The sequence below is a fragment of the Pantoea sp. B623 genome, from assembly GCF_024814475.1.
In the GTDB taxonomy this organism is placed as follows: Bacteria; Pseudomonadota; Gammaproteobacteria; order Enterobacterales; family Enterobacteriaceae; genus Pantoea; species Pantoea ananatis.
Genome location: NZ_JANUXM010000004.1, coordinates 2818683 through 2930395 on the forward strand (window position 1 = coordinate 2818683; position 111713 = coordinate 2930395).

122 protein-coding genes, 5 tRNA genes and 4 rRNA genes (2 of these 131 cut by a window edge) are annotated in these 111713 nt (G+C 52.8%); 94 read left to right on the top strand and 37 right to left on the bottom strand.

Going from position 1 to position 111713, the window contains the following annotated elements; all coding sequences use genetic code 11:
* A protein-coding gene (gene crp, locus NXS97_RS14805; protein ID WP_000242758.1) for a cAMP-activated global transcriptional regulator CRP crosses the window boundary here: on the bottom strand, positions 1–456 show its 5' portion. It extends 177 nt beyond the left edge of the window; the window shows 456 of its 633 coding nt (coding positions 1–456); it begins with the start codon at positions 454–456; its stop codon lies beyond the left edge, outside the window.
* Positions 457–759: 303 nt separating this feature from the next.
* Between crp and NXS97_RS14810 the strand changes: the two genes are divergently transcribed.
* Entirely contained in the window at positions 760–1164 is a 405-nt protein-coding gene (locus NXS97_RS14810) for an OsmC family protein (protein WP_013027492.1), read from the top strand.
* 29 nt (positions 1165–1193) lie between these two features.
* On the opposite strand, the gene NXS97_RS14815 is transcribed toward NXS97_RS14810, so the two are convergent.
* The 3 genes from NXS97_RS14815 to NXS97_RS14825 form a co-directional block, all read right to left on the bottom strand.
* Complete coding sequence (locus NXS97_RS14815; RefSeq protein WP_013027491.1) at positions 1194–2063, bottom strand: phosphoribulokinase; 870 nt, start codon at positions 2061–2063, stop codon at positions 1194–1196.
* Positions 2064–2124: 61 nt separating this feature from the next.
* On the bottom strand, positions 2125–2343 hold the full coding sequence (locus NXS97_RS14820; RefSeq protein ID WP_013027490.1) for a YheU family protein: 219 nt from the start codon (positions 2341–2343) through the stop codon (positions 2125–2127).
* A gap of 4 nt (positions 2344–2347) precedes the next feature.
* A complete protein-coding gene (locus NXS97_RS14825) occupies positions 2348–3364 on the bottom strand; it encodes a hydrolase (RefSeq protein ID WP_112900580.1) in 1017 nt (338 codons plus the stop codon).
* Between the two features lie 54 nt (positions 3365–3418).
* Here NXS97_RS14825 and NXS97_RS14830 point away from each other — a divergent pair, with 54 nt between their 5' ends.
* Positions 3419–4021: a LysE family translocator gene (locus NXS97_RS14830; RefSeq protein ID WP_014604863.1), complete on the top strand. Its 603-nt coding sequence runs from the start codon at positions 3419–3421 to the stop codon at positions 4019–4021.
* 2 nt (positions 4022–4023) lie between these two features.
* Here the strand turns inward: NXS97_RS14830 and NXS97_RS14835 are convergent, their stop codons facing one another.
* Positions 4024–5004, bottom strand: a complete 981-nt coding sequence (locus tag NXS97_RS14835) for a LacI family DNA-binding transcriptional regulator (RefSeq protein WP_014604864.1) — start codon at positions 5002–5004, stop codon at positions 4024–4026.
* A 221-nt stretch (positions 5005–5225) separates the two neighbouring features.
* Between NXS97_RS14835 and tauA the strand changes: the two genes are divergently transcribed.
* Genes tauA through tauD form a run of 4 tightly spaced genes read left to right on the top strand, consistent with a single transcriptional unit; the run spans position 5226 to position 8656 of the window.
* Positions 5226–6215 carry a taurine ABC transporter substrate-binding protein gene (gene tauA / locus NXS97_RS14840; protein ID WP_078829329.1) on the top strand — a complete coding sequence of 330 codons (990 nt, stop codon included), beginning with the start codon at positions 5226–5228 and terminating at the stop codon, positions 6213–6215.
* A gap of 10 nt (positions 6216–6225) precedes the next feature.
* Positions 6226–6993, top strand: coding sequence for a taurine ABC transporter ATP-binding subunit (gene tauB, locus NXS97_RS14845; protein WP_014604865.1), 768 nt, complete (start codon positions 6226–6228; stop codon positions 6991–6993).
* Positions 6990–7820 (top strand): taurine ABC transporter permease TauC, encoded by an 831-nt coding sequence (gene tauC, locus NXS97_RS14850; RefSeq protein ID WP_013027484.1) that lies wholly within the window; start codon positions 6990–6992, stop codon positions 7818–7820. The genes tauB and tauC overlap by 4 nt, the downstream gene beginning before the upstream one ends.
* Positions 7817–8656, top strand: coding sequence for a taurine dioxygenase (tauD, locus tag NXS97_RS14855; protein WP_013027483.1), 840 nt, complete (start codon positions 7817–7819; stop codon positions 8654–8656). The genes tauC and tauD overlap by 4 nt, the downstream gene beginning before the upstream one ends.
* A gap of 65 nt (positions 8657–8721) precedes the next feature.
* Here the strand turns inward: tauD and NXS97_RS14860 are convergent, their stop codons facing one another.
* Positions 8722–10626, bottom strand: a complete 1905-nt coding sequence (locus NXS97_RS14860) for an ABC transporter ATP-binding protein (RefSeq protein WP_014604867.1) — start codon at positions 10624–10626, stop codon at positions 8722–8724.
* A gap of 111 nt (positions 10627–10737) precedes the next feature.
* Between NXS97_RS14860 and kefG the strand changes: the two genes are divergently transcribed.
* The 4 genes from kefG (at position 10738) to slyD (ending at position 14070) form a co-directional block, all read left to right on the top strand.
* A complete protein-coding gene (gene kefG / locus NXS97_RS14865; RefSeq protein WP_013027481.1) occupies positions 10738–11289 on the top strand; it encodes a glutathione-regulated potassium-efflux system ancillary protein KefG in 552 nt (183 codons plus the stop codon).
* Positions 11290–13095, top strand: a complete 1806-nt coding sequence (gene kefB / locus NXS97_RS14870; RefSeq protein WP_013027480.1) for a glutathione-regulated potassium-efflux system protein KefB — start codon at positions 11290–11292, stop codon at positions 13093–13095. It begins immediately after the preceding gene.
* A 23-nt stretch (positions 13096–13118) separates the two neighbouring features.
* The gene (locus NXS97_RS14875) at positions 13119–13313 is read left to right on the top strand and encodes a YheV family putative zinc ribbon protein (RefSeq protein ID WP_006120567.1); all 195 of its coding nucleotides are present in this window, start codon (positions 13119–13121) and stop codon (positions 13311–13313) included.
* 196 nt (positions 13314–13509) lie between these two features.
* Entirely contained in the window at positions 13510–14070 is a 561-nt protein-coding gene (slyD, locus tag NXS97_RS14880) for a peptidylprolyl isomerase (protein ID WP_014604868.1), read from the top strand.
* Positions 14071–14154: 84 nt separating this feature from the next.
* On the opposite strand, the gene NXS97_RS14885 is transcribed toward slyD, so the two are convergent.
* Positions 14155–14373 (bottom strand): protein SlyX, encoded by a 219-nt coding sequence (locus NXS97_RS14885; RefSeq protein WP_013027478.1) that lies wholly within the window; start codon positions 14371–14373, stop codon positions 14155–14157.
* Positions 14374–14643: 270 nt separating this feature from the next.
* On the opposite strand from NXS97_RS14885, the gene fkpA reads away from it, so the two are divergent.
* The 11 genes from fkpA to bfr all read left to right on the top strand — a co-directional run bounded on the left by fkpA (position 14644) and on the right by bfr (position 22888).
* Complete coding sequence (gene fkpA, locus NXS97_RS14890) at positions 14644–15480, top strand: FKBP-type peptidyl-prolyl cis-trans isomerase (RefSeq protein WP_024471368.1); 837 nt, start codon at positions 14644–14646, stop codon at positions 15478–15480.
* A 159-nt stretch (positions 15481–15639) separates the two neighbouring features.
* Positions 15640–16362 carry a transcriptional regulator gene (locus NXS97_RS14895; RefSeq protein ID WP_014604869.1) on the top strand — a complete coding sequence of 241 codons (723 nt, stop codon included), beginning with the start codon at positions 15640–15642 and terminating at the stop codon, positions 16360–16362.
* Positions 16362–16748: a sulfurtransferase complex subunit TusD gene (tusD, locus tag NXS97_RS14900; protein ID WP_013027475.1), complete on the top strand. Its 387-nt coding sequence runs from the start codon at positions 16362–16364 to the stop codon at positions 16746–16748. The genes NXS97_RS14895 and tusD overlap by 1 nt, the downstream gene beginning before the upstream one ends.
* Positions 16748–17107, top strand: coding sequence for a sulfurtransferase complex subunit TusC (tusC, locus tag NXS97_RS14905; RefSeq protein ID WP_019106452.1), 360 nt, complete (start codon positions 16748–16750; stop codon positions 17105–17107). Before tusD ends, tusC begins: the two co-directional genes overlap by 1 nt.
* A gap of 9 nt (positions 17108–17116) precedes the next feature.
* Positions 17117–17404 (top strand): sulfurtransferase complex subunit TusB, encoded by a 288-nt coding sequence (tusB, locus tag NXS97_RS14910; RefSeq protein WP_013027473.1) that lies wholly within the window; start codon positions 17117–17119, stop codon positions 17402–17404.
* A 128-nt stretch (positions 17405–17532) separates the two neighbouring features.
* Entirely contained in the window at positions 17533–17907 is a 375-nt protein-coding gene (rpsL, locus tag NXS97_RS14915) for a 30S ribosomal protein S12 (RefSeq protein ID WP_006120575.1), read from the top strand.
* A 96-nt stretch (positions 17908–18003) separates the two neighbouring features.
* Positions 18004–18474, top strand: coding sequence for a 30S ribosomal protein S7 (rpsG, locus tag NXS97_RS14920; RefSeq protein ID WP_006120576.1), 471 nt, complete (start codon positions 18004–18006; stop codon positions 18472–18474).
* Between the two features lie 93 nt (positions 18475–18567).
* Positions 18568–20682, top strand: a complete 2115-nt coding sequence (gene fusA / locus NXS97_RS14925; RefSeq protein WP_013027472.1) for an elongation factor G — start codon at positions 18568–18570, stop codon at positions 20680–20682.
* A gap of 68 nt (positions 20683–20750) precedes the next feature.
* On the top strand, positions 20751–21935 hold the full coding sequence (gene tuf, locus NXS97_RS14930) for an elongation factor Tu (protein ID WP_013027471.1): 1185 nt from the start codon (positions 20751–20753) through the stop codon (positions 21933–21935).
* Positions 21936–22114: 179 nt separating this feature from the next.
* Positions 22115–22309, top strand: coding sequence for a bacterioferritin-associated ferredoxin (bfd, locus tag NXS97_RS14935; protein WP_013027470.1), 195 nt, complete (start codon positions 22115–22117; stop codon positions 22307–22309).
* A gap of 105 nt (positions 22310–22414) precedes the next feature.
* A complete protein-coding gene (gene bfr / locus NXS97_RS14940) occupies positions 22415–22888 on the top strand; it encodes a bacterioferritin (protein WP_014604871.1) in 474 nt (157 codons plus the stop codon).
* On the opposite strand, the gene NXS97_RS14945 is transcribed toward bfr, so the two are convergent.
* Positions 22875–23648 (bottom strand): A24 family peptidase, encoded by a 774-nt coding sequence (locus NXS97_RS14945; RefSeq protein ID WP_112900703.1) that lies wholly within the window; start codon positions 23646–23648, stop codon positions 22875–22877. The two genes, bfr and NXS97_RS14945, sit on opposite strands and share 14 nt — an antisense overlap.
* A gap of 400 nt (positions 23649–24048) precedes the next feature.
* On the opposite strand from NXS97_RS14945, the gene rpsJ reads away from it, so the two are divergent.
* The 30 genes from rpsJ to NXS97_RS15095 all read left to right on the top strand — a co-directional run bounded on the left by rpsJ (position 24049) and on the right by NXS97_RS15095 (position 38511).
* On the top strand, positions 24049–24360 hold the full coding sequence (rpsJ, locus tag NXS97_RS14950) for a 30S ribosomal protein S10 (RefSeq protein ID WP_006120582.1): 312 nt from the start codon (positions 24049–24051) through the stop codon (positions 24358–24360).
* 32 nt (positions 24361–24392) lie between these two features.
* Positions 24393–25022, top strand: coding sequence for a 50S ribosomal protein L3 (gene rplC / locus NXS97_RS14955; RefSeq protein WP_013027467.1), 630 nt, complete (start codon positions 24393–24395; stop codon positions 25020–25022).
* Between the two features lie 10 nt (positions 25023–25032).
* Positions 25033–25638, top strand: a complete 606-nt coding sequence (gene rplD, locus NXS97_RS14960) for a 50S ribosomal protein L4 (RefSeq protein ID WP_006120584.1) — start codon at positions 25033–25035, stop codon at positions 25636–25638.
* On the top strand, positions 25635–25937 hold the full coding sequence (gene rplW, locus NXS97_RS14965; RefSeq protein ID WP_006120585.1) for a 50S ribosomal protein L23: 303 nt from the start codon (positions 25635–25637) through the stop codon (positions 25935–25937). The genes rplD and rplW overlap by 4 nt, the downstream gene beginning before the upstream one ends.
* A 17-nt stretch (positions 25938–25954) precedes the next feature.
* Positions 25955–26776 carry a 50S ribosomal protein L2 gene (gene rplB / locus NXS97_RS14970; protein ID WP_006120586.1) on the top strand — a complete coding sequence of 274 codons (822 nt, stop codon included), beginning with the start codon at positions 25955–25957 and terminating at the stop codon, positions 26774–26776.
* Positions 26777–26792: 16 nt separating this feature from the next.
* The gene (gene rpsS, locus NXS97_RS14975; RefSeq protein WP_001138115.1) at positions 26793–27071 is read left to right on the top strand and encodes a 30S ribosomal protein S19; all 279 of its coding nucleotides are present in this window, start codon (positions 26793–26795) and stop codon (positions 27069–27071) included.
* Positions 27072–27084: 13 nt separating this feature from the next.
* Positions 27085–27417 carry a 50S ribosomal protein L22 gene (gene rplV, locus NXS97_RS14980; RefSeq protein WP_002919773.1) on the top strand — a complete coding sequence of 111 codons (333 nt, stop codon included), beginning with the start codon at positions 27085–27087 and terminating at the stop codon, positions 27415–27417.
* A 17-nt stretch (positions 27418–27434) separates the two neighbouring features.
* A complete protein-coding gene (gene rpsC, locus NXS97_RS14985; protein ID WP_006120587.1) occupies positions 27435–28133 on the top strand; it encodes a 30S ribosomal protein S3 in 699 nt (232 codons plus the stop codon).
* Between the two features lie 11 nt (positions 28134–28144).
* Positions 28145–28555, top strand: a complete 411-nt coding sequence (gene rplP, locus NXS97_RS14990; protein ID WP_002438716.1) for a 50S ribosomal protein L16 — start codon at positions 28145–28147, stop codon at positions 28553–28555.
* The gene (gene rpmC / locus NXS97_RS14995; RefSeq protein ID WP_006120588.1) at positions 28555–28746 is read left to right on the top strand and encodes a 50S ribosomal protein L29; all 192 of its coding nucleotides are present in this window, start codon (positions 28555–28557) and stop codon (positions 28744–28746) included. Before rplP ends, rpmC begins: the two co-directional genes overlap by 1 nt.
* The gene (rpsQ, locus tag NXS97_RS15000) at positions 28746–29000 is read left to right on the top strand and encodes a 30S ribosomal protein S17 (protein ID WP_006120589.1); all 255 of its coding nucleotides are present in this window, start codon (positions 28746–28748) and stop codon (positions 28998–29000) included. Before rpmC ends, rpsQ begins: the two co-directional genes overlap by 1 nt.
* A 168-nt stretch (positions 29001–29168) precedes the next feature.
* A complete protein-coding gene (gene rplN / locus NXS97_RS15005; RefSeq protein WP_006120590.1) occupies positions 29169–29540 on the top strand; it encodes a 50S ribosomal protein L14 in 372 nt (123 codons plus the stop codon).
* Positions 29541–29550: 10 nt separating this feature from the next.
* Positions 29551–29865 carry a 50S ribosomal protein L24 gene (gene rplX, locus NXS97_RS15010; RefSeq protein ID WP_003850150.1) on the top strand — a complete coding sequence of 105 codons (315 nt, stop codon included), beginning with the start codon at positions 29551–29553 and terminating at the stop codon, positions 29863–29865.
* A gap of 14 nt (positions 29866–29879) precedes the next feature.
* Positions 29880–30419, top strand: a complete 540-nt coding sequence (rplE, locus tag NXS97_RS15015) for a 50S ribosomal protein L5 (RefSeq protein WP_006120591.1) — start codon at positions 29880–29882, stop codon at positions 30417–30419.
* Positions 30420–30433: 14 nt separating this feature from the next.
* Positions 30434–30739 carry a 30S ribosomal protein S14 gene (gene rpsN, locus NXS97_RS15020; RefSeq protein ID WP_006120592.1) on the top strand — a complete coding sequence of 102 codons (306 nt, stop codon included), beginning with the start codon at positions 30434–30436 and terminating at the stop codon, positions 30737–30739.
* 32 nt (positions 30740–30771) lie between these two features.
* Complete coding sequence (rpsH, locus tag NXS97_RS15025) at positions 30772–31164, top strand: 30S ribosomal protein S8 (RefSeq protein WP_013027465.1); 393 nt, start codon at positions 30772–30774, stop codon at positions 31162–31164.
* 13 nt (positions 31165–31177) lie between these two features.
* The gene (gene rplF, locus NXS97_RS15030) at positions 31178–31711 is read left to right on the top strand and encodes a 50S ribosomal protein L6 (protein WP_013027464.1); all 534 of its coding nucleotides are present in this window, start codon (positions 31178–31180) and stop codon (positions 31709–31711) included.
* Between the two features lie 9 nt (positions 31712–31720).
* Complete coding sequence (gene rplR / locus NXS97_RS15035) at positions 31721–32074, top strand: 50S ribosomal protein L18 (RefSeq protein WP_013027463.1); 354 nt, start codon at positions 31721–31723, stop codon at positions 32072–32074.
* A 14-nt stretch (positions 32075–32088) separates the two neighbouring features.
* On the top strand, positions 32089–32589 hold the full coding sequence (gene rpsE, locus NXS97_RS15040; RefSeq protein ID WP_006120595.1) for a 30S ribosomal protein S5: 501 nt from the start codon (positions 32089–32091) through the stop codon (positions 32587–32589).
* A 5-nt stretch (positions 32590–32594) separates the two neighbouring features.
* Positions 32595–32774 carry a 50S ribosomal protein L30 gene (gene rpmD / locus NXS97_RS15045; protein ID WP_013027462.1) on the top strand — a complete coding sequence of 60 codons (180 nt, stop codon included), beginning with the start codon at positions 32595–32597 and terminating at the stop codon, positions 32772–32774.
* A gap of 3 nt (positions 32775–32777) precedes the next feature.
* On the top strand, positions 32778–33212 hold the full coding sequence (gene rplO, locus NXS97_RS15050; protein WP_009087579.1) for a 50S ribosomal protein L15: 435 nt from the start codon (positions 32778–32780) through the stop codon (positions 33210–33212).
* A 7-nt stretch (positions 33213–33219) separates the two neighbouring features.
* Positions 33220–34551, top strand: a complete 1332-nt coding sequence (gene secY, locus NXS97_RS15055; RefSeq protein ID WP_259232327.1) for a preprotein translocase subunit SecY — start codon at positions 33220–33222, stop codon at positions 34549–34551.
* 32 nt (positions 34552–34583) lie between these two features.
* Entirely contained in the window at positions 34584–34700 is a 117-nt protein-coding gene (gene rpmJ / locus NXS97_RS15060; RefSeq protein WP_004160566.1) for a 50S ribosomal protein L36, read from the top strand.
* A gap of 144 nt (positions 34701–34844) precedes the next feature.
* Positions 34845–35201: a 30S ribosomal protein S13 gene (gene rpsM / locus NXS97_RS15065; protein WP_003850176.1), complete on the top strand. Its 357-nt coding sequence runs from the start codon at positions 34845–34847 to the stop codon at positions 35199–35201.
* Positions 35202–35217: 16 nt separating this feature from the next.
* On the top strand, positions 35218–35607 hold the full coding sequence (rpsK, locus tag NXS97_RS15070) for a 30S ribosomal protein S11 (RefSeq protein ID WP_004160563.1): 390 nt from the start codon (positions 35218–35220) through the stop codon (positions 35605–35607).
* A 33-nt stretch (positions 35608–35640) separates the two neighbouring features.
* Positions 35641–36261 carry a 30S ribosomal protein S4 gene (gene rpsD / locus NXS97_RS15075; RefSeq protein ID WP_013027460.1) on the top strand — a complete coding sequence of 207 codons (621 nt, stop codon included), beginning with the start codon at positions 35641–35643 and terminating at the stop codon, positions 36259–36261.
* A 25-nt stretch (positions 36262–36286) separates the two neighbouring features.
* Positions 36287–37276: a DNA-directed RNA polymerase subunit alpha gene (locus NXS97_RS15080; protein ID WP_007891688.1), complete on the top strand. Its 990-nt coding sequence runs from the start codon at positions 36287–36289 to the stop codon at positions 37274–37276.
* Positions 37277–37316: 40 nt separating this feature from the next.
* Positions 37317–37703, top strand: coding sequence for a 50S ribosomal protein L17 (rplQ, locus tag NXS97_RS15085; protein WP_003850180.1), 387 nt, complete (start codon positions 37317–37319; stop codon positions 37701–37703).
* A 93-nt stretch (positions 37704–37796) separates the two neighbouring features.
* Positions 37797–38165 carry a DnaJ family domain-containing protein gene (locus NXS97_RS15090; RefSeq protein ID WP_105077904.1) on the top strand — a complete coding sequence of 123 codons (369 nt, stop codon included), beginning with the start codon at positions 37797–37799 and terminating at the stop codon, positions 38163–38165.
* A gap of 85 nt (positions 38166–38250) precedes the next feature.
* A complete protein-coding gene (locus tag NXS97_RS15095) occupies positions 38251–38511 on the top strand; it encodes an alternative ribosome-rescue factor A (protein ID WP_013027458.1) in 261 nt (86 codons plus the stop codon).
* Here the strand turns inward: NXS97_RS15095 and mscL are convergent.
* From mscL to def, 5 genes are all read right to left on the bottom strand, one after another.
* Complete coding sequence (gene mscL, locus NXS97_RS15100; protein ID WP_013027457.1) at positions 38486–38896, bottom strand: large-conductance mechanosensitive channel protein MscL; 411 nt, start codon at positions 38894–38896, stop codon at positions 38486–38488. The two genes, NXS97_RS15095 and mscL, sit on opposite strands and share 26 nt — an antisense overlap.
* A gap of 107 nt (positions 38897–39003) precedes the next feature.
* Positions 39004–40380, bottom strand: coding sequence for a Trk system potassium transporter TrkA (gene trkA, locus NXS97_RS15105; RefSeq protein ID WP_013027456.1), 1377 nt, complete (start codon positions 40378–40380; stop codon positions 39004–39006).
* 17 nt (positions 40381–40397) lie between these two features.
* A complete protein-coding gene (gene rsmB / locus NXS97_RS15110) occupies positions 40398–41699 on the bottom strand; it encodes a 16S rRNA (cytosine(967)-C(5))-methyltransferase RsmB (RefSeq protein WP_014604875.1) in 1302 nt (433 codons plus the stop codon).
* Between the two features lie 47 nt (positions 41700–41746).
* Positions 41747–42691, bottom strand: a complete 945-nt coding sequence (gene fmt, locus NXS97_RS15115) for a methionyl-tRNA formyltransferase (RefSeq protein ID WP_013027454.1) — start codon at positions 42689–42691, stop codon at positions 41747–41749.
* A 20-nt stretch (positions 42692–42711) separates the two neighbouring features.
* Positions 42712–43224, bottom strand: a complete 513-nt coding sequence (def, locus tag NXS97_RS15120; protein ID WP_013027453.1) for a peptide deformylase — start codon at positions 43222–43224, stop codon at positions 42712–42714.
* A 117-nt stretch (positions 43225–43341) separates the two neighbouring features.
* Here def and dprA point away from each other — a divergent pair, with 117 nt between their 5' ends.
* From dprA to NXS97_RS15150, 6 genes are read left to right on the top strand one after another with little or no spacing between them, the layout of a single operon-like run.
* Positions 43342–44466 (top strand): DNA-protecting protein DprA, encoded by a 1125-nt coding sequence (gene dprA / locus NXS97_RS15125; protein WP_041457833.1) that lies wholly within the window; start codon positions 43342–43344, stop codon positions 44464–44466.
* Complete coding sequence (smg, locus tag NXS97_RS15130; RefSeq protein ID WP_013027451.1) at positions 44438–44911, top strand: DUF494 family protein Smg; 474 nt, start codon at positions 44438–44440, stop codon at positions 44909–44911. The genes dprA and smg overlap by 29 nt, the downstream gene beginning before the upstream one ends.
* Before the next feature lie 22 nt (positions 44912–44933).
* Positions 44934–45479, top strand: coding sequence for a type I DNA topoisomerase (locus tag NXS97_RS15135; protein WP_013027450.1), 546 nt, complete (start codon positions 44934–44936; stop codon positions 45477–45479).
* A 9-nt stretch (positions 45480–45488) separates the two neighbouring features.
* The gene (gene tsaC / locus NXS97_RS15140) at positions 45489–46061 is read left to right on the top strand and encodes an L-threonylcarbamoyladenylate synthase type 1 TsaC (protein ID WP_013027449.1); all 573 of its coding nucleotides are present in this window, start codon (positions 45489–45491) and stop codon (positions 46059–46061) included.
* Between the two features lie 3 nt (positions 46062–46064).
* On the top strand, positions 46065–46883 hold the full coding sequence (aroE, locus tag NXS97_RS15145; protein ID WP_013027448.1) for a shikimate dehydrogenase: 819 nt from the start codon (positions 46065–46067) through the stop codon (positions 46881–46883).
* Positions 46880–47137 carry a DUF1488 domain-containing protein gene (locus NXS97_RS15150; protein ID WP_014604878.1) on the top strand — a complete coding sequence of 86 codons (258 nt, stop codon included), beginning with the start codon at positions 46880–46882 and terminating at the stop codon, positions 47135–47137. Before aroE ends, NXS97_RS15150 begins: the two co-directional genes overlap by 4 nt.
* Here NXS97_RS15150 and NXS97_RS15155 read toward each other — a convergent pair.
* Positions 47092–47658: a gamma carbonic anhydrase family protein gene (locus NXS97_RS15155; protein ID WP_014604879.1), complete on the bottom strand. Its 567-nt coding sequence runs from the start codon at positions 47656–47658 to the stop codon at positions 47092–47094. The two genes, NXS97_RS15150 and NXS97_RS15155, sit on opposite strands and share 46 nt — an antisense overlap.
* A gap of 492 nt (positions 47659–48150) precedes the next feature.
* On the opposite strand from NXS97_RS15155, the gene NXS97_RS15160 reads away from it, so the two are divergent.
* The 6 genes from NXS97_RS15160 (at position 48151) to rrf (NXS97_RS15185) (ending at position 53684) form a co-directional block, all read left to right on the top strand.
* A 16S ribosomal RNA gene (locus NXS97_RS15160) occupies positions 48151–49692 on the top strand.
* Positions 49693–49855: 163 nt separating this feature from the next.
* Positions 49856–49931, top strand: a tRNA-Glu gene (locus tag NXS97_RS15165).
* A 210-nt stretch (positions 49932–50141) separates the two neighbouring features.
* Positions 50142–53047 (top strand): 23S ribosomal RNA (locus NXS97_RS15170).
* A 103-nt stretch (positions 53048–53150) separates the two neighbouring features.
* Positions 53151–53266, top strand: a 5S ribosomal RNA gene (gene rrf / locus NXS97_RS15175).
* Between the two features lie 189 nt (positions 53267–53455).
* Positions 53456–53531, top strand: a tRNA-Thr gene (locus tag NXS97_RS15180).
* 37 nt (positions 53532–53568) lie between these two features.
* A 5S ribosomal RNA gene (gene rrf, locus NXS97_RS15185) occupies positions 53569–53684 on the top strand.
* The 16S, 23S and 5S rRNA genes sit together here with 2 tRNA genes alongside, the layout of an rRNA operon.
* Before the next feature lie 352 nt (positions 53685–54036).
* On the opposite strand, the gene NXS97_RS15190 is transcribed toward rrf (NXS97_RS15185), so the two are convergent.
* The 14 genes from NXS97_RS15190 to msrP all read right to left on the bottom strand — a co-directional run bounded on the left by NXS97_RS15190 (position 54037) and on the right by msrP (position 67217).
* Complete coding sequence (locus NXS97_RS15190) at positions 54037–54795, bottom strand: amino acid ABC transporter ATP-binding protein (protein ID WP_104932967.1); 759 nt, start codon at positions 54793–54795, stop codon at positions 54037–54039.
* 7 nt (positions 54796–54802) lie between these two features.
* Positions 54803–55903: an amino acid ABC transporter permease gene (locus NXS97_RS15195; protein ID WP_112900614.1), complete on the bottom strand. Its 1101-nt coding sequence runs from the start codon at positions 55901–55903 to the stop codon at positions 54803–54805.
* Between the two features lie 15 nt (positions 55904–55918).
* Positions 55919–57097 carry an amino acid ABC transporter permease gene (locus NXS97_RS15200; RefSeq protein WP_014594745.1) on the bottom strand — a complete coding sequence of 393 codons (1179 nt, stop codon included), beginning with the start codon at positions 57095–57097 and terminating at the stop codon, positions 55919–55921.
* A gap of 70 nt (positions 57098–57167) precedes the next feature.
* On the bottom strand, positions 57168–58193 hold the full coding sequence (locus NXS97_RS15205) for an amino acid ABC transporter substrate-binding protein (RefSeq protein WP_014604880.1): 1026 nt from the start codon (positions 58191–58193) through the stop codon (positions 57168–57170).
* 544 nt (positions 58194–58737) lie between these two features.
* A complete protein-coding gene (gene fis / locus NXS97_RS15210; RefSeq protein WP_003855228.1) occupies positions 58738–59034 on the bottom strand; it encodes a DNA-binding transcriptional regulator Fis in 297 nt (98 codons plus the stop codon).
* 23 nt (positions 59035–59057) lie between these two features.
* On the bottom strand, positions 59058–60023 hold the full coding sequence (gene dusB / locus NXS97_RS15215; protein ID WP_014604881.1) for a tRNA dihydrouridine synthase DusB: 966 nt from the start codon (positions 60021–60023) through the stop codon (positions 59058–59060).
* A gap of 411 nt (positions 60024–60434) precedes the next feature.
* The gene (gene prmA, locus NXS97_RS15220; RefSeq protein WP_014604882.1) at positions 60435–61319 is read right to left on the bottom strand and encodes a 50S ribosomal protein L11 methyltransferase; all 885 of its coding nucleotides are present in this window, start codon (positions 61317–61319) and stop codon (positions 60435–60437) included.
* Positions 61320–61334: 15 nt separating this feature from the next.
* On the bottom strand, positions 61335–62780 hold the full coding sequence (gene panF / locus NXS97_RS15225; protein ID WP_116220086.1) for a sodium/pantothenate symporter: 1446 nt from the start codon (positions 62778–62780) through the stop codon (positions 61335–61337).
* A complete protein-coding gene (locus NXS97_RS15230; RefSeq protein ID WP_014594741.1) occupies positions 62770–63012 on the bottom strand; it encodes a YhdT family protein in 243 nt (80 codons plus the stop codon). Before NXS97_RS15230 ends, panF begins: the two co-directional genes overlap by 11 nt.
* A 72-nt stretch (positions 63013–63084) precedes the next feature.
* The gene (gene accC / locus NXS97_RS15235; protein WP_013027437.1) at positions 63085–64434 is read right to left on the bottom strand and encodes an acetyl-CoA carboxylase biotin carboxylase subunit; all 1350 of its coding nucleotides are present in this window, start codon (positions 64432–64434) and stop codon (positions 63085–63087) included.
* Between the two features lie 11 nt (positions 64435–64445).
* A complete protein-coding gene (gene accB, locus NXS97_RS15240) occupies positions 64446–64910 on the bottom strand; it encodes an acetyl-CoA carboxylase biotin carboxyl carrier protein (RefSeq protein ID WP_013027436.1) in 465 nt (154 codons plus the stop codon).
* A gap of 25 nt (positions 64911–64935) precedes the next feature.
* The gene (aroQ, locus tag NXS97_RS15245; RefSeq protein WP_024472015.1) at positions 64936–65388 is read right to left on the bottom strand and encodes a type II 3-dehydroquinate dehydratase; all 453 of its coding nucleotides are present in this window, start codon (positions 65386–65388) and stop codon (positions 64936–64938) included.
* A gap of 221 nt (positions 65389–65609) precedes the next feature.
* Positions 65610–66212, bottom strand: a complete 603-nt coding sequence (msrQ, locus tag NXS97_RS15250; RefSeq protein ID WP_013027434.1) for a protein-methionine-sulfoxide reductase heme-binding subunit MsrQ — start codon at positions 66210–66212, stop codon at positions 65610–65612.
* Positions 66213–67217, bottom strand: coding sequence for a protein-methionine-sulfoxide reductase catalytic subunit MsrP (gene msrP / locus NXS97_RS15255; protein WP_019104913.1), 1005 nt, complete (start codon positions 67215–67217; stop codon positions 66213–66215).
* A gap of 285 nt (positions 67218–67502) precedes the next feature.
* Here msrP and csrD point away from each other — a divergent pair, with 285 nt between their 5' ends.
* The 8 genes from csrD to tldD all read left to right on the top strand — a co-directional run bounded on the left by csrD (position 67503) and on the right by tldD (position 79998).
* Entirely contained in the window at positions 67503–69452 is a 1950-nt protein-coding gene (gene csrD, locus NXS97_RS15260) for an RNase E specificity factor CsrD (protein WP_072137263.1), read from the top strand.
* Positions 69453–69761: 309 nt separating this feature from the next.
* Positions 69762–70805: a rod shape-determining protein MreB gene (gene mreB / locus NXS97_RS15265; RefSeq protein ID WP_003855260.1), complete on the top strand. Its 1044-nt coding sequence runs from the start codon at positions 69762–69764 to the stop codon at positions 70803–70805.
* A gap of 147 nt (positions 70806–70952) precedes the next feature.
* On the top strand, positions 70953–71975 hold the full coding sequence (gene mreC, locus NXS97_RS15270; protein WP_014594736.1) for a rod shape-determining protein MreC: 1023 nt from the start codon (positions 70953–70955) through the stop codon (positions 71973–71975).
* Positions 71972–72460 (top strand): rod shape-determining protein MreD, encoded by a 489-nt coding sequence (gene mreD, locus NXS97_RS15275; RefSeq protein WP_006120976.1) that lies wholly within the window; start codon positions 71972–71974, stop codon positions 72458–72460. The genes mreC and mreD overlap by 4 nt, the downstream gene beginning before the upstream one ends.
* 8 nt (positions 72461–72468) lie before the next feature.
* On the top strand, positions 72469–73050 hold the full coding sequence (locus NXS97_RS15280; protein ID WP_014594735.1) for a nucleoside triphosphate pyrophosphatase: 582 nt from the start codon (positions 72469–72471) through the stop codon (positions 73048–73050).
* Position 73051: 1 nt separating this feature from the next.
* The gene (gene rng / locus NXS97_RS15285; RefSeq protein ID WP_013027429.1) at positions 73052–74521 is read left to right on the top strand and encodes a ribonuclease G; all 1470 of its coding nucleotides are present in this window, start codon (positions 73052–73054) and stop codon (positions 74519–74521) included.
* Between the two features lie 132 nt (positions 74522–74653).
* Complete coding sequence (yhdP, locus tag NXS97_RS15290) at positions 74654–78487, top strand: AsmA2 domain-containing protein YhdP (protein ID WP_105091760.1); 3834 nt, start codon at positions 74654–74656, stop codon at positions 78485–78487.
* Positions 78488–78552: 65 nt separating this feature from the next.
* Entirely contained in the window at positions 78553–79998 is a 1446-nt protein-coding gene (tldD, locus tag NXS97_RS15295; protein ID WP_013027427.1) for a metalloprotease TldD, read from the top strand.
* A 32-nt stretch (positions 79999–80030) separates the two neighbouring features.
* Here the strand turns inward: tldD and aaeR are convergent, their stop codons facing one another.
* Positions 80031–80948 carry an HTH-type transcriptional activator AaeR gene (gene aaeR, locus NXS97_RS15300; RefSeq protein WP_013027426.1) on the bottom strand — a complete coding sequence of 306 codons (918 nt, stop codon included), beginning with the start codon at positions 80946–80948 and terminating at the stop codon, positions 80031–80033.
* Between the two features lie 230 nt (positions 80949–81178).
* Here aaeR and aaeX point away from each other — a divergent pair, with 230 nt between their 5' ends.
* From aaeX to NXS97_RS15330, 6 genes are all read left to right on the top strand, one after another.
* Positions 81179–81382, top strand: a complete 204-nt coding sequence (gene aaeX / locus NXS97_RS15305; protein WP_014594732.1) for a p-hydroxybenzoic acid efflux pump operon protein AaeX — start codon at positions 81179–81181, stop codon at positions 81380–81382.
* Between the two features lie 7 nt (positions 81383–81389).
* Positions 81390–82322, top strand: coding sequence for a p-hydroxybenzoic acid efflux pump subunit AaeA (aaeA, locus tag NXS97_RS15310; protein WP_015699409.1), 933 nt, complete (start codon positions 81390–81392; stop codon positions 82320–82322).
* A 9-nt stretch (positions 82323–82331) separates the two neighbouring features.
* Positions 82332–84284, top strand: coding sequence for a p-hydroxybenzoic acid efflux pump subunit AaeB (aaeB, locus tag NXS97_RS15315; protein WP_013027423.1), 1953 nt, complete (start codon positions 82332–82334; stop codon positions 84282–84284).
* A gap of 110 nt (positions 84285–84394) precedes the next feature.
* Positions 84395–85849, top strand: coding sequence for an NAD-dependent succinate-semialdehyde dehydrogenase (locus NXS97_RS15320; RefSeq protein ID WP_024472012.1), 1455 nt, complete (start codon positions 84395–84397; stop codon positions 85847–85849).
* Between the two features lie 55 nt (positions 85850–85904).
* The gene (locus NXS97_RS15325) at positions 85905–86180 is read left to right on the top strand and encodes a hypothetical protein (RefSeq protein WP_014604891.1); all 276 of its coding nucleotides are present in this window, start codon (positions 85905–85907) and stop codon (positions 86178–86180) included.
* Positions 86181–86323: 143 nt separating this feature from the next.
* Positions 86324–87292 carry an Rpn family recombination-promoting nuclease/putative transposase gene (locus NXS97_RS15330; protein WP_116220085.1) on the top strand — a complete coding sequence of 323 codons (969 nt, stop codon included), beginning with the start codon at positions 86324–86326 and terminating at the stop codon, positions 87290–87292.
* 234 nt (positions 87293–87526) lie between these two features.
* Here the strand turns inward: NXS97_RS15330 and yhcN (NXS97_RS15335) are convergent, their stop codons facing one another.
* The 4 genes from yhcN (NXS97_RS15335) to argR form a co-directional block, all read right to left on the bottom strand.
* A complete protein-coding gene (gene yhcN, locus NXS97_RS15335) occupies positions 87527–87790 on the bottom strand; it encodes a peroxide/acid stress response protein YhcN (protein WP_013027419.1) in 264 nt (87 codons plus the stop codon).
* A gap of 93 nt (positions 87791–87883) precedes the next feature.
* The gene (locus NXS97_RS15340; RefSeq protein WP_015699414.1) at positions 87884–88156 is read right to left on the bottom strand and encodes a YdgH/BhsA/McbA-like domain containing protein; all 273 of its coding nucleotides are present in this window, start codon (positions 88154–88156) and stop codon (positions 87884–87886) included.
* A gap of 74 nt (positions 88157–88230) precedes the next feature.
* Entirely contained in the window at positions 88231–88494 is a 264-nt protein-coding gene (gene yhcN, locus NXS97_RS15345; RefSeq protein WP_013027417.1) for a peroxide/acid stress response protein YhcN, read from the bottom strand.
* A gap of 494 nt (positions 88495–88988) precedes the next feature.
* The gene (gene argR, locus NXS97_RS15350; RefSeq protein ID WP_013027416.1) at positions 88989–89459 is read right to left on the bottom strand and encodes a transcriptional regulator ArgR; all 471 of its coding nucleotides are present in this window, start codon (positions 89457–89459) and stop codon (positions 88989–88991) included.
* A gap of 552 nt (positions 89460–90011) precedes the next feature.
* Here argR and mdh point away from each other — a divergent pair.
* A complete protein-coding gene (gene mdh, locus NXS97_RS15355) occupies positions 90012–90950 on the top strand; it encodes a malate dehydrogenase (RefSeq protein WP_014594728.1) in 939 nt (312 codons plus the stop codon).
* A gap of 47 nt (positions 90951–90997) precedes the next feature.
* Here mdh and mscM read toward each other — a convergent pair whose 3' ends face one another.
* From mscM to rsgA, 3 genes are all read right to left on the bottom strand, one after another.
* On the bottom strand, positions 90998–94333 hold the full coding sequence (mscM, locus tag NXS97_RS15360) for a miniconductance mechanosensitive channel MscM (protein ID WP_014594727.1): 3336 nt from the start codon (positions 94331–94333) through the stop codon (positions 90998–91000).
* A 5-nt stretch (positions 94334–94338) separates the two neighbouring features.
* The gene (asd, locus tag NXS97_RS15365; RefSeq protein ID WP_014604894.1) at positions 94339–95235 is read right to left on the bottom strand and encodes an archaetidylserine decarboxylase; all 897 of its coding nucleotides are present in this window, start codon (positions 95233–95235) and stop codon (positions 94339–94341) included.
* 92 nt (positions 95236–95327) lie between these two features.
* Positions 95328–96377: a small ribosomal subunit biogenesis GTPase RsgA gene (rsgA, locus tag NXS97_RS15370; protein ID WP_013027412.1), complete on the bottom strand. Its 1050-nt coding sequence runs from the start codon at positions 96375–96377 to the stop codon at positions 95328–95330.
* Between the two features lie 99 nt (positions 96378–96476).
* Here rsgA and orn point away from each other — a divergent pair, with 99 nt between their 5' ends.
* From orn to NXS97_RS15390, 4 genes are all read left to right on the top strand, one after another.
* The gene (gene orn, locus NXS97_RS15375; RefSeq protein ID WP_014604895.1) at positions 96477–97025 is read left to right on the top strand and encodes an oligoribonuclease; all 549 of its coding nucleotides are present in this window, start codon (positions 96477–96479) and stop codon (positions 97023–97025) included.
* A 153-nt stretch (positions 97026–97178) separates the two neighbouring features.
* Positions 97179–97254: transfer RNA gene (locus NXS97_RS15380), tRNA-Gly, on the top strand.
* 25 nt (positions 97255–97279) lie between these two features.
* A tRNA-Gly gene (locus NXS97_RS15385) sits at positions 97280–97355 on the top strand.
* Between the two features lie 25 nt (positions 97356–97380).
* Positions 97381–97456: transfer RNA gene (locus tag NXS97_RS15390), tRNA-Gly, on the top strand.
* Positions 97457–97795: 339 nt separating this feature from the next.
* Here NXS97_RS15390 and queG read toward each other — a convergent pair.
* Positions 97796–98935, bottom strand: coding sequence for a tRNA epoxyqueuosine(34) reductase QueG (queG, locus tag NXS97_RS15395; RefSeq protein ID WP_013027410.1), 1140 nt, complete (start codon positions 98933–98935; stop codon positions 97796–97798).
* Between queG and nnr the strand changes: the two genes are divergently transcribed.
* The 12 genes from nnr to nsrR all read left to right on the top strand — a co-directional run.
* The gene (nnr, locus tag NXS97_RS15400; protein WP_110286673.1) at positions 98934–100454 is read left to right on the top strand and encodes a bifunctional ADP-dependent NAD(P)H-hydrate dehydratase/NAD(P)H-hydrate epimerase; all 1521 of its coding nucleotides are present in this window, start codon (positions 98934–98936) and stop codon (positions 100452–100454) included. The two genes, queG and nnr, sit on opposite strands and share 2 nt — an antisense overlap.
* Positions 100451–100927 (top strand): tRNA (adenosine(37)-N6)-threonylcarbamoyltransferase complex ATPase subunit type 1 TsaE, encoded by a 477-nt coding sequence (gene tsaE / locus NXS97_RS15405; RefSeq protein ID WP_015699417.1) that lies wholly within the window; start codon positions 100451–100453, stop codon positions 100925–100927. Before nnr ends, tsaE begins: the two co-directional genes overlap by 4 nt.
* A complete protein-coding gene (gene amiB / locus NXS97_RS15410; RefSeq protein ID WP_013027407.1) occupies positions 100924–102600 on the top strand; it encodes an N-acetylmuramoyl-L-alanine amidase AmiB in 1677 nt (558 codons plus the stop codon). Before tsaE ends, amiB begins: the two co-directional genes overlap by 4 nt.
* Before the next feature lie 49 nt (positions 102601–102649).
* Entirely contained in the window at positions 102650–104488 is a 1839-nt protein-coding gene (mutL, locus tag NXS97_RS15415) for a DNA mismatch repair endonuclease MutL (protein ID WP_014594725.1), read from the top strand.
* Positions 104481–105431 (top strand): tRNA (adenosine(37)-N6)-dimethylallyltransferase MiaA, encoded by a 951-nt coding sequence (gene miaA / locus NXS97_RS15420; protein WP_013027405.1) that lies wholly within the window; start codon positions 104481–104483, stop codon positions 105429–105431. The genes mutL and miaA overlap by 8 nt, the downstream gene beginning before the upstream one ends.
* Positions 105432–105535: 104 nt before the next feature.
* Entirely contained in the window at positions 105536–105850 is a 315-nt protein-coding gene (hfq, locus tag NXS97_RS15425; protein ID WP_013027404.1) for an RNA chaperone Hfq, read from the top strand.
* Between the two features lie 75 nt (positions 105851–105925).
* Positions 105926–107206 carry a ribosome rescue GTPase HflX gene (gene hflX / locus NXS97_RS15430; protein WP_014594724.1) on the top strand — a complete coding sequence of 427 codons (1281 nt, stop codon included), beginning with the start codon at positions 105926–105928 and terminating at the stop codon, positions 107204–107206.
* A gap of 166 nt (positions 107207–107372) precedes the next feature.
* Positions 107373–108605, top strand: a complete 1233-nt coding sequence (gene hflK, locus NXS97_RS15435; protein WP_013027402.1) for an FtsH protease activity modulator HflK — start codon at positions 107373–107375, stop codon at positions 108603–108605.
* A 3-nt stretch (positions 108606–108608) separates the two neighbouring features.
* The gene (gene hflC, locus NXS97_RS15440) at positions 108609–109613 is read left to right on the top strand and encodes a protease modulator HflC (protein WP_013027401.1); all 1005 of its coding nucleotides are present in this window, start codon (positions 108609–108611) and stop codon (positions 109611–109613) included.
* 55 nt (positions 109614–109668) lie between these two features.
* Positions 109669–109869 carry a DUF2065 domain-containing protein gene (locus NXS97_RS15445; RefSeq protein ID WP_013027400.1) on the top strand — a complete coding sequence of 67 codons (201 nt, stop codon included), beginning with the start codon at positions 109669–109671 and terminating at the stop codon, positions 109867–109869.
* A 166-nt stretch (positions 109870–110035) separates the two neighbouring features.
* Positions 110036–111334, top strand: a complete 1299-nt coding sequence (locus tag NXS97_RS15450; RefSeq protein WP_013027399.1) for an adenylosuccinate synthase — start codon at positions 110036–110038, stop codon at positions 111332–111334.
* Between the two features lie 221 nt (positions 111335–111555).
* Positions 111556–111713, top strand: partial view of a nitric oxide-sensing transcriptional repressor NsrR gene (nsrR, locus tag NXS97_RS15455; protein ID WP_014604899.1) — the beginning only. The gene runs 286 nt beyond the window's last position; only the first 158 of its 444 coding nucleotides appear in the window; it begins with the start codon at positions 111556–111558; the stop codon falls past the right edge of the window.

The window sequence follows — 111713 nt, forward strand, 5'->3', positions numbered from 1 at the left end:
AGCCAGATTAAGCAACGTTTGTGCAATGCGTCCGGTCACATCCAGGAAAGCGAGATTTCCCACTTTTTCTGACGTCACCTGCAGACGGCGAGCCATCTGAGAAGAAAGACGCATCAAAATATCCGGGTTAACCTGGATGAGCTGACGGAATTTCTTGTAGGAAATCTCTGCCACTTCGCACGCAGTTTTCGCACGTACCCAGGCGCTGCGCTCCTGACCTTCTTCAAACAGGCCAAGCTCACCAATAAAATCGCCTTGATTCAGATAAGAAAGAATCATCTCTTTGCCTTCTTCATCCTTAATCAGTACCGCGACGGAACCTTTCACGATGTAGTAAAGCGTTTCGGCTTTTTCACCTTGGTGAATCAGCGTACTTTTGGATGGATACTTGTGAATATGGCAATGGGACAGGAACCATTCAAGTGTAGGGTCTGTTTGCGGTTTGCCGAGAACCATTCGCTATTATCCTCTATTGTAATCGTGCCCAAAATACAGGGCTCAGTTTCCCTGCCAGGCGATGAAAGCGTTAAGCGTGTTTCCATTCAGGAAATTATTCGGGCTGCATTTGCGCAGAGCGCATCATTCTTCCCGGCTTCGTCTTCGGATGACGAAAAATATTTTCAGCACTGTTTGTAGCACAGCTTTCGCCGACTGTCTTGTGTTGTCTCGCTTCAGCAATAAGGCTGATTTCTCCGGATTGCTGTTTACCAGGCAAAAGCGTACTCTGACGCAAAAACAGGGCATTCTGGGGGCCAGATTATGCAGGCAAGAGTCAAATGGGTTGAAGGGTTAACATTCCTCGGCGAGTCTTCGTCCGGACATCAGGTCTTAATGGACGGCAATTCCGGCGATAAAGCGCCCAGCCCTATGGAAATGGTGCTGATGGCGGCCGGCGGATGCAGCGCCATTGATGTGGTATCAATTTTGCAAAAAGGTCGCAACGATGTGGCTGATTGCGAAGTAAAACTCGAATCAGAACGTCGGGAAGAAGCGCCTCGCATCTTTACCCGCATCAACCTGCATTTTATCGTCAGTGGAAAAGCACTTTCAGATAAAGCCGTGGCGCGTGCGGTCGACCTTTCAGCTGAGAAGTATTGCTCGGTTGCCATTATGTTAGGCAAAGGGGTGGAAATTACCCACAGTTACGAAGTTATCGAGCTGTAATTATTCAGAGGCCAGCGCGGCCTCTGATTTTATTCAATGCGTTTGCCTTCCATGAGCCGTTTTACCAGCGGTGCCATAATTAATTCCATCGCCAGCCCCATTTTCCCGCCAGGTACAACCAGCGTGTTGATATTGGAAATAAACGATCCCTGCAGCATGGCCAGTAGGTAGGGAAAATCAATATCTTCCAGCCCCTGAAAGTGGATGACGACAAAACTTTCATCCAGTGAAGGAATGGTGCGTGCCGCAAAGGGGTTAGAGGTGTCGACGGTTGGAACCCGCTGAAAGTTAATATGGGTGCGTGAGAACTGCGGCGTAATGAAATTGATGTAATCTTCCATTGAGCGCACCACCGAATCCATTACGGCTTCACGCGAATGACCGCGTTCACCGGTATCGCGTACCAGCTTCTGAATCCACTCCAGGTTAACGATGGGGACGACGCCGACCAGTAAATCCACTTTTTCAGCGACGTTGTGCTGAGCCGTCACGACGCCGCCGTGCAGTCCTTCATAAAACAGCACGTCCGTATCCGGTGGCAGCGGCTGCCACGGGGTAAAGGTACCTGGCACCTGATTCCAGGGCACCGCTTCGTCGTAGGTATGCAGGTATTTACGTGACTGGCCCTTGCCCTGATCACCGTATTCAACAAAGGTCTGCTCCAGCAGACCGAAATCATTCGCCTCCGGGCCAAAGTAGCTGATATGGCGACCCAGATCGCGCGCCTTACGGATAGCCATATCCATTTCAGGCCGGGTAAATCGGTGGAAACTGTCTCCTTCCAGCTCGGCCGCGTGCAAATTGAGTTGCTGAAAAATTTTACGGAATGCGAGGCTGGTGGTAGTGGTTCCGGCACCGCTGGAACCTGTTACCGCGATAATCGGATGACGTGCCGACATAGTGAAACTCCCTGTGAAATCAGGCGATGAGCATTGTTAGCACGATTTTTCGTTCTGTGCATCAGCCACGGAACTCACTTTTGCGCATGATGTTGACCGATTCGTGAAGCTCAGACCAGACCAGCACGACTTCACCTTGCTGCAGCTGGCGTCGCACATTGGCGACTTTTTCGGTCAGGCTGAGTTCCTGTTCGCCGTAGTCGGTACCTTCGCGCAGAACAAAGGCTTCAATAACGTTTTCAAGGGTTTCGGGAGAAACCTGTTGCCAGGGAATAATCACAGGGTTAGCTATCCAGATAAGGGGAAATCCACTGCGGCACGCGCTGTTCCAGCCACAATTCAGGCTGACGCAGGGTACCACTCACAAATCCAACATGACCACCGTGTGTTGTCAGCTGATAGGTAATAGTGGCAGATAACTGGTCATTCTGCGGGATCACCTCATCGCTCATAAAGGGGTCATCTTTTGCATGGATAATCAGCAACGGTTTTGTCACCGATCTCAGCCACGGCAGGGCGCTGGCACGGCGATAATAGTCCGTGGCGTCGGCAAAGCCATGCGCCCGGGCCGTGATGGCGTCGTCAAAATCACGCAGGCGACGCAGGGCATTCAGCTGACTGAGATTGACCGGTAAGGTGTCGGGCCATGCGTGCAGCTTGCGCCTGGCATTCTTTTTAAGCTGGCTCAGCAGGTAACGCTGATAAATTTGGGAAAACCCGCGTTCCAGTCGGGCGCTACAGGGTTCAAGCATCAAGGGTGCCGAAACGATAACGCCGGCATCCAGCGCAACGTCACTGCCCTGTTGGCCCAGCAGGCAACCCAGCATATTCCCGCCCAGCGAAAACCCCACAGCTGCAGTAGGAACCTGTCCCCAGCGGGCCTTCAGCCAGGTCAGGAAAAAGCGTGCATCTTCCGTCTCGCCGGAGTGGTAAATCCGGTTTAGCCTGTTCGGCTCGCCGCTACAGCCGCGAAAATGCATCACTACGGCCAGCCAGCCACGTTGCCTGCAGACTTGCATCAGGCCATGGATGTAGGGACTGTGGAAGCTTCCTTCCAGACCATGAAACAGCACCACGCGTGGTTTATGCGCGGCAAACTGTGGATCTTCACTCCAGGCCAGATCGACAAAATCACCATCGGGTAAATCCAGCCGCTGCCAGTGAGGCGTTAACGCTAGAGTACGGCGGAACAGGCGCGGCAGTATGGTTTGCACATGCGGATTGGTCAGGCCGCGCATGGGGCTGAACGCCGCGCCGTCCGGGCCCGAAAATTTCATGTTGTAAAGGCTTGTCTGTTCCATATCACACTGTTAGCTTCGATAAGTTTTCACATAATGGAGGGAGAACCCGGATTAATGGAACTCAGTCTTTTTTTATCAATGTTAGGGTTTCTCTGGGTCGCGGCGATTACACCCGGACCTAATAATATGTTACTCACCGCCTCGGGCGCCAACTTTGGCTTTTTCCGAACCCTTCCGTTAATGGTCGGCATCATGATTGGTATGCAACTGATGCTACTGATGGTGGCGTTTGGCGTAGGGGGATTGATCCTGCTCTATCCCTCACTGCACCTTATCCTGAAAGTTGCCGGGAGCCTCTATCTTCTGTGGCTGGCATGGAAAATTGCGACCGCCGCATACGAAAAGCTGGAGACCGATGCGGCGCCGGTCGCGCCCATGCCCTTCTGGCAGGGAGGATTGTTGCAGTTGATCAATCCCAAAGCCTGGTTAATGGCCCTGGGGGCGATAGCCAGCTTTAGCCTGGCCGGTGCCGGATATCGCCACTCTGTCCTGTTAATCAGCGTAGGGATGGTGATGGTCAATCTGGTCGCGGGCATCATCTGGATGGGGTTTGGCGCGATGATTGGCCGTGTTTTACGCAGTCCGCGCGCGTGGAAGATATTTAACCTCAGTATGGGGCTGTTAACCGCAGCCTGCGTACTGCTCATCTGGCGCTGACGTTAACTGGAGGCGCGTTCCAGGCGCTTCCAGGGCAGCACCTCCCTGACAACCGGCGCATGGGGCTGACGGATTTTTTTCAGCAGCAACTGTACGCTGCGGGCGCCCAGCTCATTCATCGGTTGCTCTATGGTGGTCAAAGGCGGATTCAGGCTGCCGGTAAAGGGAATACCGTCAAACCCGACCACAGCCAAATCCTCGGGCACGCGCAAGCCTGCTTCCAGCGCCGCATGCACGACGCCGACCGCCAGTACATCGGACACGGCAAAGACCGCGTCTGGTCGCTCGGGTGAGTGCAACATCTCCCGTAAAGCCCGACTGCCTTCTTCACAGGAAATATCCGCAGTATAGACGACCTTAGACCAGCCCAAATCCGTTTGCTCAATGGCCTGGCGATAACCCTGCTCACGATACTGGGAATACAGATAACGCATGTCACCGTTGACCAGTGCAATGCGTTGGCGGCCTCTGGCAGCAAGGTAATGTACGGTATCGCGCGCAGCCTCAAGATGATCGATGGAGACCGAGGATGCCGCAATCTGGGGATCAAACTCTGAGCACTGTACCCAAGGCGCATCTCCAATGATATCGATAAGGCTTTCCAGACCGGCCGCCGCGTCCATGGTAATGACGCCATCAACGACTTTGCCTGTGAGCAGCGTCAGGTAAGCGGCTTCGCGTTTAAACTGCGAGGCGGAATTACACAACAGGATATGGTAGCCATGCATTTCGGCTTCCGCTTCGATGCCTTGCACCACCCTGGAGCAAAAGGGATTGGTGATATCTGAAATCAGCACCAGCAGCATATGGCTTTGTGAGGTACGCAACTGACGCGCTAACAGGTTTGGCTGATAGCCGCTGGTTGAAATGGCATCCAGCACTTTCTGGCGCGTATCCGCTTTCACACCTGGATGAGCGTTAAGCACGCGGGATACCGTGGCTTTAGACACGCCAGCTAACAGGGCAACTTTGTCGATCGACATCGAACTCGCAGGCCTCACCGGGAGCAAATAATAGCGCATATCAATAGCACACCCAGCATGTGAGCGCCTGACAAATTTATGGCTTTTTGTCTGAATTTTAATTTGCATATAACAGCAATCTATTGCAGATGATGATCTAAGAATTTCTTTCTATTAGGGATAACTTTTAATTCCTTTGTGAAATTAATCCTGCCAGCAACACTGCCCACATCATAAAAGTGATGGGGAAAATCATGTTAAAAGGGCAGTCAACCATTTTGGCTACTGTGCTGTCACTGCTGGCGTTTCAGGCCGGCGCGGTCGACGTGACGGTGGCGTATCAAACCTCTGCCGAACCGGCCAAGGTGGCGCAGGCAGATAACACTTTTGCTAAAGAGAGCGGCGCAACGGTAGCCTGGCGCAAATTCGACAGTGGGGCGGGCGTATTGCGCGCCCTGGCATCCGGAGATGTGCAGATAGGCAATATTGGGTCCAGTCCGCTAGCGGTTGCGGCGACGCAGCAACTCCCGATAGAAGCGTTTTTGCTCGCCTCTCAGTTGGGGAATTCAGAAGCGCTTGTTGTCAGGAAAACCATCGCCAGCCCTCAGGATCTGATTGGCAAACGCATCGCCGTCCCCTTTATCTCCACCACGCACTACAGCCTGCTTGCTGCCTTGAAGCACTGGGGAATTAAACCCTCCCAGGTCCAACTGGTGAACCTGCAGCCGCCCGCTATTGTGGCCGCCTGGCAGCGGGGCGATATCGACGGCGCGTACGTTTGGGCACCGGCGGTCAATGCACTGGAAAAGGACGGCAAGGTCCTGACAGACTCTTCTCAGGTTGGCCGCTGGGGATCGCCTACGCTGGATGTCTGGGTCGTGCGTAAAGACTTCGCACAGCAGCATCCTGATATTGTTACCGCCTTTGCCCGCAGCGCCCTTGAGGCGCAGAAAGCCTATCTGGATGACCCGGAAAAGTGGCTGAAACAGGCTGACAACCTCAGCAAGCTTTCGCGTTTAAGCGGCGTGCCAGAGCAAGCGGTTCCGGAACTGGTAAAAGGCAATACCTACCTTACGGCCGCGCAGCAGGTTAAACAGCTGGATCAGCCGGTGAACAAGGCCATTGTGGATACGGCGCAGTTTCTGAAAGCGCAGGGAAAAGTGCCGCAGGCTGGCAGTGATTACAGCCGTTATGTCACCAGCCGCTTTGTTGCCCCCTTGGCTAAACCCTGAGGAGAACGCCATGTTACGTATCGCTCACCTGAACGCGAGTTATGGCGGCCAGCCTGTGTTGCAGGACATCACGTTACAGCTTGATAAAAAAGCGTTGATGGTCGTGCTGGGGCCGTCAGGCTGTGGCAAAACAACCCTGCTTAACCTGATCGCCGGATTTTTACCGGTTGAGTCCGGCACGGTTTCCCTGGACGGAGAGCCTGTGCGCGGGCCGGGCGCAGAGCGTGGCGTGGTGTTTCAGAACGAAGGCCTGCTGCCGTGGCGTAACGTGCTGGATAACGTGGCTTTCGGCTTGCAGATAGCCGGCATGGCGCGCCAGCAGCGTGAGGAGATTGCACGGGGCTTCATCAAAAGCGTCGGACTCGAAGGTGCGGAAAAACGCCCTATCTGGCAGCTGTCAGGAGGCCAGCGTCAGCGCGTCGGGATCGCCCGGGCGCTGGCGGCCAATCCACAACTGTTGCTGTTGGATGAGCCTTTCGGCGCACTTGACGCGTTTACGCGTGAGCAAATGCAAACCCTGTTATTAACCCTGTGGCGCAACAGCGGTAAGCAGATTCTGCTTATCACTCACGACATTGAAGAAGCCATCTTTCTGGCCAGCGAGTTGGTGCTGCTCTCTCCCGGGCCTGGGCGCGTGCAAGAAAAAATGACGCTTAATTTTGGTCAGCGTTTCGTGGAGGGCGAACCCTGCCGGAGCATTAAATCCGATCCTGATTTTATTGCCCAGCGGGAATATGTGTTGAGTCGGGTATTTGAACAGCGGGAGGCCTTTGTATGAGTGCGCTGATCAACGATGAGCCGGCCACCGTGCGCCACCGTCGCCTGCGCTGGCCTTTTTCCACCTCGTTTACGCTGAGCGCCCTGAGCCTGCTTGTGCTGCTGTTCGTCTGGTGGAGCGTGACTGCGCTGGGCCTCATTGCACCGCTGTTTTTACCTTCGCCGCAGCAGGTAGTAAGTAAGCTGCTGCTGGTGGCTGGCCCGCAAGGATTTATGGACGCCACGCTGTGGCAGCATCTGTCGGCCAGTCTGACGCGGATGCTGATTGCCTTAACCGCGGCGGCGGCGATCGGCATCCCGGTGGGGATCGCGATGGGCATCAGCCCGGTCGTGCGTGCGTTGATCGATCCGCTGATTGAGCTGTACCGGCCCGTACCGCCGCTGGCGTATTTGCCGCTGATGGTGATCTGGTTTGGTATTGGCGAGACCTCGAAAATCCTGTTGATTTATCTGGCTATATTCGCCCCGGTGGTGCTGTCGACGGTGGCGGGCGTGCGTCATGCTCAGCAGGTTCGTCTGCGTGCGGCGGCCTCGTTGGGAGCGACCCGCTGGCAACAGCTGCGTTGGGTCATTTTGCCTGGCGCCCTGCCGGAGATACTGACCGGGTTACGGATTGGTCTGGGCGTGGGATGGTCAACGCTGGTGGCTGCCGAGTTAATCGCGGCAACCCGAGGCTTGGGTTTTATGGTGCAGTCGGCGGGCGAGTTTCTTGCTACGGATGTGGTGCTGGCAGGGATCGCGGTCATTGCCGTGATTGCGTTTGGTTTAGAGCTGAGTCTGCGTGCGTTGCAACGCCGGTTAACGCCCTGGAATGGAGAGCAAAAATGAACGAAAAGTTAGCCATCAAGCCGCTGGGGCCTTTTATCGGTGCCCAGGTCGGCAACCTTGATGTATCACGTCCCCTCAGCGACGCGCAGTTTGAACAGCTTTATCATGCGCTGCTGCGTCACCAGGTGCTGTTCCTACGCGAACAGGTCATTACGCCCGAGCAGCATCGCGCACTGGCGATTCGCTTTGGCGATCTCCATATTCATCCGGTTTACCCTCATGCCGAGGGCGTGGAAGAGATCATCGTTCTGGACACGCACCAGGATAATCCGCCGGATAATGACAACTGGCATACCGATGTGACCTTTATTCAAACGCCGCCCGCCGTGGCGTTACTTGCGTCTAAAGTGCTGCCTGAGTCTGGGGGCGATACGTTGTGGACCAGCGGCATTGCCGCTTACGAGGCGCTGTCTGCGCCTTTTAAGACATTACTGGCTGAGTTACGTGCAGAGCATGACTTTACCAAGGCGTTTCCTGAATATAAGCATCGCAAGACGGAAGAGGCGCATCGGCAGTGGCAGCAGGCTGTGGCGAAAAATCCCCCCGTTTATCATCCGGTGATCCGCACCCATCCCGTGAGTGGCAAGAAGGCCCTGTTTGTCAACGAGGGGTTTACGACGCGGATTATGGATATCAGTCAGAAAGAGAGCGACGCGCTACTGGGCTTTTTGTTTGCCCACGTGACCCGGCCCGAGTTTCAGGTGCGCTGGCGCTGGCAGCCAAACGACCTGGCTATCTGGGACAACCGGGTGACACAGCACTATGCGAATGCGGACTACTATCCGGCGAGGCGAGTGATGCAGCGGGCGACGGTGCTAGGTGACCGGCCTTATTGATCCGCACCCGGCGCTGGAGCCGGTGCGGAGGAGTAAGGCAAGAGCAAGAAACATCACCGCCTTTATCAGGCGGTGAGCATGGCTTCCAGTTTTTCCTGTGCATCCAGCCAGGCCATCTCCACCTCTTCCAGGGCCGATTTACTCTCGGCCTGTTTTTGTAGCGCGGCGCTGAGATCGGCCTTACGGCTTTGCTCATAGAGGGCGCTGTCTGAGAGCAGGGCTTCGGCGTCGGCGAGCTGGCTTTGCCATTTTGCCATCTGCTTTTCCAGCTTCTCAATTTCTTTACGCAGCGGCTGGGTCTGCGTGCGCAGCTCCGCTTCACGGCGCTTCTGGTCCTTGCGCGCCTGAGCGCTGTTGCCGGAATCCTGCCTGGGTGCCGCATCCTGCTGAGACTGCTGTTTTTGCAGGTCGCTCAGCCACTGCTGATAGTCTTCCAGATCGCCGGGAAACACATCTACGCTGCCATCGTGAACCAGATAGAGATCGTCCGTGGTGGCACGTAACAGATGACGATCGTGCGAAACCACCACTAAGGCGCCTTCGAAATCGATAAGCGCTTCGGTGAGTGCCTGGCGCATATCCAGATCCAGATGGTTGGTTGGCTCATCCAGCAGCAGCAGGTTAGGGCGCTGCCAGACAATCAGCGCCAGCACCAGGCGCGCCTTTTCTCCACCGGAGAAACGCGCTGTTATCTCTGTGACTTTATCACCCTGAAAACCAAAACCGCCGAGATAGTCACGTAACTGCTGCTCCAGCACTTTCGGCGCGATACGGGACAGGTGCTGTAAAGGGGACTCGTCGGCGCGCAGGAACTCCAGCTGATGCTGGGCGAAGTAACCCAGCTTGATGCCTTTTGCCAGCCCAATCTCACCCTCTTTGGCACTGAGCTCACCGGCCAGCAGCTTAATCAGGGTCGATTTACCGGCGCCGTTGCGCCCCAGCAGGCCAATACGTGAGCCGGGCACCAGGTTAAGCTTAATGGCATCAAGAATGATGCGATCGCCATAGCCTGCGGTGACTTTTTCCATTTTCAGCAGCGGATTCGGCAGGCTCTCCGGTGCACGAAAGCTGAAGCTGAAGGGGTTATCCACGTGCGCTGGCGCAATCAGCTCCATGCGCTCCAGCATCTTGATGCGGCTTTGGGCCTGCTTCGCCTTGGTTGCCTGAGCACGGAAGCGATCAATATATTTCTGCAGATGCGCCACTTTTTCCTGCTGGCTCTGATATAACGCCTGCTGCTGGGCCAGTTTGGCGCCGCGCTGGCGTTCGAAGGAGCTGTAGTTCCCGGTGTACTCCATCATCGTCTGCTGCTCGATGTGGATAATTTTATCCACCACGGGATCGAGAAAATCGCGATCGTGCGAGATCAGGATCAGGGTACCTTCATAGCTTTTCAGCCAGCGCTCCAGCCAGATAACCGCATCCAGATCGAGGTGGTTGGTCGGTTCATCCAGCAGCAACAAATCTGAGCGGCACAGTAACGCCTGAGCCAGGTTTAGCCGCATGCGCCAGCCGCCCGAAAAGTCGCTTACCGGGCGCTGAAGCTGCTCCTGACTAAATCCCAGTCCATGCAGCAGGCTCGAGGCGCGTGACTGGATGGTCCAGGCCTGAATGGTATCGAGCTTTCCGTGTACCAAAGCAATGGCATTTCCGTCATTTCTGATGTTCGCCTCTGCCAGTTCTGCCTCAAGCTGGCGGTATTCACGATCGCCATCGATCACATAGTCAAGGGCGGCCTGGCTCAGGGCAGGGGTTTCCTGATTCACCCAGGCCAGTGACCAGTTGCCGGGAAAGGTGAATGAGCCAGCATCGCTGCTGATCTCGCCTTTCAGCAACGACAGCAGCGTGGATTTTCCACAGCCGTTTTTACCCACCAGTCCGACTTTTTGGCCGGGATTGATGGTGGCGGTCGCGTTATCGAGCAGAACGCGAATACCGCGGCGAATTTGTAGGGCAGAGAAGACAATCATAAGCGCCGTATCGTCAGAATATGTTAATTTACCTGCAACATAATTGGGTTTTTGTTGCGTTGTGCATGGTAGCGGAAATCTGCACCAATGACGACGCTTTGGAGGGAAAGGATGTCGCAGCCACCTAAGATTTTGCTGCTTTTTGCTCATCCTGAAGCACAGGATTCAAAGGCAAATCGCATTTTGCTGGAGGCGGCAGAGAAAACAGAACATGTCACCGTTCACGATCTCTATGCTGCCTACCCGGATTTTTTTATTGATGTCTACCACGAGCAACAGCTGCTGCGTGAGCATGATGTGATTATTTTTCAACATCCGCTTTACACCTACAGCTGCCCGGCGCTGTTAAAAGAGTGGCTGGATCGCGTGCTGTCGCGCGGCTTTGCCAACGGCGTGGATGGTAATGCGCTCGAAGGCAAATACTGGCGCAGTATTGTGACCACCGGTGAGCCAGAGTCCGCCTTTCAGCGCCAGGGGCTAAATCGCTACGCCATGAATGACATTTTACGTCCCTTCGAGCTGACGGCGCAGATGTGCCGCATGCACTGGATGCCGCCGATGATTATTTACTGGGCTCGCCGTCAGGATCCCGATTTACTGAAAAACTATGCCCGCGCGTACAGCGACTGGCTGGCAGCACCGCTGCCAAATGGAGGGTTATAAATGGAAGGACAAACGCTACTGACCGCGGGGGTAATCTATCTCGTTGCGGCGGTGCTGATCGTACCGGTAGCGGCGCGTCTCGGTATTGGCGCGGTTTTAGGGTACTTGCTGGCCGGTATTGCTATCGGGCCATGGGGACTAGGGTTTATTAGCGACGTCGATGAGATTCTGCACTTTTCTGAGCTGGGCGTCGTGTTTCTGATGTTTATCATCGGGCTGGAGCTTAATCCGGCAAAGCTTTGGGCGCTGCGCCGTTCTATTTTTGGTATCGGTGCGGCGCAGGTGATTTTTTCAGCGGCCATTCTCGGCGTATTGCTGTGGCTGACTAAATTTGACTGGCGAGCGGCGGTTATTGGCGGCATTGGTCTGGCAATGTCATCCACGGCGATGGCGCTCCAGCTGATGCGCGACAAGGGAATGAATCGCAGTGAAGCCGGGCAGTTAGGCTTTTCAGTACTGCTGTTCCAGGATCTGGCCGTCATTCCAGCTCTGGCGTTGATTCCGCTGCTGGCAGGCAATGACAGCGGCAGTATCGACTGGATGAAAGTGGGCATGAAGGTGCTGGCCTTCGCTGGCATGTTAGTGGGTGGCCGTTATTTGCTGCGCCCCATTTTTCGTTATATCGCGGCATCGGGCGTACGCGAGGTGTTTACCGCTGCTTCACTGCTGCTGGTATTAGGATCGGCGCTGTTTATGGATGCGCTGGGATTGTCCATGGCGCTGGGGACATTTATCGCCGGCATTCTGTTGGCGGAAAGTGAATACCGGCATGAGCTGGAAGTGGCGATTGAGCCGTTTAAAGGTTTGCTGCTGGGGCTGTTTTTTATCTCAGTCGGCATGGCGCTGAATCTTGGCGTGCTCTATACCCATATTATCGCGATTTTGCTGGGCGTACTGGCGCTGGTGGCGGTAAAAATCCTGGTTTTATACGTACTGGCGCGTATTTATGGTCTGCGCAGCTCGGAGCGCCAGCAGTTTGCCGGTGTACTGAGTCAGGGCGGTGAGTTTGCCTTCGTCCTGTTTTCAGCCGCGTCATCCGCCAAACTGTTTTCGGGCGATCAACTTCCGCTTCTGCTGGTAACCGTGACGCTGTCCATGATGACGACGCCACTGTTGATGCAAGGCATTGACCGTCTGTTAGCACGTCGTTTCAATGAAATCGACGAAGATGCTGAAAAGCCGTTCGTTGAAGACGATCAGCCGCAGGTTATTGTGGTGGGCTTTGGTCGTTTTGGTCAGGTCGTTGGCCGCTTGCTGATGGCGAACAATAAACGTATCACGGTACTGGAGCGCGATATCAGCGCGGTGAGCCTGATGCGTAAATATGGCTACAAGGTTTATTATGGCGATGCCACCGAGCTGGAGCTACTGCGTGCAGCCGGGGCGGCCAGTGCGCAATCCATTGTGATTACCTGCAGTAATCCGGAAGATGCCATGACGATTGTCCATCTCTGCCAGCAGCATTTTCCGCATCTGCACATCATGGCGCGTGCTCGCGGCCGCGTAGAAGCCCACGAGCTACTTCAGGCGGGCGTTACGCAGTTCTCGCGTGAAACCTTTTCCAGTGCGCTGGAACTGGGGCGTAAAACATTGATGTCGTTGGGTATGCATCCGCATCAGGCGCACCGCGCACAGCAGCATTTCCGTCGGCTGGATATGCGCATGTTACGGGAACTGATGCCCGCCCATTCCGACAATGCACAGATTTCTCGTGCGCGTGAAGCCCGTCGGGAACTTGAAGATATCTTCCAGCGTGAAATGCAGCATGAACGGCGTCAGATCCATGACTGGGACGACGATCAGTAATCAGAGAAGGCAGGTAGAGCATCATGCGTAAACGTTTTATTGCCGGTGCGGTTTGTCCGCACTGCCAGGAAAAAGACACGCTGGCCATGTGGCGTGAAAACAATGTCGATGTGGTTGAGTGTGTGAAGTGCGGCCATCAAATGCGCGAAGCGGATAAACAGGCACGCGATCAGGTTCGCAGCAATGAGCAGGTGATCGGAATTTTCCATCCCGAGTAGCGAAATGGCCCAGCTTTTTTTAAGCTTAACCACACAGCGGGATTGAATTCCGTTACAATTGACGCCATTAACGCTGTGGTCGCAAGAGAAAAAGATAACCTCTTGTACTCAGCCCCGAACCTTTCTGGTTGGTGTTATTGCACGCAAGAATAGACCAATGAGACGGGATCTTTGTTCTCAACGGTTAGGAGATATCATGAAAGTAGCAAAAGACCTGGTGGTAAGCCTGGCCTATCAGGTACGTACAGAAGACGGTGTGTTGGTTGACGAGTCACCGGTGAGTGCACCGTTAGACTATCTGCACGGTCATGGTTCCCTGATTTCTGGTCTGGAAAACGCGCTGGAAAACCACGTAGCGGGCGATAAGTTTGAGGTGCACATTCCTGCAAACGACGCTTACGGTCAGTACGATGACAACCTGGTACAGCGCGTACCAAAAGACGTTTTTATGGGCGTTGATGAATTACAGGTTGGTATGCGTTTCCTGGCAGAAACCGATCAGGGCCCAGTACCGGTTGAAATCACCGAAGTTGAAGACGAGCATGTTGTGGTTGACGGTAACCACATGCTGGCAGGTCAGAACCTGAACTTCAATGTTGAGGTGGTTGCGATTCGTGAAGCCACACCGGAAGAGCTGGCCCATGGCCACGTTCACGGTGCCGATGGTCATCATCACGATCATGACCACGACCACGATCACGGCCATGACCACGGTCAGGGTGGTTGCGGTACCGGTGGTTGCGGTTGCAGCCACTAAGTTCAAATCTGCATGTCAAGGCCACCTCCGGGTGGCCTTACTTTTTTCTGCCTGTCGCGGTGCGCGCGTCGATAACCGCCTGGATCAGTAATGAGGCGGTGGCGTTTCTTCAGAAGGATCGGCAATCATCGATGGCGCGCTGGCTTTGAACTTCTCAAGCAGCAGGCGCATATGTTCGCGCATCTTACTCATTTCAAGTTCATGCTGGACCACGGTATTGTTCAGTTGATCGATGGTCATCTCCTGAAAAGCCAGTTTACTTTCAAGCGTTTCAATACGTTGTTCCCACTCTGACTGTTGCATGACCTGTTCTCCTGTTAAGGTGCTACTCAGCGCGCAATTCTAATGGCTGACGTTGCAGAATTGCCCTATTTTTTATCTTTAATTTAGTGTTTAGCTTGAAAATGGCCCAGATGGCATCATCTCTGGTGAAACTTCCTGATGCAAAAAAGGTCGGAAGTAGACCAGGATAATTACGCTGTGGGAGTGTTCGCCACTGCCACGTAAAGTTATAGTGTGGGCCCGCAGTCCGCAATGATTCCCGAGGTGTCAGGCTTCGGTTTTGGAGAAAGGATGAAATCACTGTTCAAAGTCACATTGTTAGCTACCACCATGGCCGTTGCGCTAAATGCTCCGCTGGCAATGGCCGCAGAAACTGCAGCGGCACCGGCTGCTGCTGATGCACCTCAGACTGCTCCCCAGGCTCCAAAAAACGCTGCCTTCAAAAACGAAGATCAGCAATCTGCATATGCATTAGGTGCATCGCTGGGCCGTTACATGGACAACTCTCTTAAAGAACAAGAGAAGCTGGGCATCAAACTGGACAAACAGCAGCTGATTGCCGGTGTTCAGGATGCATTCGGTGGCAAGAGCAAACTGTCTGACGAAGAAATCGAGCAAACACTGCAGGCGTTTGAAGTGCGTGTGAAAGGCGCGGCTTCAGCCAAGATGGAAAAAGACGCAAAAGAAAACGCTGAGAAAGGGGAAGCTTACAGCGCTAAGTTTGCCAAAGAGAGCGGCGTGAAGAAAACTGACAGTGGTCTGCTTTACAAAGTAGAGAAAGAAGGCACCGGTGATGCGCCGAAAGACAGCGATACCGTGGTCGTCAACTATAAAGGTACGCTGATTGACGGTACTGAGTTCGACAACTCTTACACGCGCGGTGAGCCTCTGTCATTCCGTCTTGATGGCGTGATCCCGGGCTGGACCGAAGGCCTGAAGCACGTTAAGAAAGGCGGTAAGATCAAGCTGGTCATTCCACCGAACCTTGCTTACGGTAAAAACGGCGTTCCGGGTATTCCGGCTAACTCCACCCTGGTGTTTGATGTTGAACTGCTTGATATCAAACCTGCTCCGAAAGCGGATGAAAAAACGCAGGCCCCTGCTGCTGACGCGAAGAAATCGCAGTAATCTGTCTACCGCCACCTTCGGGTGGCGGTTTCTGTTTATGACAAACCTCTGGCATAAGCCCGCGACATTTGCCAGACTATCGCCTGCATAACTATCCCAATATTGAGTCTGCCCGTAAGCCGCTGAGACAGGCTCCAGCCATGTAGGGTGATGTCTTCAATGTCTAATCCATTCAATCCCGGTGAACTGAGCGACTTCGATCTTCTGGAGCAGCATCCGTTCGAGCAAACTGATTACGATATTCTAAAGTCGTATGAGGCCGTCGTAGATGGCCTTGCCATGTTGATTGGCTCGCATTGCGAAATCGTCCTTCACTCACTGGAGGATTTGAACTGTTCGGCCGTGCGCATTGCTAACGGCGAGCACACAGGGCGTAAAGTGGGATCGCCCATTACGGATTTAGCACTGCGCATGCTGCACGATATGCAGGGTGCAGACAGCAATGTTTCCCGTGCCTACTTTACCCGCGCGAAAAGCGGTGTGCTGATGAAGTCAGTGACCATCGCGATTCGTAACCGACAGCAGCGGGTGATTGGGCTGCTGTGTATCAATATGAACCTTGATGTTCCGTTTTCGCAGATTATGTCGACATTTCTTCCGCCTGAGATGCATCAGGTTGACTCTAACGTCAACTTCGCCAGTTCGGTAGACGACCTGGTGATGCAAACGCTGGAATTTACTATTGAAGAGGTGAGCGCCGATCGCAATGTCTCTAATAATGCCAAGAATCGTCAGATCGTATTGAACCTGTATGAGAAAGGTATTTTTGACATCAAGGACGCGATTAATCAGGTGGCGGACCGCTTAAATATTTCTAAACACACCGTGTATCTGTACATCCGTCAGTTTAAAAATGGCGACTTTCAGGGGCAGGATCGCTAATGCGCTATGCGCTGTTAGTGACGGGACCGGCTTATGGCACGCAGCAGGCGACCAGCGCCTTGCTGTTTGCCAACGCGTTGCTGGCAGCCGGCCATCAACTGGAAAGCGTGTTCTTTTACCGCGAAGGGGTGCTGAATGCGAATCAGCTGACGGCACCGGCCAGTGATGAGTTTGATCTGGTAAGGGCATGGCAGACACTCAGTCAGACTCAGGGCGTCGCGCTGAATATCTGCGTTGCGGCGGCGTTACGCCGCGGCGTGACCGACCAGCAGGAAGCGTCACGGCTGGCGCTGCCCGGCGCTAATCTTCAACCCGGCTTTACGCTGGCGGGGTTAGGCGCGCTGGCGGAAGCTCTGCTGCGTTGCGAACGTATGGTGCAGTTTTAATGAATCGTGTTGCATTTGTTTTTACCCGTGCGCCGCATGGTAGCAGCGCGGGGCGTGAAGGACTGGATGCTGCGCTGGCCACCGGCGCGTTAAGCGACGATATTGGCCTGTTTTTTATCGGCGATGGCGTGTTCCAGCTCTGCAGCGGGCAACAGCCAGAAAGCATTCACGCCCGTCATTATGCCGCGACCTTTGGTGTGCTGGCGCTGTACGATATTGAGCAATGTTACCTGTGTCGGGACGCGTTAAGGGATCGCGGTTTAGCGGAACGTGCGCCGCGCATTTTGGATGCTGAGATTTTAGATGCGCCGTTGCTGCGTCAAAAACTCGCGAGCTATGACCGTATTGTGACTTTTTAAGAGCGTGTAATGCTGCATACTTTATTTCATTCTCCGGCCTACAGTGATATCGATTCGCTGTCTTTGCTCCTCAGCCCGGACGACGACCTGTTATTACTGCAGGACGGCGTGCTGGCTGCGATGCAGGGCAGTAAGGCGTTGGAAAAACTGAGCGCCAGTGGGGTAAACGTGTGGGCGTTGGAAGCGGATCTGAATGCACGCGGGCTGGGTGAGCAAATTTCCCCCATTGTGCAGCCAGTAGACTATACTTTCTTCGTTGCGTTAACGGTAAAACATCGACAACAAATGGCTTGGTAATTCGTTAACCCCCTGGTTATTTCTTGACACCCTTTTGACACAGCCCTAAAATTCTGCCTCCTCGTAATTCTACGAGGTGATTTATTACGTGTTTACGAAGCAAAAAGCTAAATCCCAGGAGCTATTTAATGGCAACAGTTAACCAGCTGGTTCGCAAACCACGCGTCCGCAAAGTTGCAAAGAGCAACGTGCCGGCGCTGGAAGCTTGCCCGCAGAAACGTGGTGTTTGTACTCGTGTGTACACCACCACTCCTAAAAAACCAAACTCAGCACTGCGTAAAGTTTGCCGTGTGCGTTTGACTAACGGTTTTGAAGTCACCTCCTACATCGGCGGTGAAGGTCATAACCTGCAGGAACACTCCGTGATCCTGATCCGTGGCGGTCGTGTTAAAGACCTGCCAGGTGTGCGTTACCACACCGTTCGTGGCGCGCTGGACTGCTCAGGTGTTAAAGACCGTAAGCAGTCACGCTCCAAGTACGGCGTGAAGAAGCCAAAGGCTTAATGGTTCTCCGTTAAGTAAGGCCAAACGTTTTAACTTAAATGTCAAACTAAACTCGTAGAGTTTTGGACAATCCTGAATTAACAACGGAGTATTTCCATGCCACGTCGTCGCGTCATTGGTCAGCGTAAAATTCTGCCGGATCCTAAGTTCGGATCAGAGCTGCTGGCTAAATTTGTAAACATCCTGATGGTAGATGGTAAAAAATCTACTGCCGAATCTATCGTCTATACCGCGCTTGAGACCCTGGCTCAACGTGCTGGTAAAGATGGCCTGGAAGCGTTCGAGGTTGCTCTCGAAAACGTACGTCCGACTGTCGAAGTTAAGTCACGTCGCGTTGGTGGTTCAACCTACCAGGTTCCAGTTGAAGTCCGTCCGGTTCGTCGTAATGCCCTGGCAATGCGTTGGATCGTAGAAGCTGCTCGTAAACGCGGTGATAAATCTATGGCTTTACGCCTGGCGAACGAACTTTCTGATGCTGCAGAAAACAAAGGTACTGCAGTGAAGAAACGTGAAGACGTTCACCGTATGGCTGAAGCCAACAAGGCGTTCGCTCACTACCGCTGGTAACAGCTGCGTAGGTGTTATTAACCCAGCGGGCGTCCCAGTGGCTTACCTGCTGGGCTTTATTAACTTAGAACGTCTAAGAATCAGAGGAATCAAATGGCTCGTAAAACACCCATTGAGCGCTACCGTAACATTGGTATCAGTGCGCACATCGACGCCGGTAAGACTACAACTACCGAACGTGTTCTGTTCTACACCGGTGTAAACCACAAAATCGGTGAAGTTCATGACGGCGCAGCAACCATGGACTGGATGGAGCAGGAGCAGGAACGTGGTATTACCATCACGTCAGCTGCGACCACCTGCTACTGGTCTGGTATGGCTAAGCAGTTTGAACCACACCACGTAAACATCATCGACACCCCGGGACACGTTGACTTCACCATCGAAGTTGAGCGTTCTATGCGTGTGCTTGATGGCGCAGTTATGGTTTACTGTGCAGTTGGTGGTGTTCAGCCACAGTCTGAAACCGTATGGCGCCAGGCCAACAAATATAAAGTTCCACGCATCGCGTTCGTTAACAAAATGGACCGTATGGGTGCTAACTTCCTGAAAGTTGTTGACCAGATGAAAGCGCGTCTGGGTGCAAACCCAGTCCCACTTCAGCTGGCTATCGGCGCAGAAGACAGCTTCACCGGTGTTGTTGACCTGGTGAAAATGAAAGCGATCAACTGGAACGATGAAGACCAGGGCGTGACCTTCGTTTACGAAGACATTCCAGCCAACATGCAGGAACTGGCTGAAGAATGGCGTGCGAAACTGGTTGAAGCCGCAGCTGAAGGTTCTGACGAGCTGATGGAGAAATTCTTCGGCGGTGAAGAGCTGACAGAAGAAGAGATCAAAACTTCTCTGCGTAAGCGCGTTCTGAAAAACGAAATCATCCTGGTGACCTGTGGTTCTGCATTTAAGAACAAAGGTGTTCAGGCGATGCTGGATGCGGTTGTTGAATACCTGCCAGCACCGACTGACGTTACCGCGATCAACGGTATCCTGGACGACGGTAAAGACACACCGGCTGAGCGTCATTCCGATGACAAAGAGCCGTTTGCTGCTCTGGCGTTTAAAATCGCTACCGACCCGTTTGTAGGTAACCTGACCTTCTTCCGCGTTTACTCTGGTGTAGTTAACACGGGTGATACCGTATTCAACCCGGTTAAGTCAAACCGTGAGCGTCTGGGCCGTATCGTTCAGATGCACGCCAACAAGCGTGAAGAAATCAAAGAAGTTCGTGCGGGCGATATCGCAGCAGCGATCGGCCTGAAGGACGTGACGACAGGTGACACCCTGTGTGACCCAGATAACGTCATCATCCTTGAGCGCATGGAATTCCCAGAGCCGGTAATTTCTATCGCCGTTGAGCCGAAAACCAAAGCTGACCAGGAAAAAATGGGTCTGGCTCTGGGTCGTCTGGCGAAAGAAGACCCGTCATTCCGCGTATGGACTGACGAAGAGTCTAACCAGACTATCATCGCTGGTATGGGTGAACTTCACCTCGATATCATCGTTGACCGTATGAAGCGTGAATTCAACGTTGAAGCGAACGTGGGTAAACCACAGGTTGCTTACCGTGAAGCCATTCGCTCTAAAGTCACCGGTATCGAAGGTAAACACGCCAAGCAGTCTGGTGGTCGTGGTCAGTACGGTCATGTTGTTATCGACATGTACCCACTGGAGCCGGGCGTTAACCCGAAAGGTTACGAATTTGTCAACGATATCAAAGGTGGTGTAATTCCTGGTGAATTCATCCCGGCCGTTGATAAAGGTATCCAGGAGCAGTTGAAATCAGGCCCACTGGCAGGTTATCCGGTTGTGGATCTGGGTGTTCGTCTGCACTTCGGTTCTTACCATGACGTTGACTCCTCTGAACTGGCGTTTAAACTGGCCGCGTCTATTGCCTTTAAAGATGGCTTTAAGAAAGCGCAGCCTGTTCTGCTTGAGCCTATCATGAAGGTTGAAGTTGAAACCCCAGAAGAGAACACCGGTGACGTAATCGGTGACCTTAGCCGTCGTCGTGGTATGCTCAAAGGGCAAGAATCTAACGCTACTGGCGTTCAGATCCACGCTGAAGTTCCGCTGTCTGAAATGTTCGGATATGCAACTCAGCTGCGCTCTCTGACCAAAGGTCGTGCTTCGTACTCCATGGAGTTCCTGAAGTATGACGACGCACCGAGCAACGTTGCGCAGGCCGTTATTGAAGCTCGTAGCAAATAAGCTACGGTTTAAATTTGAACTGATGCCTTCATCCAGAGTGATGAAGGCATAACGTAAGGAATATCGCCATGGCGAAAGAGCAATTTCAACGTAACAAACTGCACGTAAACGTGGGAACCATCGGTCACGTTGACCACGGTAAAACCACCCTGACTGCAGCGATCACCACCGTTCTGGCTAAAACCAACGGCGGCCAGGCACGTGCGTTCGATCAGATCGACAGCACCCCGGAAGAAAAAGCACGTGGTATCACCATCAACACGGCACACGTTGAGTATGAAACCCCGTCTCGCCACTATGCGCACGTTGACTGCCCAGGCCACGCCGACTATGTGAAAAACATGATCACCGGTGCTGCGCAGATGGACGGCGCGATCCTGGTTGTTGCTGCGACTGACGGCCCAATGCCGCAGACCCGTGAGCACATCCTGCTGGGTCGTCAGGTAGGCGTTCCTTACATCATCGTGTTCCTGAACAAGTGTGACATGGTTGATGACGAAGAGCTGCTGGAACTGGTTGAGATGGAAGTTCGTGACCTGCTGTCACAGTACGACTTCCCGGGCGACGATACACCAATCGTTCGCGGTTCAGCCCTGAAAGCGCTGGAAGGCAACCCAGAGTGGGAAGAGAAGATCGTTGAGCTGGCTGGTCACCTGGATAACTACATCCCGGATCCAGTACGTGCAATCGATATGCCATTCCTGCTGCCAATCGAAGACGTATTCTCAATCTCTGGCCGTGGTACTGTTGTAACCGGTCGTGTAGAGCGCGGTATCGTTAAAGTCGGCGACGAAGTTGAAATCGTTGGTATCAAAGATACCGCGAAATCAACCTGTACCGGTGTTGAAATGTTCCGCAAACTGCTGGACCAGGGTCAGGCAGGCGAAAACTGTGGTGTTCTGCTGCGCGGTATCAAGCGTGAAGACATCCAGCGTGGTCAGGTTCTGGCGAAGCCAGGCTCAATCAAGCCACACACCAAGTTCGAGTCAGAAGTTTACGTTCTGTCTAAAGACGAAGGTGGCCGCCATACTCCGTTCTTCAAGGGCTACCGTCCACAGTTCTACTTCCGTACCACAGACGTGACCGGTTCAGTAGAGCTGCCAGAAGGCGTTGAAATGGTTATGCCAGGCGACAACATCAAAATGGTTGTTACCCTGATTCACCCAATCGCAATGGACGAAGGTCTGCGCTTCGCAATCCGCGAAGGTGGCCGTACCGTTGGCGCGGGTGTTGTTGCTAAAGTTATCGCTTAATTGTGATATCTGATGTGGCCGCGTAAGCGGTCACAGCAAGACAGAAGAGGGCACTTAGGTGCTCTCTTTTTTTTGGGCTTAAACAGGCTACCTGAACGTTTTCCCTACAAAGGGTAGGTTTGAAATAAAAACGATTCGCATTTACACTGTGTGTACGAAATAGACTGAGTGATGAAGAAATGTACGTCTGTCTGTGTAATGCCATTAGTGATAAGACCCTCCGTGAAGTCGTGCGCCGCTACCAGCCGAAATCTATTCAGCAGCTTCGCCAAATCGTACCCGTGGGTAAGCAATGCGGTAAGTGCATTCGTGTCGCCCGTGAAATCATGGATGAAGAGATGCAGCAGGTTCCGCAGTATAAAGAGATCGCCTGAGCGCTTTCTTTCCTGGGACATGATAATACCCACAGTTTTCATCGCGTTTTTTGACTTCTTTTTAACCGCATCTACGCTCAAATAAACATGAGCGGAGGACGTGAAATGAAGGGCGATGCGAAAATCATAAGTCATCTCAATAAACTGTTAGGGAATGAACTGGTTGCGATTAATCAGTATTTTCTCCATGCGCGGATGTTCAAAAACTGGGGGCTGATGCGTCTTAATGACGTTGAGTACCACGAATCCATTGATGAAATGAAGCATGCGGACAAATACATTGAACGCATTCTGTTTCTTGAGGGCATTCCAAATCTGCAGGATCTGGGACGACTCAGGGTCGGAGAGGATGTGGAAGAGATGCTGCAGTCCGATCTTAACCTTGAACTTGAAGGCGCAAAAGATCTGCGCGAAGCGATCGCGTATGCCGACAAAATTCATGACTACGTCAGTCGGGATATGATGATCGAAATCCTTGCGGACGAAGAGCACCATATCGACTGGATCGAGACCGAACTCGATCTGATCAAAAAAATGGGCATTCAAAACTATCTTCAGGCGCAAATCAGAGACGAATGAGGCTTTGCAGGACGATCATTCCCCAGCCCGCGGCGGCCAGAAAAGGGCCAAAAGGAAGCGGGCTGTTCATATACAAGCGCTTGTGGATGATAGCCCTGACCGCAAAGGCAAGCAGGGCTGACACACTGGCTATCAAGGCAATCCACGGCAGAGCCTGCCAACCACACCATATGCCCAGTGCGGCAAAGAGTTTGATATCGCCGTTACCCAATCCCTCTTGATGTTTTATCTGACGATACAGCCAGGCCAGTAGCCAGAGTGAACCGTAACCTGCGACGGCACCGCCGACTGCCGAGGTGACGGAGAGCGGCACAGCGAAAAAGAACCGCGACAGTCCCAGCCAGAGTAAAGCGCCCGTCAGCACATCCGGCAGCAGGAAGTGGCGCTGGTCAATAACCGCAAGTAACAGAAGCAGGCAGGACGCCACCAGAATAAATGCTGCGGTAAGGGGGCACGCGTTAAACACGATCACCAGCATCAGGCAAAGCAGGGCGCCCGTCAGCTCAAACAGCAGGGGCAGCACGCCGATAGCCTGGCGACAGGCACGACAGCGCCCCTGAAGACACAGCCAGCTGATTAAGGGGATTTTATCGCGCCACAGGATGGGGGCCCGGCAAAGCATGCATCGCGAAGGTGGCGTCCACAGCGCGCGGAACCAGTCGGACGGTGACTCCGTGGGCGAGTAACGTTGGCAGGCCAGGGCAAGAGTGCTACCCAGGGCGGCGCCAAGCGCCGTAACAGTCAACAGGATGATAAGCACCGCATTGCCTCAAATGAACTGACATGTCGCCCCAGCCTGGCGGAAGGCCCATCTGACGTCGCGGGCAAGATGAGCAGAGTGGAGCGCCCCTCACAGAGAAATTGCGGCTTTACATCTCTTATTCATCATTTTGTGCGGGCTGTGCCAGCACATCAGTTTGCACTTTTCACCGGCAAATTCCTGACATGGGTTGCTTCCTGAGCAAATATACGTATAATGCGCGGGCCTACCGATATTGGTAGGCGCGATTCGAGCTGAATCGCAGACGGCAGAATGTTGGGCCGTCTGACAATACTCCCAACTGTGGAGTTATATGCTGAACGATTACACTCTCCCATCAATCGTAATGGGTTCGAGTAGTAATTTTTTTCGTCTATAAAATGTTTGGAGCCTTGGTCTCATGTCGAACCAAAGAATCCGTATCCGTCTTAAAGCGTTTGATCATCGTCTGATCGATCAATCAACCGCGGAAATCGTCGAGACTGCCAAGCGCACTGGTGCGCAGGTCCGTGGTCCGATCCCGCTGCCAACCCGCAAAGAGCGCTTTACCGTTCTGATCTCCCCGCACGTTAACAAAGACGCGCGTGATCAGTACGAAATTCGCACTCACAAGCGTCTGGTAGACATCGTTGAGCCAACTGAGAAAACCGTTGATGCTCTGATGCGTCTGGACCTGGCTGCCGGTGTTGACGTGCAGATCAGCCTGGGTTAATCAGGTCATCGAGCGATTGAGAGGTTGAAACAATGATTGGTTTAGTCGGTAAAAAAGTGGGTATGACCCGCATCTTCACTGAAGATGGCGTTTCTATCCCAGTAACCGTAATCGAAGTTGAAGCGAACCGCGTTACTCAGGTCAAAGGCCTGGAAAACGATGGTTACCAGGCAATTCAGGTTACCACCGGTGCTAAAAAAGCAAACCGTGTGACCAAACCTGAAGCTGGTCATTTTGCTAAAGCTGGCGTAGAAGCTGGCCGTGGCCTGTGGGAATTCCGCACCGTTGAAGGTGATGAGTATGCCGTAGGTCAGAGCATCAGCGTTGAAATTTTCGCTGACGTTAAAAAAGTAGACGTAACTGGCACCTCTAAAGGTAAAGGTTTCGCAGGTACCGTTAAGCGCTGGAACTTCCGTACCCAGGACGCTACCCACGGTAACTCCTTGTCTCACCGCGTTCCGGGTTCTATCGGTCAGAACCAGACTCCGGGCAAAGTGTTCAAAGGCAAGAAAATGGCAGGTCAGCTGGGTAATGAGCGCGTAACTGTTCAGAGCCTGGACGTAGTACGTGTTGACGCTGAGCGCAACCTGCTGCTGGTTAAAGGTGCAGTTCCCGGTGCTACCGGTAGCGACCTGATCGTTAAACCAGCTGTGAAGGCGTAAGGGGATAGCAATGGAATTAGTATTGAAAGACGCGCAGAGCGCGCTGACTGTTTCCGAAACTACCTTCGGTCGTGATTTCAACGAAGCGCTGGTTCACCAGGTTGTTGTTGCTTACGCATCAGGCGCCCGCCAGGGTACTCGCGCGCAGAAAACTCGCGCTGAAGTAACCGGTTCAGGCAAAAAGCCTTGGCGTCAGAAAGGCACCGGCCGTGCGCGTTCAGGTTCTGTAAAGAGCCCGATCTGGCGTTCAGGTGGCGTGACCTTTGCTGCGAAGCCACAAGACCACAGTCAAAAAGTTAATAAAAAGATGTACCGCGGCGCGCTGAAAAGCATCCTGTCCGAACTGGTACGTCAAGATCGTCTGATCGTCGTCGAGCAGTTCTCTGTTGAAGCACCGAAAACCAAGTTGCTGGCGCAGAAGCTGAAAGACATGGCGCTGGAAGACGTGCTGATCATCACCGGTGAACTGGATGAGAATCTGTTCCTGGCTGCGCGTAACCTGTACAAGGTTGACGTGCGTGATGCAGCGGGTATCGATCCAGTTAGCCTGATCGCCTTCGACAAAGTCGTTATGACTGCTGATGCAGTTAAGCAAGTTGAGGAGATGCTGGCATGATCCGTGAAGAACGTCTGCTGAAAGTACTGCGCGCGCCGCACGTATCTGAAAAGGCATCTAGCGCGATGGAAAAAACCAACACCATCGTACTCAAAGTAGCTAAAGACGCGACTAAAGCAGAGATCGTTGCTGCTGTTGAGAAGCTGTTCGAAGTAGAAGTTAAAGACGTAAACACCCTGGTTGTTAAAGGTAAGGTTAAGCGTCACGGACAGCGTATCGGTCGTCGTAGCGACTGGAAAAAAGCTTACGTCACCCTGAAGGAAGGCCAGAATCTGGACTTCGTCGGCGGCGCTGAGTAAGTCGGAGGAGAAAGACAATGGCAGTTGTTAAATGTAAACCGACATCTCCGGGTCGTCGCCACGTCGTTAAAGTGGTGAACCCAGAGTTGCACAAGGGCAAGCCGTTTGCTCCATTGCTGGAAAAAAACAGCAAATCCGGTGGCCGCAACAACAACGGTCGCATCACTACCCGTCACATCGGTGGTGGTCATAAGCAGGCTTACCGTCTGGTTGATTTCAAACGCAACAAAGATGGTATCCCGGCAACCGTTGAACGTCTTGAGTACGATCCGAACCGCTCTGCGAACATCGCACTGGTTCTGTACAAAGACGGCGAACGCCGTTACATCCTGGCCCCTAAAGGCCTGAAAGCCGGCGACCAGATTCAGTCTGGCGTTGATGCTGCGATCAAAGCAGGTAACACACTGCCGATGCGTAACATCCCGGTGGGTTCTACCGTTCACAACGTAGAAATGAAACCAGGCAAAGGCGGTCAGATTGCTCGCTCAGCCGGTGCTTACGTGCAGATCGTTGCGCGTGAAGGTTCCTACGTTACCCTGCGTCTGCGTTCAGGTGAAATGCGTAAAGTCGAAGCTGACTGCCGCGCAACACTGGGCGAAGTCGGTAACGCTGAGCATATGCTGCGCGTTCTGGGTAAAGCCGGTGCAACCCGTTGGCGTGGTGTTCGTCCGACCGTTCGTGGTACCGCGATGAACCCAGTAGATCACCCGCACGGTGGTGGTGAAGGTCGTAACTTTGGTAAGCACCCGGTAACCCCGTGGGGCGTTCAGACCAAAGGTAAGAAGACCCGTAGCAACAAGCGTACCGATAAGTTTATCGTACGTCGCCGTAGCAAATAATATTAGAGGATAAGCCATGCCACGTTCTCTCAAGAAAGGTCCTTTTATTGACCTGCACTTGCTGAAGAAGGTAGAGAAAGCGGTGGAAAGCGGTGACAAGAAGCCTTTGCGCACTTGGTCCCGTCGTTCAACGATCTTTCCTAACATGATCGGTTTGACCATCGCTGTCCATAATGGTCGTCAGCACGTTCCTGTCTTTGTTTCCGACGAAATGGTTGGTCACAAACTGGGTGAATTCGCGCCGACACGTACTTATCGCGGTCACGCGGCTGATAAAAAAGCCAAGAAGAAATAAGTAGGAGGAAGAGATGGAAACTTTAGCTCAACATCGCCACGCTCGTTCTTCTGCTCAGAAGGTTCGCCTTGTTGCTGACCTGATCCGCGGTAAGAAAGTGTCGCAGGCACTGGACATTTTGACCTACACCAACAAGAAAGCGGCTGTACTGGTCAAGAAAGTTCTGGAATCTGCCATTGCTAACGCTGAACACAACGATGGCGCTGATATCGACGATCTGAAAGTCGCGAAAATTTTCGTCGACGAAGGCCCAAGCATGAAGCGCATTATGCCGCGTGCAAAAGGTCGTGCAGATCGCATCCTGAAGCGCACCAGCCACATTACTGTGGTTGTGTCCGATCGCTGAGACTCTGGAGACTAGCAATGGGTCAGAAAGTACATCCTAATGGTATTCGCCTGGGTATTGTAAAACCATGGAACTCTACCTGGTTTGCGAACACCAAAGAATTCGCTGACAACCTGGACAGCGACTTTAAAGTACGTCAGTACCTGACTAAGGAACTGGCTAAGGCGTCTGTATCTCGTATCGTTATCGAGCGTCCGGCTAAGAGCATCCGTGTGACCATTCACACCGCTCGTCCTGGCATCGTGATCGGTAAGAAAGGTGAAGACGTAGAAAAACTGCGCACGGTCGTGGCGAAAATCGCTGGCGTACCTGCACAGATCAATATCGCCGAAGTCCGTAAACCGGAACTGGACGCTAAACTGGTTGCTGACAGCATCACTTCACAGCTGGAGCGTCGCGTGATGTTCCGTCGTGCTATGAAGCGTGCGGTTCAGAACGCCATGCGTCTGGGCGCGAAGGGTATTAAAGTTGAAGTTAGCGGCCGTCTGGGCGGCGCCGAGATCGCACGTACCGAATGGTATCGTGAAGGTCGCGTGCCGTTGCACACTCTGCGTGCTGACATTGACTACAACACCTCTGAAGCGCACACCACTTATGGTGTAATCGGCGTTAAGGTATGGATCTTCAAAGGCGAGATCCTGGGTGGTATGGCTGCTGTTGAACAACCGGAACCGGCTGCTCAACCTAAAAAGCAGCAGCGTAAAGGCCGTAAGTAAGGAGAGTCGCTATGTTACAACCAAAGCGTACAAAATTCCGTAAAGTGCACAAAGGCCGCAACCGTGGTCTGGCGCAGGGTACGGATGTTAGCTTCGGGACTTTCGGTCTGAAAGCTGTTGGCCGTGGTCGTCTGACTGCCCGTCAGATCGAAGCAGCACGTCGTGCTATGACCCGTGCAGTTAAGCGTCAAGGTAAGATCTGGATCCGTGTATTCCCGGACAAACCGATCACCGAGAAGCCGCTGGAAGTGCGTATGGGTAAAGGTAAGGGTAACGTCGAGTATTGGGTTGCCCTGATCCAGCCTGGTAAAGTCCTGTATGAAATGGACGGCGTACCAGAAGAGCTGGCCCGTGAAGCATTCAAGCTGGCAGCAGCAAAACTGCCTATCAAAACCACCTTTGTAACTAAGACGGTGATGTAATGAAAGCAACAGAGCTGCGTGAAAAAAGCGTTGAAGAGCTGAACACTGAGCTGCTTAATCTGCTGCGTGAGCAATTTAACCTGCGCATGCAGGCAGCATCTGGCCAACTGCAGCAGTCTCATCTGCTGAAGCAGGTTCGCCGTGATGTTGCGCGCGTTAAGACTTTACTGACTGAGAAGGCGGGTTCGTAATGACCGATAAAATCCGTACTCTGCAGGGTCGTGTCGTTAGTGACAAAATGCAGAAATCTGCGGTTGTTGCTATCGAGCGTTTCGTGAAGCATCCAATCTATGGAAAATTCATTAAGCGTACGACTAAGCTGCACATCCATGACGAGAACAACGAATGTGGAATCGGTGACGTGGTAGAAATCCGCGAATGCCGTCCACTGTCCAAGACTAAGTCCTGGACTCTGGTTCGCGTTGTAGAGAAAGCAATTCTGTAATAGAATCTGCCCTCTTTAAAAATCGAATGAACGGCTCGCAAGAGCCGTTCATTTTTTCTACCCATCTGCGAGAACCGGTGTTATAATGCCGCGCCCTCAATTATGGGGCTTTCAATCGACCTGAGGTCTAGGTCCCGAAGTAGTAGTTGACATTAGCGGAGCACTGAAATGATCCAAGAACAGACTATGCTGAACGTCGCCGACAACTCCGGTGCACGTCGCGTAATGTGTATCAAGGTTCTGGGTGGCTCGCACCGTCGCTACGCAGGCGTCGGCGACATCATTAAAGTTACCATCAAGGAAGCAATTCCACGTGGTAAAGTTAAAAAAGGTGATGTCCTGAAGGCGGTAGTGGTGCGCACCAGGAAGGGTGTTCGTCGCCCGGACGGTTCTGTCATTCGCTTCGATGGTAATGCATGCGTTATTTTAAACAATAACAGTGAGCAGCCTATCGGTACGCGTATTTTTGGGCCGGTAACTCGTGAACTTCGTACTGAAAAGTTCATGAAAATTATCTCTCTGGCACCAGAAGTACTCTAAGGAGCGAACAATGGCAGCTAAAATCCGTCGTAACGACGAAGTTATCGTGTTAACCGGTAAAGATAAAGGTAAGCGCGGTAAAGTTAAGAACGTCCTGTCTTCTGGCAAGGTCATCGTTGAAGGTATCAACCTGGTTAAGAAACATCAGAAGCCTGTTCCGGCTCTGAACCAACCAGGCGGCATCGTTGAAAAAGAAGCTGCTATTCAGGTTTCTAACGTTGCTCTCTTCAATGCGGCAACCGGTAAGGCTGACCGTGTAGGCTTTAGATTCGAAGACGGCAAAAAAGTCCGTTTCTTCAAGTCTAATAGCGAAACTATCAAGTAATTTGGAGTAGTACGATGGCGAAACTGCATGATTACTACAAAGACGAGGTAGTCCAGAAACTCATGAGTGAGTTCGGCTACAATTCTGTCATGCAAGTCCCTCGGGTCGAGAAGATCACCCTGAACATGGGTGTTGGTGAAGCGATCGCTGACAAGAAACTGCTGGATAACGCAGCAGCTGACCTGGCAGCAATCTCCGGTCAAAAACCGTTGATCACCAAAGCACGCAAATCAGTTGCAGGCTTCAAAATCCGTCAGGGCTATCCGATCGGCTGTAAAGTAACTCTGCGTGGCGAACGCATGTGGGAGTTCTTTGAGCGTCTGATCACCATTGCTGTACCGCGTATCCGTGACTTCCGTGGCTTGTCCGCTAAGTCATTCGATGGTCGTGGCAACTACAGCATGGGTGTACGTGAGCAGATCATCTTCCCAGAAATCGACTACGACAAAGTCGATCGCGTTCGTGGTTTGGATATTACCATTACCACTACTGCGAAATCTGATGATGAAGGCCGTGCTCTGCTGGCTGCCTTTGACTTCCCGTTCCGTAAGTAAGGTAGGGTTACTTAATGGCTAAGCAATCTATGAAAGCACGCGAAGTTAAGCGTGTGAAATTAGCAGACAAATTCTTCGCAAAACGCGCTGAACTGAAAGCGATCATTTCTGATGTGAACGCTTCCGACGAAGACCGTTGGGATGCCGTTCTCAAGCTGCAGAGTCTGCCGCGTGATTCCAGCCCTTCACGTCAGCGTAACCGCTGCCGTCAAACAGGTCGTCCGCACGGTTTCCTGCGGAAGTTTGGGTTGAGCCGTATCAAGGTCCGTGAAGCCGCAATGCGCGGTGAAATCCCGGGTCTGAAAAAGGCTAGCTGGTAATTGTCACCAATTGAATCACGGGAGTAACACAGATGAGCATGCAAGATCCGATCGCGGATATGCTGACCCGTATCCGTAACGGTCAGGCCGCGAACAAAGTTGCGGTCACCATGCCCTCCTCCAAGCTGAAATTGGCAATTGCCAACGTGCTGAAGGAAGAAGGCTTTATTGAAGATTTTAAAATCGAAGGCGACATCAAGCTGGAACTGGAACTGACTCTTAAGTATTTCCAGGGTAAAGCTGTTGTAGAAAGCATTCAGCGAGTAAGCCGTCCCGGCCTGCGCATCTATAAGAAAAAAGATGAGCTGCCAAAGGTAATGGCTGGTATGGGTATCGCTGTCATTTCTACATCGAAAGGTGTCATGACTGATCGTGCAGCGCGCCAGGCTGGTCTTGGTGGCGAAATTATCTGCTACGTAGCGTAATCGGAGGAATAAAATGTCTCGTGTTGCTAAAGCACCTGTCGTTATTCCTGCCGGCGTAGAGGTAAAACTCAACGGTCAGGTAATTTCGATTAAAGGTAAAAACGGCGAGCTGACTCGTACTATCAATGATGCTGTTGAAGTTAAGCATGCTGACAACGCTCTGACTTTCGCTCCGCGCGAAGGTTTCGTTGACGGCTGGGCGCAGGCGGGTACTTCTCGCGCGCTGCTGAACGCAATGGTTATCGGTGTTACCGAAGGCTTCACTAAGAAGCTGCAGCTGGTTGGTGTTGGTTATCGTGCTGCCGTAAAAGGCAACGTAGTTAACCTGTCTCTGGGCTTTTCTCATCCAGTTGATCACCAGCTGCCCGCGGGTATCACTGCAGAGTGTCCGACTCAGACTGAAATCGTGCTGAAAGGCGCTGATAAGCAGGTGATCGGCCAGGTTGCAGCTGACTTGCGCGCCTACCGTCGTCCTGAGCCTTATAAAGGCAAGGGTGTCCGTTACGCCGACGAAGTCGTGCGTACCAAAGAGGCTAAGAAGAAGTAAGGTAACACTATGGATAAGAAATCTGCTCGTATCCGTCGTGCGACCCGTGCACGTCGCAAGCTCAAAGAGCTGGGTGCTACTCGCCTGGTGGTACATCGTACCCCGCGTCACATTTACGCACAGGTAATCGCCCCGAACGGTTCCGAAGTTCTGGTTGCTGCTTCTACTGTAGAAAAAGCTATCACTGAACAACTGAAGTTTACCGGTAATAAAGAAGCCGCAGCTGCTGTAGGTAAAGCTATTGCAGAACGCGCAATCGAAAAAGGCATCACTGGTGTTTCTTTCGACCGTTCCGGTTTCCAATATCATGGTCGCGTCCAGGCACTGGCAGATGCTGCCCGTGAAGCTGGCCTTCAGTTCTAAGGTAGAGGTCTAAGATGGCACACATCGAGAAACAAGCTGGCGAACTGCAGGAAAAACTGATCGCGGTAAACCGTGTATCTAAAACTGTAAAAGGTGGTCGTATTTTCTCCTTCACCGCACTGACTGTAGTGGGTGATGGTAACGGCCGCGTTGGTTTTGGTTACGGTAAAGCGCGTGAAGTTCCAGCAGCGATCCAGAAAGCGATGGAGAAAGCCCGTCGCAATATGGTTAATGTCGCGCTGATCAACGGCACCCTGCAGCACCCTGTTAAAGGTGCGCACACTGGGTCCCGTGTGTTCATGCAGCCGGCTTCAGAAGGTACCGGTATCATCGCCGGTGGTGCAATGCGCGCCGTTCTGGAAGTCGCTGGAGTACATAACGTTCTGGCAAAAGCCTATGGTTCCACCAACCCGATTAACGTGGTTCGTGCAACTATTGACGGTCTGGGCAATATGAAGTCTCCGGAAATGGTCGCTGCTAAGCGTGGTAAATCCGTTGAAGAAATTCTGGGGTAATCACGATGGCTAACACTATTAAAATCACCCAAACCCGTAGTTCAATCGGCCGCTTGCCTAAGCATAAAGCCACTCTGGTTGGCCTGGGTCTGCGTCGTATTGGTCATACCGTAGAGCGTGAAGATACGCCAGCTGTACGCGGTATGGTCAACGCGGTTTCCTACATGGTTAAAGTGGAGGAGTAAGAGATGCGTTTAAATACTCTGTCTCCGGCCGAAGGGTCTAAGCACGCTACCAAGCGTCTGGGTCGTGGTATCGGTTCTGGCCTCGGAAAAACCGGTGGTCGTGGTCACAAAGGTCAGAACTCTCGTTCTGGCGGTGGCGTACGTCGCGGTTTCGAAGGTGGTCAGATGCCTCTGTACCGTCGTCTGCCGAAGTTCGGTTTCACCTCTCGCAAAGCAATGATCACCACAGAGATTCGTCTGTCTGATCTGGCGAAAGTTGAAGGCGGTATCGTCGACCTGAACGCGCTGAAAGCAGCCAACATTGTCGGTGTTCAGATTGAATTCGTTAAAGTAATTCTTTCTGGTGAAGTTTCTGCACCGGTAACGGTTCGCGGCCTGCGTGTCACCAAAGGTGCTCGTGCTGCAATCGAAGCTGCTGGCGGTAAAATCGAGGAATAAGTAGCAGATGGCTAAACAACCGGGATTAGATTTTCAAAGTGCCAAAGGTGGCTTTGGTGAACTGAAACGCAGACTGCTGTTTGTAATCGGTGCACTGATTGTCTTCCGTATTGGCTCTTTTATTCCGATCCCTGGTATTGATGCCACTGTACTTGCCAAACTGCTTGAGCAACAGCGTGGCACCATCATTGAAATGTTTAACATGTTCTCTGGTGGTGCTCTCAGCCGTGCTTCTATCTTTGCTCTGGGTATCATGCCGTATATTTCGGCATCGATTATTATCCAGCTGTTAACGGTGGTTCATCCCGCGTTAGCTGAAATCAAGAAAGAAGGGGAGGCTGGCCGTCGTAAGATTAGCCAGTACACCCGTTACGGTACGTTGGTATTGGCCATATTCCAGTCAATCGGTATTGCTACCGGTTTACCGAATATGCCTGGTATGCAAGGCCTGGTAATGAATCCAGGCTTTGCATTCTGTTTTACCGCTGTTGTGAGTCTGGTTACCGGGACAATGTTCCTGATGTGGCTGGGCGAACAGATAACTGAGCGTGGTATCGGTAACGGTATTTCAATCATTATCTTCGCAGGTATTGTTGCGGGTCTTCCGCCGGCCATTGGCCATACCATCGAGCAAGCGCGGCAAGGTGACCTGCACTTCCTTCTGTTGCTGTTGGTTGCAGTTCTCGTATTTGCAGTGACCTTTTTTGTTATTTTCGTTGAGCGTGGTCAACGCCGCATTGTGGTGAACTATGCCAAACGTCAACAAGGTCGCCGTGTATACGCTGCACAGAGCACACATTTACCGTTGAAAGTGAATATGGCAGGGGTTATCCCGGCAATCTTCGCTTCCAGCATTATTCTGTTCCCGGCAACGATTGCATCGTGGTTCGGGGGCGGTACCGGTTGGAACTGGCTGACAACAATTTCGATGTATTTGCAGCCAGGACAGCCGCTTTATGTGCTACTCTATGCGACTGCTATCATCTTCTTCTGTTTCTTCTACACGGCGTTGGTTTTCAACCCGCGTGAAACAGCAGATAACCTGAAGAAGTCTGGTGCATTCGTACCGGGAATTCGTCCGGGAGAGCAAACGGCGAAGTATATTGATAAAGTAATGACGCGGTTAACCTTAATCGGTGCCCTCTACATTACCTTTATCTGCCTTATCCCGGAGTTCATGCGTGATGCGATGAAAGTTCCTTTCTACTTTGGCGGTACATCACTGCTCATCGTAGTGGTCGTCATCATGGACTTTATGGCTCAAGTGCAAACTCTGATGATGTCAAGTCAGTACGAGTCTGCATTGAAGAAAGCTAACCTGAAGGGCTACGGCCGTTAATTCAGGTGGTTGAGAAGTTACGGAGAGTAAAAATGAAAGTTCGTGCTTCCGTCAAGAAATTATGTCGTAACTGCAAAATCATTCGCCGCGACGGTGTCGTTCGTGTGATCTGCAGCGCCGAGCCAAAGCATAAACAGCGCCAAGGCTGATTTTCACATATTTTTCTTGCAAAGTCGGGTTGAGCTGGCTAGATTAGCCAGCCAATCTTTTGTATGTCTGTACGTTTCCATTTGAGTATCCTGAAAACGGGCTTTTCGGCATGGTACGTACATATTAAATAGTAGGAGTGCATAGTGGCCCGTATAGCAGGCATTAACATTCCTGATCAGAAACATACCGTTATCGCTTTAACCTCGATTTTCGGTATTGGTAAGACTCGTTCGAAAGCCATCTGCGCTTCAACGGGCATTGCTGAAAATGTTAAGATCAGTGAGCTGTCTGAAGAACAAATTGATCAGCTGCGTGATGCAGTTGCTAAATTCGTTGTAGAAGGTGATCTGCGCCGTGAAATCACCCTGAGCATCAAGCGTCTTATGGACCTTGGTTGCTACCGTGGTTTGCGCCATCGTCGTGGTCTTCCGGTTCGCGGTCAGCGCACCAAGACCAACGCACGTACCCGTAAGGGTCCGCGTAAACCGATCAAGAAATAATCGGGGTGAGTAAATAATGGCAAAGGCACCAGTTCGTGCACGTAAGCGTGTAAGAAAACAAGTCTCAGATGGCGTGGCTCATGTCCATGCTTCTTTTAACAACACAATCGTTACCATTACTGATCGTCAGGGTAACGCACTGGGTTGGGCAACCGCCGGTGGTTCCGGTTTCCGCGGTTCACGTAAATCCACTCCGTTTGCTGCTCAGGTCGCTGCAGAGCGCTGTGCAGAAGCGGTAAAAGATTACGGTATTAAGAACCTGGAAGTTATGGTTAAGGGTCCGGGTCCGGGTCGCGAATCAACAATTCGTGCACTGAACGCCGCTGGTTTCCGCATCACGAATATTACTGATGTGACTCCGATCCCTCATAACGGTTGTCGTCCGCCGAAAAAACGTCGCGTATAACGCCCCGTTTTTTAGGATAGTTGGAGAAAGAAAATGGCAAGATATTTGGGTCCTAAGCTCAAGCTGAGCCGTCGTGAGGGCACTGACTTATTCCTTAAGTCTGGCGTTCGCGCGATTGATTCCAAGTGTAAAATTGAACAAGCTCCTGGTCAGCACGGTGCGCGTAAGCCACGTCTGTCTGACTACGGCGGCCAGTTACGTGAAAAGCAAAAAGTTCGTCGTATGTACGGTGTTCTTGAGCGTCAGTTCCGTAACTATTACAAAGAAGCAGCACGTCTGAAAGGCAACACCGGTGAAAACCTGTTGGCTCTGCTGGAAGGCCGTCTGGACAACGTCGTTTATCGTATGGGCTTTGGTGCCACGCGTGCGGAAGCACGTCAGCTGGTGAGCCATAAGTCTGTTCTGGTAAATGGTCGCGTTGTTAACATCGCTTCTTATCAGGTATCTCCGAATGATGTCGTTAGCATCCGTGAGAAAGCCAAAAAGCAATCTCGCGTGAAGGCCGCTCTGGAGCTGGCTGAGCAGCGTGAAAAGCCAACCTGGCTGGAAGTTGATGCAGCTAAGATGGAAGGTGTGTTCAAACGTATTCCTGAACGTACCGATCTGTCTGCGGACATTAACGAACACCTGATCGTCGAGCTTTACTCCAAGTAAAGCTTAGTACCAAAGAGAGGACACAATGCAGGGTTCTGTGACAGAGTTTCTAAAACCGCGCCTGGTAGATATCGAGCAAGTGAGTTCGACGCACGCCAAGGTGACCCTTGAGCCTTTAGAGCGTGGCTTTGGCCATACTCTTGGTAACGCGCTGCGCCGTATTCTGCTTTCATCAATGCCGGGTTGCGCGGTGACCGAGGTTGAAATTGATGGTGTACTGCATGAGTACAGCACCAAAGAGGGTGTACAGGAAGATATCCTGGAAATCCTGCTCAACCTTAAAGGTTTGGCGGTAAGAGTTCAGGGCAAAGATGAAGTTATTCTTACCTTGAATAAATCTGGCATTGGCCCTGTGACTGCAGCCGACATTACCCATGATGGTGATGTCGAAATCGTCAAGCCGCAGCATGTGATCTGCCATCTGACCGATGAAAATGCATCTATTAGCATGCGTATCAAAGTTCAGCGTGGTCGTGGTTATGTGCCGGCTTCTGCCCGAATTCATTCGGAAGAAGATGAGCGCCCAATCGGCCGTCTGTTAGTTGACGCTTGCTACAGCCCTGTAGACCGTATCGCCTACAATGTTGAAGCAGCGCGTGTAGAGCAGCGCACCGACCTGGACAAGCTGGTCATCGAAATGGAAACCAACGGCACAATCGATCCTGAAGAGGCGATTCGTCGTGCGGCAACCATCCTGGCAGAACAACTGGAAGCTTTCGTCGACTTACGTGATGTACGTCAGCCGGAAGTTAAAGAAGAGAAACCAGAATTCGATCCGATCCTGCTGCGCCCTGTTGACGATCTGGAATTGACTGTCCGCTCTGCTAACTGCCTTAAGGCAGAAGCTATCCACTACATCGGTGATCTGGTACAGCGTACTGAGGTTGAGCTGCTTAAAACGCCTAACCTTGGTAAAAAATCTCTTACCGAGATTAAAGATGTGCTGGCCTCACGTGGCCTGTCTCTGGGCATGCGCCTGGAAAACTGGCCACCGGCAAGCATTGCTGATGAATAACCCGATCACAGGTTAAGGTTTCACTGAGAAGGATAAGGTCATGCGCCATCGTAAGAGTGGTCGTCAACTGAACCGCAACAGCAGCCATCGTCAGGCTATGTTCCGCAACATGGCTGGCTCTCTGGTTCGTCATGAGATCATTAAGACGACTCTGCCGAAAGCCAAAGAGTTGCGCCGCGTAGTTGAGCCGCTGATTACTCTTGCCAAGACCGACAGCGTAGCTAATCGTCGTCTGGCATTCGCCCGCACTCGTGATAACGAGATCGTGGCAAAACTGTTTAATGAGTTAGGCCCGCGTTTCGCGAGCCGTGCAGGTGGTTACACTCGCATTCTGAAGTGTGGCTTCCGCGCTGGTGACAACGCTCCGATGGCATACATCGAGCTGGTTGATCGTCCAGAAGCTCAAGCAGAAGCTGCGGCAGAGTAATCTGTTGCAACGTGAAAAACCCGCTTCGGCGGGTTTTTTATTGTCTGCAGTTCCGCGTCTGCTACGCTTGTCATGTTATGAATGAGGCGAACAATGTGGTTAATTGATCAGCTTGTTGAACAGCATATCAAAGCGGCGCAGGAGAAAGGCGAGCTGAGTAACCTGCCGGGTGAAGGTGCGCCGCTGCAACTTGAAGACGACAGTCAGGTTCCACCTGAGCTGCGTGCAGGATTTCGGCTGTTAAAAAATGCAGGCTTCCTGCCCCCGGAACTCGAACTCCGGCGCGAAGCGCTGCAGGTCAGCGATCTGTTACACCATTTAGATCCTGACGATCCTGAGCGACTGATTCAGACACAACGGCTACTGCTGCTGAAGGTTAAACTTCGTCAGGCCGGTATGAGCACAGATTTTTTGGATGGCGAATATGGCCGCGCAATTAAGCACAAGATTTCGCCAGGTTAGTATGTTTTATGTCGCCAGCATCCGCGTATAATAGTGGCTGCTGCATCTTTAACAGCCTTATTTCTATCAACAAGACGGAGAAATTATGTCCAGTTATCGCCATACGAAAGGGCAAATACAGGATAACGCCTTACAGGCATTGTTACACGATCCTCTCTTCAGACAGCGGGTCGAACAGAAACAAAAAGGGAAGGGCAGTTTCAAACGTAAAGCAAAACATGGAAAAGGAAAAGACTGGGAGGCCAGTGATAAGCAAGCCGTTTATCACTGGCCTTCTGCTTTTTGGGCACAAAAAAGCCGCGTTGAAGCGGCTTCGTCGTTTAAATTTTCGTGTTTTGTTGTTTAAGTAAGTCGCGAATTTCGGTCAGAAGCAGTTCTTCGTTTGAAGGTTTGGGGGCCGGTTTTTCCACTTCTTTCTTTTTATACAGTTTGTTCATCAACTTGATTGCCATGAAGATAGCAAAAGCAACAATGATGAAATCAAATACGGTTTGCAGGAAAACACCATATTCCATGACGACAGCGGGCGCATTACCTACGGCGGGTTTAAGCACCCAACTAAACGATTTGAAATCAACGCCGCCAATCAGCAAACCCAAAGGTGGCATAATGATGTTCGCCACCAATGATGAAACAATTTTACCAAATGCCGCACCAATGATGACACCGACGGCCAGATCAACCACATTGCCGCGCATCGCAAAATCACGAAACTCTTTGAATAAACTCATACTTCTCTCCTTGCCTTAGCCAATGCCATAAAGTTTAACAAAGCTTGCCATATTTGCCATTGCTGCGAACAATTTGCTGAATGATGTCAGACACAGCCCTGAATTTTTTAGAGGAAGAACGGACTTGGCTGAAACAGGCGTTCGACGTCCGGTACAAATTTCTTATCGGTTAAAAACATGACGACGTGGTCGCCCTGTTCAATACGCAGGTTGTCATTCGCTATCATCACATCATCGCCGCGAACCACCGCACCAATCAATGTGCCTGGTGGAAGCTTGATATCATCAATTGACCGTCCCACCACGCGTGAGGTGGTTTCATCACCGTGCGCAATGGCTTCAATGGCTTCGGCAATACCGCGGCGTAAAGACGAAACGCCTACAATGTCCGCTTTGCGCACGTGCCCTAACAGGGCTGAAATCGTGGCCTGCTGTGGCGAAATGGCAATATCAATTACGCTGCCCTGGACCAGATCGACGTAAGCCCGTCGTTGTATCAGCACCATGACTTTCTTGGCACCCATTTTTTTAGCCAGCATGGCCGACATAATATTCGCTTCGTCATCGTTGGTGACGGCAATGAATAAGTCGACCTGCTCGATGTGCTCTTCCGCCAGCAGCTCCTGATCGGACGCATCACCATAGAACACCACTGTATCATGTAACTGTTCTGCCAGCTCGGCAGCACGCTGAGGATTACGCTCAATGAGTTTGACGCTGTAATTTTTCTCAAGCCGCTGCGCCAGGCCAAAACCAATATTTCCGCCGCCCACCAACATGATGCGTTTATAGGGTTTTTCCAGCCGCTGCATTTCACTCATGACTGCACGAATATGCTGGCTTGCGGCAATGAAAAAGACCTCATCCCCTGCTTCAATAATGGTGGATCCCTGTGGACGGATAGGGCGATCCTGACGGAAGATTGCCGCCACGCGCGTATCGATATGTGGCATATGGTCCCGCAGGATCGACAGCGGATTGCCTACGAGCGGACCGCCATAATAGGCTTTGACAACGGCAAGACTGACCTTACCTTCGGCAAAGTTAACGACTTGCAGTGCACCAGGATACTGAATCAGACGATATATGTTGTCGATGACCAGTTGCTCAGGCGAAATCAAATGATCGATGGGCACGGCTTCAGGAATAAACAGTTTATCGGCGTCGCGCAGATAGTCCGCCGCACGGATACGGGCGATGCGATTTGGCGTGTTGAAAAGCGAATAAGCGATTTGGCAGGCAATCATATTGGTTTCATCCGAGCTGGTCACGGCAACCAGCATATCGGCATCCTCTGCACCGGCCTCACGGAGAATACGTGGGTGAGAACCATGGCCCTGCACGACACGTAAATCAAATTTGTCCTGCAGTTGGCGTAACCGCGTTGAGTCTGTATCCACAACGGTAATATCGTTATTTTCACCAACCAGATTTTCTGCCAGTGTGCCGCCGACCTGACCAGCACCAAGAATTATGATTTTCATCGCTTATCAATGCCTTTTCAGAGTGGACCCGTGCGTTTCACCAGCTTAGCGTAGAAAAAACCATCTCCGCCTTCTGCCTCGGGAAAGACCTGCCAACCGTTCAGGGGCGCGCCGGATAATGAGACCGCTTCCGCATCAGCGTGACGCTCGATGAACTCGCTGATTTGCCGCTGGTTCTCGTCCGGTAAGACAGAGCAGGTTGCATAGATCATCGTACCGCCGGGTTTGAGCAGCGGCCAGGTCGCATCCAGAATTTCACGTTGTAATGCGGCCAGCTCGGCAATGTCGCGATCGCGACGTAACCACTTAATGTCGGGATGCCGGCGGATAACGCCGGTCGCTGAGCAGGGCGCATCCAGCAAAATGCGGTCAAACTGACGTTGGTCGCACCACTGCTGCGGCGTGCGCCCATCGCCCTGTTTTACCTCGGCGGTCATCCCCAGACGAGTCAGATTTTCATTCACGCGTTTCAGTCGTTGGGCATCAACATCGACAGCAAGCACCTGTGCCTCGGGAGCAATCTCCAGAATGTGGGTCGTTTTCCCTCCCGGCGCCGCGCAGAGATCCAGAATCTGCTCACCGTTTTTTGGCTCAAGCAGAAGCGCACAGCGTTGAGCGGAGAGATCCTGTACCGTAAACCAGCCTTGCTCAAAGCCAGGCAGCAGAGTAACCGGTGCAGGCGCCGCAAGACGCAGCGCTTCTGGCACATCTTGGGCGACAGCAGCACTCTTCTCCTCTGCGGTGAGGCGCGCCAGCCAGCTGTCACGTGAATGATGTTGGCGATTAACACGCAACCACATCGGTGGTCGCTGGTTGTTTGCCTCAACAATTTGCTGCCACTGCTCTGGCCATGCCTGCTGAAGCCGGTTCAGTAACCAGCCCGGATGAAGATGACGCTGAGGACCATCCTGAATACTGGCAAGAAGGGCTTCCTGCTGACGCTGGAACTGGCGCAAGACGCCATTGATTAATCCTTTCAGGTTTGCGCGTTTCAGCACCTCCGCCCCGGCCACTGTCTCCGCTAATGCTGCATGAGCGGGCACGCGTGTATAAAGTAGCTGATATAAGCCCACCATAATCAGGAAATGCAGCGTACGCTGCTTACCCGTTAAGGGACGTTCCATCAGTTTGCCGATCAGCGCTTCCAGCTGCGGTAACGTGCGCAGTACACCAAAGCAGATCTCTTGTACCAGGGCAGCATCTTTATCTGAGAGTTTTTTCTGTGCCGCGGGCAAGGCGGTATTGAGTGATTCGCCTTTATCGACAACGCGTTCGATCAGTTGAGCAGACAGGCTACGAAGATTGGTTGATTTAGTCATAAGATAGTGCCATCAAGCAAAAGGCCCGGTTTTGCCGGGCCTGAGGGTCAGTCCAGAAGCGTGCCGGTTTCAAACCATTCACGGCGCGAGTTAAGCAGGTCCTGTGCTGACATCGTTTTTTTACCGGCGGGTTGAAGCTGAAGTAAATTCAGCACGCCGTCGGCAGTGGCAATGTGAATGCCGTGTTTGTCAGCCTGGATAATCTCTCCCGGCTGCTTGTTGACATGAGGTAAGACGCTGGCTTGCCAGACTTTCACCGGCTGGTCATTCACCATAAAGAAGCTTATCGGCCAGGGATTAAAAGCACGAATGCAGCGTTCCAGCTGTTCAGCCGATAACGTCCAGTTAAGGCGCGCCTCTTCTTTGCTCAGTTTTTCTGCGTAGTTAGCCAGACTTTCATCCTGCTGAACGGCCTGCGCGTTACCGTCACGTAACTGGGATAATGTGGTCATCAACCCTGCCGGACCCAGATCTGCCAGCTTATCGTAAAGCGTTGCGCTGGTGTCTTCAGCGCTAATCGGACAGGCGAGTTTTAACAACATGTCACCCGTATCCAGCCCGACATCCATCTGCATAATGGTCACGCCGGTTTCGCTGTCACCCGCCCAGAGTGCGCGCTGAATAGGCGCGGCGCCACGCCAGCGTGGTAACAGGGAACCGTGCACGTTGATACAACCCAAACGGGGCATCTCAAGCACGGTTTTTGGCAGGATGAGCCCATAAGCGACGACAACCATGACGTCAGCCTGTAAGTCTGCAACCAACTGTTGGTTTTCGGCCGGGCGCAGGGATTGGGGTTGAAATACCGGAATGTTGTGAGCCTGGGCCAATGACTTGACCGGGCTGGCGGTCAACTTATTGCCGCGACCTGCAGGACGATCCGGCTGGGTGAAGACGCCGACAATCTGATGCTCAGAAGCAAGCAGCGCGTCAAGATGACGCGCTGCAAAGTCTGGCGTGCCAGCAAAGATAATTTTAAGCGGAGCAGACACGTTTATCCCTTATTCCGATCTCAGGAAGCCTGAGCATTTTGACGCGCCAGCTTTTCTAACTTTGTTTTAATGCGCTGACGCTTTAAAGGCGAAAGATAATCGATGAACAGCTTACCATCGAGATGGTCGATTTCGTGCTGGATGCAGATAGCAAGAAGATCACCGGTTTCAAGTTCGAAGCTTTTACCCTCGCGGTCCAGTGCACGGACTTTTACCCGCTCGGCACGAGGCACAAAGGCACGTTGCTCAGGAATAGACAGGCAACCTTCTTCGATACCCGTTTCACCGCTCTTTTCCAGCAGCTCAGGATTGATTAAGACCAGGCGTTCGTCGCGGTTTTCAGAGACATCAATCACAATGATGCGCTGATGAATATCCACCTGCGTCGCGGCAAGGCCGATACCTTCTTCGGAATACATGGTTTCGAACATATCATCGACGATACGCTGAACGTCCGCGTTAACTTCTTTAACAGGCGCGGCAATTTTGCGCAGGCGCTCGTCAGGGAAATGTAATACCTGTAAAACTGACATAAATATCCAGATATAAATTCTAAAAGGGAAAGATTACTTCCTCATATTGTAGACTTTTTACTACCCGATTGACAGCATTCTGCGGAGGGACGCGATGCTTGTCAGAGGGCTTTGAAGATGAGAAAACGGGAGCAATTACTGCGGCTGGGCACTATACCGGGCTTAACCGGCAGGCGTTGGTTAAAGGCGGCACAGCAACTGTCTGAAGGCAAAGATGTTGACGATGTGTTGACCCAGAATGGATTAGAGGTTTCACAGCGCCACCATTACCATCATCTCTCCCCGGGTTGGCTGAAAACGGTAAACACGTGGCTGTCGCAAAGCCCGTTACATCATTTGATTACCGCCCTTGATCCGCTTTATCCCGCTCAGCTCACTGAAATCAGCTGTTTTCCTCCTTTGCTGTATGTAAAGGGCGATCCTTCCGTTCTGGGTACATCGCAACTGGCGGTGGTGGGCAGCCGCCAGTGCTCTCACTCCGGTCGTTACTGGTGTGACGGGTTCACACAGGCGTTGTCGCTCAGTGGCTTCACCATCACCAGCGGCCTGGCTCTCGGTATTGATGGTGTTGCACATCGTGCTGCGCTGAACGTGAGGGGGAAAACCGTTGCGGTACTGGGCAGTGGACTGGCCCACCTCTATCCCAGGAGGCATGTTGCGCTGGCTCAGGAAATTGTCGAGCAGGGGGGCGCGGTGATATCCGAGTTTCCGCTTGATGCACTTCCTCTGGCACACCGGTTTCCACGCAGAAACCGGATTATCAGCGGATTAAGCCAGGGCGTGTTAGTCATTGAAGCGTCATTAAAGAGTGGTTCATTAGTCACAGCCCGTTACGCATTAGAGCAAAATCGCGCTGTTTATGCCTTGCCTGGAGCATTGGGCAACAGCGGCAGTGAGGGAACAAACTGGTTGATTCAGCAGGGAGCAATGCTGGTGGCACATCCTAATAACATCATTGAAGATTTACGCGCTATGCTTAACTGGTTACCTGTTACACAATCAGACGAAATTTATTCTGATGCCAGTGACGATGCTCCATTGCCATTTGCCGAGCTGTTGGCTAACGTAGGTGATGAGGTTACACCTGTTGACGTTGTCGCTGAACGTGCCGGCCAACCTGTGCCAGTTATTACAGCTCAGTTGCTGGAACTGGAGTTAGCAGGATGGATCGCAGCTGTACCCGGCGGCTATGTCCGATTGAGGAGGGCATGCCATGTTCGACGTACTCATGTACTTGTTTGAGACCTATATCCACAACGAAGCAGAAATGGGTGTTGATCAGGACAGATTGACAGATGACTTGACGGATGCCGGTTTTCATCGCGAAGACATTTATAACGCGTTGAACTGGTTAGAAAAATTGGCAGACTACCAGGAAGGTCTGGTCGCACCAATTTTACTGGCAAATGATCCGCTCTCCATGCGCATCTATACAGATGAAGAGAGCAAGCGTTTAGATGCCGAAAGCCGCGGTTTCCTGCTCTTCCTGGAACAAATTCAGGTATTGAGCCTTGAAACACGAGAAATGGTCATTGAACGTGTCATGGCGCTTGATACTCTTGATTTCGATCTTGAGGATCTTAAATGGGTGGTGTTGATGGTGCTTTTTAACATCCCTGGATGTGAAAATGCCTACCAACAAATGGAAGAACTGTTATTCGACGTCAACGAAGGTATGCTGCATTAAATTTCACTGATGCATTATCGTTATGAGTAAAACCGCACTCTTCACTGTGCGTAAACAGGATCCCTGCCCCGCTTGCGGGGCAGAACTTGTTATACGTTCAGGAAAACACGGTCCTTTTTTGGGCTGTGCAAACTACCCTGCCTGCGATTACATTCGGCCCCTGGGCAACCAGGCCGACGGGCACGTTGTGAAAGTTTTGGAAGGTCACGCCTGCCCGCAATGTGGCGCAGATAAAGTATTACGCCAGGGCCGTTTTGGTATGTTCATTGGCTGTAGCCATTATCCAGAATGTGATTACACAGAAACGATCGATAAACCTGATGAGACGACTCTCGATTGCCCGCAGTGTCAGCAGGGTAAACTGGTACAGCGGCGATCGCGCTTTGGTAAAACGTTTCATTCCTGTGATCGCTATCCAGCCTGCCAGTTTGCCGTCAACCTTACACCCGTGGCCGGGCGTTGTCCGCATTGTGAATTTCCACTTTTAGTTGAAAAAAAGACCGCGCAAGGCACCCGGCTTTTTTGCGCCAGTAAACGTTGTGGCAAAGCTATCATTGAAGAGACGTAAGACATCATCATGCAAAATCAACCAGTTTCCGGCTCACTCCAGGATTGTGTGAACCATCTGAAGCAACATGCAGTCATTGCTTACCCTACAGAAGCGGTATTCGGCCTGGGCTGCGATCCTGATAATGAATCGGCCGTCATGGCGCTGTTGGCGTTGAAACGGCGGCCAGTGGAAAAAGGATTGATTCTGATAGCGGCCGATTATGGCCAGCTCATGCCCTACGTTTCCGATCACGTGTTAACGGCGATGCAGCGTGAACGTATGTTTGCCTGCTGGCCCGGCCCGGTCACCTTTGTCGTGCCTGCGGCACCGCATACGCCGCGTTGGTTAACCGGACAATTCGATTCTCTGGCTATTCGCGTCAGCGATCATCCTGACGTTCAGGCGTTGTGCCGGGCGTTTGACAAGCCTCTGGTGTCAACCAGTGCGAATCTTTCAGGGCAGCCGCCCTGTCGCACAGTAGATGAAGTCAAACGGCAGTTTGGTCCGGCGTTCCCCGTGCTCAACGGGAACACGGGAGGCAGGTTAAATCCCTCCGAGATCCGCGACGTCATCAGCGGCAACCAGATACGGCAGGGTTAGCAGATGACACATTTTGCCGTTTTTGGTCACCCAATAAGCCACAGTAAGTCGCCGCAAATCCATCAGGCTTTTGCCAGACAAACGGGGATCACCCTTCAATATGATCGTATTGAAGCGCCTGTGGATAGTTTCCCCGAGGCGGTTACGACGTTTTTTGCCCAAGGCGGAGCGGGCGCAAATATCACGTTACCTTTCAAGCAGCAGGCCTGGGAATATGCCGATCAACTGACCGAGCGGGCTTCTACCTCGGGGGCGGTTAACACGTTGAAAAAGTGCCCGGACGGACAGATTCTTGGCGACAATACGGACGGCATTGGTTTAGTCAGCGATCTTCAGCGTCTGTCGATGATCAAACCAGGCGATCGTGTCTTACTGATGGGGGCTGGTGGGGCAGCGCGTGGCGTTATCCTGCCTCTGCTTTCTCTGGGAACGACGATTACGCTAGTCAACCGCACGGCTGCGAGTGCCCAAAGCATGGCAAAGGCGTTCGGACAGTATGGGGCGGTGAGTGCATGTTCATTTAATGCGCTGAGTGGTAAACAATTTGATTTACTGATTAACGCGACATCGAGTGGCATTAATGGCGATGTGCCGCCATTACCCTCATCATTAATCCATGCTGATTTACACTGCTATGACATGTTTTATCAGAACGGATTAACCGCTTTTCTGCGCTGGTGCCAACAACAGGGTTCATCGCATCTTGCGGATGGATTAGGCATGCTGGTGGGGCAAGCCGCGCATGCATTTCATTTATGGCATGGCATCATGCCGGAAATTGCGCCGGTGATCGCGTCATTGAAAGCGGAGCTGTCGTCGTGAATCAGGCTATCCAGTTTCCAGATCGTGAAACGCTGGATACGACATTAATGGCTGTCTGTTTCCCTGTTTTGGTCAATGGCATGGGGCTAACCTGTGCCATCAGTGTGACGGCTTTACACCAACAATTCGGGGAAGGGGATGCGATGGCACTGTTTCGTGACCATCGCTGGGATTTGGAAGATCAGGCGGAAGACTGTATCCGTAACGATCAGGTCGATAATGAAGGATGGATCTGGCTGTCGCCGGCCAGGTAGTCGTTCTTCCAACTGACATAGTTGCTGGCAGAGTAGAGCAATCCTGCTATTTCTTTTTCATTCAGCGGTCGGATCTGTTTGACCGGACTGCCTACATAAAGATAACCACTTTCCAGCCGCTTACCGGGAGGAACCAGGCTCCCGGCACCAATCAGAACGTCATCCTCAACAATCACGCCATCCAGCACAATTGACCCCATTCCAACCAGTACGCGATTGCCAATAGTACAACCGTGCAGCATGGCTTTATGTCCGACAGTAACATCCTCACCGATCACCAGTGGGAAACCTGCAGGATTAGCATCAGACTTATGGGTAACATGCAGCACGCTACCATCCTGAATATTGGTGCGGGCGCCGATGCGAACCTGGTTCACATCACCACGAATAGCCACCAGAGGCCAGATACCGACATCGTCTTCCATGATTACGTCACCCGCCACAACGCTGGTGGGATCAACCATGACGCGCAGACCCAACTGCGGGAAGAGATGTTTATAAGGACGTAACGCTACAGTCATTGTGCTCTCCTTTACTGTGTTTACCGGCAGCCTGATGCGATTGTGACCAACTGGCAAGGGGATTTTGCGCCGGATCGTTGGTGATCTAATCAATATGAATGTTTTCTCGGCAGTCAGTAAAAAGATCCAAAAAAAGGGTTGTGCAATTAAATCGGATCCCTATAATGCGCCTCCATCGACACGGCACAACGGCTTACGGAATGCGGTGTTGAGAGGGTCAGGCAACTGAGCCGCCGGAGAAAAACTTCTGAAAAAGAGGTTGACTCTGAAGGAGGAAAGCGTAATATACGCCACCTCGCGACAGACGGTTAACCCGCTGTTCGCACTGCTCTTTAACAATTTATCAGACAATCTGTGTGGGCACTCGCAGGATTGATATCAGCGTCTCCGGACGTAAAAAATATCAAAGCCTCACGAGTGAACACATAATGAAATTCATTATGACGTTTTACAGATGAGCACCGCTGGACTTGTTTCAGCAAATCAAACTTTAAATTGAAGAGTTTGATCATGGCTCAGATTGAACGCTGGCGGCAGGCCTAACACATGCAAGTCGGACGGTAGCACAGAGGAGCTTGCTCCTCGGGTGACGAGTGGCGGACGGGTGAGTAATGTCTGGGGATCTGCCCGATAGAGGGGGATAACCACTGGAAACGGTGGCTAATACCGCATAACGTCGCAAGACCAAAGAGGGGGACCTTCGGGCCTCTCACTATCGGATGAACCCAGATGGGATTAGCTAGTAGGCGGGGTAACGGCCCACCTAGGCGACGATCCCTAGCTGGTCTGAGAGGATGACCAGCCACACTGGAACTGAGACACGGTCCAGACTCCTACGGGAGGCAGCAGTGGGGAATATTGCACAATGGGCGCAAGCCTGATGCAGCCATGCCGCGTGTATGAAGAAGGCCTTCGGGTTGTAAAGTACTTTCAGCGGGGAGGAAGGCGATGTGGTTAATAACCGCATTGATTGACGTTACCCGCAGAAGAAGCACCGGCTAACTCCGTGCCAGCAGCCGCGGTAATACGGAGGGTGCAAGCGTTAATCGGAATTACTGGGCGTAAAGCGCACGCAGGCGGTCTGTTAAGTCAGATGTGAAATCCCCGGGCTTAACCTGGGAACTGCATTTGAAACTGGCAGGCTTGAGTCTCGTAGAGGGGGGTAGAATTCCAGGTGTAGCGGTGAAATGCGTAGAGATCTGGAGGAATACCGGTGGCGAAGGCGGCCCCCTGGACGAAGACTGACGCTCAGGTGCGAAAGCGTGGGGAGCAAACAGGATTAGATACCCTGGTAGTCCACGCCGTAAACGATGTCGACTTGGAGGTTGTTCCCTTGAGGAGTGGCTTCCGGAGCTAACGCGTTAAGTCGACCGCCTGGGGAGTACGGCCGCAAGGTTAAAACTCAAATGAATTGACGGGGGCCCGCACAAGCGGTGGAGCATGTGGTTTAATTCGATGCAACGCGAAGAACCTTACCTACTCTTGACATCCAGAGAACTTAGCAGAGATGCTTTGGTGCCTTCGGGAACTCTGAGACAGGTGCTGCATGGCTGTCGTCAGCTCGTGTTGTGAAATGTTGGGTTAAGTCCCGCAACGAGCGCAACCCTTATCCTTTGTTGCCAGCGATTCGGTCGGGAACTCAAAGGAGACTGCCGGTGATAAACCGGAGGAAGGTGGGGATGACGTCAAGTCATCATGGCCCTTACGAGTAGGGCTACACACGTGCTACAATGGCGCATACAAAGAGAAGCGACCTCGCGAGAGCAAGCGGACCTCATAAAGTGCGTCGTAGTCCGGATCGGAGTCTGCAACTCGACTCCGTGAAGTCGGAATCGCTAGTAATCGTGGATCAGAATGCCACGGTGAATACGTTCCCGGGCCTTGTACACACCGCCCGTCACACCATGGGAGTGGGTTGCAAAAGAAGTAGGTAGCTTAACCTTCGGGAGGGCGCTTACCACTTTGTGATTCATGACTGGGGTGAAGTCGTAACAAGGTAACCGTAGGGGAACCTGCGGTTGGATCACCTCCTTACCTGAAGATACCTTCCCGCGAAGTGCTCACACAGATTGTCTGATAGAAAAGTAATGAGCAAAGCGTCTACGCGTTGGGGTGCGGTAACAATATTAATTGTCGCCTGATTATACAATCTCACCTTCACGTGAAACTACCCGTGTCTGTTGCACAAGTATTTCACGTCCCCTTCGTCTAGAGGCCCAGGACACCGCCCTTTCACGGCGGTAACAGGGGTTCGAATCCCCTAGGGGACGCCACTTGCTTGGTGACAGGTGAAAGGTGTTGCCCACATATCTTAAAGATGACTTGCGAGTCATGTTTAAGATATTGCTCTTTAACAATCCGGAACAAGCTGAAAATTTGAAACGACGCATTGTCGTGTTCCTCCGTAATAAGGAACACAGCACAACGCGTTCGAGTCTCTCAAAAGCTCACGACACGCAGCGTAAAACGCCTGTGGGTTGTGAGGTTAAGCGACTAAGCGTACACGGTGGATGCCCTGGCAGTCAGAGGCGATGAAGGGCGTGCTAATCTGCGATAAGCGCCGGTAAGGTGATATGAACCGCAACAACCGGCGATACCCGAATGGGGAAACCCAGTGTGTTCCGACACACTATCATGCAGTGAATACATAGCTGTATGAGGCGAACCGGGGGAACTGAAACATCTAAGTACCCCGAGGAAAAGAAATCAACCGAGATTCCCCCAGTAGCGGCGAGCGAACGGGGAGGAGCCCAGAACCATCATCAGCTTGTGCATCAGTGGAAGCGTCTGGAAAGTCGCAGGGTACAGGGTGATACTCCCGTACACAAAGGTGCACAGGCTGTGAGTTCGATGAGTAAGGCGGGACACGTGGTATCCTGTCTGAATATGGGGGGACCATCCTCCAAGGCTAAATACTCCTGACTGACCGATAGTGAACCAGTACCGTGAGGGAAAGGCGAAAAGAACCCCGGCGAGGGGAGTGAAACAGAACCTGAAACCGTGTACGTACAAGCAGTGGGAGCCTCTTTATGGGGTGACTGCGTACCTTTTGTATAATGGGTCAGCGACTTATATTCTGTAGCAAGGTTAACCGCATAGGGGAGCCGCAGGGAAACCGAGTCTTAACTGGGCGTTAAGTTGCAGGGTATAGACCCGAAACCCGGTGATCTAGCCATGGGCAGGTTGAAGGTTGGGTAACACTAACTGGAGGACCGAACCGACTAATGTTGAAAAATTAGCGGATGACCTGTGGCTGGGGGTGAAAGGCCAATCAAACCGGGAGATAGCTGGTTCTCCCCGAAAGCTATTTAGGTAGCGCCTCGTGAACTCATCTCCGGGGGTAGAGCACTGTTTCGGCTAGGGGGCCATCCCGGCTTACCAACCCGATGCAAACTGCGAATACCGGAGAATGTTATCACGGGAGACACACGGCGGGTGCTAACGTCCGTCGTGAAGAGGGAAACAACCCAGACCGCCAGCTAAGGTCCCAAAGTCATGGTTAAGTGGGAAACGATGTGGGAAGGCCCAGACAGCCAGGATGTTGGCTTAGAAGCAGCCATCATTTAAAGAAAGCGTAATAGCTCACTGGTCGAGTCGGCCTGCGCGGAAGATGTAACGGGGCTAAACCATGCACCGAAGCTGCGGCAGCGACGCTTATGCGTTGTTGGGTAGGGGAGCGTTCTGTAAGCCGTCGAAGGTGGCCTGTGAGGGTTGCTGGAGGTATCAGAAGTGCGAATGCTGACATAAGTAACGATAAACAAGGTGAAAAACCTTGTCGCCGGAAGACCAAGGGTTCCTGTTCAACGTTAATCGGAGCAGGGTGAGTCGACCCCTAAGGCGAGGCCGAAAGGCGTAGTCGATGGGAAACAGGTTAATATTCCTGTACTTGGTGTTACTGCGAAGGGGGGACGGAGAAGGCTATATCAGCCGGGCGACGGTTGTCCCGGTTTAAGCGTGTAGGTGTGTGTTCCAGGCAAATCCGGTTCACTTTACACTGAGGCGTGACGACGAGGCACTACGGTGCTGAAGTGATAAATGCCCTGCTTCCAGGAAAAGCCTCTAAGCATCAGGTAACACAAAATCGTACCCCAAACCGACACAGGTGGTCAGGTAGAGAATACCAAGGCGCTTGAGAGAACTCGGGTGAAGGAACTAGGCAAAATGGTGCCGTAACTTCGGGAGAAGGCACGCTGGCGCGTAGGTGAAGGGACTTGCTCCCGGAGCTGAAGCCAGTCGAAGATACCAGCTGGCTGCAACTGTTTATTAAAAACACAGCACTGTGCAAACACGAAAGTGGACGTATACGGTGTGACGCCTGCCCGGTGCCGGAAGGTTAATTGATGGGGTTATCCGCAAGGAGAAGCTCTTGATCGAAGCCCCGGTAAACGGCGGCCGTAACTATAACGGTCCTAAGGTAGCGAAATTCCTTGTCGGGTAAGTTCCGACCTGCACGAATGGCGTAATGATGGCCAGGCTGTCTCCACCCGAGACTCAGTGAAATTGAAATCGCTGTGAAGATGCAGTGTACCCGCGGCAAGACGGAAAGACCCCGTGAACCTTTACTACAGCTTGACACTGAACACTGAGCCTTGATGTGTAGGATAGGTGGGAGGCTTTGAAGCGTGGACGCCAGTCTGCGTGGAGCCGGCCTTGAAATACCACCCTTTAATGTTTGGTGTTCTAACGTAGGCCCGTGATCCGGGCTGCGGACAGTGTCTGGTGGGTAGTTTGACTGGGGCGGTCTCCTCCCAAAGCGTAACGGAGGAGCACGAAGGTTGGCTAATCCTGGTCGGACATCAGGAGGTTAGTGCAATGGCATAAGCCAGCTTGACTGCGAGAGTGACGGCTCGAGCAGGTGCGAAAGCAGGTCATAGTGATCCGGTGGTTCTGAATGGAAGGGCCATCGCTCAACGGATAAAAGGTACTCCGGGGATAACAGGCTGATACCGCCCAAGAGTTCATATCGACGGCGGTGTTTGGCACCTCGATGTCGGCTCATCACATCCTGGGGCTGAAGTAGGTCCCAAGGGTACGGCTGTTCGCCGTTTAAAGTGGTACGCGAGCTGGGTTTAGAACGTCGTGAGACAGTTCGGTCCCTATCTGCCGTGGGCGCTGGAGAATTGAGGGGGGTTGCTCCTAGTACGAGAGGACCGGAGTGAACGCACCGCTGGTGTCCGGGTTGTCACGCCAGTGGCACTGCCCGGTAGCTAAGTGCGGAAAAGATAAGTGCTGAAAGCATCTAAGCACGAAACTTGCCCCGAGATGAGTTCTCCCTGAGCCTTTAAGGCTCCTGAAGGGACGTTGAAGACGACGACGTTGATAGGCCGGGTGTGTAAGCGCAGCGATGCGTTGAGCTTACCGGTACTAATGACCCGTGAGGCTTAACCTTACAACGCCAGAGGCGTTTTGGTAGAGAGACGATTTAAATTTTCAGCATTGTTTACCGGATAAAACCGTGCGGCCTGCGAGGGCGGTGCGGGAAACAGAATTTGCCTGGCGGCTGTAGCGCGGTGGTCCCACCTGACCCCATGCCGAACTCAGAAGTGAAACGCCGTAGCGCCGATGGTAGTGTGGGGTCTCCCCATGCGAGAGTAGGGAACTGCCAGGCATCAAATTGAAGGACCTGCACGTAACCTCGGGCAGTTCACTACTCAGTAGAGTAGGACAAAAGCGAACGCTTTTGAACGCTGCGAGGCAGCGGCCCGAAGGGTGAATCACAGCGTGATTCATAAACTGCCAGGCATCAAATTGAAAGACCCGAGCATCAGCATAACAGTGCCGGGAGTACCTGTTGCGTGCTGATATGGCTCAGTTGGTAGAGCGCACCCTTGGTAAGGGTGAGGTCCCCAGTTCGACTCTGGGTATCAGCACCAGTTATATATGGCTAGAGTTCGGCAAATAAAGAATTTGCCTGGCGGCTGTAGCGCGGTGGTCCCACCTGACCCCATGCCGAACTCAGAAGTGAAACGCCGTAGCGCCGATGGTAGTGTGGGGTCTCCCCATGCGAGAGTAGGGAACTGCCAGGCATCAAACAGAAAAGCCCCGTACGAAAGTGCGGGGCTTTTTTACGTCTGCGATGCGGTAAAAAGCCAATATCGAGCCGATTATGGCGCGCGGAAGGCCCCCATTGGGCACTGAAAACTTTCGAATGCTCCTTTCCATACGAATAAAACGCCGACTAAAAACCGGGCAACTGAGCTCAAACAGGGTTGTTAGCGTAATGAAACGCGATTATAGGCAACGCTGGCAGCTGAGGCGTTGTGCAACCACAGTTAACGCAGTGCGATTATTCGCGTAGCAGAAGCATATTATGCTGAGCGTCATGGGGGGAAACCGCACCTCCGTCGTAGACGAAGATGCGGGGAGAGATAAGAGGGGTTAGTGGATAACTTGGGACAGGAACGCGCGGGTACGCTCTGATCGAGGATTAGCAAAAAACTCCTGCGGAGGAGCGACTTCCACGATCTCACCGCGATCCATAAAGATCACTCTGTCGGCTACCGTACGGGCAAAGCCCATTTCGTGCGTCACACAAAGCATTGTCATACCATCTTCGGCCAGTCCAATCATCGTATCGAGCACTTCCTTCACCATCTCTGGATCCAGAGCAGAGGTCGGCTCATCAAACAGCATGATTTTAGGCTTCATGCATAGCGAACGTGCGATAGCTACGCGCTGCTGCTGTCCCCCAGAAAGCTGGCCGGGAAACTTATGCGCATGTTCTTCAATACGAACACGCTTGAGGTAGTGCATAGCAAGCTCTTCGGCATCCTTTTTAGCAATTTTACGCACCCACATGGGCGCCAGCGTGCAGTTCTGCAAAACCGTAAGATGAGGGAAAAGGTTAAAATGTTGAAACACCATACCGACCTCGGTACGGACCCGCTCAATGTTGCGCACATCATCATTCAAATGAATACCATCAACCACAATACGGCCCTTCTGGTGTTCTTCAAGATGGTTGATGCAGCGAATTGTGGTGGATTTGCCTGAACCTGATGGACCACACAAGACGATACGTTCCTGGGGTTTAACCTGAAGATTAATATCTTTCAGCACATGGAATTGCCCGTACCACTTGTTCACATTTTCCAGCGAAATCATCGCATTGGTTGAATCAGTTATTATTTGTGTCATAGAAACCTCAGTGCGATTTGCGCCCGGTGTGAAAACGTTTTTCCAGATACTGGCTGTAACGTGACATGCTAAAACAGAAAATCCAGTAGACCAGCGCGGCAAAGACATAGCCTTCAGTAGACATGCCTAGCCAGGCGGGATCGACGGTAGCCTGCTGCACGCTACTAAACAGATCGAATAAACCAATAATGATGACCAGGCTGGTATCTTTGAATAACGCGATAATGGTATTCACCAGTCCTGGAATAGTCAGCTTTAAGGCCTGCGGAAGGATGACCAGCATTTGCGTCTTCCAGTATCCCAGAGCCAGCGATTCAGCAGCTTCATACTGCCCCTTAGGCAAGGCTTGGAGTCCACCACGTACCACCTCTGCCACATAAGCCGACTGGAACAAGATCACGCCAACCAGTGCACGCACCAGTTTGTCGATGGTCGTTCCTTCTGCCATAAACAACGGCAACATGACCGAAGACATAAACAGCACGGTTATCAGCGGCACGCCGCGCCAGAACTCAATGAAAATCACTGACAGCGTTCGCACCACCGGCATCCGGGAGCGTCGTCCCAGCGCCAGTAAAATCCCCAGCGGTAAGGCGCCAGCGATACCGACGGATGCAATGATCAGCGTCAGCGTAAGCCCTCCCCATTGACGGGTTTCCACCCGGTCCAGCCCTAAGAAACCGCCATACAACAGAAACCAGACAACAAGGGGATAGCATACTGCCCATGCGGCAAGGTAGCGTCCACGGTAAGACAGTCGTTTAATAAACATCGGCACAATGGATGCCAGCCCAATGACCAGCGCCAGGTTGATGCGCCAGCGCAGTTCATGTGGATAAAGCCCATACATAAACTGGCCAAAGCGGGCATGAATAAAGACCCAACATGCCCCCTCTTTCGTACAGTCTGCGCGTGTTGTGCCGAACCAGTTTGCATCGAAGATCAGCCAGTTCAGAGCAGGTGGAATCACATGCCAGATAAGCCAGATGCAAAGCAGCGTCAGAAAGGTATTAAACCACCCTGAAAACAGATTTTTGCGCGCCCACAGCCAGGCCCGGCTCAGCGGTGATGAGGCTATCTGCGGTGTTTCGTGTGTAGTGACAGACATAGTTATCCCGTTCTCTTAACGCTCAACCAGCGCGATTTTGCGGTTGTAGAAGTTCATCAACATTGAAATCAGCAGGCTGATAATCAGATAGACGCTCATGGTGATAGCAATGGTTTCGATGGCCTGGCCGGTCTGATTCAGGACCGTTCCGGCAAACAACGACACCATATCGGGATAGCCAATTGCCGCAGCCAGAGAAGAGTTCTTCACAATATTCAGATACTGGCTGGTAAGGGGAGGAATGATCACGCGCATCGCCTGAGGGATAATAACCTGACGCAAGGTGACCGGATTGGGTAATCCCAGCGAGCGGGCCGCCTCATGCTGCCCATAGGGCACAGCCTGAATACCTGATCGAATGACTTCCGCAATAAACGAGGAGGTATAAATCGACAGCGCCAGCGTCAGTGCCGCCAGCTCAGGAATCATGACGAAACCGCCCCTAAAGTTAAAGCCGCGTAACTCAGGAATGTCCCAATGCATGGCTGCGCCAAAGCCCAGATGTGCAATGAAGGGAAAGAGTAACAACATCAAAATGGCGACAGGCCAGGTGCGACGAAATTGACCGGTTTTAAGCTGATGCTGACGGTTGAAGCGGAACAGGGCGTAACTCGCGACAACAGCCAAAACGAGGGCAAAAACAAATGGCCAGCTTCCCGGTGCATAGGTCGGCCAGGGCACATACAGGCCACGATTGCTGACGAAGGCCAGATCGAAAGCATTGAGCGCCTGACGGGGGCCGGGCAGGTTACGTAATACTGCAAAATACCAAAAGAAGATCTGGAGTAAGGGAGGAATATTGCGGAAAGTTTCAATATAGATATTGGCGATTTTACGCAGTAACCAGTTATCTGACAGGCGTGCCAGTCCGATAAAAAAACCCAGAACAGATGCAAAAACAATACAGAGTGCCGAAACCAGTAACGTATTGGTCAGCCCGACCAGAAAGACGCGTGCGTAGGTGTCACCCTCAGTGTAGTCAATAAGATGCTGAACAATGCCGAAACCCGCATTGCGCTCCAGAAAACCAAACCCGGAAGTAATACCGCGATTAGCGAGATTGATAACGGTGTTGTGGATAAGGTAGCCCACCACAGCAACTACAATAATGATCGCAACTATCTGGTAAAGCCAGGCTCGAACCGTGGGATTACCGAACGAAAAATCCCTTTTCACGGTTGGGCGTTGTGACATGTTTAAACCTCAATAACAAAAGCTTTGCTGGGGCACCGTAGAAAACGGTGCCCGACGGGTTGAGGCGCGATTAACGTACCGGTGGCGCGTACTGAATACCGCCCTGATTCCAGAGTGCATTCTGGCCACGAGCGATTTTTAACGGGCTGTCTTTACCGACGTTGCGATCAAAACTTTCCTGATAGTTACCTACTTGTTTAATGATGTTGTAAGCCCATTTGTTATCCAGCTTCAGGTCTTTGCCGAAATCACCTTCAGCGCCCAGCAGGTGAGCCATATCAGGTGTTGCCGGTTTAGCCGTCATTTCATCAACGTTTTTGGAGTTGATGCCCATCTCTTCGGCGTTCAGCATGGCGAAAAGCGACCACTTAACAATGGTGAACCAGTCATCATCACCGCGACGTACAAGCGGCCCCAGTGGTTCTTTAGAAATCACTTCAGGCAAGACGATAAAGTCGTCTGGCTTACCTAATTTAATGCGCAGGGCGTACAGCTGAGACTGGTCAGATGCCAGCGTATCGCAACGACCGCTGTCCAGTGCCTTAGCGGATTCATCAGAGCGATCGAAGGTGACCGGCGTGTACTGCATTTTGTTGGCTTTGAAGAAGTCAGCGACGTTCAGCTCGGTATCGGTGCCCGCCTGAATACAGACGGTCGCACCGTCGAGTTCTTTCGCGCTCTTCAGACCCGCTTTCTTGTGGGTCAGGAAGCCAATGCCGTCGTAGTAGTTGACGCCGGTAAACATGAAGCCCATGCCGCCGTCACGTGATGAGGTCCAGGTGGTGTTGCGAGAAAGCACATCGACTTCGCCGGACTGCAGCGCGGTAAAACGCTCTTTTGCCGTCAGCGGGGTGTACTTCACTTTTGTGGCGTCGCCAAATACGGCAGCCGCGGCAGCACGACAGATATCCACATCAAGGCCGGTAAATTTGCCGCTGGCATCCGCATAAGAGAACCCCGGCAGGCCATCGCTGATCCCACACTGAATGAAGCCTTTCTTTTTAATCGCATCGAGTGTAGGGCCTGCATGGGCCTGCTGAGCAACGGCAAGCAGAGAAGCCGCAGCAACCAGAGTAGAGAGCATCATCTTTTTCATAAAGCATCCTGTGTGGCATGTCATGTTGTGTTGTTATGTATTGCGCACTTTATTGTGCGTCCTGTCTGTGGCGAACGGCCCCCCACGACTTTGCAAAGCCAGTGCCAGGTTTGCAGAATCCTGAAGTCACCTGAAAGATCGGGTAATAATCTGAATTATCTGGAAGGCTGCGTTAATATGACGCACCAAAAGGAAGCATTTCGAGTCGTAGGGATCACATTTAGTGCAAAATGTTTCACTATTTAGCAACATTGTGAGCAGCGTTGCATGTGCTGACTGCAAGCAGGGTGCTCGTTGCGAAAAAAGTAAAGCAGGCTCACACAAGGCCGCTATAGCGGGGCTGAGAGGCTGGAAACGGGAAAAGACAGGGTTGGAAATGAGGACGATATGAAAAAGGCAGCCCGTTAAAAATCACGCTGGCGACTGCAACTACAGTTACCATATTTGACGCAACTGTTTCACAAGTTTTAAAACAATTTGTGTGTCAGGGCACAAATAAAAACGCCAGCCCTGAGGCTGGCGAGATTAACGGCCTGAACCTGAATCAGTTCATGCCGTATTTTTTCAGTTTCTTACGCAGCGTACCGCGGTTGATACCCATCATCAGGGCAGCACGGGTCTGGTTGCCACGGGTATACTGCATCACCATGTCCAACAGAGGCTGCTCGACTTCAGCCAAAACCAGCTCATACAGGTCACTAACATCCTGACCATTCAGTTGAGCAAAATAGTTCTTCAGTGCCTGTTTAACCGAATCACGCAAAGGTTTTTGAGTTACCTGATCCTGTGAGTTAACGGTAGAAACGGTCAGTACGTCAGAATTTACGCGTTGTTCGAACATAGTTCTTTCAGCTCTTTATTTCGTTACGCAAGATTTTCGAAGTATGCCTCCAACGCCTCCAGCTGTTCGCTGGCATCCTCAATGGCGTTGAATGTGCGCCGAAACTGGTCATTTGGGGCATGTTCCTGGAGATACCAGGAGACGTGCTTTCGCGCTATACGGTATCCCTTGCCTGAACCGTAAAAGTCGTGCAGCTCACGTATATGCGAAACAAGCAAACGCTTGACCTCTGCCAGTGGCAGCGGGGCAAGCAGCTCCCCAGTGTCCAGATAATGCTGGATTTCCCGGAAGATCCACGGTCTTCCCTGAGCAGCACGTCCTATCATCAGAGCATCGGCTCCGGTGTAGTCGAGCACTGCTCTGGCTTTATGCGGGTCAGTTATGTCTCCATTCGCGATAATCGGAATAGAAACACTCTGCTTAACTGTCCGAATACTGTCGTATTCAGCGTCTCCGTTGAACAGGCAGGCACGAGTGCGGCCATGTATCGTCAAAGCCTGAATGCCACAGCGTTCAGCCAATTGGGCAATCGCGACACAGTTTCTGTTTTCTGGATCCCATCCGGTACGGATTTTCAGCGTTACCGGGACATCAACAGCATTTACCACGGCAGAGAGAATTGACTCTACTACTGAGGGATACTGCAGTAAGGCGGAGCCCGCCATTTTGCGGTTCACCTTTTTCGCCGGGCAACCCATATTAATATCAATAACCTGTGCACCAGCATCAACATTAATACGTGCAGCCTGGGCCATCTCACTGGGATCACAGCCTGCAATCTGGACGGCACGAATGCCGGGTTCATCACTGTGCACCATGCGTAAACGAGATTTGTCACTGGCCCAGACTTCGGGGTTCGATGACAACATCTCAGAAACCGCCATTCCTGCACCCATCTCGTGACAAAGCGTTCTGAAAGGCCTGTCGGTAATACCGGCCATCGGCGCTGCAATCAGTCGATTTCTCAGCTGGAGGTTTCCAATGCGCATGAAGTCGTAATGCCATACTGTGTCTGCAAGGCGGCGTATATTACGCATTTTTTTATGAAGATGAAAGGCCAAACTTTGAACAATTCACAAGAAAACCGCTTTTATCCTGCACTGACCCTGTTGATAAGGATAAATAACAAGATAAATCAGTAGATTAAGTGTTTGTGTTTATTTTGTGAACAAAGGTTTTTCCGACGAAGATTCGGTATTCACCAGATAAAAAACGTCACATACCGTGATTAACGATACAAGCAGCGGTTTTATCAACCACAAAGACTGCGCCACAGGAGGGTTTAGCCTCAGCCGATTGCAATCGCGGCTCTGGGTGAAACACTGAACGGACAGTAACGAATGTTTAACAGCCCTGCCGATCCGCCAGGGCTGCTGTTGGTAGCTGCAATGCCTGAAAGGCTAAGCGGTTTTAACGCCTGTAATACGACACCACTCTTCCTTGACTGCAACGGGATCGAGCGCAAAATGCGTCCTGTAAGCTTCACAGACGCTTTCAGCCTGGCTCTCCAGTACGCCTGACAAACCAAGATGCCCGCCAGATTTAGGCAGGACACCAATAAGCGGTGCCAGCTCGCGGAGCGGCCCGGCCAGGATATTCGCGACCACGACATCAGCCTGCAGGTTTTCCGGCTGCTGATGCGGCAGATACAGGGATAAACGATCGGCCACCCCATTGCGCTCGGCGTTGTCGCGGCTGGCCTGGATCGCCTGGGGATCGATATCAATACCGATAGCCTGCGCCGCCCCAAGTTTAAGCGCCGCAATTGCCAGGATCCCTGAACCGCAGCCAAAATCGATCACGGTTTTACCCGCGAGATCCAGGCCGTCGAGCCACGTCAGGCACAGCGAAGTGGTGGGGTGCGTGCCGGTTCCGAACGCCAGGCCGGGATCGAGCATCACATTGACGGCATCGGGGTCGGGTACATCGCGCCAGCTTGGACAGATCCACAAACGCTCACCGAACCGCATAGGATGGAAGTTTTCCATCCATTCACGTTCCCAGTCTTTGTCTTCGATCTGCTCGATCTTGTGACGGAAATTCTCGCCGAGCAGCGGATGTTGAGACAGTTCCGCAATCACGCCATCCATGTCGCTTTCAGCGTCGAACAATCCGATAACGTCGGTATCACCCCATAAACGCGTTTCACCCGGCATAGGTTCATATACCGGCGTATCGTTTGTGTCCTGAAAGGTCACAGACACGGCACCGACTTCCATTAGCGCGTCGCTCAGTCCTTCCGCGTTTGCGCCAGAACTGTTAATTTTGATTTGAATCCAAGGCATAACGTCTCTCTTAATTCAGTGTTGTGGTGCATCAACCGCATGCGGTAAGCGCCCAAACAGGTTGCCGACCAGGAATGCCAGCAGACTTAACATTAATGACGGCACAATGGGATGAAAACCCCATAGTTGCAGACCAAAGGTTGCCAGAACGGCATAACATCCTCCGCCCACCACCATGCCGCTGACAGCGCCGGCGGCGTTAGCGCGCTCCCAATATAAACCCAGCACCAGCGGCCATAAGAACACGGCTTCCAGACCACCAAAAGCCAGCAGGTTGAGCCAGATAATCATGTTTGGCGGATGCCAGGCGACAAACAGCAGTATGACACCCAGCAAAAAGGTCACCGTTCCCGATAATATTCGCAACCGCGGCTCATTATCGATTTGCTGCGGTGCAAGGCGCAGGTAGAGATCTTTCACCAGCGTAGCGGAGGCCTGCAGCAACTGGGCATTGATAGTGGACATGATCGCCGCCATCGGCGCGGCTAAAAACAGCCCGGCAGCCAGTGGTGGTAGCACGGTGATCATCAGCGTAGGGATAACGCTGTCCGGCACGGTCAGGTCAGGTAATACCGCGCGTCCGAGCGCCCCGGCCAAATGCATTCCCAGCATCAGGAGCACAACAACAATGGTGCCAAGCACAATAGCCCGGTGTACCGCTTTACTGTCCTTGTAAGAGATACAGCGAACGGCGGTGTGCGGCAGGCCGATGACGCCAAAGCAGACCAGCACGATAAACGAGCTCAGGAACGTGGGCGTAATAATATCGCCCGGTCCCTCCGGCGACAGCAGCTTGGGATCGATGGCGTGCAGTTTATCGACGGCCGAGTGAATACCGCCAGCGTGGTGAATAACGGCAAACAGCAGTAAAAACGTGCCTATCAGCATCACCACGCCCTGCATCGCATCATTCAGCACACTGGCGCGGAAGCCGCCGAAGGCCGTATAAAGCGCTATTGTACCGCCAAAGATCAACAGGCCGGTGTCGTAAGGGATCCCGGCAGCGGTTTCCAGCAGACGCGCGCCACCAATAAACTGCACGGCCATCGCGCCCACGAAGGCAATCAGCAGGCTCAGGCTAGCTAACCAGACCAGCAGCGTACTGCCATAGCGTGCATAGAGCATATCGTTAAGGGTCACGGCGTTGTGCTTGCGCGCCAGAATGGCAAACTTTTTACCCAGCACGCCTAACGACAGCCAGACAGCAGGCACCTGTACCATAGCCAGCAGCACCCAGCCCAGGCCGTACTTATAAGCTGCACCCGGCCCGCCGATAAACGAGCTCGCACTGATATAGGTGGTCGTGATGGTCATTGCCAGGACAAATCCGCCCATTGAGCGGCTGCCCAGGAAATACTCAGTCAGGAAATTTCCCTGGCGTTGTTTTCGCATCGCAAAGACGGAAAGGCCCGCGATAACAGCCAGATAAGCCAGCAGTGGAAGAATGATTTCAGTATTCATTTTCATCCTCCAGCGACATATTCCGGAAGATTTTACGCACCATCATCCAGCATAAAAAAATGAACAGTAGGGGGGCAAAAAGACAGGAGAGCTCAAACCAGCGAGGTAAGCCGGTCAGGCCAGTGGCATTTCCCCCTAACCAGGCAGAACCGCCCCAGACGGCTAACCAGGCCAGCGTCAGATAGAGTGACCAGCGAGCTTCTTTATGAGCCTGTAAATAACGCGCGTCCATAGTGTGACCTCAACGCCAGCGGGAAAAGAAAAAGGCCGGAATATCCGGCCTCAGACTGACTCAGCGTGGCGATTACTTCTCGTGCAGGCCAAGCTTTTTCTCCAGATAGTGGATATTGGTTCCACCCTGCTGGAAGTTCTCATCGGACATGATTTTCATCTGCAGTTCGATGTTGGTTTTGATACCGTCGATAATCAGCTCCGCCAGGGCATTTTTCATACGTGCAATGGCGATATCGCGGGTTTCACCGTAGGTGATTAACTTGCCAATCATGGAGTCATAATAAGGCGGTACGCTGTAACCGGCATAAATATGAGATTCCCAACGCACGCCAAAACCACCCGGCGCATGGAAGCGGGTGATTTTGCCCGGGCTTGGCAGGAAGCTAACCGGATCTTCCGCGTTGATACGGCACTCGACCGCATGACCGCGAATAATCACGTCTTCCTGCTTGATTGACAGCGGCTGACCCGCAGCAATACGCAGCTGCTCTTTAATCAGGTCAACGCCGGTGATCATCTCGGTAACCGGATGCTCAACCTGGATACGGGTGTTCATTTCAATGAAATAGAACTCGCCGTTTTCATACAGGAATTCAAACGTACCTGCCCCGCGATAGCCAATATCAATACAGGCTCGGGTGCAACGCTCACCGATGAAGGAACGCAATTCTGGCGTGATCCCCGGTGCTGGCGCTTCTTCCACGACCTTCTGGTGACGACGCTGCATTGAACAGTCGCGTTCGCCCAGATAAATGGCATTGCCCTGGCCGTCGGCCAGTACCTGAATCTCGATATGGCGTGGATTCTCCAGATACTTTTCCATGTAAACCATGTCGTTGTTGAAAGCCGCTTTGGCTTCCGCTTTCGTCATGTTGATGGATTGTTCCAGATCTTTATCGCTACGCACAACGCGCATGCCGCGACCGCCGCCGCCGCCAGAGGCTTTGATAATAACCGGATAGCCGATGCGCTTGGCGAAGGCACGGTTTTTTTCCATGTCATCGGTGAGCGAGCCATCGGAGCCGGGGACGGTAGGAACGCCCGCTTTCTTCATCGCGGTAATCGCGGACACTTTATCGCCCATCAGGCGAATGGTATCGGCTTTCGGACCGACGAAGATAAAGCCAGAGCGCTCAACCTGCTCAGCAAAATCGGCGTTCTCAGAAAGGAAGCCGTAGCCGGGGTGAATCGCCACCGCGCCGGTGATCTCAGCGGCAGAAATCAGCGCCGGGATGTTGAGGTAACTTTTGACCGACTGCGCCGGGCCGATGCAAACCGTTTCGTCTGCCAGCAGCACGTGCTTCAGGTCACGATCCGCGCTTGAATGGACCGCGACAGTCTTGATGCCCAGTTCTTTACAGGCACGCAGAATGCGCAGCGCAATCTCACCGCGGTTAGCAATAACAATTTTATCCAGCATGGTTCGCCCCGTTATTCGATGACAACAAGTGGCTCGTCAAATTCTACCGGCTGACCACTTTCCACCAGAATGGCTTTAACAACGCCAGACTTATCCGCTTCAATCTGGTTCATCATTTTCATGGCTTCAACGATGCACAGCGTGTCACCTGCATTGACTTTCTGACCCACTTCCACGAACGCTTTTGCATCCGGGCTTGGTGTGCGATAGAAGGTTCCTACCATTGGTGAACGTACGATGTGGCCGCTGATCTCAGCAGGCGCGGCTTCTGCAACGGCGGCAACAGGTGCAACGGCTGTCGCCAGAGCAGGCTGTTGAGCAACCGGCGCGGCATAAGCCTGTTGCATCATTGGGTAACCGGTATTTGCAGGTGCGCGACTGATGCGAACAGACTCTTCGCCTTCGGAGATTTCCAGCTCAGAAATGCCAGATTCTTCAACCAGTTCGATCAGTTTTTTAATTTTACGAATATCCATGAATGGGGTTCCGTACTCAGTTTGATTAATTAGTATGAGACAGGCGCTTTACTGCCGTTTGCAATGCCCACGAGTAACCGTCAGCGCCAAGCCCACAAATGACGCCAGCAGAGACATCAGAAAAATAGGAGTGATGGCGAAAAGGCTCGCGACCGTGCACATTTGACAGGTGAACTTCGATAAAGGGAATATTCACCGCTAGCAGCGCATCACGTAATGCTACGCTGGTATGCGTAAACGCAGCAGGATTGATAAGGATATAATCCACATTGCCTTTTGCCTCATGAATGCGATCAATAAGCTGAAATTCAGCATTGGATTGCATATGGCTTAATCTTACATTCAGCTGGTCTGCCTGATGGCTCAAATCGGAAACGATCTGATCCAGGGTGACATCCCCGTATTTTTCAGGCTCGCGCGTCCCTAACAGATTAAGGTTGGGACCGTTCAAAAGCAGAATATGTAATTTGTCGGCCATCTTGCTGCCATCTCCCGCAATCATTGAGGCATCGCGTAAAATACCTTGCCGCTTTCCATTTGTCACCCGTCACAGTAAAAAAGAAGCGTCATATCGCAATAAAGCCGGGCATTATATCCGTTTCGTGGCATTTCGCAGCAAAATACTGGTCTTATCTGCGAAGTTGATCGGGTGCGGCCTGTGGACCCCATTTTTCGCAGACGTTAGGAGAAGCGCAGGGGCTAACGCGGCCACCATTTAATGAACTTTTTATAGCGCCAGGCTAACAGGATCAGGGCGAAAAGCGCGTAGATGACAGGCTGGGGAGAAAGGATTTTTACCGACCATATGTAGTGAATTGGGGCCAAAATCGCGACCAGATAAATCGCGTTGTGCAAGGTTTGCCAGCGTCTGCCCAGTTTTCGCTGCATGCGTTGAAAAGAGGTCACCGCCAGCGCCAGCAGAATAAACCAGCAAATAATTCCCAGCGTGAGATAGGGGCGTGAAATCAGTTCGCTACCGAGCAGACCAAGGTTGTTAATGCCCAGTTCCAGCAGGTAGTAGCTGGTTAAATGCAGGCTGGCCCAGAAAAAAGTCCAGATCCCCAGCAGCCGTCGGGTGCGAATGAGTAAAGGCTGTTTGGCGATGCGCGTTAACGGCGAGACAAGCAGCGTCGCCAGTAGCAGTTTCAGCGCCATACGGCCGGTAAAATGCTGGATATCTTTGGCGGGATCGGCGCTAAGACCGCCCTGCATAGCGGCCATAATCAAGTAAACCAGCGGTAAGAAAGCCGCCAGATGTAGCAGGACTTTAAGCCAGCCGATCTGCTTTATTGTCAGGCGCACTCAATAATTCTCCCGCAAATCCATACCGCGATACAGCGACGCGACCTGATCGGCATAACCGTTGAAGAGTAATGTTGGCTGACGATCCACATTAAAGCTGCTGCCCGGACCAATAAAACGCTCGGTCGCCTGCGACCAGCGTGGATGATTAACATGCGGATTAACGTTAGCATAGAAGCCGTACTCGTTATCGGCAATCTGGTTCCAGGTCGTCGGTGGCTGATCATGCGTCAGCGTGATTTTCACAATGGACTTGATGCCCTTGAAGCCATATTTCCACGGGACCGTCAGGCGAATCGGGGCACCATTCTGCGGGGGCAGCGCTTTACCGTAAACGCCTGTCGTCAGAATCGTGAGGGGATGCATGGCTTCATCCAGACGTAAACCTTCTACATAAGGGTAATTTAGCCCGCCGCCGATAAAGCGATCTTTTTGACCAGGCATCTGATCGGGAGCATAAAGCGTCTGGAAAGCGACAAAACGCGCTTTGCTGGTGGGTTCTGCCAGCTTCAGGAGTCTATTGAGTTCGAAACCTATCCAGGGCACCACCATCGACCAGGCTTCAACGCATCGCATCCGATAGATACGCTGCTCCATGGCAAAGCGTTTGAAGATATCATCCATATCTAATGTGATGGGCTTTGCCACTTCGCCTTCAATCGTCAGCTTCCAGGGATCGGTCTTTAGCGTCCCCGCATTGGCGGCCGGATCGGCTTTATCAAGGCCAAACTCATAGAAATTGTTATAGCCCGAAACCTTGTCTGCAGGCGTCAACGGCAGGTTAGCCTGGTATTGTGCAGGTTTGGTAAAGTCCAGAGGGCGGCCTGCGGGCGCGGGTGGGCGGTCATTGCCTTTAAACCAACTCAGAATATCGGCGTTGGCCATGCCGGGAATGCTAATAGCGGCAGCGCCCAGACCCAGGGTCTGAAGCACGCGACGACGATTCATATTAAAGATGTTTTCTGGCGTTACATCAGCTTCAGTCAGGCGTTTTTTCAGCGTCATCGTCTCTTCTCCGGCTCGATTTTCATCATCAGCATGATGACTATTACTTAAGCTGGCGAATTTTGCCGCAAAAATGTGAAATTTCCTGGTAAACCCTTCCAATGAGAATGCGCTGAAAAAAGGATAATTAAGCGCTCTGGGCCTTTCTCAACGGTATACTTCGGCTTCATGCACGACCTCGCTGCCGCCGGGAACAATTTGTGTTATTTTTCTCAAAATTTCTCCCGGCGGACGGGCAGAGGGGCGGCGTGATTCGGCTACAACCGTAGTGAAACAGGCACAGGGATGCGATTAACTACCAAACTTTCTGCATTTATTACATTTATTAGCGTACTGGCAATGGTTTTAATGCTGGTGGGCTGTGCTTTTAGCGTTTTCTGGCTCACGCATCAACGCGTTGAAAATCGCGTACAGGTTTTGGCAACGGAAGTGGATAAAGTCTTGCTAAAACAGCCGCCCGATGCGTTAGAAGCCTGGCTTGCGCCGGTCTTACCCGTCATCAACGCTGAGCAATTATCTTTATACAATGGCCGGCAGAATGTTTTTACGCTTTCCCGCCACGAAAACCAGATGCTGCAACATCAAAAAAACCGCTACATCCACTTTGACATTGCGCTGATGCATCAGCCGGGTATGCGTTTGCAATTGACGATACTTGACCCGGCACAAACCTGGCTAAGATCTATTCCCACCACCTATACGCTTGCCGCCCTGATGCTGGTGGTGCTGATTATGGCGGTGACGCTGTTCATCACCCATCGCTGGCTCGTAAGACAATGGCGCGGAATGGAACAGCTGGAGAGCCGGTCGGCATCAATACTCAGCGGCGCGCGCCAGCTTTATCGCCAGAAGCATGCTGATGAGTGGCCGCCTAAAGCCAGCCGGGCAATTGACGTGTTGCTCTCCGATTTACAGGAAGCCGGTGAGCAGCGTGTGCGCATTGATACCTTAATTCGTACCTTCGCTGCACAGGACGGGCGGACGGGGCTGAATAATCGCCTTTTCTTCGACAGTCAGCTGGCAACGCTGCTTGAAGATCAGGAAGATGTTGGCACGCATGGCGTGGTCATGATGATCCGTTTTCCTGAACTTGATACACATGATGATTCACTGGGGCCCGTGCTGGTCGAAGAGTATCTCTTCAATGTCGTGAATATGTTGTCGACCTTTGTCATGCGTTACCCCGGCGCACTTCTGGCCCGCTATTTTCGCAGCGATTTTGCGGTCTTACTGCCGCACCGCAGCCTGAAAGAGGCTAACAGCATCGCCGATCACCTCATCAATGCGGTCGATGCCCTGCCGCCTATGCGCATGGTCAACCGGGACGATTTTATCCACATTGGTATCAGCGCCTGGCACAGCGGACAGACGGTGCCCCAGGTCATGGAAAACGTTGAAATGGCCACGCGTCGGGCAACCCTGTCGGGCGGAAACAACTGGTCCAATGGCGCAGGAAATCCCCTGGATGCCGGGCGCGGCAGCGTTCGCTGGCGTACTCTGCTGGAAAATACCTTAAGTCGCGGCGGCCCCCGGTTATATCAAAAGCCCGCCGTGGACAGAGAGGGTAAGGTGCGGCATCGCGTTCTGCTCACGCGCATTTTTGACGGGGATAAAGAGGTCCTGTCGGCAGAATATATGCCCCTGGTTCAGCAGCTCGGTATGGCTGAGAACTGGGACCGGCAGATGGTATTACGCGTTGCCGCACTCTCTGAATTGTGGCCGGAAGAGACGCTGGCGATCTCCGTTAACATTGAGTCGTTGCTGAAACGTCCCTTTATTGCCTGGTTGTACACGATGTTGTTGCAGTGCCCAAAAAGTCAAAGAAAGCGATTTTTATTTGAACTTGCAGAAGGGGACGTCTGTCAACACATCAGCGATTTGATTCCCGTATTTCACGCATTGCAGGCGTTCGGTTGTCGCATCGCCGTTAATCAGGCGGGTTTGACGGTGGTCAGCAGTGCCTATATCCGGCAGTTACCGGTTGAGTTGATCAAGCTGGATGCGGGTTTAGTACGTAATATTGAGCGCCGTACAGAAAACCAGCTGTTCGTGCGAAGCTTACTGGATGTTTGCAAACCCACCGGGACGCAGCTGTATGCGACTGGCGTGCGAACGCACGCAGAGTGGCAGACTTTGGTCGGGTTAGGTGTAGAAGGTGGTCAGGGTGACTTTTTTTCACCTTCACAACCGGTTAACAGTAACGTAAAAAAGTACTCCCAACGTTACCGTTTTTAATCGTTTGACCGGTTTCAGGGTTATCGCCTGCGCTTTTGGTGAATATGTGACAATAAACAGGCAGAATAATGCGCCTGAAATGTTAGATTTTATGTCGGAGTAAAGTTAAGAAAATTCTTTAACATGCCGCTCTGATGCCGTGGTATCGCTGTTCCGCTCGTGTGCGTAACAGGCATAAATGATGTAAAGCGAATGCAGTCTAATTTTTCACCGAAGCAGAACGTTTTTGCGCCTTGTGGCAGCTTCGTGTGGTTGGTAAAGTAAGCGGATTTTATTTTCCGCCTCCAGCTTGCAGGATTATCCTTTAGTATGTTTAAAAAATTTCGTGGCATGTTTTCAAATGACTTGTCCATTGACTTGGGTACCGCGAACACCCTGATTTATGTAAAAGGACAAGGCATCGTGCTGAACGAGCCTTCCGTGGTTGCTATTCGCCAGGATCGTGCCGGTTCACCAAAAAGCGTGGCGGCAGTAGGTCATGACGCCAAACAGATGCTTGGCCGTACGCCAGGCAATATCGCAGCTATCCGTCCAATGAAAGATGGCGTTATCGCCGATTTCTTTGTGACGGAAAAAATGCTGCAGCACTTCATTAAGCAGGTTCACAGCAACAGCTTTATGCGTCCAAGCCCGCGCGTGCTGGTCTGTGTGCCAGTTGGCGCTACCCAGGTTGAACGTCGTGCGATTCGCGAATCGGCCCAGGGCGCTGGCGCCCGCGAAGTTTTCCTGATTGAAGAGCCGATGGCGGCCGCGATTGGTGCTGGCCTACCGGTTTCCGAAGCAACGGGTTCTATGGTCGTCGATATCGGTGGTGGTACCACTGAAGTCGCCGTTATTTCCCTGAACGGCGTCGTGTACTCGTCATCCGTCCGTATCGGCGGTGATCGTTTCGACGAAGCCATTATTAATTATGTGCGCCGTAACTATGGTTCACTGATTGGTGAAGCCACGGCAGAACGCATCAAGCATGAGATCGGCTCGGCTTATCCGGGCGATGAAGTGCGCGAAATTGAAGTGCGTGGACGTAACCTGGCGGAAGGTGTGCCACGCGGCTTTACACTTAATTCCAACGAGATTCTTGAAGCCCTGCAAGAGCCTCTGACCGGTATCGTCAGTGCAGTCATGGTTGCGCTGGAACAGTGCCCGCCGGAGCTGGCATCTGATATCTCCGAGCGCGGTATGGTACTGACCGGTGGTGGTGCGCTGCTGCGTAACCTGGATCGCCTGCTGATGGAAGAAACCGGTATTCCTGTGGTCGTCGCGGAAGATCCCCTGACCTGCGTGGCTCGCGGTGGCGGTAAAGCGTTGGAAATGATCGACATGCATGGCGGCGATTTATTCAGCGAAGAATAATTGCCTCAACCGGCTGGAATCGTTGTAACAGTGCGCAGGGAGTAGCGTGTAAACCGGCGCTGCGTGCATCGGTATGATGTGACCAGCCCAGGAAAGTGCGGCCCGCCCGTACTTTCTTACCTTGTAGTCGAGGAACACGCAGATTATATGAAGCCGATTTTTAGCAGAGGGCCTTCTCTGCAATTGCGTCTATTTCTGGCGGTGATTGTGGCGATTGCCATTATCATCGCTGATAGTCGCGTGAGTTCATTTACTCAAATACGCAACTATCTGGACACGTCGGTCAGTCCGTTTTACTTCCTGGCCAACGGGCCGCGCCAGCTACTTGATGGCGTGTCAGACACGCTGGCTTCTCGCCAGCAGCTCGAACTGGAAAATAAAGCGTTACGTCGAGAGCTTTTTCTGAAGAACAGCGACCTGCTCATGCTGGGGCAATATAAGCAGGAGAACGCGCGCCTGCGCGAGCTGCTGGGTTCCCCACTGCGTCAGGACGAGCACAAGATGGTGACCCAGGTGATCTCTACCGGCACCGATCCTTACACCGATCAGGTCGTGATCGATAAGGGCAGTGCGAATGGCGTATATGAAGGCCAGCCGGTTATCAGTGATAAAGGTGTGGTCGGTCAGGTGATTGCCGTAGGCCAGTTCACCAGCCGTGTTCTGTTGATTTGTGATGCATCACATGCGCTGCCTATTCAGGTGCTGCGCAATGACATTCGTGTCATCGCAGCGGGCAATGGTTGTACGGAAGATCTGCAGCTGGAGCATCTGCCGGGCAATACTGACATTCGCGTTGGTGACGTGCTGGTCACCTCTGGCTTAGGTGGCCGTTTCCCTGAAGGCTATCCGGTGGGTGTTGTGTCATCGGTCAAGGTTGACACACAGCGCGCCTACACTGTCATTCAGGCGCATCCTACCGCGGGTCTGCAACGTCTGCGTTACCTGCTGCTGCTGTGGGGCGCGGATCGCAAAGGCGAGATGCCGATGGCACCTGACGATGTTCATCGGGTAGCTAATGAACGGCTGATGCAAATGATGCCGCAGGTTCTGCCTCCCGCCGGTGAAATGGGCCCTCCTGCGCCTTCAGCGCAGAACACCACTCCGGCTTCGGGTAGTAGCGAAAGCGCCGCACAGGGTTCCGCTTCGCGCTCACGCGGAGGCCAGAATTGAGTCGATATCGCAGCCAGGGTCGATGGGTTATCTGGCTGTCCTTCCTTATGGCCTTTATTCTGCAAATCATGCCGTGGCCGGAACAGATCTATATGTTCCGGCCATCATGGCTATTGCTGATTCTCGTCTATTGGGTTCTGGCGCTACCGCACCGTGTCAACGTCGGAAGTGGTTTTCTGCTGGGAGCGATTATGGATTTAATCGCGGGTTCGACGCTCGGCGTTCGGGCGTTGGCGCTGAGCATCATCGCCTATCTGGTCGCATTTAAATTCCAGCTATTCCGTAACTTAGCGTTGTGGCAGCAGGCGTTAATGGTTATGGTGCTGTCATTAGCAATGGATGTGATCGTCTTCTGGGCGGAGTTTCTGGTGATCAACGTCTCATTCCGCCCTGAAATTTTCTGGAGCAGTGTTGTCGACGGGATTCTCTGGCCGTGGCTATTCTTATTAATGAGAAAGATCCGCCGTCAGTTCGCTGTTCAATAAGGAAATTTATGGTAACCCTTTATCTGGCCTCCGCGTCTCCCCGTCGACGTGAGCTGCTGACCCAACTGGGTCTGACCTTTGAGCGCATCATCACTGACGTTGAAGAACAGCGTCAGCCCCATGAAGCGGCAGACGTTTATGTCCGCCGCCTGGCGCATGACAAAGCGAAAGCCGGTACGCTGATTGCCCAACACGATTTGCCGGTGCTGGGCGCGGATACCATTGTCGTGCTCAATGGAGAAGTGCTGGAAAAACCGCACGATGCCGACCATGCCAGCGCCATGCTCAGTAAACTCTCCGGGAAAACCCATCAGGTCATGACCGCAATTGCCCTCGCCGATCGTCAGCAGGTGCTGGACTGCCTGGTGGTAACCGAGGTGACATTTCGTAACTTAACCGCGCGCGACATTACCGATTACATCGCAACAGGTGAACCCATGGATAAAGCCGGCGCGTACGGCATTCAGGGGAAGGGCGGAAACTTTGTTCGTAAAATCAATGGAAGTTATCACGCGGTGGTCGGATTGCCCTTGGTTGAGACAGCGGAGCTGATCGACCATTTTCAGTCACTGCGTGCCGTAAGGGGTTAACATGACGGCTGAACTACTGGTTAACGTTACGCCTGCTGAAACGCGTGTCGCCTATATCGACGGCGGCATCCTGCAGGAAATCCATATTGAGCGTGAAGCCCGACGCGGCATTGTTGGCAATATCTACAAGGGACGCGTCAGTCGCGTGCTGCCTGGCATGCAGGCGGCCTTTGTGGATATCGGACTGGACAAGGCCGCTTTCCTGCATGCTTCTGACATCATGCCGCATACGGAATGTGTCGCAGGCGATGAAAAGAAAAATTTTGTCGTACGCGATATCGCAGAACTGGTTCGTCAGGGGCAGGATTTGGTCGTGCAGGTAGTGAAAGACCCGCTTGGCACAAAAGGCGCGCGCCTGACTACGGATATCACGTTGCCTTCCCGTTATTTGGTGTTCATGCCTGGTGCTGCGCACGTCGGGGTTTCTCAACGTATTGCCAGTGAAAAAGAACGCGAGCGTCTCAAAGCGGTAGTAGCTGACTACTGCGACGATCTGGGCGGCTTTATTATTCGCACGGCAGCCGAAGGCATTGGCGAAGAAGAGCTGGCACAGGATGCCGCCTTTCTGAAACGTCTGTGGACCAAAGTCAGCGAGCGGAAAAAACGTAACCAGACACGTTGCCTGCTTTATGGCGAACTGGCGCTGGCGCAGCGTATTCTGCGAGACTTTGCCGGCGCAGCCCTTGACCGCATTCGCGTAGACTCGCGGCTAACCTGTGATTTACTTAACGAGTTTACCAGCGAATACATCCCCGAGATGGCCAGCAAGCTCGAACTTTACAACGGCAAGCAGCCCATCTTCGATCTGTTCGACGTTGAAAATGAGATTCAACGCTCGCTGGAGCGTAAAGTTGAACTCAAATCTGGCGGATACCTCATCATCGATCAAACTGAAGCGATGACGACGATAGACATCAACACGGGTGCCTTTGTCGGACACCGAAACCTTGATGAGACGATCTTTAATACCAACGTGGAAGCCACTCAGGCCATTGCACGTCAGCTAAGGCTTCGCAACCTTGGCGGCATTATTATCATCGACTTCATTGATATGAGTAATGAAGATCATCGTCGTCGCGTACTGCATTCACTGGAAACGGCGCTGAATAAAGATCGGGTCAAGACAGGTATCAGCGGTTTTTCCGCATTGGGGCTGGTGGAAATGACCCGCAAGCGCACGCGCGAAAGCATTGAGCACGTGCTGTGCGAAGACTGTCCTGTGTGCAAAGGGCGCGGCACGCTGAAAACGGTTGAAACCGTGTGCTATGAAATCATGCGCGAAATCGTCCGCGTGCACCATGCTTATGATTCGGATCGTTTCCTGGTGTATGTTTCGCCAACCGTAGGTGAAGCGTTGAAAACGGATGAGTCCCATGCGCTGGCCGAAGTGGAGCTTTTCGTGGGCAAGCAGGTAAAGGTGCATGTCGAAGCGCTTTACACCCAGGAACAATTTGACGTGGTGATGATGTAATACTGGCTGGTCGGGCTGACGATGCCTGACTGCACATTTTAGGGTAAAATGTGAACCCATACCGCTATGTCATAGGACGCCGGGTATGAGCAGCAACCATCCGTCGTTAACGGTAGACAAGGAGAGGTGTGAGTGAGGCAGTTGCCAAGAATTCTGTTACTGCTGCTCGCGACAGTCGTTGTGATTGTGGCGCTGCTCGTCAGCGCGCTACGTCTGGCGATGCCGCATCTCGATGCCTATCGCAGTCAGGTCCTTCAGTGGGTTTCTGACGCCAGCGGCGTCAACGTGAAAGCCAGTGAGCTACGTGGCAAGTGGGAGAATTTTGGGCCCACGCTACAAATCCGCAATTTAGACGTCGATATGAAAGAGACGGGGTCGCTCTCTATCGCGCGTATCACCGTGGCACTGGACGTCTGGCAGTCACTGCTTCACTGGCGCTGGCAGTTCCGCGATCTTACCTTCTGGCAGTTACATCTCGACAGCACACAGCCTCTGTTAACCAGTGACAATGACAAGCACAGTTTCAAACTCACTCAGGTTAACGATCTGTTTTTGCGCCAGTTCGATCACTTTGACCTGCGTGACAGCACCATTCGTTTTATCACGCCATCCGGCCAACATGCTGAACTGGCGATACCGAAACTGACATGGCTGAATGAAAACACCCGGCATCGGGCTGAAGGTGAAGTCAGCTTGTCGAGCTTTACCGGCCAGCACGGCGTGGTGCAGGTCCGTCTCGACCTGAAAGACAGCGGTGGCTTACTCAACGATGGTCGTATATGGATGCAGGCTGATGACGTTGATATGCGCCCCTGGCTGGGCCGCTGGGTGCGGGATAATACGCGTCTTGACAGTGCCCGATTCAGTCTGGCGGCCTGGGTTAATTTGCGCGATGGCGACGTCTATGCCGGCGATCTGCTGTTAAGTCGGGGCGGCGCAAGCTGGCAGGGCGAAAGCGGCCCACATACGCTGAGCGTTGATAACCTTACTGCCCATCTGTCGCGTTACAAAAATGGCTGGGTGGTTAATGTGCCGCAAACCAAACTCAGCACAGACGGTAACGCCTGGCCCGCTGGTCATTTTTCGCTACTCTGGCAACCTCAGGACGCGCAGATGCTGGGCAGCAACAGCGAGGCTGAGGTACGGGTTCGCGCGACGCAACTGGCGCTGGACCATATTGCCCCCCTGGTGCCGCTGTTTGCGCCCTTGTCACCGGCGCTGTTTGATAACTGGCGAGCACTGCGACCTCGCGGCACCATTGACGGGCTGGCCCTGGATATTCCTGTTGAGCAGCCTGAGCAGACACGCTTTCAGGTTAAATGGCGAGATTTCAGCTGGCAGTACTGGAAACTGGTTCCGGGAATCAGTCATTTAAGTGGCGAGGCAGCAGGCAGCCTGAATAACGGACAGGCCAGGATTGCGATGGGTCAGGCTACGGTGCCCTATGGTGATATGTTCCAGGCCCCGTTAGAGATCAAGAAGGTGACCGGCAGCATGAACTGGCTGCGTGACCAACACGGACTGACTCTGGCAGGTCAGGATCTTGATGTACAGGCGCGTTCACTCTGGGCGCATGGCGATTTCCGTTATCAGCAAAATACCGATACGCATCCTCAGCTGGATATCCTGGCCGGGATCAACGTTACTGACGCGGGCGATGCCTGGCGCTATTTCCCAACGCCGTTAATGGGGCATTCACTTACGCGCTATCTGAGCGGTGCCGTAAAAGGGGGCAGGGTCGACAATGCTACGCTGCTGTTCAACGGCAATCCGGCGCTTTTCCCCTTCCAGCACAACGACGGCATGTTTCAGGTCTGGGTACCGTTACGCAAGGCTACCTATGGCTTCCAGCCGGGTTGGCCGGATATCAGCAATCTCGATATCGATCTTAACTTTCTCAATGACGGTTTGTGGATGCAGGCTCATCTGGCAAAACTGGGGGAGGTTAATGCCCGCAACGTCAGCGCCGTCATTCCTGATTACATGAAGGAAAAGCTGATTATCAATGGCGATATCAGCGGTGATGGGCAGGAAATTGGCGAATACTTTCAGCACACGCCACTTAAGTCCTCGCTGGGCGCGGCGCTGGAGCAGCTACAGATTAAAGGTCTGACCAAGGGCCATCTCAAACTTGATATTCCGCTGGATGGTAAGGATGTTCACGCCAGCGGTGATGTGGTGATGAACAATAACAGCCTGCATATCAAGCCGCTGAACACCACCATGACGCATCTGACAGGACAGTTTCGTTATGACAACGGCAATCTCGAAAGCGATCAGATGCAGGCTAACTGGTTTGGTCAGCCACTCAATGTCAGCTTTAGTACGAAAGAAAACCCCGATGATTTTGGCGTTAACGTAAAGTTGCTTGCTGACTGGCAGCTGGCAAAAATCACCGGAATGCCGCCTCAGATTGGCAGCCAACTGGCCGGGCATCTTCCCTGGCAGGGTGAGGTGAACGTTTCCTTACCGCACAAGGGCGGCGCGCGTTATGACGTAGCCTTGAAAGGTGACGGAAAAGAAGTAAGTAGTCGCTTACCTTCGCCGCTTGATAAAAAAGCGGGCGAAAGCCTGCCGATCGCCGTCAATGCTAAAGGCGATTTAACGCATTTTGATCTCAGCGGTAGCGTGGATGAACGACATAAGTTCAACAGCCGCTGGCTGCTGGAACCCACACTGCGCGTCGATCGGGGCATCTGGCTTAACGATACAAAAACCCTACCGACGTTGCCAGACCGATCGGGAATGGTGCTGAACCTGCCGGCGCTGGATGGCGAAGCCTGGGCGGCATTGATGGCGACCGGCGGCGGCGGATCAACCCGTTCGACGACGGGTGAGCATCAGGTGGGCGGCGCAACGCTGCCAGGCAATATTATCCTGCGCAGTCCTTCTGTGACTCTGGCCGGGCAACAGTGGCATAACGTTGATACCTCTCTCACTCAGGAAATGAGTGGTAAGACCCGGGTGAAGGTCAACGCCGATGAGCTGAGAGGCCAGTTAACGACCTCACCTTCGGCCCCGTGGCAGATTGCACTGGATTACCTGTATTACAATCCAGAATGGAAGGCGACGGCCGATCAAAAAGGCGCGTCGACTTCACCGCTGGGACAAAAGAGCGAGCGGATCGATTTTAGTCAGTGGCCTGCCTTACAGCTGCAGTGTGCGGAATGCTGGCTGATGGGGCAGAAGTATGGCCGGGTGAACGCCAGACTGCAGCCCAATGGAAGTACGTTAGCACTCACTAACGGACTGGTTGACACCGGCACCTCGCGCCTGAATATTCAGGGCGAATGGGTTAATCGTCCAGACGACCAGCGAACCTCATTGAAAGGCACATTACAGGGCAGCAACATCAATAACGCCACCAACTGGTTTGGCGTAAATACACCGCTGCGGGATGCGCCTTTCAAGATTGATTATGATCTGCACTGGCGCTCTGCACCGTGGCAGCCTGCAGCGGAAACGCTGAGCGGCACATTAAAAACGCATTTTGGCAAAGGGCAAATCAGTGATGTGGATACCGGCGCTGCGGGACAGATCCTGCGTCTGCTGAGCTTTGATGCGTTGTTGCGCAAACTGCGTTTTGACTTCAGCGATACCTTTAACAAAGGATTCTACTTCGACGCCATCAACGGCACCGCCTGGATTGAAAATGGCGTCGTACGCACGGATAACCTGCTTGTCGATGGGCTGGAAGCGGATATCGCCATGCAGGGGAATATGGACCTGGTGAAGCGCCGCATTGATATGGAAGCGATAGTCACGCCAGAAATCTCAGCCTCAGTCGGCGTAGCGGCTGCGTTTGCCATCAATCCGGTGGTGGGCGCTGCGGTATTTGCTGCCAGCAAGGTGCTGGGGCCGCTCTGGAGTAAGATTTCCGTGCTGCGTTATCACATCAGCGGGCCGCTGGATAAGCCTGAAATTGATGAAGTAATGCGTAAACCACGCGAAACCTATAACAAGTGATATTTGACGGCGTAACATAATTGCCGCAGGCTATGATTATCCGAGCACATATTAAGTGAGAAACGATGACTCTGAATCTGGTAAGTGAGCAGTTGCTAACTGCTAACAACATTAATCAGCAGGACCTTTTTTCCCTGTTAGGGCAGCTTTCAGAACGTCGTCTGGACTATGCCGATCTCTATTTCCAGTCCAGCTTCCATGAATCCTGGGTTCTGGAAGATAAAATCATTAAAGACGGGTCCTACCATATCGATCAGGGCGTGGGCGTACGCGCCGTAAGCGGTGAAAAAACCGGCTTTGCCTATGCTGACCAAATTACCCTGAATGCGTTGCGTTTATCTTCTGAAGCGGCACGTAGCATTGTGCGTGAACAAGGCAACGGCAAGGCACAGACGCTGTCGGCCGTAGTTAACCGCTCGCTGTACGCGCCGGTCGATCCGCTCGGTAGCCTGAGCCGTGAAGATAAAATAGCCCTTCTGCATCGTGTAGACCAGGTCGCACGTGCTGCCGATCCCCGCGTTCAGGAAGTCAATGCCAGCCTGACTGGCGTCTATGAGCAGGTCCTGGTTGCCGCTACTGACGGCACCTTAGCCGCCGATGTCCGCCCACTGGTTCGTCTGTCCATTAGCGTCCAGGTTGAAGATCAGGGCAAGCGTGAGCGCGGTTCAAGCGGCGGCGGTGCGCGTACCGGCTATGCCTTTTTCCTGGCCGATGAGAACGGCGAGGTGCGGGCCGATGCCTGGGCTCGTGAGGCCGTGCGCATGGCGCTGGTAAATCTGTCAGCGGTGGCTGCGCCTGCAGGAACCTTACCTGTGGTGTTGGGCGCTGGCTGGCCGGGCGTACTGCTGCACGAAGCCGTAGGTCACGGCCTGGAAGGTGATTTCAATCGCCGTGGTACATCGGTCTTTAGCGGCAAGATGGGCCAACTGGTCGCTTCTGATCTGTGCACCGTTGTCGATGACGGCACGATTGATGGATTGCGGGGTTCGTTAGCTATCGACGATGAAGGCGTGCCGGGGCAATACAATGTGCTGATCGAAAATGGCGTATTGAAAGGCTATATGCAGGATAAGCTGAATGCCCGACTGATGGGGGTGAATCCCACCGGTAATGGTCGTCGCGAATCCTATGCGCACCTGCCGATGCCGCGTATGACAAATACCTATATGCTGGCCGGTAAATCCACGCCGCAGGACATCATTGAAAGCGTGGAGTACGGATTATATGCCCCTAACTTCGGCGGCGGTCAGGTCGATATCACTTCCGGAAAGTTTGTGTTCTCCACCTCGGAAGCCTATCTGATTGAGAAGGGCAAAGTGACCAAACCCGTAAAAGGGGCGACATTGATCGGCTCCGGTATCGAGGCAATGCAGCAAATTTCGATGGTCGGCAACGACCTGGCGCTGGATAAAGGCGTTGGCGTCTGTGGTAAAGAAGGACAGAGCCTGCCGGTAGGCGTGGGGCAACCCACACTCAAGCTGGATAAGCTGACAATCGGCGGCACCGCCTGACCGAGACGCAAAACCCGCCAACTGGCGGGTTTTTAGCTTTTGCGGTGCTGTTTGTACTGCTCGGCAACCTGCTCGAAATACTGCGTCAGATAGTCGATGCAAACCTGCACTTTCAGCGGCAGCTTGTCTCTTTCAGTATAAAGCGCATAAACCGGTCGTGGGTCAGATTGGTACTGCGGGAACAAAATATCAATCTCACCTTTCTTGATTTCATCCGCCACCCACATCATCGGGACATAGGCGATGCCATTACCGGCCTTAAGCCAGCGGATGAGCGTCTGAGAGTCATTGGTGACAAAACGCCCCTGCGGTGATAAACGCGTAACGATGCCTTCGGGGGCAATCAGCTCAAAATTGTTATCTGGCCTTACGCTGTATTCCAGCCAGGCAAATTTAGTGATATCGCCAGGTTTCTCCGGCGTCCCATGCTGCGTCAGATAGTGTTTAGCGGCACAGACCACCATTGGCATCGCCCCGAGTCGGCGCGAGAACAGGCTCGAATCCTTTAAAGCGCCCACCCGGATCACCACGTCCAGCCCGTCCGCGATTAAATCTGGCGCAGGAATACCGGTGACCAGGTTGACGCTCAGCCCCGGGTAATCACGCAGCATGTCGCTCGTCATACCGGCCAGCACGTTCTGTGCCATCGTGGAAGAACTGCCAATGCGTAGTACGCCGATCGGCGTGTTGTTAAAGGCATAAAGCTGTTCGTGAACCTGGTTAGCCTCTGCCAGCATACGGCGACAGCCCTGATAGTAGATTTTACCGGCTTCAGTGAGCCCAATGCTGCGCGTACTGCGGTTGAGTAGCTTTACCTGCAGCGCATCTTCCAGTTTGGCGACAATCTGGCTGATTGATGACACGCTAAGGTGAAGCTGTCGTGCGGCCGCAGTAAAAGAACCCAGTTCAACTACTTTGGCAAAAATCGACATACCTTTGAGTCGTTCCATTGTTTACTCTGGCTAAAAAGTGATTTAGATCACATTCAGTAGAAAACGTATAGTTAAGCGCGTTACTATATGTCGACCGGGGTATGACCTGGCGACGCTTCATTACCTGAAAACACCCGATGATACGCTATTATTAAGTCAGCCGTAGTTCAGATGTGGCTTATGGCGCGCAGGCGTTTGCGTCCTTCAGGCGGTGAATTATCCCGGCCGTATCGAACTAAGGATTTTTAATGAGTGTACTTCCGGTATTTGTCATGTTTGGGCTCTCTTTTCCGCCCATTTTCATCGAACTCATCGTTTCGCTCATGCTGTTCTGGATGGTGAAACGCGTGCTGACGCCCAGCGGTATCTACGATCTTGTCTGGCATCCGGCACTCTTCAATACAGCCCTTTACTGCTGTGTATTTTATCTGGTATCCCGTTTATTTGTTTGAGGTTTACGTGAACACGCTTATAAGAAAAATCGCGCGTTACGCGATCACCATCCTGCTGGTCATCATCGCCGTCATTATCATATTCCGTGCCTGGGTGTTCTATACCGAATCCCCCTGGACACGCGATGCAAGGTTTGCGGCCGATGTGGTCGCGATTTCACCTGATGTCACCGGGTTAATTACCGAGGTTCCCGTTCACGACAACCAACGGGTTAAAAAAGGTGACACGCTGTTTGTGGTCGATCGTCCACGGTACCAAAAAGCGTTAGATGAAGCGCAGGCTGATGTGGAATATTACCAGGCACTGGTTAATGAAAAACGCCGTGAGGCCGGACGTCGAAACCGACTCGGGACCTCTGCGATGTCACGCGAAGCCATTGAGCAGTCCAACAACGATCTGCAAACCAGTGAACATCAACTGGCAAAATCTGTCGCTACCCGCGATCTGGCTAAGATCGACCTGGAACGAACCACGATCACCGCGCCGTCAGATGGATGGGTGACGAACCTGAACGTCTACCAGGGCGAATTCATTACGCGGGGAGCGGTTGCCGTGGCGCTGGTACAGCAGCGCTCATTTTACGTGCTGGCTTATCTCGAAGAGACCAAGCTGCATGGTGTGCGCCCCGGCTTTCGGGCCGAGATCACGCCATTGGGCAGCAATGTGACGCTGCGCGGTACGGTTGACAGCATCGCGGCAGGCGTGACCAACAGCAGCAGCAGCGTTGACAGTAAAGGAATGGCAACGGTCCAGTCTAACCTGGAGTGGGTACGCCTGGCGCAGCGCGTACCGGTTCGCATCCGTCTTGACCAGGACCCCGGCAATCACTATCCGGCCGGAACGACAGCGACCGTGGTCATCACTGGCACAGAGGATCGTCAGCATACTGATACATCGCCCATCATGTCCTTCTTTAACCGTCTGCGTGAGTTTGGTTAAGAGGACGCTATGACTGAGTTCCTGCGGTTCCCGATAAAGCTGACTTTTGCGCTGGTTGCGGCGCTGATGATCGGCTTTCATCTTAACCTTGAAACCCCTCGCTGGGCCGTCATGACAGCGGGCATTGTGGCAGGCGGGACGGCGTTTGCGGCAGGCGGCGATCCCTATTCGGGCGCATTACGCTATCGCGGTATTCTTCGTATCATCGGAACCTTCATTGGCTGTGTCGCCGCGCTGGTCATCATGATTGCGACCGTACGCGCACCGGTAGTCATGCTGCTGTTGTGTTGTATTTGGGCGGGTTTCTGCGTATGGCTGTCTTCGCTGATCAAGGTTGAAAACTCCTATGCGCTAGGACTGGCTGGTTACACCGCGTTAATTATTGTCGTGACGGCGAATGCCAGTGGTGGGCTGACGCTGGTCCCGCAATATGCCGTGGAACGCTGTAGCGAGATCATTTTAGGGATACTGTGCGCCATTCTGGCCGATATGATTTTCTCGCCACGTTCGATTAAAAAAGTGATTGATGCTGAAGTTGACTCGCTGCTGGTGGCGCATTACAGGTTGCTGCAGCTGTGCGTGGCGCATGAGGACAAAGAAGAAGTCGATAAAGCCTGGGGGGCTTTGGTACGGCGTACCACGGCGCTCAGCAGTATGCGTAGCCAGTTGATGATGGAGTCTTCGCGCTGGCAGAATACCAGTCGACGGCTGCAAATGCTGAACACTCTGTCACTGACGATGATTACCCAGGCGGCTGAAACCTTTTTAATTCAAAACTCACGGCCTGACTACATTGCAACGCAGTATCGTGTGTTAATGGAGAAAGAGGCAGCGACGGCAGAAGACGTACACAAGCGTATGAAAGCGCTGCGACGGTTAATTGCCGTCAGCAGTAAAACGGTCCCCGAGACGCTGGAAAGCTGGGTTGAGGCAGCAACGGAATATCAGCTGCTGACGCATGGCATCAAAAGTAACGGCCGTATCACAGCACTGGAGGAGGGGATTCTTCAGCGCGAGGTCGTGATTCAGGCGCGTTCTGCTGAAAACCACCATGCGATGATTAACGGTGTTCGCACCTTTGTAGCGACTGCGCTCGGTTCGCTGTTCTGGCTCTATACCGGCTGGACATCAGGTAGCGGCTGTATGGTCATGTTGGGCGTGATTACGGCACTGGCGATGCGCATGCCCAATCCGCTCATGATGGCTAAAGACTTTGTTTACGGTATGACGGTGGCGGTCCCGCTGGGCGCACTCTATTTCATGTATATTTTGCCCAACACCCAACAAAGTGCCGTGCTGCTGTGCATTGCCATTGGCCTGTTAGGGTTTATTTCCGGCATTTTAATTCAGCGCAGGCAGATTGGTACGCTGGGAGCCATGGTCGGCACAATCAACGTGCTGGTGCTGGATAATCCGATGCAGTTCAACTTTACGCAGTTTATCGACAATGCGCTGGGACAGTGGATCGGCAGCTTCGTTGCGTTGATGGTCATCCTGTTGATTCGGGATAAGTCCAAAGCGCGCACGGGCCGTAAATTGCTCAACCGCTTCATGTATGCGGCGGTCTCGGCGATGACCACTAACCAGGCTCGCCGTCGTGAAAACCATCTTCCGGCACTCTATCAGCAGCTCTTTTTACTGCTTAACCTGTTCCCGGGTGACATCGACAAATATCGCATTGCCCTGACCTTAATTATTGGTCATCAGCGATTACGTGCTGCCGATGTGCCGGTTAATGCCGATCTGTCTGCGTATCATCGCCAGCTGCGCCACACGGCGGATCGGATCATCTCGGTACGCAGTGACGAAAAGCGCCGTTACTATTTCGAACGGTTACTCAAAGAGCTGGATGTCTATCAGCACAAGCTGGCGCACTATGACGCCCCAACCAGCGTGACCGAGCCGGTAACGCGACTGGCTGAGATGCTGAAAAAATATCAAAATACGCTCGTCCAAATCTGAATTATGGCCGCGGCAAGCGCTGGCGGCCATGATGATCCCCCGTGTTACCTGACCTGTCATTTTTGCCATCTATACTTTCCTGACAGATGACAAACCGACAGGAGCACCTAATGCATTCTTTACTGCACGACAGCGAACTGTTCCAGACAGGCTATCTGGTAAACGGGCAATGGCTGCGTACCACGTCTACCTTTGACGTGACGAACCCTGCCACGGGCGAGGTCGTCGCTCAGGTGGCAAAAGCAGGAAAAACGGAAACGGAAGCTGCAATAAAGGCTGCCCAGGATGCTTTCCCAGCGTGGCGAGCACAGACCGCCAAGGGGCGTTCAGAACTGCTGTACCGCTGGTATAGGTTAATCATTGAACATAAACGCTGGCTGGCTGAGTTAATGACAACGGAGCAAGGCAAGCCGCTCAAGGAAGCAGAAGGCGAAGTGGAATATGCCGCCAGCTTTATTCAATGGTTCGCCGAGCAGGCTAAACGGGCTAACGGTGAAATCATCCCTCCTGCTAAAGCGGGCTCGCGCATTCTGGCAACCCGTGAGCCGGTCGGCGTCGTCGCCGCTATCACGCCCTGGAATTTCCCTATGGCGATGCTGACACGTAAGTTAGGCCCGGCGCTGGCAGCGGGATGTACAGGCATTATTAAACCCGCGAATAACACACCGCTTTCCGCATTTGCCTTACTGGCGCTGGCAAAAAAAGCCGGCATCCCTGATGGCGTGCTTAACGGTGTAGCAGGCGACACGCATGCCATTAGCGATGCCATTATGGCCAGCAAAGCCGTACGTAAAATTTCCTTTACCGGTTCGACGGCAGTGGGGAAAACGCTAATGCGTAACGCTGCTGAAACCATGAAAAAGGTTTCGATGGAACTGGGCGGTAATGCGCCCTATATCGTCTTTGAAGATGCAGATATCGATGCAGCCGTGCAGGGAGCCATCGCCAATAAATTCCGCAATGCCGGTCAAGTTTGTGTCAGCGTTAACCGCTTTTTCATTCACAGTGCAGTTTACGAACGTTTTACGACCCAACTGGCCGCTGAAGTGGATAAGCTTAGCGTCGGAAACGGCATGGATAATGGCGTGGTCGTCGGCCCGTTAATCGAATCATCCGCATTAGAAAAAGTCGAAGAGCATGTCAAAGATGCCATTGCTCAGGGCGGAAAAGTGCTGACGGGTGGTCAGCGGCACGCGCTGGGCGGTAATTTTTGGCAGCCAACGGTCATTGTTGAGGCACATGAAGGCATGAAACTGGCTCAGGAAGAAACGTTTGGCCCGGTGGCAGCCTGTTTCCGCTTTGATGACGAAGAAGAGGTTATCCGTCGTGCCAACCAGACGGAGTACGGGCTGGCGGCGTATTTTTATACGCAAAACCTGCAGCGGGTATTCCGGGTCTCTGCCGCGCTCGAAAGTGGAATGATTGGCATCAATGAGTGTGCGGTCTCGACAGAGTTGGCCCCCTTTGGCGGCGTGAAAGAGTCTGGTCTGGGACGTGAAGGATCGGTACTGGGGATGGATGAGTACCTGGAGGTCAAAGCGCTGCACCTCGGCGGGTTAAGTTAGATGAACATCCGGGCGGCGCAGGGCCGCCCAGAACCGGATAACGGGAGTCGCCAGTATGAGAGTCGAGCGTTTTGATTTTAATGAGATTGTCGATCAGGCCCATTTCTTACGGCAATTTTGCGAACGCTTTGCTTTAAAGGCGTACGCCATCTGTGATTTGGATGGATTGTGGGACATCATTGTCTGCAAAGGTTTACCTCTCCCCCTGAAAATAGAGTTTGTGAATTTAGGACAAGGGCAGAAGCGGCGCTATGGAGCCTTAATTCTGCTGTTCGACGAGGCGGAAGAGGAGCTGGAAGGACAACTGCAATTTAACGTAATAGAGCGTTAACAGCGTTGAAGACCGACTAACGTGTATTATCGGGTCGCCCACGTGCGAGAAATTCCTCGAGAGCTCTCGCAACGTCACCGTTTGCTGACGCTGAGCATTTTCAGGTCGTGCTAACCTGCCACCTCATCATCAGGACAGGTTACATGAAAAGTAAAAATGGCACGCCCACGCCCCATGATGCGACATTCCGTCAATTTTTGTCCCAGTCCACCATTGCCCGTGATTTTATGGCATTGCATCTTCCGGCAGAGTTTCTCGCGCTGTGCGATCTGGATACGTTAAAACTGGAGTCTGGCGCTTTTGTGGAAGAGGACTTACGGCAATATTTTAGCGATATACTGTACAGTCTAAAAACCACAAGCCGCGATGATGGCTATATCCATGTGTTGATTGAACATCAGTCATCACCTGACAGGCATATGGCATTCAGACTGATGCGTTATGCTATTGCGGCAATGCAGCGGCACCTGGATGCCGGGCACAAAAAACTCCCGTTAGTCATTCCGATTTTATTCTACAGTGGCAAACGCAGTCCCTATCCCTATAGTACCCGCTGGCTGGACGAATTTTCGATTCCCGCCTTCGCCAGTCGGCTCTACAGCAACGCTTTTCCGCTAGTGGACGTGACGGTGATTCCTGATGAGGAGATTGTCGGCCACCGCAGCATGGCTGCATTAACACTGCTGCAAAAGCATATTCATCAAAGAGATTTAGCAGAACTCATCGATAAGCTGGCCCCTGTCACACTGGCGGGTTATCTCTCTTCATCACAGGTTATATCGTTGGTAAACTATCTTTTACAGGCGGGCGAAACCGCGGACGCTGACCTTTTCGTCAGAACGCTGGCGCAGCGGGTGCCGCAACATGAGGATGCATTGATGACCATCGCACAACAGCTTGAGCAGAAAGGCATTGAAAAGGGGATGGAAAAGGGCCTGGAAGAGGGCCTTCAGCTTGGTGAACAACGTGGCCTGGTGAAAGGCCGCAGTGAGGGAGAACGGTCGGCTGCACTAAAAATCGCGCGAACAATGCTGCAAAACGGTTTGCCTCCCAGCCTTGTCGCAGAGATGACCGGACTGTCAGACGATGATTTGGCGCAGATTGCCCATTGATATATTGCGCCTTAGGTCTGTGATTTACGGTACTGTTGACAGCGTATTAATCCCCCGCGTAAGCCAGACTTCTTCTGCTCATGTCGTTTTATGTCGCTGAATCCCGTCGATTAACATTGGCGGATGAAGGCTGCCTTTGCTTACCCCCTGTCACAGTTCACTCACCGCGCGTTTCAGGCAAAAAAAAGCCCCGGCGAGCGGGGCTAAAGGGTTCGTCATACGTCAGACGAGGAACTATTTATACAGCTGCGCGGTGATGTGGTAGCTGTCACCGGTATTAGCCTCAATAATTTTATAGGCACTTGCGCCTTGTTCATCCGCTTTCTGGGACAGCTGGGCGCGATAGTCGATAGGTGAACCCGCAACGCCACTGATGCTTACGGTTCCTGCAGGTTGCAGATTCTGCGTTTGATCGGCCGTGACGAGCTGCGCTGCTGAAGCGCCAAAAGCGATCACGGAGAGCAGACTCATCGTTGCGATGGTTGATTTGATGTTCATGATTTATTCCTCATAGCAATCAACAACCTGCGGAATAGCATACATAGAGCGGGTCATCGATTTTGTCAGGGCGGCAACATTGCCGCAGATGAATTATTTATACAGTTCGGCGGTGACGTGGAAGGTATCGTCACGGTTGTTCTCAATCACGCGATAATGGCCTGCACCTTGTGCATCCGCTTTCTCAGACAGTACCTGGCGGATGTTGGTCTGGTCGCCATTGATACCGCTTACGCTAATTGTTTGGTTTAGCGGCTGCAGATTCATGTCTTGCGCCTGCTGATTTGTGACCATGCTAGCGGCATTGGCACCAAAAGAGAGCAGTGAGGCCACGCCCAGCGCGGCAATCGTTAATTGGATTTTCATCATTCATTCTCCGGTAAGGATGTTTAACCAGCGGTCGCATTGGGACAGCTGGTTACCTGTCAGGTCCTGCGAGTTTATTTGTACAGCTCAGCCGTCGCGTGGTAGTTGCCGTCGTTATAGGCCTCAATAACACGGAAAGCTTTCGCGCCTTGTTGATCGGCTTTATCGCTCAGTTGCTGTCTGATATCGGATGGCGCGCCTGCCACACCGCTCACGCTTACCGTGCCAACAGGCTGCAGATTTTGTGCTTGTGAAGCAGAAATATAATCTGCTGCAGAAGCGCCGAATGACAGGGCAGATAAAATGCTCAAGGCAGCGATGGTAGATTTAGTTTTCATAAAAGATGTCCTCGTCCTGGTTGTTCTTCTTTTTTATTAGTGTGATTCACATCACGAAACTAAGTATAGGACTAATAACGGCAGAAATTAATACCTGCCTAATAATGTTTTGTTGATGCAATTTAACCATTTGGGATTTTTTAATAACTAAAAGTTATTAAAAATGGCTAAAATGCCACTACAGATGGGTAATTACGCATAAAAACAGTAAGATACGTTACTTTAACTTTTAGTGCGAAAAATCATGGTTGATATGGCTGCTTATCTGTTTTGGTCTGGGTGATGACGCCATTATTTGAATGTAAAGCAGTGTAAAATAGCGCGCAATGTTAAAGGTGGCAAAGGGTATGACCAATATTTGATGCGCTGAAAACGACGAGGCTAAAGAGTAATGCCTTGAAAAGTAACGTATCGGCTGAAAGAGAGCTGACAGAAGGAAGGGGGGGATAACGGGCAGAATAAACCGGCGATGTGCTGCCGGTTAGCGGGAACGACTATAGCTCTTGTTCAAACAGGACGAGGATAGCATCGTGAAGTTGTTTGACGGTAAAGGCGCGTGCCGGCGTGATAAAAATGGTGTCATCACCCGCAATCGTTCCCAGAATCCCCTCAGATTTACCCAGAGAATCCAGCAGGCGAGCGATCAGCTGCGCTGCGCCAGGGCTGGTATGGATCACGACCAGCGCATCATTGTAGTCAATATCCAGAACCAGATTCTTCAATGGACTGGTTGTTGTCGGCACGCCCAGCTCGGCAGGCAAACAGTACACCATCTCCATTTTGGCATTGCGGGTCCGCACCGCGCCAAACTTTGTCAGCATCCGGGAAACTTTGGACTGGTTGATGTTCTCAAAGCCGTCTTCCTGAAGCGCCTGAACAATTTCGCCCTGAGAACTGAATTTTTCTTCTTTTAATAAAGCCTTGAAGGCTTTGATCAGATCGTCTTGTTTCGATGGGTTTCGCATAATTTACCAGCAAATGTAAGAAAAACCGCGGAACAGACCGCAGCAAAGTCATTATTATGCATATAAATGAATTTTTATGCAATTGGTTGTTAATTGAACGGGGCGGTATCCATGGCGGGCGGCGATAATAGCAAAGAATTTACTCAGACCAAAACCCAGCTCACAGCCTGGAAAGGCAAAGGTTGCAAAGCTGTTATATTATTGATGAGGTAAGAAAATAAAAATTTACACTGCCGTTCTCTGTCTGCCGACGTCAAGGTTGTCGATTTCAGGTGATACCGGCCAACTCCCGCGCAACAGTTGGAGAGAAATCCCGTCACCGTCGTCGGCGCTTACCTGAGGTAGCCCTGACACGGCAAACAGGTTAGCTCGTTGTCTGCAACGCAGGATGAGGACGATATAGCGATGATAAGTAAGTTTTAAAATCCCGAGACTGCGGGCATTAGCGCGTAAAATAGTCTCGGATACCCGTCATCACCTGAGCAGTTGATTAAGGTCTGACACAGATGGAATTTCGGCTCTTCTCTGCCCCACCTTAATAAGGAGTTATGAATGAAAGTTGCCGTACTCGGTGCCGCTGGTGGCATAGGCCAGGCGCTAGCACTTCTACTCAAAACCCAGCTTCCCGCAGGTTCAGAACTTTCTCTCTACGACATCGCGCCCGTCACGCCTGGCGTCGCGGTCGATCTCAGCCACATTCCTACCGCAGTTAACGTTAAGGGTTTTAGTGGGGAAGATGCCACCCCGGCTTTAAAAGGTGCGGATGTCGTGCTCATCTCTGCTGGGGTAGCGCGTAAGCCTGGTATGGATCGGGCCGATTTGTTTAACGTCAATGCCGGCATCGTGCGTAATTTGATTGAGCAGGTTGCTACGACAGCGCCGAAAGCGTTAATTGGGGTGATCACCAATCCGGTTAACACGACGGTGGCGATTGCGGCCGAGGTCCTGAAGAAACACGGTGTTTATGACAAGAATCGACTGTTTGGCGTGACAACGCTGGACATTATTCGCGCCAATACCTTTGTCGCTGAGCTGAAAGGCAAACAGCCTGGCGAGGTGAACGTGCCCGTGGTGGGGGGACACTCAGGCGTCACTATTCTGCCATTACTGTCCCAGGTTGCGGGCGTCAGCTTTAGCGATCAGGAAGTGGCTGACCTCACCAAACGTATTCAAAACGCCGGTACAGAAGTGGTGGAAGCGAAGGCCGGTGGGGGGTCAGCAACGTTATCCATGGGGCAGGCCGCCGCCCGTTTCGGTTTATCGCTGGTACGTGCCTTAAACGGCGAAGCGAACGTTGTGGAGTGTGCCTACGTGGAAGGCGATGGCGAGCATGCCCGCTTCTTCTCTCAGCCCCTGCTGTTAGGTAAAAACGGCGTGGCGGAGCGTAAGCCTGTTGGTGCCCTTAGCCCGTTCGAACAGCAGGCGCTGGATGGCATGCTGGAAACACTGAAAAAAGATATCGCGCAGGGCGAAGCTTTTGTGAAGCAATAACCCCCGCAGCCCGAACAGGAAAACGCCCGGTCAAACCGGGCGTTTTTTTATAACCCGCCTGATTTAAAAGTCCGCGTCGTCGACGCACCATTTCCGGCAGGCGTTTTTCTGCTTAAGGTTTCTACCCGCATCTGGAAGGGTGGGAAAGGCATTTCGATACCATGTTCTGCAAAGCCGTGCAGAATAAGCTGATGCAGTTCATGGCGAAGCGGCATGCGATGGCCCATTTCAGCGGCGTGTACGCGTAGCTCAAACAACTGTATTCCCTGCTGCAGGTCAACCAGAAACACTTCCGGCGGCGGTGTATCCAGAACGTAGCTGCAACGTTCTGCAGCCAGCTTGAGCAACGTGGTGACCTCCTCGCTGCTTACCTGTGCGGGAGCGGGTATGGTCAGCACGACGCGCGTGACGGAGTCCGACAGCGACCAGTTAACAAACTGTTCTGTAATAAAGGCCTTATTAGGCACGATGATCTCTTTGCGATCCCAGTCTGTAATTGTCGTGGCGCGGGTATTGATGCGCGTAATGCTGCCGGTCAGATCGCGAATAGTAACGGTATCGCCAATACGAATGGGTTTTTCAAACAAAATAATCAGGCCGGAGATAAAGTTCGCAAAAATCTCCTGCAGGCCAAATCCCAACCCAACGCCCAGGCCGGTCACCAGCCATTGCAGCTTGGACCATTCAATCCCAATCAATGAGAAGCCGAGCAAGCCACCAATTAGCAGCAGCAAATACTTGGTCAGCGTGGTAATGGCATAGCCGGTGCCTGGCGACAAATCAAGATGCTGCAGCAGGGCCAGCTCAAGCAGGGCCGGCATATTGCGCACCAGCTGCGTCGTAATCACGAACACCAGAATGGCGATCAGAACGGCGCCCAGCGTAATGGGTTGAATACTCTCCACGCCCTGAACGGAGGTGTTGACATCCCATAAACGAATATTCTCAAGGAAACCAAACGCAGAGTGGATTTCCGACCACAGGACAATGACTGACACCAGCGCAATCAGCGTCAGGATTGACCTGACCAGGCGCAGTGACTGAGCACTGATGGCGTCCAAATCAATCACGGGCTCTTCTATTTCAATAACGTCAGTATTTTGCGCCTGATCTTTTTCTTCTTCGTTGCGCGCGCGATTGGCCAGCATATCGGCCCGGCGCTGGCGTGCGCGATCGAACCCCAGCCTGCGTCGTTGAATCAGCATCCAGCGGCGAATGATATGGTAAATAACCAGCAGGAAAAACCAGATTGCCACCGAGGTTTCCAGACGTGCCAGCAGCGCCTGCGCTGTTTCAAGGTAACCAATCATGGAGGCCAGCGCGGCCAGCAATGGAATGGCGATCATAATATTCCACAGCAGGCGGTTAATCATGTTTTCGCCGTTGCCCTCTTTATCAAGATAAAGAGGGATCCCTGCACGTTTTAGACTTACCGTAACAAGACTCAGGGCGCCACAGATCAAAATAAAACACAGTCGGCCCAGGGTGGCAGAGAACAGACGATCGTCAAGGTTATCAAAGGTGATCAGCAGCATAATCAGCGGCACGATCAGGCCAATACTCAACGAGTAGTAACGCATGGCACGCGCAACGCGTACCTGCGGCCAGCGGAAATGCACAATGAACAAACCGTTGGCGCGGGCAAACTGGGCGCTGACCATGAATATCCACAGCAGAGGCAGCGTCGCCGTAATGCCATCGCCGATAGCAACGGCTACCGGATACGGCCAGGCGTTTTGCAGCCCGTATCCCAGGGTTGCCCAAAGCACAGGAAGCGGAAGCGCGACCAGAATTGACCAGAAAACAGTGCGGATGGTCAGGCGGAAGCGATCCTGGGTGACCTTACCAACCTTACTGGCTGAGCGTTCCAAAAAAGCGTTGAAGTGACGACGTGTACTCAGGCTAAAACCGACCAGCAACACGGCACCCAAAATGGGCAGGACGGTGCTGCGGCTGGTAAACATCATTGCCAGAGCTTTGCCAAGCTGCCCAAGCGTATCCAGCGTAAGCAGGTGCGACAGGCCTTTAGCCACGTCCAGAGGATAGCTCAATGAAATGGGGCTGACATCTGCTGTCCAGAACAGATAGCGGTGCGTGGCGTCTTTGACTTCGGTTAACGCATCCTGAAGCTGCGTATTGGCGACCTTGAGTTTAGTGATTTCCAGAATCAGCGTATCGCAGCCGGATATCAGGGAGTTCAGCAATTCTCGCTGCGTTTTTAACTGTGCATCCAGAATGCGCTTTTGGTCGCTGGTAAAAGGCTGCCCGTCCGCCTGATGTGCTTTGCGAAGCGCATTCTGTCGTTCCAGAAGATCTTCATAATGCAGGCGCTGAACGCGCAGCTGTGCCATTTCATTATCGATTTGCTGAGATTTCGGCATATCGGGTAAACGCGCCACCTGTGCCCGAAGCGCATCGCCGAGCAGGTTAGAGGCACCCAGCCACTGGGATTGTTCCCGCAACGTTGCCAGCGCCTGACGGACCTGAATAATTTGATTGGTGGCGAGGCGCTGTTGCGATGCCACCAGATCCATGCGCTGTGCCTGCTGATTCAGCGCACCGGACAAATCGCGGTTAACCCGAAACTGCTCACTGATCTCGGGCGGTAAATCACCACTGTTTTCCGCCAGCTGTTCCGTACGCGCCAGCGCCGTTTCGGCCTCGCGCTGACGTTGTTCATTCAGTTGATTACGTAAAGCCTGCAGATAATTATCAAGCTGGGTCACTTTGCGCTGATGCACCTCGGCGCGCATGCGAGCCAGCTCCTGGCGATTGTTGGCCGACAACTGCGCCAGCTCATACTCATCGACTTTGGCTTTATTGGCGGCATTTTCTGCCTGGCGAGCCACCAGTTGGGCCTGACCGACTGGAGTGGCAGCGCTGCCGGCACTCTGTAAGCGCCGTTCGCTCTCGGTCAGTGCCCGGCGCGCTTCCGTTTGCTGCTGTGGCAACTGCGACAGGGAATCACTGATCTCTCTGGCACGGTCCTGCTCCTGCTGGGCCTGGCGTCCTTCTTCAATCAGCTGACTGCTGATTTGCAGAATCTCTTGTTCCAGCTCTGCGCTGGTCATCGTGCTGCGCACGGTTTTAGCGTTGTCGTTAAGCGTGGCGATTTGCTGCCTTAACTCGCGGGCAAGGCGCGGAAAATCGTCAATAACCTGTTGATACTGTTGTGCGCGTTCGAGGGCATCATCGCGTTCAGAGAGCGAGGCCAGTGCGGCTTCCAGTGACTGAATTTGTTCAGTTTGCGAGGGGGCATTTTTAGTGGCTTTGACCTCTTCCAGCTGCTGTTTGAGCTGGCTGGCATCAGGCAGGCTGGCGGCTAGCGTAGAAGAGCTGAGCCAGAGGCTCAGCAGCAGACAAAAGATCGAACGCACGAACATAGGTTCTACTCGACAGCGTCAGGCGCGGTAGTCGTCAGTGGAAGGGCGAGCGCTAAAGGTTGGCCCAGTCGAACCTTACTTTCCGCCTCAAGGCTTTCCGCCAGCTTGATTCGGCCAGGCGCGAACAGGTTGATTACCGTAGAACCCAGTTTAAAGCGGCCCATTTCCTGACCTTTGAGTAATACCACGGCACCGTCATGATCGGCGGCCGGGTAATGCCAGCGTTTAATAATGCCTTCGCGCGGCGGTGTGACGGTGCCTGCCCAAACGGTTTCAATGCTGCCGACAATCGTTGCGCCCACCAGGATCTGCACCATCGGGCCCATATCGGTTTCAAAGTAACAAATTACGCGCTCGTTACGGGCAAAGAGGTTAGGGATGTTACGTGCGGTCAGCGGATTAACGGAGTAAAGATCGCCTGGTACATAGATCATCTCACGCAGGATGCCGTTACAAGGCATGTGGACGCGGTGATAATCACGCGGTGCCAGGTAAGTGGTCGCAAATTCCCCCTCACGAAACTGTGCCGCCATATGCTCATTACCGGCGAGCAGGGCGTCGATCGTGTAGTAATGGCCTTTCGCCTGGAAAATCTGATCGCCTTCAATATGGCCAAGCTGGCTGATCGCGCCGTCAGCAGGCAGAACGATCAGGCTGGCATCGGGATCGATTGGGCGTGCATCGTCCTTTAACGGACGAACAAAGAAATCGTTAAAGGTGCGGTAGCTGGCGGTATCCGGTTTCCGTGCTTCAGCCATATCGACTTTGTAAAACCAGACAAAAATATCAATGACCAGCTTCGTCAGCCAGCCGCCGCGACGGCTGGCTCCCCAACCCGCAAGTTCAGTCAGCCATTTTTTTGGAAGAATGTGATTCAAGCCGAGTTTAAAACGATCAAACACCCTAGCCTCCTGGCTATCTTTCATAACATTGACAAAAAGGGAGCGGATTGTAACAGCGCCCCAGTCAGATGGCGAATACGCCGTTACGGGCCTTAATCTTCACTCTCGGCGAAGTTTTTCCGGGTTTTCATTTGCGCCATGCTTTCAAGAATACGGTGGTAGTTATAGAAGCGTGATTGATCGATTTTGCCGTTTTCAACGGCTTCACGAATCGCACAGCCCGGATCGGTGTCATGCTTACAGTCACGAAACTTACAATCGCCTAAGAACGCACGGAATTCGACAAATCCACGCGTGATTTGTTCCGGCTCAAGATGCCACAAACCAAACTCACGGACACCCGGAGAATCAATCACATCCCCGCCCTCGGGGAAATGATAAAGCCGGGATGCGGTCGTGGTATGTTGGCCCAGTCCGGAAACATCGGAAACATCATTGGTCAGAATGGCGGTGTCCTGCTGTTGATCGAAGCCAAGCAGGGCGTTCAGCAGGCTGGACTTACCTACGCCGGACTGCCCGGCAAAGATACTTATCCGGTCAGTTAAGGCTGCCTGCAGTGCATTCAAACCCTCTTTCACATGGCTGGAAACCATCAATACCCGATAACCGATCTTGCGGTAAATCTCCATCTGCTCGTCAACAAACGCACGTGCGTTGTCATCCAGCAGATCGATTTTGTTCAGCACCAGCAGGGGCTCAATATCCAGTGTTTCGCTGGCGACCAGATAACGGTCGATAATATTCAGTGACAGCTCTGGCAGAATCGCGGACACGATAATAATTTGATCGATGTTTGCGGCGATGGGTTTGACGCCATCGTAGAAATCGGGGCGCGTCAGCACGCTGGTGCGTTCGTGCACCGCTTCAACAATACCTTTACCGCCGTTTAGCGCGGGACGCCATACCACCCGATCGCCGGTGACCAGCGAACGAATCGTGCGACGTATATTGCAACGGTGGGTAAGGCCAGCACTGTCCTCGACATCGGCATGCATGCCAAATCGGCTGACCACCACGCCCTCTGCGTCCTGACCAAACAAATTATCGTCCGCTTCCGGGCGCGTTTTGCGCTGGTTCAAACGACGATCGTGGTTAGCGCTTACGCGACGTTGTTGACCTTTAGACAGTTTATTTTTACTCACTCACCCTCACCGTTTAGCTGGATTTCGCCCTGAGGGGCAAAACGTCTATGATACACCTTATTCATGATGAATGACGACTCAGCAACCACAGGTAACAGCATGGCCACTGGAAACGAAAATAATCTAATTTGGATCGACCTTGAAATGACCGGACTCGATCCGGAACGCGATCGCATTATTGAGATCGCCACTATCGTGACCGATGCCGACCTCAATATCCTGGCTGAAGGGCCGGTGATGGCGGTTCATCAGTCAGATGCACAGCTCGCCTTAATGGACGAATGGAACGTTCGTACACATACGAATAGCGGTTTGGTGGAACGGGTAAAGGCCAGTAAGATTGACGATCGCGCTGCGGAAAAAGCGACTATCGAGTTCCTACAGCAGTGGGTGCCCGCAAACACCTCGCCCATCTGCGGCAACAGCATTGGGCAGGATCGCCGTTTCCTGTTCAAGTACATGCCAGAGCTGGAAGCCTATTTCCACTACCGCTATTTAGATGTCAGCACGCTCAAGGAACTGGCTCGTCGTTGGAAGCCAGACATTCTTCCAGGCTTCAAAAAGAGCGGCTCGCATCAGGCGTTAGACGATATTCGTGAGTCCGTTGCCGAACTGGCGTACTACCGCCAACACTTTTTGCAGCTTTAAACCGCAAAGGGTGCGCAGGAAATCGCCAGGTTGATGCAATAAGCAGCAAACGCATCAAAAGCGCAAATTTTTGCTGTAAGCATCTTGCAGCAGCAGCGATTTCTCGTATAATGCGCACCCCGTACCGGTGAAGAATTTATGACGGTACAAGGCGCGGGAATAGCTCAGTTGGTAGAGCACGACCTTGCCAAGGTCGGGGTCGCGAGTTCGAGTCTCGTTTCCCGCTCCAAATTATGTTTAGCAGTACCCTCTATGCGGGAATAGCTCAGTTGGTAGAGCACGACCTTGCCAAGGTCGGGGTCGCGAGTTCGAGTCTCGTTTCCCGCTCCAAATTATGTTTAGCAGTACCCTCTATGCGGGAATAGCTCAGTTGGTAGAGCACGACCTTGCCAAGGTCGGGGTCGCGAGTTCGAGTCTCGTTTCCCGCTCCAGTTTTGTCACTTTCTTTGTCGCAGCCTGCCAGGCTGGATGATGATCTTTAGTACTACAGTCAGAGTTATCCACAGCAGGACAGATGACTGTTCATGCTTTTTTGCCGTTCTGTAAAACTCTTTTAAACAGAGTTATCCACAGATATAGGGATTAAGCCAAACGCTAGACGCATTTGCAAAATAACACAAATTTTATTTAATCTATTGATAGTTAAAGAAATAATAATATTTCATTATGTTATTTGATTCTGTCACTTGTGTTATTACGATTGAATGACAAGGTGTTTTTATTTTTATTCACAGGATGTGGAAATCTGTTTCCTGTGTATCGTTGCGCAATCAGGCATCACGCGGCAATCCCTTCTCTATTACCCTGACGAGCCTTTTTTGCTGTGCTGGCTGTACGTCAATCTCTACGTGCTTTCGCTTATCCTGTTGCTGCGCAATGGCCCACTGAATATGTTCGTCCAGTAAATCACTTTCCCCCAGCCGCTGTTCGAGTATGGGGAGGATCTCTGCGCTCCACGGGGCATTCCCTAGCGCCACCGCAATATTGCGTGACCAGCGCTGATAACCAATTCGGCGGATGGGAGAGCCTTCGGTAATACGCAGGAATTTCGCTTCATCCCACTGAAACAGGGCGGTTAACGCTGGCGCATGCAGCGCTGCGCGGGGTGAAAAATCCGCTTCGTCAGTCAGTTGCCCATAGCGGTTCCAGGGGCAGATGAGCTGGCAGTCGTCACAGCCATAAATGCGGTTTCCCATCAGGGGCCGCAGCGCTTCGGGGATGGCGCCTTCGAGCTCAATCGTCAGGTAGGAAATGCAGCGGCGGGCATCCACCGTGTAAGGCGCCACGATAGCGCCTGTCGGGCAAATCGTCATGCAGGCCACGCAGCGTCCACACTGCTCTTCCTGTGGGGAATCTATCGGCAGAGGCAGATCGATCAGCAATTCCCCCAGGAAAAACCATGAGCCCGCTTCGCGGTTCAGGATCAACGAGTGTTTGCCGGTCCAGCCCAATCCGGCTTTCTCTGCCAGAGGGCGTTCAAGCAGTGGGGCAGAATCGACAAACGGACGAAACTGGCTTTCGCCACAGTGGGCCTGAATCATTTCTCCGAGCTTTTTCAGGCGATTGCGCAATACTTTGTGGTAATCACGGCCCAGCGCATAGCGGCTGACATAACCTAACTGTGGGTTTTTCAGCGTACTGGCGAAAGCGGCTTTGGCAGGAAGATAATTCATGCGCACGCTGATCACCCGCAGCGTACCGGGTAACAGCTCATGGGGACGCGCACGCATCATTCCATGGCGGGCCATCCATTCCATCTCGCCATGGTACTGTTTGTCCAGCCATGCCTGCAGACGCGGTTCTTCAGCGCTGAGATCGGTGTCGGTAATACCGACCTGCTGAAAGCCGAGATCGCGTCCCCACTGTTTAATGTGTTGAGCGAGTTGATCAAGATCGAGAGGGTATGACATGACTAACCAGAATTCGAAGAGAAACGGCAGCAGTTTACCACACTCTGTCTGGCCTGCGCAGGCACTGGCACAACTTGAGCGTGAGGGTGCCGATGCACTGGGTATCTCGCTCTACGAGCTGATGTTAAGGGCAGGACAGGCCGCCTATGAGCATATAACTGTCCACTGGCCGGATGCAGAGCACTGGCTGGTGCTGTGCGGTCATGGCAATAACGGAGGCGATGGTTATGTGGTTGCCCGTCTGGCGCAGGCTGCAGGCAAACAGGTGACGCTTCTGGCCTGTGATAGCGATAAGCCGCTGCCCGACGAAGCGGAGGCCGCCAGAAACAGCTGGCTTGAAGCGGGTGGGGTGATCCATGCGCCCGACGTGGCCTGGCCTGAAAAGGTCGATATTATCGTCGATGCGTTACTGGGAACAGGCATCAGCCGGGCGCCCGCCGAACCTGTTTCCACCCTGATAACTCAGGCAAACGCACATGACGCGCCAGTCATGGCGATTGACCTCCCCTCTGGTCTGTCTGCAGCGACAGGCAACACACCGGGAGAGGTTATCAATGCCACGCATACGTTGAGCGTTATTGCGCTGAAGCCCGGACAGCTTACCGGCAAGGCGCGGGACTGTATTGGGTCGCTTTACTTTGCCGACCTGGGACTGCAAAGCTTTCTGTCAGCGCAGTCGCCGCCTATGGCTCGCTATGATGCCCGTTTCTTATCCCACTGGCTGAAACCGCGTAAAGCAACGTCCCACAAAGGCGATCAGGGGCGTTTGTTGGTGATAGGCGGTGACAGCGGCACCGCCGGTGCCGTGCGGATGTCGGCAGAAGCCGCGCTACGAACGGGAAGTGGTTTGGTGCGAGTGCTTACTCACAAAGACAATATTATCCCTATCCTCACCGCGCGCCCGGAAATTATGGTGGATGTGCTCACGGACGCGGGACTGGCTGATGCGCTGGAATGGGCGGACGTCATCGCCATCGGTCCGGGGCTGGGACAGCGGGAATGGGGCAAAAAGGCGCTCGAAAAGGTTAAAAGTACTGAAAAGCCCATGCTTTGGGATGCAGATGCGCTTAACTTGCTGGCAATAAGCGCTGAGAAACGTCAGAATCGCATTATAACGCCGCATCCGGGTGAAGCTGCTCGTTTACTGGGTGTTAAGACCAGCGAAATTGAGAGTGACCGCTTACAAGCCGCACGAGAGCTGGCGAAACGTTATGGTGGCGTTGCCGTATTAAAAGGTGCGGGCACGATTATCGCCAGTGAAAACGGGCAAATGGCGTTTGCCGATGTGGGTAATGCCGGGATGGCATCGGGCGGAATGGGTGATGTGCTCACCGGTATTATTGCCTCGTTAATGGGACAAAAATTGGCGCTGTTTGATGCTGCCTGTGCAGGTTGTGTTGCTCACGGTGCTGCCGCTGATACGTTGGCTGAGCAGCGGGGCACGCGCGGCATGCTGGCATCAGACTTATTTGATCTGCTGTGGCAGTTTGTTAATCCAGAGATGAATCAAGAAGCATGAAGAGCTGTGTTATATCTTTGCCCAATGAGGCGGCAACACTCGAACTGGGTGCTCAACTGGCGCAGGCCTGTGGCAATGCGGCGGTGATCTATCTTTATGGCGACCTCGGCGCAGGAAAGACCACCTTCAGCCGCGGTTTCTTGCAGGCATCCGGTCATCCGGGCAATGTGAAAAGCCCTACCTACACCCTCGTCGAGCCTTATGTTCTTGAAGGGCGTTCCGTTTATCATTTCGATCTCTACCGCCTTGCCGATCCGGAAGAGCTGGAGTTTATGGGCATTCGTGACTACTTCACGAACGACGCGGTTTGTCTGGTTGAGTGGCCCCAACAGGGCGCCGGTATTTTGCCCCCGCCGGACGTGGCGTTGACGCTCCGTTATGTCGATGAAGCGCGGCAAGCCGAGCTGGTTGCGCACTCCGCCCAGGGGCAGCGCTGGGTTGATCAGATCGAACAAGGCAGGGTCCGGGCATGATGACATGGATGAAAATGCTCGTTGTGGCAGGATTGCTACTCATTACCGGCCCCCTGTTTGCCGCTAACCTGTCTGATATTCAGGTATCGAATGGCGGAAATCAGGCCACGGTTACGCTGAGTTTTTCCGGCCAACCGGTTTATGCCTACTTTCCGCTACACAATCCCGACCGTGTGGTGCTGGATATTCGTCAAAGCGGCGTCATCAAAGGCTTACCCCTGACGTTTAGCGGCGATAACATCGTTAAACGCATTCGTACCAGTACCCCAAAAGATAAACAAAGCATACGTCTGGTCTTTGAGCTGACGCAGTCTGGAAAAACCCGCGCCGTTACGCAACGCAACGGCAGTCAGTACAGCGTGGTCTTTACCATACAGGGTAAACATCCGGCCGTTACGCGCAGCGCGCCCGTGGTTGCAGCCGAGCCTGCGCCGACACGAGCACGGGAAACCGCAGCCAGTAATCCGTTCAATGCTAACCCGGTGACCACGGTCACCAACACCAACAGCACGGTCCGTCCCGGTGGGGTTGCCAGCCGAAACGACACGGTTATTGTAGCCATTGATGCCGGACACGGAGGCCAGGATCCCGGGGCGATAGGCCAGCACGGACTTAAAGAGAAAAACGTCACCATCGCCATTGCGCGTAAACTGAAAGTGTTGTTAAACGACGATCCCATGTTCAAAGGGGTTCTGACGCGTGACGGCGACTATTTTATCTCTGTAATGGGCCGTTCAGACGTTGCGCGCAAAGCGAATGCTAACGTGCTGGTGTCAATTCACGCCGATGCGGCACCCAGCCATGCGGCAACCGGAGCCTCTGTTTGGGTATTGTCTAACCGCCGCGCGAACAGTGAGATGGCAAACTGGCTGGAGCAGAAAGAGAAACAGTCAGAACTGTTAGGCGGAGCAGGCGATCTGCTGGCGAACAGTCAGGCCGATCCCTATCTGAGTCAGGCCGTGCTGGATTTGCAGTTTGGTCACTCGCAGCGCGTCGGGTATGACATCGCGACGAAGGTGATTCAGCAGCTGCGTGGCGTCACGTCTTTACACAAGCGTTTACCTGAGCATGCCAGTCTTGGCGTGTTACGTTCGCCGGATATTCCTTCCCTGTTGGTGGAAACCGGTTTTATTAGTAATGCCTCGGAGGAGCGACTGCTCGGCAGTAGCGCACACCAGGATAAGATTGCTCAGTCGATATATAAAGGACTGCGCGCTTATTTCCTGGCGCACCCGCTACAATCGGTCCCAAAGGAGGAAAACCGGCCGCTGGCTACGTCGCCAGCGGTCAGCGTAGTCAGTAATCCGGCGACCGGAGAGACGCAGTATACGGGCGCCATTCAGCGGCATACTGTAACGCGCGGCGAAACGCTCTCAGGAATCGCGGCAAAATATGGCGTGAGCATGGCAACACTGCGGCAGATGAACACCCTGAAGCGCGATGTTGTCTGGGTGGGGCAGCGGCTGAAAGTTCCGGCCAGTGCGGTGGCCAGCCGTACCGCACCGGCTTCCTCAGGGGCGCATCGCCCGGTGCGGCATAAAGTGGTGCGGGGAGACTCGCTGAGCAGTATCGCCGCGCATTATGGCGTCAGCCCTAAATCGATTCTCCAGGCGAATAACCTGAAATCCACCAACGTGATGTTGGGTCAGAACCTGAAAATCCCTGCATCCTGATTGTTAGCCCGGCCGCCGTGCCGGGTTGTCAGCCACAAGGATATCCAGCATGCCAATACAAATTTTGCCGCCGCAACTCGCAAACCAAATTGCGGCGGGAGAAGTGGTTGAGCGTCCTGCATCGGTCGTCAAAGAGCTGGTGGAAAACAGCCTTGATGCCGGGGCGACGCGCATTGATGTGGAAATTGAAAAGGGTGGCGCAAAACTGATTCGCATCCGCGATAACGGCTGCGGTATAGCGAAAAATGAGCTGGCAATGGCGCTGGCTCGGCATGCCACGAGTAAAATTGCTTCGCTGGACGATCTTGAGGCCATTATGAGCCTGGGCTTTCGCGGTGAAGCCCTGGCCAGTATCAGCTCAGTGTCTCGTCTGACCCTGACATCGCGCACGGCCGAGCAAAACGAAGCCTGGCAGGCGTATGCTGAAGGGCGCGATATGGACGTTACTGTTAAGCCCGCCGCCCATCCTTGTGGATCGACGCTGGAAGTGCTTGACCTGTTTTACAACACGCCAGCCCGGCGCAAATTCATGCGCACTGAAAAAACTGAATTCGGGCATATTGATGAAGTGATCCGGCGCATCGCGCTGGCGCGCTTTGACGTGGCTATCTCATTAAGCCATAACGGCAAACTGATGCGTCAGTACCGGGCCGTCAATGATGACGGGCAACGTGAGCGTCGGCTGGGTGCCATATGCGGGACGACCTTCATGCAGCATGCGCTACGCATAGACTGGCAACATGATGACCTTGTATTGCGCGGCTGGGTTGCCGATCCGTCCGGCTCCCGTCAGGTGAGTGATATTCAGTATTGCTATGTTAATGGCCGCATGATGCGTGACAAGCTGATCAATCATGCTATACGTCAGGCGTTTCAGAGCCAGCTACAGGATGATCAGCACCCCGCTTACGTCTTGTATTTAGAGATAGATCCGCATCAGGTCGATGTAAATGTGCATCCGGCAAAACACGAAGTGCGTTTTCATCAGTCACGTCTGGTGCATGACTTCATCTATCAGGGCGTCATGAGCGTGCTGCAGGAAAGCGCCTCCCCGGTTCTGCCAACGTTACAGGCTGAAGAACCCACTCCGCGTTGGCAGCAGGAAAACCGCCAGGCGGCAGGCGGCAATCATTTCAGCCAGCCGGCTGTCACAGGTGACGCGGCCAGGCCATCGGTTGCACCCGCCTGGCAAAATAAAGACGCCGGATACAGCCAACGCGAAGGCCGGGTTTACCAGCAGCTTCTTAAAACGCCGGCGAGTTCGCCGGCAACCAAAAGTGCCGAGCCTGCGGCACGAGAGCCGGTCAGTGCCGTGCCACCTCTGGCGGCTCACGCCCACAGTTTTGGCCGCGTGTTAACCGTGCTTGAAGGCCAGTATGCTCTGCTTGAGCAGGGCCAGCGGTTACTGCTAATGGCTCTGCCTGTGGCAACCCGCTGGTTAAAGCAGGCACAGTTAGAACCTACCGAAGGTGGGCTGAAATCACAGCCGCTTTTGATCCCGGTGCGGTTAAAAATCGCCTCGGCGGAGCGCAAGGCGGCCCAGGAAAATCTCAGCCTGCTCAACCTGATGGGCATTGATTTACACCCTGAGGGTGACCACATTATCCTGCGTGCGGTGCCTTTACCGTTACGAACACAAAATTTACAAATCTTGATTCCTGAACTGTTAGGCTATCTCGCCCGGCAGCAAGAGAACTCTGCTACGCAACTGGCCCAGTGGCTGGCGCGACGTGAAGATGCAGAGCCTCAACACTGGAATCACTCCCAGGCGATTACCTTGCTGGCTGAGCTCGAAAGGCTTTGTCCGCAGTTACTGAAATCGCCACCTTCTGGCTTAGTACAAGCCATTGAGATTGAGAGCGCGGTCAACGCGTTGAAGCATGAGTGAACTGAACCAGGCTGGCCGGCCAAAGGCAATATTTTTGATGGGGCCTACAGCGTCAGGCAAAACCGCATTAGCGATCGAATTGCGCAAGCACTTACCTGTAGAGCTTATCAGCGTAGATTCGGCTCTGATTTATCGTCAGATGGATGTCGGTACGGCAAAACCCTCTGCAGAAGAGCGGGCGCAGGCGCCCCATCGTTTGCTGGACATTCGCGATCCTGCCGAAGCCTATTCGGCGGCAGAGTTCCGGCGGGATGCGTTAGCAGAAATGGCGGATATCGTTCAGCATGGACGAATTCCGTTGCTTGTTGGTGGAACTATGCTCTACTTCAAGGCGTTACTTGAAGGATTGTCGCCGCTGCCCTCGGCCGATCCGGAGGTTCGTCAAAAAATAGAGCAAATGGCGAATGAAAGAGGCTGGGAAGCTTTACATCGTCAACTTTGCGAAATTGATCCGGTCGCAGGCAGTCGTATTCATCCGAATGATCCGCAGAGACTTTCGCGAGCACTGGAAGTTTTTTTTATTTCGGGTAAAACTTTAACGGAACTGACAAAAATTTCTGGTGAAGCGTTACCCTACGATGTGCATCAGTTTGCTATCGCCCCCGCGAACCGCGAACTGTTGCATCAACGCATCGCACTGCGTTTTGATCAGATGTTGGCGTCAGGATTTGAAGCGGAGTCTCGGGCCCTGTTTGCACGAGGTGATTTGCATACGGATATGCCTTCCATTCGTTGTGTTGGCTATCGCCAGATGTGGTCGTATTTGGCTGGCGAGATCGATTACGACGAAATGGTTTATCGGGGAGTTTGCGCAACCCGGCAACTCGCTAAACGCCAGATGACCTGGTTACGTGGTTGGGAAAATATTCACTGGCTAGACAGTGATGAACCTCACTCAGCGCGTGATACAGTACTGAAGGTTGTTAGTGCGAAGCATGGGTGATTGTGTACAATTGGCAAGTTACGTGCGCAAATTTTTACGCAGTTTTTTTCAGAACCACTGTGTTCTACAAGCAACAAACAACAAGCATATAAGGAAAAGATAGAATGGCTAAGGGGCAATCATTACAAGACCCGTTTCTGAACGCACTGCGTCGTGAACGTGTTCCGGTTTCGATTTATTTGGTTAACGGTATTAAGCTGCAAGGTCAGATCGAATCCTTTGATCAGTTCGTGATCTTGTTGAAAAACACGGTAAGTCAGATGGTTTATAAGCACGCCATTTCTACCGTCGTGCCTTCACGCCCGGTTTCTCACCATAGCAACAATACCGGCGGTGGCAGCAGCAACAATTACCATCATGGCGGCAGCAGCACTTCTGCGCAGTCGCAGCCACAACAAGACGGTGATAACGCAGAGTAAGGCGGCACCGTTTAACCAGGATCGGAAAGCGTCAGGTTTTCCATCCTGGTCTTTTTATATAAGCGAGGTTATAGCTTGTTTGACCGTTATGATGCCGGTGAGCAGGCCGTACTGGTACACATCTGGTTCTCCCAAGACAAAGAGCTGGAAGATTTACAGGAATTCGAAACCCTGGTGTCTTCTGCTGGCGTTGAAGCACTGCAGGTTGTCACCGGCAGTCGTAAAGCGCCACACCCAAAGTATTTTGTCGGTGAAGGAAAGGCCGTTGAAATTGCCGATGCGGTAAAAACAAGTGGAGCATCGGTCGTTCTTTTCGATCATGCTTTAACGCCCGCTCAGGAACGTAATCTTGAGCGCCTGTGCGAGTGCCGTGTTATCGACCGCACTGGCTTGATTCTTGATATTTTTGCCCAACGCGCACGTACCCACGAAGGTAAATTGCAGGTTGAGCTGGCGCAGTTGCGTCACCTTGCAACACGTCTGGTACGTGGCTGGACGCACCTTGAACGCCAGAAGGGCGGGATTGGCCTGCGTGGTCCGGGTGAAACCCAGTTAGAAACTGACCGCCGTTTACTTCGCGGGCGCATTAGCCAGATTTTGTCGCGTCTTGAACGTGTTGAAAAACAGCGCGAGCAGGGCCGCCAGGCGCGTGCCAAAGCGGACGTCCCGACTGTTTCACTGGTGGGCTACACCAACGCCGGTAAATCTACTCTCTTTAACGCCATTACGTCTGCCAATGTCTATGCCGCGGACCAGCTGTTTGCGACGCTGGACCCCACGCTGCGTCGGCTAAACGTCGCTGATGTGGGCGACGTGGTGTTGGCCGATACCGTTGGCTTCATTCGCCACCTGCCGCACGATCTGGTTGCCGCCTTCAAAGCTACCCTGCAAGAGACGCGTCAGGCCACGCTGCTGATGCACGTGATCGATGCCGCCGATGTCCGGGTTAATGAAAATATCGGCGCGGTTAATGAGGTGTTGGAGGAAATCGACGCTGATGAAATCCCCACGTTACTGATCATGAATAAGATCGACATGCTGGACGGTTTTGAGCCGCGCATCGACCGTGATGAAGAAAATATGCCTGTCCGCGTGTGGCTCTCTGCACAGTCCGGCGTCGGCATTCCTTTATTGTGGCAGGCGCTTTCCGAGAGGTTGTCCGGTGAAATTGCGCAGTATGATTTACGTCTGCCGCCGGAGGCGGGTCGCTTACGCAGCCGCTTCTATCAGTTGCAGGCGATTGAAAAAGAGTGGAACGAAGAAGACGGCTGTGTAGGGTTGCATGTGCGTATGCCCGTGATTGACTGGCGCCGCTTGTGCAAGCAGGAGCCGTCGCTGACCAGTTATATTGTTTGATATTGCCAAATCGAACTTACTCTGAGGATTTTATGTTGTCGTGCGGCGTTGGGGGTTTGCTCTCTGACAGTGACTTTGCAAAGGGTCAGGGCAATGAGCGTAGCCAGCGTAGCGACAATACGGAATACAACGGGTAAGCCGCTAAAACTATAAATGGAGTAATGACATGGCGTGGAATCAGCCCGGAAATAACGGACAGGACCGCGACCCGTGGGGAAGCAGCAATAATCAAGGCGGCAACTCTGGGGGAAATAAGGGAGGTAAGGAATCTGGGCCTCCTGATCTGGATGATATCTTCCGTAAACTGAGCAAAAAGCTCGGCGGATTCGGTGGTGGCAAAAAAGGTGATAACGGTCAGCGCAGTTCCGGTGGTAGTGGCAAAATCTTTGGTATCGTCGCCGTAGCCGCCGTCGTCATCTGGGCCGCGAGCGGATTTTACACGATAAAAGAAGCCGAGCGGGGCGTAGTCACTCGCTTTGGTAAGTTCAGCCACCTGGTGGAGCCGGGCCTGAACTGGAAACCGACCTTTATCGATCAGGTGCGCGCGGTCAACGTTGAAGCCGTTCGCGAACTGGCGGCATCAGGTGTGATGCTGACCTCTGATGAAAACGTCGTGCGCGTTGAAATGAACGTGCAGTATCGCGTTACCGATCCTGAGCGCTATTTATTCGCGGTGACCAGCGCCGACGACAGCCTGCGTCAGGCAACCGACAGCGCCCTGCGTGGCGTCATTGGTCGCTCTACCATGGACCGTATTCTGACCGAAGGTCGTACGGTCGTGCGTAGCGAAACCCAGCGTGAAATCGACGAAACCATTCGTCCTTACAATATGGGCATTACGGTTCTCGACGTGAACTTCCAGGCGGCACGTCCACCAGAAGAAGTGAAGTCGGCGTTTGACGATGCGATTGCCGCACGGGAAAACCGTGAGCAGTACGTACGTGAAGCCGAAGCCTATGCCAACGAAGTTCAGCCGCGTGCTAACGGTCGTGCACAGCGTGTTCTGGAAGAAGCACGTGCCTATAAAGAGCGTACGGTTCTGGAAGCACAGGGTGAAGTCGCGCGTTTTGCCAAGCTGTTGCCTGAGTACAAAGCCGCGCCGGAAATCACCAAAGAGCGTCTGTATATCGAGACCATGGAACGCGTGCTGAGCCATACACGTAAAGTGCTGGTGAACGATCGCGGTAACAATCTGATGGTCCTGCCTCTCGATCAACTGATGCGTGGCGGCGAGTCTTCATCCGCGAAGAGTGGACAAAAAAGCAGCTCAACATTGCCCTCGCTTTCCGATCGCAGTGCCAGCCGCAATGACACGTCGTCATACAGTCCAGACAGCATCATGGATCAGCGTCGAGCCAATGCTCTGCGCAACGATACCCAGCGCGAAGGGAGAGAGTAATCAATGCGTAAGCCAGTAATTGTACTAATCATTATCGCGTTGGTGGCCTTTTATGCGTCGCTGTTCGTGGTTCAGGAAGGCGAGCGCGGTATCGTTCTGCGCTTTGGTAAAGTGTTACGCGATAGCGAAAACAAACCGCAGGTGTTTGCGCCGGGTCTTCATTTTAAAATTCCGTTTATCGAAACGGTTAAGATGCTGGATGCACGTATCCAGACCATGGACAACCAGGCCGATCGCTTTGTAACCAAAGAGAAGAAAGACCTGATCGTGGACTCTTACATCAAGTGGCGCATCAGCGATTTCAGTCGTTACTACCTGGCGACCGGTGGCGGGGATGTTTCTCAGGCTGAAGTCCTGCTGAAACGTAAATTCAGTGACCGTTTACGTTCAGAGATGGGACGTCTTGACGTTAAAGACATCGTGACCGATTCACGAGGCCGTTTAACCACCGACGTGCGCGATGCATTGAACACCGGTACGGCGGGCGGTGACGACGAAGTTGCCACGCCTGCTGCGGATGATGCTATCGCCAGTGCAGCCGCGCGGGTTGAGCGTGAAACCAACAGCAGCGAACCTGCGCCTAATCCAAACAGTATGGCGGCGTTAGGGATTCAGGTTGTAGATGTGCGCATCAAACAGATCAACCTGCCGACGGAAGTGTCGGATGCGATCTTCAACCGTATGCGCGCAGAACGTGAAGCCGTTGCACGTAGTCAGCGTTCGCAGGGTCAGGAAGAGGCCGAAAAACTGCGCGCCCAGGCCGATTACCAGGTCACCCGTACGCTGGCAGAAGCACAGCGTGAGGCATTGATTACCCGCGGTGATGGTGATGCAGAAGCGGCGAAACTGTTTGCCAACGCATTCAGCCAGGATCCGGATTTCTATGCCTTTATCCGCAGCCTGCGCGCGTATGAAAACAGCTTCAATGAAAATCAGGACGTCATGGTGCTGAGCCCGGATAGCGACTTCTTCCGCTATATGAAGGCGCCTTCTAACGCCACGCGTTAAGAACTGATATAACTAACAGGCCGACAATGTTGTCGGCCTTTTTTTTGGATGCAGTATGAACGTGAATATCTGGATGGCACTGGCGTTGGTTCTGGTGCTGGAAGGCCTGGGGCCAATGTTTATGCCACGTCTGTGGCGACGTGTGATTTTGAGCATGACACAATTGCCCGATCGCCTGTTACATCGATTTGGCGGGGGATTGGTGGTGGCAGGAATGGTGATTTACTGTATGTTGCGTCTGCATGGCGAACTCTGATGCGTTCAGCCTCGCCGTCTGAATGGTATCTCAGCCTCGATTTTACCCCTGGATGTTGTAGTGATCAAAACTCAGGCAAAAAAGCGCGCAATCGTATGCTAAAAGTGCTGAAAACCGAAAAATCAGATGGTAGAATCCTTTTTTAAGCAATCGGTGATTTTGAGAAATGGGTAAGAACGTCGTCGTACTGGGCACCCAATGGGGTGACGAAGGTAAAGGTAAGATTGTAGACCTTCTGACTGAGCGCGCTAATTACGTTGTGCGTTATCAAGGCGGCCACAATGCGGGCCATACACTTGTCATCAACGGTGAAAAAACCGTCCTCCACTTAATCCCTTCTGGCATTCTGCGTGACAACGTTACCAGCATCATCGGTAATGGCGTGGTGCTTTCTCCTGAAGCTCTGATGAAAGAGATGAAAGGCCTGGAAGAGCGTGGAATTCCGGTACGCGAACGTCTGCTGATTTCTGAAGCCTGCCCGTTGATCCTGCAATACCATGTGGCAATGGATATGGCGCGCGAGAAAGCGCGTGGTGCAAAAGCCATTGGTACCACAGGTCGCGGTATCGGTCCTGCTTATGAAGACAAAGTAGCCCGCCGTGCACTGCGCGTCAGCGACCTGTTTAACAAAGAAACCTTTGCAGCCAAGCTGAAAGAAGTGATCGACCTGTATAACTTCCAGCTGGTGCATTACTACAAAGAAGAAGCCGTTGACTACGACAAAGTGCTGAGCGATGTGATGGCGGTTGCCGACATCCTCACCAGCATGGTTGTTGACGTTTCTGAACTGTTAGACGTGGCGCGTAAGCGTGGCGATCTGATCATGTTCGAAGGTGCCCAGGGCACGCTGCTGGATATTGACCACGGTACTTACCCCTATGTGACCTCCTCAAATACCACTGCCGGTGGCGTGGCGACGGGGTCAGGTATTGGTCCACGCTTTGTGGATTACGTCCTGGGTATCGTTAAAGCTTACTCAACGCGTGTCGGTGCAGGCCCGTTCCCGACCGAGTTATTCGACGAAACCGGTGAGTTCCTGTGCAAGCAGGGCAACGAGTTTGGCGCCACAACAGGCCGTCGCCGCCGTACTGGCTGGCTGGATGCGGTCGCTGTACGTCGTGCCGTGCAGATTAACTCGCTCTCCGGCTTCTGTATGACCAAGCTGGACGTGCTGGATGGTCTGAAAGAAGTGAAAATTTGTGTGGCTTACCGCATGCCTGATGGCAGCGAAGTCACCACCACGCCGCTGGCAGCGGAAAACTGGGAAGGCATTGAGCCGATCTACGAAACCCTGCCGGGCTGGAGCGAGACAACCTTTGGCGTGAAAACGCTGGAAGGCCTGCCCCAGGCCGCGCGTGACTACATTAAACGTGTAGAAGAAGTGACCGGTGTGCCAATTGATATTATTTCAACGGGTCCAGACCGTAGCGAGACGATGATTCTGCGCGATCCTTTCAACGCATAATCATCCTGTGGCCGGACATTGTCCGGCCTTTGTTTTTTATGTAATTTGATGCCACTAAACGCCCCTTCGCTTGTCAAACCCTTCACTGGCTGAAAAAATACACAGTCGTCAACAGTCTGGTTTATCATCGTAGCTCGATACGAAAGAGCCAGTTCAACATTGAAATAAAGAGCAGGACGGGCGAGCATAGACGTGCCACCGGATGATTGACTGAGGTCACTGTGCAGCTAACAAGTTTTACCGATTACGGCCTGCGGGCGCTGATTTACATGGCCACCTTGCCGGAAGGCAGGCTGACCAATATCACTGAAGTCACCGATACCTATGGCGTATCGCGTAATCATATGGTCAAAATTATCAATCAGCTTAGTCGTGCAGG

What these genes read in the sequence shown, in the direction of transcription:
- tusB (WP_013027473.1), top strand. Translation starts at nt 17,117, where the DNA reads ATGCTGCATACTTTATTTCATTCTCCGGCCTACAGTGATATCGATTCG.
- NXS97_RS15340 (WP_015699414.1), bottom strand. Translation starts at nt 88,156, where the DNA reads ATGAAAATCCAATTAACGATTGCCGCGCTGGGCGTGGCCTCACTGCTC.
- NXS97_RS15095 (WP_013027458.1), top strand. Translation starts at nt 38,251, where the DNA reads ATGTCCAGTTATCGCCATACGAAAGGGCAAATACAGGATAACGCCTTA.
- NXS97_RS15230 (WP_014594741.1), bottom strand. Translation starts at nt 63,012, where the DNA reads ATGGACGCGCGTTATTTACAGGCTCATAAAGAAGCTCGCTGGTCACTC.
- bfd (WP_013027470.1), top strand. Translation starts at nt 22,115, where the DNA reads ATGTACGTCTGTCTGTGTAATGCCATTAGTGATAAGACCCTCCGTGAA.
- rsmB (WP_014604875.1), bottom strand. Translation starts at nt 41,699, where the DNA reads ATGACTAAATCAACCAATCTTCGTAGCCTGTCTGCTCAACTGATCGAA.
- rpsN (WP_006120592.1), top strand. Translation starts at nt 30,434, where the DNA reads ATGGCTAAGCAATCTATGAAAGCACGCGAAGTTAAGCGTGTGAAATTA.
- rpsH (WP_013027465.1), top strand. Translation starts at nt 30,772, where the DNA reads ATGAGCATGCAAGATCCGATCGCGGATATGCTGACCCGTATCCGTAAC.
- fis (WP_003855228.1), bottom strand. Translation starts at nt 59,034, where the DNA reads ATGTTCGAACAACGCGTAAATTCTGACGTACTGACCGTTTCTACCGTT.
- NXS97_RS14875 (WP_006120567.1), top strand. Translation starts at nt 13,119, where the DNA reads ATGCGTAAACGTTTTATTGCCGGTGCGGTTTGTCCGCACTGCCAGGAA.
- hflK (WP_013027402.1), top strand. Translation starts at nt 107,373, where the DNA reads ATGGCGTGGAATCAGCCCGGAAATAACGGACAGGACCGCGACCCGTGG.
- rpsE (WP_006120595.1), top strand. Translation starts at nt 32,089, where the DNA reads ATGGCACACATCGAGAAACAAGCTGGCGAACTGCAGGAAAAACTGATC.
- rplP (WP_002438716.1), top strand. Translation starts at nt 28,145, where the DNA reads ATGTTACAACCAAAGCGTACAAAATTCCGTAAAGTGCACAAAGGCCGC.
- NXS97_RS14830 (WP_014604863.1), top strand. Translation starts at nt 3,419, where the DNA reads ATGGAACTCAGTCTTTTTTTATCAATGTTAGGGTTTCTCTGGGTCGCG.
- tauB (WP_014604865.1), top strand. Translation starts at nt 6,226, where the DNA reads ATGTTACGTATCGCTCACCTGAACGCGAGTTATGGCGGCCAGCCTGTG.
- accC (WP_013027437.1), bottom strand. Translation starts at nt 64,434, where the DNA reads ATGCTGGATAAAATTGTTATTGCTAACCGCGGTGAGATTGCGCTGCGC.
- NXS97_RS14860 (WP_014604867.1), bottom strand. Translation starts at nt 10,626, where the DNA reads ATGATTGTCTTCTCTGCCCTACAAATTCGCCGCGGTATTCGCGTTCTG.
- rpsD (WP_013027460.1), top strand. Translation starts at nt 35,641, where the DNA reads ATGGCAAGATATTTGGGTCCTAAGCTCAAGCTGAGCCGTCGTGAGGGC.
- rpsK (WP_004160563.1), top strand. Translation starts at nt 35,218, where the DNA reads ATGGCAAAGGCACCAGTTCGTGCACGTAAGCGTGTAAGAAAACAAGTC.
- tsaE (WP_015699417.1), top strand. Translation starts at nt 100,451, where the DNA reads ATGAAGAGCTGTGTTATATCTTTGCCCAATGAGGCGGCAACACTCGAA.
- rpsS (WP_001138115.1), top strand. Translation starts at nt 26,793, where the DNA reads ATGCCACGTTCTCTCAAGAAAGGTCCTTTTATTGACCTGCACTTGCTG.
- dusB (WP_014604881.1), bottom strand. Translation starts at nt 60,023, where the DNA reads ATGCGCATTGGAAACCTCCAGCTGAGAAATCGACTGATTGCAGCGCCG.
- kefG (WP_013027481.1), top strand. Translation starts at nt 10,738, where the DNA reads ATGTCGCAGCCACCTAAGATTTTGCTGCTTTTTGCTCATCCTGAAGCA.
- NXS97_RS15280 (WP_014594735.1), top strand. Translation starts at nt 72,469, where the DNA reads ATGGTAACCCTTTATCTGGCCTCCGCGTCTCCCCGTCGACGTGAGCTG.
- smg (WP_013027451.1), top strand. Translation starts at nt 44,438, where the DNA reads ATGTTCGACGTACTCATGTACTTGTTTGAGACCTATATCCACAACGAA.
- NXS97_RS15205 (WP_014604880.1), bottom strand. Translation starts at nt 58,193, where the DNA reads ATGAAAAAGATGATGCTCTCTACTCTGGTTGCTGCGGCTTCTCTGCTT.
- NXS97_RS15325 (WP_014604891.1), top strand. Translation starts at nt 85,905, where the DNA reads ATGAGAGTCGAGCGTTTTGATTTTAATGAGATTGTCGATCAGGCCCAT.
- rplF (WP_013027464.1), top strand. Translation starts at nt 31,178, where the DNA reads ATGTCTCGTGTTGCTAAAGCACCTGTCGTTATTCCTGCCGGCGTAGAG.
- rplQ (WP_003850180.1), top strand. Translation starts at nt 37,317, where the DNA reads ATGCGCCATCGTAAGAGTGGTCGTCAACTGAACCGCAACAGCAGCCAT.
- rng (WP_013027429.1), top strand. Translation starts at nt 73,052, where the DNA reads ATGACGGCTGAACTACTGGTTAACGTTACGCCTGCTGAAACGCGTGTC.
- NXS97_RS15195 (WP_112900614.1), bottom strand. Translation starts at nt 55,903, where the DNA reads ATGTCTGTCACTACACACGAAACACCGCAGATAGCCTCATCACCGCTG.
- rpsQ (WP_006120589.1), top strand. Translation starts at nt 28,746, where the DNA reads ATGACCGATAAAATCCGTACTCTGCAGGGTCGTGTCGTTAGTGACAAA.
- rplE (WP_006120591.1), top strand. Translation starts at nt 29,880, where the DNA reads ATGGCGAAACTGCATGATTACTACAAAGACGAGGTAGTCCAGAAACTC.
- tuf (WP_013027471.1), top strand. Translation starts at nt 20,751, where the DNA reads ATGGCGAAAGAGCAATTTCAACGTAACAAACTGCACGTAAACGTGGGA.
- mscL (WP_013027457.1), bottom strand. Translation starts at nt 38,896, where the DNA reads ATGAGTTTATTCAAAGAGTTTCGTGATTTTGCGATGCGCGGCAATGTG.
- slyD (WP_014604868.1), top strand. Translation starts at nt 13,510, where the DNA reads ATGAAAGTAGCAAAAGACCTGGTGGTAAGCCTGGCCTATCAGGTACGT.
- NXS97_RS14810 (WP_013027492.1), top strand. Translation starts at nt 760, where the DNA reads ATGCAGGCAAGAGTCAAATGGGTTGAAGGGTTAACATTCCTCGGCGAG.
- rpmD (WP_013027462.1), top strand. Translation starts at nt 32,595, where the DNA reads ATGGCTAACACTATTAAAATCACCCAAACCCGTAGTTCAATCGGCCGC.
- mutL (WP_014594725.1), top strand. Translation starts at nt 102,650, where the DNA reads ATGCCAATACAAATTTTGCCGCCGCAACTCGCAAACCAAATTGCGGCG.
- mscM (WP_014594727.1), bottom strand. Translation starts at nt 94,333, where the DNA reads ATGTTCGTGCGTTCGATCTTTTGTCTGCTGCTGAGCCTCTGGCTCAGC.
- rpmC (WP_006120588.1), top strand. Translation starts at nt 28,555, where the DNA reads ATGAAAGCAACAGAGCTGCGTGAAAAAAGCGTTGAAGAGCTGAACACT.
- tusC (WP_019106452.1), top strand. Translation starts at nt 16,748, where the DNA reads ATGAATCGTGTTGCATTTGTTTTTACCCGTGCGCCGCATGGTAGCAGC.
- yhcN (WP_013027417.1), bottom strand. Translation starts at nt 88,494, where the DNA reads ATGAAAACTAAATCTACCATCGCTGCCTTGAGCATTTTATCTGCCCTG.
- NXS97_RS15090 (WP_105077904.1), top strand. Translation starts at nt 37,797, where the DNA reads ATGTGGTTAATTGATCAGCTTGTTGAACAGCATATCAAAGCGGCGCAG.
- hflC (WP_013027401.1), top strand. Translation starts at nt 108,609, where the DNA reads ATGCGTAAGCCAGTAATTGTACTAATCATTATCGCGTTGGTGGCCTTT.
- msrP (WP_019104913.1), bottom strand. Translation starts at nt 67,217, where the DNA reads ATGACGCTGAAAAAACGCCTGACTGAAGCTGATGTAACGCCAGAAAAC.
- argR (WP_013027416.1), bottom strand. Translation starts at nt 89,459, where the DNA reads ATGCGAAACCCATCGAAACAAGACGATCTGATCAAAGCCTTCAAGGCT.
- NXS97_RS14825 (WP_112900580.1), bottom strand. Translation starts at nt 3,364, where the DNA reads ATGGAACAGACAAGCCTTTACAACATGAAATTTTCGGGCCCGGACGGC.
- rpsC (WP_006120587.1), top strand. Translation starts at nt 27,435, where the DNA reads ATGGGTCAGAAAGTACATCCTAATGGTATTCGCCTGGGTATTGTAAAA.
- aaeX (WP_014594732.1), top strand. Translation starts at nt 81,179, where the DNA reads ATGAGTGTACTTCCGGTATTTGTCATGTTTGGGCTCTCTTTTCCGCCC.
- fkpA (WP_024471368.1), top strand. Translation starts at nt 14,644, where the DNA reads ATGAAATCACTGTTCAAAGTCACATTGTTAGCTACCACCATGGCCGTT.
- panF (WP_116220086.1), bottom strand. Translation starts at nt 62,780, where the DNA reads ATGAATACTGAAATCATTCTTCCACTGCTGGCTTATCTGGCTGTTATC.
- NXS97_RS15450 (WP_013027399.1), top strand. Translation starts at nt 110,036, where the DNA reads ATGGGTAAGAACGTCGTCGTACTGGGCACCCAATGGGGTGACGAAGGT.
- rplC (WP_013027467.1), top strand. Translation starts at nt 24,393, where the DNA reads ATGATTGGTTTAGTCGGTAAAAAAGTGGGTATGACCCGCATCTTCACT.
- tldD (WP_013027427.1), top strand. Translation starts at nt 78,553, where the DNA reads ATGACTCTGAATCTGGTAAGTGAGCAGTTGCTAACTGCTAACAACATT.
- nnr (WP_110286673.1), top strand. Translation starts at nt 98,934, where the DNA reads ATGACTAACCAGAATTCGAAGAGAAACGGCAGCAGTTTACCACACTCT.
- accB (WP_013027436.1), bottom strand. Translation starts at nt 64,910, where the DNA reads ATGGATATTCGTAAAATTAAAAAACTGATCGAACTGGTTGAAGAATCT.
- rplV (WP_002919773.1), top strand. Translation starts at nt 27,085, where the DNA reads ATGGAAACTTTAGCTCAACATCGCCACGCTCGTTCTTCTGCTCAGAAG.
- tauC (WP_013027484.1), top strand. Translation starts at nt 6,990, where the DNA reads ATGAGTGCGCTGATCAACGATGAGCCGGCCACCGTGCGCCACCGTCGC.
- NXS97_RS15135 (WP_013027450.1), top strand. Translation starts at nt 44,934, where the DNA reads ATGAGTAAAACCGCACTCTTCACTGTGCGTAAACAGGATCCCTGCCCC.
- csrD (WP_072137263.1), top strand. Translation starts at nt 67,503, where the DNA reads ATGCGATTAACTACCAAACTTTCTGCATTTATTACATTTATTAGCGTA.
- prmA (WP_014604882.1), bottom strand. Translation starts at nt 61,319, where the DNA reads ATGCCTTGGATTCAAATCAAAATTAACAGTTCTGGCGCAAACGCGGAA.
- rplW (WP_006120585.1), top strand. Translation starts at nt 25,635, where the DNA reads ATGATCCGTGAAGAACGTCTGCTGAAAGTACTGCGCGCGCCGCACGTA.
- kefB (WP_013027480.1), top strand. Translation starts at nt 11,290, where the DNA reads ATGGAAGGACAAACGCTACTGACCGCGGGGGTAATCTATCTCGTTGCG.
- rpsJ (WP_006120582.1), top strand. Translation starts at nt 24,049, where the DNA reads ATGTCGAACCAAAGAATCCGTATCCGTCTTAAAGCGTTTGATCATCGT.
- rpsL (WP_006120575.1), top strand. Translation starts at nt 17,533, where the DNA reads ATGGCAACAGTTAACCAGCTGGTTCGCAAACCACGCGTCCGCAAAGTT.
- rplR (WP_013027463.1), top strand. Translation starts at nt 31,721, where the DNA reads ATGGATAAGAAATCTGCTCGTATCCGTCGTGCGACCCGTGCACGTCGC.
- tusD (WP_013027475.1), top strand. Translation starts at nt 16,362, where the DNA reads ATGCGCTATGCGCTGTTAGTGACGGGACCGGCTTATGGCACGCAGCAG.
- NXS97_RS14815 (WP_013027491.1), bottom strand. Translation starts at nt 2,063, where the DNA reads ATGTCGGCACGTCATCCGATTATCGCGGTAACAGGTTCCAGCGGTGCC.
- rplN (WP_006120590.1), top strand. Translation starts at nt 29,169, where the DNA reads ATGATCCAAGAACAGACTATGCTGAACGTCGCCGACAACTCCGGTGCA.
- mreC (WP_014594736.1), top strand. Translation starts at nt 70,953, where the DNA reads ATGAAGCCGATTTTTAGCAGAGGGCCTTCTCTGCAATTGCGTCTATTT.
- mreB (WP_003855260.1), top strand. Translation starts at nt 69,762, where the DNA reads ATGTTTAAAAAATTTCGTGGCATGTTTTCAAATGACTTGTCCATTGAC.
- rplO (WP_009087579.1), top strand. Translation starts at nt 32,778, where the DNA reads ATGCGTTTAAATACTCTGTCTCCGGCCGAAGGGTCTAAGCACGCTACC.
- NXS97_RS15155 (WP_014604879.1), bottom strand. Translation starts at nt 47,658, where the DNA reads ATGACTGTAGCGTTACGTCCTTATAAACATCTCTTCCCGCAGTTGGGT.
- tauA (WP_078829329.1), top strand. Translation starts at nt 5,226, where the DNA reads ATGGGGAAAATCATGTTAAAAGGGCAGTCAACCATTTTGGCTACTGTG.
- NXS97_RS15080 (WP_007891688.1), top strand. Translation starts at nt 36,287, where the DNA reads ATGCAGGGTTCTGTGACAGAGTTTCTAAAACCGCGCCTGGTAGATATC.
- rplX (WP_003850150.1), top strand. Translation starts at nt 29,551, where the DNA reads ATGGCAGCTAAAATCCGTCGTAACGACGAAGTTATCGTGTTAACCGGT.
- mdh (WP_014594728.1), top strand. Translation starts at nt 90,012, where the DNA reads ATGAAAGTTGCCGTACTCGGTGCCGCTGGTGGCATAGGCCAGGCGCTA.
- aaeR (WP_013027426.1), bottom strand. Translation starts at nt 80,948, where the DNA reads ATGGAACGACTCAAAGGTATGTCGATTTTTGCCAAAGTAGTTGAACTG.
- NXS97_RS15320 (WP_024472012.1), top strand. Translation starts at nt 84,395, where the DNA reads ATGCATTCTTTACTGCACGACAGCGAACTGTTCCAGACAGGCTATCTG.
- fusA (WP_013027472.1), top strand. Translation starts at nt 18,568, where the DNA reads ATGGCTCGTAAAACACCCATTGAGCGCTACCGTAACATTGGTATCAGT.
- bfr (WP_014604871.1), top strand. Translation starts at nt 22,415, where the DNA reads ATGAAGGGCGATGCGAAAATCATAAGTCATCTCAATAAACTGTTAGGG.
- rpsG (WP_006120576.1), top strand. Translation starts at nt 18,004, where the DNA reads ATGCCACGTCGTCGCGTCATTGGTCAGCGTAAAATTCTGCCGGATCCT.
- rplB (WP_006120586.1), top strand. Translation starts at nt 25,955, where the DNA reads ATGGCAGTTGTTAAATGTAAACCGACATCTCCGGGTCGTCGCCACGTC.
- NXS97_RS14895 (WP_014604869.1), top strand. Translation starts at nt 15,640, where the DNA reads ATGTCTAATCCATTCAATCCCGGTGAACTGAGCGACTTCGATCTTCTG.
- orn (WP_014604895.1), top strand. Translation starts at nt 96,477, where the DNA reads ATGGCCACTGGAAACGAAAATAATCTAATTTGGATCGACCTTGAAATG.
- rpmJ (WP_004160566.1), top strand. Translation starts at nt 34,584, where the DNA reads ATGAAAGTTCGTGCTTCCGTCAAGAAATTATGTCGTAACTGCAAAATC.
- aaeB (WP_013027423.1), top strand. Translation starts at nt 82,332, where the DNA reads ATGACTGAGTTCCTGCGGTTCCCGATAAAGCTGACTTTTGCGCTGGTT.
- yhcN (WP_013027419.1), bottom strand. Translation starts at nt 87,790, where the DNA reads ATGAACATCAAATCAACCATCGCAACGATGAGTCTGCTCTCCGTGATC.
- dprA (WP_041457833.1), top strand. Translation starts at nt 43,342, where the DNA reads ATGAGAAAACGGGAGCAATTACTGCGGCTGGGCACTATACCGGGCTTA.
- NXS97_RS15190 (WP_104932967.1), bottom strand. Translation starts at nt 54,795, where the DNA reads ATGACACAAATAATAACTGATTCAACCAATGCGATGATTTCGCTGGAA.
- NXS97_RS15200 (WP_014594745.1), bottom strand. Translation starts at nt 57,097, where the DNA reads ATGTCACAACGCCCAACCGTGAAAAGGGATTTTTCGTTCGGTAATCCC.
- hfq (WP_013027404.1), top strand. Translation starts at nt 105,536, where the DNA reads ATGGCTAAGGGGCAATCATTACAAGACCCGTTTCTGAACGCACTGCGT.
- trkA (WP_013027456.1), bottom strand. Translation starts at nt 40,380, where the DNA reads ATGAAAATCATAATTCTTGGTGCTGGTCAGGTCGGCGGCACACTGGCA.
- rplD (WP_006120584.1), top strand. Translation starts at nt 25,033, where the DNA reads ATGGAATTAGTATTGAAAGACGCGCAGAGCGCGCTGACTGTTTCCGAA.
- secY (WP_259232327.1), top strand. Translation starts at nt 33,220, where the DNA reads ATGGCTAAACAACCGGGATTAGATTTTCAAAGTGCCAAAGGTGGCTTT.
- NXS97_RS14885 (WP_013027478.1), bottom strand. Translation starts at nt 14,373, where the DNA reads ATGCAACAGTCAGAGTGGGAACAACGTATTGAAACGCTTGAAAGTAAA.
- amiB (WP_013027407.1), top strand. Translation starts at nt 100,924, where the DNA reads ATGATGACATGGATGAAAATGCTCGTTGTGGCAGGATTGCTACTCATT.
- NXS97_RS14835 (WP_014604864.1), bottom strand. Translation starts at nt 5,004, where the DNA reads ATGTCGATCGACAAAGTTGCCCTGTTAGCTGGCGTGTCTAAAGCCACG.
- tsaC (WP_013027449.1), top strand. Translation starts at nt 45,489, where the DNA reads ATGCAAAATCAACCAGTTTCCGGCTCACTCCAGGATTGTGTGAACCAT.
- queG (WP_013027410.1), bottom strand. Translation starts at nt 98,935, where the DNA reads ATGTCATACCCTCTCGATCTTGATCAACTCGCTCAACACATTAAACAG.
- miaA (WP_013027405.1), top strand. Translation starts at nt 104,481, where the DNA reads ATGAGTGAACTGAACCAGGCTGGCCGGCCAAAGGCAATATTTTTGATG.
- NXS97_RS15445 (WP_013027400.1), top strand. Translation starts at nt 109,669, where the DNA reads ATGAACGTGAATATCTGGATGGCACTGGCGTTGGTTCTGGTGCTGGAA.
- aroQ (WP_024472015.1), bottom strand. Translation starts at nt 65,388, where the DNA reads ATGGCCGACAAATTACATATTCTGCTTTTGAACGGTCCCAACCTTAAT.
- NXS97_RS15330 (WP_116220085.1), top strand. Translation starts at nt 86,324, where the DNA reads ATGAAAAGTAAAAATGGCACGCCCACGCCCCATGATGCGACATTCCGT.
- tauD (WP_013027483.1), top strand. Translation starts at nt 7,817, where the DNA reads ATGAACGAAAAGTTAGCCATCAAGCCGCTGGGGCCTTTTATCGGTGCC.
- aroE (WP_013027448.1), top strand. Translation starts at nt 46,065, where the DNA reads ATGACACATTTTGCCGTTTTTGGTCACCCAATAAGCCACAGTAAGTCG.
- def (WP_013027453.1), bottom strand. Translation starts at nt 43,224, where the DNA reads ATGTCAGTTTTACAGGTATTACATTTCCCTGACGAGCGCCTGCGCAAA.